Below are 82,393 nucleotides of genomic sequence, written 5' to 3' on the forward strand. Positions count from 1 at the left end.
CATATAAAAACGGAGCGCTGAAAGCGCGAAAGCAAATCTTTCGCGCTTTCAGCGCTCCGTTGTGTGTGGGTGTGTTCCCGACCCAGGGTTGCGCAGACCTAACGGCCTATTGACCCTGGGCTGGGCTCTAACGCGCTTTCAGCGCTCACTGTCCTTACAGGACACAAACAAAATACATAAATCCCTGTGGTCCGTGGCTTCAAAAATCCTCAAATATCAAACGATTGGAAAAGGCCGCCGGAGTTTTCGGAAAAGGCCGGCAGGGTTTTCGGAAAGGCTGCCGGAGTTTCGGAAAAGGCTGCCGGAGTTTTCAAAGGGGCGGCAGGTAAGGGGGTTAAGGGGAATAAGGGGTTAATATCCCTTGTACCCCTTAAGCCCCTTAAGCCCCTTGGCCTTTTCGGAAAGGCTGCCGGGGTTTGGGGAAAGTCTGCCAACCATACCAACCGAAAAACAAACTTTCTAAAGAATAGGGGGGAAAGGGGAAAAAGGGGACTTCTTATAGGGTATATTCCTCTTTCCTCCCTTTTTTTAAGGAAGTAAGGAAAAGGGGTGGTTAGGTTGGCAGAGTTTTTTTAAAAGGGGGAAAGGGTTTAAGGGAGAATTAAGGGGTAAAAGGGGTTTAAGGGTTTAAGGAGGACGTAGATGACTTTGCGGCTTCGTCCGTTTCCCGATTCAACTTCTTCTACCTCACCCGGGGAATCTTCCCCTCCCCCCCCGGGGAACTTTTTCCTCTGCTGCCCCGGGGAATCTTCCCCGCCCCCCCCGGGGAACTTTCCCCCCTCTGGGGTCGAATTCCCTCCCCCTGTAGGAACTTCTCCACAAGAATACGGGGTGATCCGTAATGCGTGCGACAGGTTACCAATCGGGCACAAAAAAAATCTCTTACCGACTCCGGGCATTCCCAGAAGGTAAGAGATCCTATATAGTTGTTTTGTTCTATTCCGGTGAAATACAGATTTAGTTTTTCACTATTTCTGTATTCATTTCATCCATCATCCGACGGATCTTTGCGTTCAGTTGCTGGCTCTTAGCACCGTAACCGGCTGCCTGGTATTGGTTAGCCTGATAACGCAACATCTCTAAAACACGAAGGTTTTGCTCATTCTTTCTTATCAACATAATTGCTTAAAATTTAGACGGTCCCTCCGGACCAGTCGGGTTAATAATTGGCGTTCACTTTGTCAAACGCTCTACAAAGATAACCATCTTAGGTCCGAAAATGTTTTAAAACATACGAAACGAAGACGTTTTTGTAGATTATTAACGTACGTACAGATTTATTTCTTTATCTTCGCCCCCAACGTTTGAAGTAGCGAGTGCAGAATCCGTGCTTGCATGGATTATGCCGAGTCACGCCAAACGACTAATTTTATGAACGTTTAAGTCAATCTATGCTGCAAGGAATCATAGCCACTGCTCCGATGTTTGCGTGCGCCTTCTGGTGCATCGCCCTGTTGGCGGATGTGCATCATCGCAACCGGGCGAAGAAGGTGTTCACCTTGTTTATGTTTGCTGCCTTTGTGCTTTATTTCTGTCATGCGGCGTTTTGCAGTTGGGAATACGACCTGGTCAAACATCTCGACAGCTTGTATATCCTGGTACACCTCTCGGTTTACCCGCTTTACTACCTCTATCTGCGCGCGCTGACCGATGAGAAGCCATTGACCTGGCGCGTGATCTGGATGTTTATTCCCGCGTTGGGCATGAGCCTGTATACGTTTGTACTCTACCGGTTGATGTCGGCGGAAGAGCTGATGGCTTTCCTGCTTCAGGTGATGTATAAGCAACCGGGCGATCATGTGTTTTCATTTTATGGCGAATTACAGATATGGAATCAACGCATCATTCCTTTTCTTTTCTTACTGACCATTCTGCCCGTGGCCTGGCAGGGTACCCGGCGGATCGTGCAATACAACAGGAGGCTGGAAGATTATTACTCCAACCAGGAAGGCAAACGGCTGGGACTGATGCGCACCATGCTTACCTTTTTTGTGATCTGCTCGGCGACGTCGGCCATCTTCGGCATCCTGGGAAGGGTTTCTTTTGTGCAATCGCCTCAACTGCTACTTATCCCTTCTGTTCTTTTCAGCACCTTGCTTTTCATGCTCGGGCTGGTTGGGTTCCGGCAAGACTTTACGGTCGACGATTTCAAGCGCGAAGCGAGCCGTTCTTTCTCGCCGGATCAGGAGTCTGCCGAAGACTATGCCGGCAAAGAAAACCGCCAGGAGATGCAAGCCTTACGCGACCGACTGATCGAGCTCTTGGAGAAAGAAGAATTATTTCGCGAGCCCAACCTGCGGATCACCGACCTGGCATCGCGGCTGGGCAGTAACCGGACCTATACCTCACGGGTGATCAACCAGGAATTGAACACCACCTTCTCTACTTTGATAAACAATTACCGCGTAGAATATTCCAAACAGCTCCTGAGCAACTCGGCCGCCAGTCAGCTGACCTTGCAGCAGATTGCCGAGAATGCCGGCTTTGCCAGCGACAGCTCTTTCTACCGGATCTTCCGCGAAGCAACGGGCGAATCACCCAAGAACTGGTACCGGAAAAGCATCGTTTAACCCGCCCGCCCCTTCCCTGCGATCGTATGATTTTTACGATTTGAGAGAGCATTTTTACCGTTTGAGATCCCCTTCCGAAGATTTATCCCCAAGTTTATGGCCACGTTCAAACGTGTATTAGAAACCATAAACAAATCAGAAAAATGAGAAAAGCATTACACCTTTTGAGTTTATTACTCTTTATCGCCTCCGCGCTCTGGGGGCAAAATGAGCAGCCGAATGGCAAGATGATCGTGGAAATCCATCAAGACGGGCAGTATATGCCTGTTGCCACATTCCCCGCCAGCCAGTATCCGCAAACGTTCGAAGCCGATCTGGACGAGAGTTACCGGGGAGATCTCAACGTGCGTATCCGTAAAGAAGGTGGCGGGTTGGGCTTTGCCGACCTGTTATTGATCGACGGGCAGGCAGGAAAAGCCAATGCCTACAAGACAAAGAAACTGGGAAATGACGACCTGGACGTGATCGAAATCACGGCCGATGGGATGGAATTACGTTTTACCGGCGTAACGAAAGGGCGGTTGGTACTCAAAGCGCTGATCGAACCCGAAGTGATCGAAGGCGTTCCTTTTTATAAAGATGTGATTGTAGAGAACGGTGACGTCTCCTGGACGTTGGCGAAATACAAGAAGCAGAACCGGGGCACGATCACGATCGACGGAACGCCCGACCGCTTGGATCCCGCCGATGCGTTCCGCGTGTACGACACCTACCCCTCCACCGGCCATCCGGACAGCAAAGCCTGGATATGGCTCTACAACGACGACCGCTACCTGTATGTCGCCTGCGAATGGGGTTCGGACAATACCTTCGACTACGGTGCGGACTTCTTCCGCTTGTATGTCGATGTAGAAGGCGAGATCAAAGCGTTCACCCAATGGTCCGACCGGGGAGAATACGGCCGGCCGGCTTTTGCCTATACCGATCTATTGCCCTATCAACATATGTGTTATGAAATGAAGATCCCCCTGGCGGAACTGGGCCGGAGCGATGAGCTTTCATTAGGGTTCGGGCTGTATGGGACGGCAGGACATTGGTTTGTGAACGATCCTTCTGAAGTCGTTGCGGGAGAGACGATGAATCCGGTCAGCGTAGCTGCTCCAGCAAGCCAACAAATAGGGCTCATACTTTGTACAACAGAAGGAGTAGAGATAGAGGAGAATTGGTTGACCGGTGGGGAGAGTATAACCCCGGCAGGAAATGATATCATCGGGTATACAGGCTACAAAGAAGCGGTGTTTGACAACTTGAAAATCAGCGAACCCGGAACATACAAGCTCGGATTGCTTATTAATGGAAACTTTTACAACAACGTGAGTTCCCCCTTCACCGTCCTTGGCTCATCCGCCTCCGTTCAAACCCATACCGTCACCCTCGAACTGGCACCGGGTATTCAGGCGAATCACTCTCCCGGCGCGTTGACCGTGATCGATGGCAGCCACCTGCACCTGAGCTTCTATGCGGAAGACCGGACGATCATCGGCAAAGATGTGGTGCTTTTCCTCGACGGACAAGAGACGGCGTTTAAGGACTTCGGTCCGAACTTCTACTTCAGCTATATCCTTAATCCGATCGAAGGCGACCATACGATCCGGATTGCATTGCGCAATTACCCGGTCACCCTGCCCGAAGTAAAAGGAGCGATAACCGATCCGGCAGCAGGTATATACCCGACAGCACTCGATCAGCCCTTCCATTTCAAGCTTACCCTGGAAGAGGGATACGATCAATCGGAAGTCAAGGTCTTCGCCAACGGGCAACTGCTGCAAGCCAACGCCACCCGCTCCACCGACTACAATTATACCCTGCCGAAAGTCAGCGGCCCGATAGAGATCGCAATCGAAGGGGTAGCAAGCAATGACCCGACAGGCAATACCGTATTGCCGCCGGCCATCCGTCTAAATGTAGAAGATGGCAAACTGAAGGTTGTCAGCCAAAAAGCAATGGATATTCGGATTTATGCCCCCACCGGAACGCTAAAAGCCGCAGAACGGATTAATGGCACCCAATGGATCGCCCTGCCCACAGGCGTTTACATCATCCGCATAGGCAATGAAACACATAAGTTATGGATTAACCCCTGATATATCCCCCTTCTATTGTAAGGATTCACTCCCAAGCGGCTGTGTCGGGCGACACAGCCGCTTTTCCAATCAAACACTTCCATTTCTGGATTTATTTCCTTATCTGCGTCCGTACTTAAAGCTCAAATAATATGGCAACAATCATCATAGAAGATAACAATCCACAGGCCCGGCGACTCCTTGAATTCATCCGGACATTGCCTTATGCAACAGTGCTTGAGGAAAAGAAAAGCTCCCGGAGAGCAATCGAAGAATGTCATGCGGTTACGGTAGACGCATTCTTTGATGAATTAGATAACAGAATAGAATCACAACACCCCAAAATGCTTTAACGCCTTATAGATTCCATCGTTGTCGACTGAATCCGTGACGTAGTCGGCCGCTTGTTTTACATCGTCTTCCGCATTGCCCATTGCGACTCCCAAAGCGACATGGCGAAGCATCTGGATATCATTACCGCCATCACCAAAAGCCATGATCTCTTCCAGGGCAATACCGAAATGCTTCCGGATCTTCTCGATACCGACACTTTTACTGCTTCCCTGGGGAACGACATCGGAGAATAAAGGATTCCAACGGGTCGCTTCGCAATGGGGCATGGCGGCCATGATCTGTTCTTCCTGGTGCTCGCGGAAGAAGGCAATGACCTGATAGACGGCTTGATCGGCCACCTCGCGCAAGGGGCGGATCGGTGGTGCGGGGAAGTTGAGCAGGTCGAAGATTTCATCGACCGCCTCGTCGCGGTAGTTCATAAAGATATCCCGATCCTGCACAATCGCGACCGGGAAATCCTGCACGGTCTCCTGATAACGCAACATCCCTTCGATATCTTCTGCCGCGATACGGTGTTTGTAGATCACCTCTTCCCTACCCGCCAGGCAATATCCGCCATTGAGCGTGATATACCCGTCGAATTCCAGATCGCCGAGATTATTAACTGCCTCCAGTCGGCGCCCGGTGGCAATAAACACTTTGATTCCTTTCTCGCGTAATAAACGAATGCTGTCGCGCGTGGATTGCGGGACAGCGTGCGTCTTGAAACTGACGAGCGTCCCGTCAATATCAAAAAAAACTGCTTTTATCATGATAACCTAAAAGACCTAAATTACTTTAAAAGCAAATCAACCTCCTCCTGCTTGCCGTCGTTCGGCGCGGGTTCGAGGTTCAGGAGGTTGCAGATCAATAAGTAAAGGTTGACATTGGGGATGGCGCCTACCCGTTCGCCTTTTTTGAAGGAGGGGCCGGCGGCATAGAAGATGGCTTGCATCTCCGGCGCCAGGTTGTCGTAGCCATGGGTGGCAGCGTAGCGCGGGCGCGATTCTGGACGGAACTGCACATAGGTACCGATATCGGGGATCACCACCAGATTGCCTACCCGGGGATGTTTCCCGTAAATCAGGCGTTCGGGCACTTCTTCTTTCTTATAGGCTTGGATATGCGGTACGGTTTGCAGGATCTCATAAGCCGTCTCACGGTAACTTTCTTTGCAGTAGAGCAAGGTCGGAACGCCATCGAACGAAAAGTCAAAGCTATCGCGCGGCAGGTAATCGTTCAGGTTGACATAGTTTTCCGGGTAGTAGGTCGCCATTCCATGATCGGAAAGCACCACGAAATCGATCTTCTTGAAGATATCGAGTTTACGCACTTCGGCGAAGAAATAGGCCAATAACTGATCCAGTTCCTCCACCACCTGCAAGGTAGCGACGGAATCGGGCGTAGCACGGTGACCGATCGCATCGGGTTCTTCGATATACCACATCAACAGATGCGGGCGGATCTCCTCCGGCAGTTGGAGCCAGGACAATACCGAGTCGGCCCGGTTCTTGAAAGGCACACTGCCGTCGAACTTTTTCCAGATCGAGGGTTGCATACCGTTTACCGCCGTTTCGCTACCTACCCAATAGAATGAAGCGGCCTTGACACCTTGCTTCTGCGCCGTGTTCCAGATCGGCTCTCCGCCATAGAAATCGGGGTTCTCCACCGCCTTGCGGTTGCCTATGGTATAGATCTTATCGAGGTCTTCCGCATAGAAGAAGTTATTCACTAAGCCATGATGATCGGGATGCAAGCCCGTTGCCATCGAGTAATGGTTGGGGAATGTCACACTGGGGAAACAGGGACGGAAATCTGCCCTCACCCCTACCCGCGCCAACGAGTCGAGCGTAGGCGTATGGGCCTTTTCCGGATAGTCGGAACGGAAACCATCTAAGGAGAGTACAACTACATAACGATCGTGACGGGGTCCTTTTGGCGTTGAACAGGAACTGCCTAAGAATGCGAGACAAGCAATCAGGCAGGCTAATGATACTGATATTCTTTTCATACAATTATGTTTTACCTGACAAAGGTAAGGAAAAAGCTTTGATTTAAAGGATTAAACGACAGGCTATGAACTGGAGATAATACATATCCAGCTCATAGCCTGTTATTTAATCATCAGAATCAGAGTTCAGAGATATACCAATCGGCATCCTCCTCCCCAAAGGTAGCCACCCAGTTGGTGAATCGGGGGAATTCCGTATCGATGCGCCGGCTTTCCGTCGCACCGGTAAAGGTATCGTCGCGATACAGGTTGATGGCAAACGGGAAATTATTGTTCGACACATAATAAATGCCATATTCCGGAGCAGACAGGTCGTTGACCGTCCCCAATAAATCCATATTCATCAACGAAGTCGGCGCATAGTTCGTCAGATGCACTTCGCGGGAACGGCCCGTATCGGTGCGAACAACGATAAAGGGGTTATAGGGAGGAACCACATGGGATTCGTCCACGCCGTTCTTGAATTCTGTTGTCACCGCGAATACAGCCTGTTGTTCAAGCGCAACAGACAGGTTATCAAATAAGACAACTGTCGGTTTATCCTGTCCGGGCTCCAACGAAACGCCTTGCATAAAGGAAGAGGTAATACCACTCTCAGACAAGATCGTTACGCTCTTAATATCTTCCTTGGCCACGTTGTCGAATTGATAGCCAAAGCCATTCCTGTAGGAAGCTCCATTGTGAACCGGAATAATCTCATCCACGATTTTTGTCACCCGATTCGATGCGTCCCGGTACACTTTGCTGTTATAACGGACAATCATATCATTCATATCATAATCGCCTTGCGAAGGCCAAAGGTCTTCAAAAGCCAACGTACCGTAATAGTTCACGTAATTATCTTCTTCACTCGGACCTTTCGTATCATCCGGCAAACCAGGCAGACTGGGATCAATCGCATCGCGCTCTTCGATATGGATATAGAAAATAGCATCATTATAGCTCCAGGCCCAACCCGGACCGTCGACATCATATCCTAAATGATCTTCAAAACAAAGGGCAATCATCTGCTCTCCGTCATAAGCGGCAACCGTGCGCTGGTAGTCTTTTTTACCTACACCCGCCAGCTTGTCGTTGTACACCGGATTGGTATAGAATATCGGATCGACAGTATAGGGCAATTGAGTCTCTTCGATAGAATTCCTTCCTTTGATCTCTATATTCCCTTTTGAATAGCAGTTAGCCAGATTCATAAAGCCAATACTAACACCGGCCGGGAACTCCTCTTCGAACTCATTTGTTTCTTCGTTCCAGTACATCAGTTGCACCTGGTCGCCAGGGGTGATCGCACAAGGGAAGTTCTCGTCTTTCGTCCGAATGAAAGGGAAAGAGATGATTTTGTTCTTGATCTGTTCTTTCGATTTCGGAGGATTATTGGTCGGATAAGAATAATAAGCATACGCATTGTAATAAGCAGCACTGGTATAAAGGAAGATCTGATAGACCTTTGTCGGCTTAACAATATGAATATCCATGCTTTTGCCATTGCCCACATAGACCGGGTCTTTCCTTACATTCTTTTTCACGAATGTATTATTCAAGCGGGTCATGAAATCGGAATCCAATTCTCTTTTGCCCAACTGGCTGATATAATCCGCCGATCCGTCCAGGTTCCAATCACCTAAGACTTTATATCCCTCCGGATATTTCCATCCATTTGCTGTAGCTCCACGGGTTGCCACTCCACCTTTGCTCTGCAACGATTGCCAATAGGCATCCTGATTAAAGGAAACCGATTTCGTATCCACATCCAACTGAACCAATTGGCTAACCCCCACATAGTTGGCATACAGGTACACCGTCTTAATATAAGCCGGAAGGGTGATCTCGCCGGTAAAGCGTCCGTTTTTATCTGTTATCGCCCGGTAAAGAGGCTCTTCTTTTGTCTTTTCAAATCCACCCTCCATCGGGATCAGGGGATCTTTATCAAAAAGCTCGAACAAAATGGAATAATCCGACAGACAGTAGTTGATGTCTACCGTAAATTTCTGTGTAGTCGAGAAATCAAAATAATCATCTTTGGAAGGGGTATCCGGTATTTCGGGAATGACCGGCGTTTCCGGCTCGGGTTCATAAACATCCTTATCGGTACAACCCACGGTTACAATCAGAAAAGAAAACAAGCTTAAGCTTAAGGTTTTTAACATGTTCATTTGTCTAAAACGTTTCATTTTGAAGTATTATCTATGTATTAGTTTTCTATTGCTGAGATATAACGTTTTAGAGCAGATTTTGTTCGGCTGATCCATAGGCGAATCAGCTTATTTAATTATTATTAACAACGAAGAGCTTGAAAGATCTGCGCGGCGAACGAGATACCGGTATTTTTCAGGTAAAATACTGGGTCACCCCGAACCGTAGGTCTCTTAGCAAAGCGTAAAGCAAAAGTTATGGATCACCTCTTCTTCGATAGTAAAAAAAGCACGCAGACTAAAGCGCAGATGATCGCAGATAAATATTAAATTCATAATAAATAATCTGCGTAGATCTGCGCTTTAGTCTGCGTCATCTGCGTTCCCTAATATTAGGGACAAATATTTTTTACTTCACCGCCAAAGTGACAATCGATTGAGCCGGAAGGGTTACTTTCAATACGCCTTTTTCGATCTTTGCGTCTTTGAAAGCGGCCGGTTTAACCTTGTCGGGCGCTTCAAAGGTGTTATGATCGTTGATCGAAGGCGAAGTCAGGATCGTTCCGGTTACATTTTTGATCGAAACATGCTGCAGGTCGATCGTAACCGTTTGTTTCTTCTCCAGATCGACATTAGAGAGTGAGAGGTGGATCGTACCCTGCGCGTCGCGGGAAGCGGTAGCGCTAACCATCGGCACCTCGCGGTCGTCGCGCACCTTCACCTTGTCGCAAATCAAGTCTAAAGGCAGGAAGGTAGCATCCTGGTGTACCTTATACATTTCGAACACATAATAGGTCGGCGTCAGGATCATTTTATCACCGTTGGTCAGGATCATCGCCTGAAGCACATTGGCCAACTGCGCGATATTCGCCATCTTCAATCGGTCGGTATACTTATGGAACACATCGAAAGTCAGCGAGGCAACGAAAGCATCACGCATCGTATTCTGCTGATACAGGTGGCCATTGATCGTTCCCGGTTCTTCATCCCACCAGGTTCCCCATTCGTCGAGCATCAAGCCGATGCGTTTGCGCGGATCGTACTTATCCATAATCGCACAATGCTTTTGGATGACCGTTTCGATCTCCAGACACTTACCCATCGTCCAGTAGTAATCTTCCGGTGTAAACTGCGTGGCGGAACCTTTGCTGCCGCTCCAACCGGTCACCGTATAATAATGTAAAGACAACCCGTTCATGCGGCCACCGACCTGCTGCATCAATACTTCGGTCCAGTTATAATCGTAATCACTGGCTCCGCTGGCGATCTTGAACAGGCGTTTGCCGTCGTAATTGCGGCAATAAGTGGCATAACGGCGATACAGATCGGAATAATACTCCGGGCGCATGCTACCGCCACAACCCCAGCTTTCGTTTCCAACGCCCCAGAACTTAACATTCCACGCCTTGTCTCTTCCGTTCTGCCGACGCAGGCGAGCCATCGGGCTGTCGCCTTCCGAATTGACATACTCCACCCATTTGGCCATCTCCTCGACACTGCCGCTCCCGACATTGGCGCTGATATAAGGCTCGGTGCCGATGATCTCACAAAGGTTCAGGAATTCATGGGTTCCGAAACTATTATCTTCAATGGTTCCACCCCAGTTGGTATTGACCATCTTCGGACGCTCCGCCCGCGGTCCGATTCCATCCATCCAATGATATTCGTCGGCAAAGCATCCTCCCGGCCAACGAAGGTTCGGGATCTGCAGGCGCTTCAAAGCCTCTACCACATCCTTGCGGTAACCGTCGGTATTGGGAATATCCGAATCCGGCCCCACCCAAAGGCCGCCATAGATACAGGTACCGAGATGTTCGGCAAACTGTCCGTAAAGATGTTTACTGATCTGTTGCGTTCCCTGGTCGGGATAAATGCGAATCGTCGCGTCTCTCTGAGCCAACGCGGGCAATGCCAACGCAAGACAAACGCCAATCAAAAGTCTTTTCATGATACTTATAATTTAATAGTTGTACTACTCTGAATTTGTCATGAGAGTGAAACACAGATTGGTGTCAAAAATACGTTTTTCTTTTTATCCGACAAACGAATCACGGTCAAAAAGGAAGAATAAGGGATCAAAAAAAAGGCTTTTGGTTTCCCAAAAGCCTTTTCGTATTAAGAAAGCCGCACCCTGGATATGAACAAACTCCGTATGACAGGATTTGAGTGCTTTGCCACCTTTGTAATCCGCTGTGCGATGCATACCCCGAAGGGCGCGGCCCGCCATTGGCGACAAGAGCTTTGTCTCGGAATTGAAATAAACTTGATGAGTTTCCCAATCGATAAGTGCGGCTTAACTCATTTCTTATTTCGTAAGACAAACATAAGGAAAAGGATCGAGATATACAAATAAAAAATGGACTAAATCACTCCCTTTTTCTGTTATCTGTCTTTATTTATCAAACAAAAAAAGAGACCTTTTGGTTTAAAAGATCTCTTCTTCATTCGTTCAAAGTATTTTATTTTACTTTATCTACGATGGCTTTAAAGGCTTCCGGATGGTTCATTGCCAAGTCGGCCAACACTTTACGGTTGATCTCGATTCCTTTGGCGTGTAATGCACCCATCAAACGCGAGTAAGACATTCCTTCCTGACGGGCAGCCGCGTTGATACGTTGGATCCACAAGGCGCGGAACGAACGTTTTTTGTTACGACGGTCGCGGAATGCATACGTCAAACCTTTTTCCCAGGTGTTCTTTGCTACGGTCCAAACGTTCTTACGCGCCCCGTAATAGCCCCTGGTGAGCTTTAAAATCCGTTTTCTCTTTGCTCTTGAAGCAACATGATTTACTGATCTCGGCATAATTCTAATCTGTTTTTGAATGTTAGCGTCATCCGTTGCGGGATGATCTTTCAGGCTAAATACATTCTGTTAATAAAAATCGTTTTTAAACTCGCTGGTAAAAGAAATTTACTTGATGGCAAGCATTTGCTTCACACTGTTCACATCCACACTGGCCACTAAGCCGGTATGCGTAAGATTTCTTTTTGCCTTTTTAGTCTTCTTGGTCAGAATGTGACTTTTAAAAGCGTGTTTTCTTTTGATTTTTCCTGTTCCGGTAAGGGCGAACCTCTTTTTGGCACCGGAATTAGTCTTCATCTTAGGCATTTTGCTGTTTTTATTTAATTATTACTATTTAGAAACCCAACACGGGTGTCTTTCTTTTTTTAGTTTTCTTCGCCCGACTCTTCCTGTTCGGCTTCCGTTTCGGCGGCCGGTTTGGGAGAAACGATCACCTTTTTGGGCGGTTGCACGGGCTGGGGCTTCGGCTTTGCCACATTTTGTTTCTTTGGAGAAAACATAATAATCATACGTTTTCCTTCCAATACAGGCATTTGCTCCACCTTTCCGTAATCTTCCAGATCATTGGCAAAACGAAGCAATAGCACTTCGCCTTGTTCTTTAAAAAGAATCGACCGTCCCTTGAAGAATACATAAGCTTTCACTTTAGCGCCTTCTTCCAGGAAGCTCTTGGCATGTTTCAATTTGAAGTTGTAGTCGTGATCGTCTGTTTGAGGTCCGAACCGAATCTCCTTTACCACCACTTTCACCGCTTTCGCCTTCTGTTCCTTCTGGCGCTTTTTCTGTTGATAGAGGAATTTCTGATAATCGGTAATCCGACAAACGGGGGGCAGGGCATTGGGCGAAATCTCAACCAGATCTAATCCTTTATCTTCCGCCATTTTCAGTGCTTGTGAAAGCGTATATACGCCTTGTTCCACTTCGTCACCTACTAATCGAACTTCCCGAGCACGGATGCGCTCGTTAATCTTGTATAGTTCTTTGGGGTTCTCTCTCCTCATTAAAAAACTTTTTATCTCCTCGTTATTAGTTGTTTACGCTATTATCATTTTGCCAACGATTCATCATTTCCTCCACTTCATCGTTTAAAAGCGCTGCAAATGTAGTAATTTTCATGGAACCTTTATCACCTTCGCCCTGTTTTCTTACAGAAACTTCGTTATTTTCAGCTTCTTTCTCGCCGACAATAAGCATATAAGGGATACGTTTGAGTTCATTATCGCGGATCTTCCGGCCTACCTTCTCGTTCCGGTCGTCGACCACCACACGGATATCCTGATCTTCCAGCTGACGGGAAATCTCCCATGCGTAGTCGTTAAACTTTTCACTGATCGGCAGGATAGCCACCTGATCCGGGGTCAGCCAAAGCGGGAATTTACCGGCAGTATGTTCAATCAATACGGCCACAAAACGTTCCATCGATCCGAACGGTGCACGGTGAATCATCACCGGCCGGTGTTTCTTATTGTCTTCTCCGGTATATTCGAGATCAAACCGTTCCGGCAAACTATAATCCACCTGGATCGTGCCCAACTGCCAACGGCGTCCTAAGGCGTCTTTCACCATAAAGTCGAGCTTCGGACCGTAGAAAGCAGCTTCTCCCAGTTCGACGCGGGCTTTCAAACCGGCTTCCTGGCAGGCTTCAACAATCGCGCTTTCCGCTTTTTCCCAGTTCTCATCCGAACCGATATATTTTTCTTTGTTATTCGGATCACGCAAAGAGATCTGTGCTTCGAAGTTCTCGAAATCCAATGCTTTGAAGATAATGAAGATAATATCCATCACCTTCAGGAATTCCTCTTTCAACTGGTCCGGACGACAGAACAGATGCGCATCATCCTGCGTAAACCCGCGCACACGGGTCAATCCGTGCAACTCACCACTCTGCTCATAGCGATACACCGTACCGAATTCGGCAAAGCGGATCGGCAGGTCTTTGTACGACCGGGGTGTCAACTTATAGATCTCGCAATGGTGCGGGCAGTTCATCGGTTTCAACAGGAACTCTTCACCTTCCTGCGGCGTATGAATCGGTTGGAACGAGTCTTTTCCGTATTTCTCATAGTGTCCCGAAGTAACATACAGGTTCTTGCCTCCGATATGCGGGGTCATCACCTGCTTGTAACCATATTTCTTCTGGATCCGTTTCAGGAAGTCTTCCAACTGCAGGCGCAACTGTGTACCTCTGGGCAACCACAAAGGGAGTCCGGCTCCTACATTCTGAGAGAAAGCGAACAGTTCCAGTTCTTTTCCGATCTTACGATGGTCGCGTTTCTTGGCTTCTTCCAACAGCGTCAGATACTCATCCAACAGTTTCTTCTTCGGGAAAGTAATCCCGTAGAGACGCACCAATTGCTTGCGTTTCTCATCGCCTCTCCAATAAGCGCCGGCGACGCTCAGGATCTTTACCGCCTTGATATAGGAGGTATTCGGCAGGTGAGGTCCACGACAGAGGTCGGTGAAAGCGCCTTGTGTGTATGTAGTAATCGTACCGTCTTCCAGTTCGCTGATCAATTCGGTTTTATATACTTCACCCCGATCACCAAACATCGTCAACGCTTCACTTTTCGCGATATCGGCACGTTTGATTTCTTCTTTCCGGGCAATCAGTTCCATCATCTTGGCTTCGATAGCCGGGAAATCACTTTCTTTAATGGTTATTCCTTCACCCGGATCCACGTCGTAGTAGAATCCGTTCTCAATAGCCGGACCGATACCGAATTTCACGCCCGGATACAGTTCCTGCAAGGCTTCGGCCATCAGGTGAGCGCTCGAATGCCAATAAGCATGTTTGCCTTCATCGTCTTCCCACTTCAATAACTTAACGGTAGAATCGGCATCGATAGGGCGACTCAGATCCCAAGTCTCGCCATTCACCGTAGCCGCCAACACATCCTGAGCCAGACGGGAACTGATACTCTCTGCAATCTGCAGCGCCGTCGTCCCTTTGGCAAATTCTCTTACGGAACCATCCGGAAAAGTAATCTTTATCATATCTTATCTTCTATGTTTCAATAAATAATCGGCAAAGATACATACTAATTGACAATTGACAATGGACAATTGACAATTAAAATTCACCGCTTTGCGCTCATTGTCAATTATCAATTGTCAATTGTCAATTCAATTCGTCATTCTTTTTATGATGCTATACGCATTGATGATGCCCAGTTCGCCGGCTTTGCTCAGGTCGGCGATGCCGCGGTTGACATCGCCTTGCGACAGGCGGGTCAGTCCCCGGTTGAAGTAGGCTTCGGCGAAGTTCGGATCGCGCGCGATCGCCTGGTTGTAGTCTAAGATGGCGGCACGGTAATCGCGCTGGGCACAACGCAGATTGCCCCGGTTGAAGTAAGCAAAGACAAAATCAGGGTTCTGCTGAAGCACCAGATCATAATCTCTGACAATCATCTCATGCGTAAGATTCCGTTTATTATCCCTCAACTGCGCGGAGGCCGGGTCGACCAACTGCGCTTGTGGTTTCTTGCCGGTGTTCAGCGTCATACTCGTCACCGAAAACTCCTCCTCATACGTTGCTTGAGACAAGCTATATTCCAATTGTTTATAGCGAACCACTGCCCGGTTGAAATAAGCCATAGTAAACGTTGGGTCGATAGCAATCACCTGATCATAGTCGCTTATCGCTTCCTGGAAATCCTGCACCAGCATATAATCAATGGCTCGTCCGAAATAAGCGATCGCATTATTCGGATCTTCGGCAATATCGGCCGAAAACTCATCGATCGAAGCAAAGTGAGTCGCAATCTGCCCCTCATCCAATGCCGCTTCCTCATTGGTTATGCGAAGGTAACGGGGCAAAAGCATGCGGTCGTTGAAATCTTCCAGCATCCGGTCGTAGTTCACATTTTTCTTGACGGGATCAGGTTTTTCGTAGTAAGTCAATACGAACTGAGGCTCCAGATCCACGCGCACATTGCGGTCTTGTACCCGTCCGCGCACTTCGCTCTCGTATTTTCTTTTCTGCTCTTCCGCTTTATCGTACACCACCAGGTGGTTGAACTTATTGATATTCTTATCCGACTCTTCGCGTGTATTGTCGTCCGAATCCTCACCGCCGTCGGTTGCCTTATCCGCCGTAGCGGTTCCGGTGCGGCCCGCCGCCCGGTCTTTGCGCATCTGCTCTTCTTTTTCAAAGGCGATCCAATAGTCACGATCGGCACCGGCCTGGTCGTTCAATTGGCGCTTCGCATCCGCCCGGCTGTAATATCCGGGAAGGAAATTGGGGTATTCGGCCAACACGACATCGATATCGTCGATAGAACCTAAATGATCGCCCACTTCAGCCTTCAACAGGGCCCGGTTGTAATAAGCCATATAGTTATCCGGCTCCAGACTGATCACCACATCAAAATCTTCAATCGCCCGATTGCTATCTCCCACCTGGGCACGCAGCAATCCGCGGTTGAAACGGGCAATCAGGTTCTGACTATCCATATGGATCACCTGATCGTAGTCGTCCATCGCCCCGCGCAGGTCGTTCATCTGGTAGCGCACCAGTCCCCGGTTGATGAAATATCCGCTCTGGCGGGTCTCCAACCGGATCGCTTCGTTCAAATCATTTAAAGCGCCTTCGTAATCGTTGGTCTGATAACGCACAATCGCCCGGTTTCCATAACCTGCCGCATAATAAGGATCCATCGAGATCGCCTTATCGTAGTCGGCCAGCGCCAAAGCCGTATCGCCCCGTTCGATATACATCGCCCCACGGGTCAGGTAATTCATCGAATGACGCGGATGTGCCCGCATCAAATCGTCAAACACCTTCTCGGCACCGTCGTAATCCTTCTGTTGAATATAAGCAACAGCCATATTCACCAGCATACCCCGATCTTCCGGCCGATACTCCAGCCCTTTCCGGTAGTCTTCGATCGCTTCACTCAATTTATCCTGACTCTGCCGGGCAATACCGCGGGCATAATAGGCTTGTACCAAAAACTGATTTCGCTCAAGGCATAACGTGCAATCATCCTCCGCTCCTTTGTAATCATCCAGATTGATCTTTGCTACAGCCCGGTAAAAATAGGGTTCGGCCAACCAGGGTTTCGAACGAATCACCTGATTAAAATATTGGATTGAGAGAACATAGTCCTCAAAATACAAGGCATTCCTACCAACTGCCAGTACACGATCGGTATTGATCTGCGCAAACAACGACAGTGAACAGAGCTGCAATGCGATCAGAAATACAATTTTCTTCATTCGTTTGCTTTTCCTTTGTAGCTCAAGTTTAAAATCCGACCAATTTACTATCACTTTAGTCGAACAAAGGGCAAAAATAAGGAAATTATCTTAGGAAACAGGAGGCTAATTCTTAAAAACTAAAAATTAAATACAAAGAGAAGTCAGGCATTATCCATCTCTTCCAGTAAACGGTCTACTTCTTCTTTAAGGTAAGGCAGATCTTTACAGATAATAGACCAGATACGCTCATCGTCAATCCCATCATAAGCATGACTGATTAGATTGCGCAGATTTACAATATTACGTGCATGAGATATGGCAATGTCTGGTTGTTTCGACAAGATACGGTTCATGGCTTCACCAACTATCTCGAGATTACGTTCAATATACAGACGCGTCACGTCGTCATTCTTATAGATAAAGAAATTACGTCGTGGTCCAAGTATATGATTAATGCGGACGATACAGGTTTGTATATCTTCCAACCATACGGGTATTCTATGCGGCATAGACCAGCTGCTTTTGTTTTTCAATATATTGCCGGAAACGGCGGTTACGAATAGAGCTATCATTTACGATATCTACTTTACGACCAAACAACAGTTGCATTTGTTCATGAAAAGCATCCGCATTCCGGATATAGTCAAAATGCTCAAAATCATAGATAATATCTTCATACTCGATCAATAGATCGATATCGCTCGATTCGTTAAACGGATTACCATCAATACCACGGCCGGTAGCGGAGCCAAAGACATAGAGTCTTTTGACGTGATATTCCCGACAAAGCTCCGTGATACGTTCCAGATTATCTACAATGATCGGTTCCATACTTCATTTTTGTTAGCCATACTCCTTTAGCAAAGATAAGGCTTTGGGATAGAAATACAAATTATTACGGCAAAAAAGGAGCTCTTCTCCATTAAGCTTTCACAAGACACTCGTCTTTTGTCAATCTTTTTTTCTTCTATACTTTATCTTCAGATCATTCAGGACGGCAGTTACCCAACTAACATCCAATATATTAAATTCTGAAAGATAAAACATCACCGCCTTTTTCATCTTTCAGCCTACCGTTAGGCCCGGGTATAGAGGCGATTGTTTTTAGGTCCGGCCGCACGGAGAATACCTTCCGCAATGAAGGACTTCAAATCCTTGAGTGCCATATATTTACTACAACAATTAAATTGCACGTAATCGGTAGAAGAAAGAAAACCATGCCGGTCGAGGTAAGACAGAAGCCGGGCACGACGCTCTTCCGGAGTGTACGACCGGACGGAAGACTTCGGGGCACGCACAAAATGCATACGCGCCGAAAGGCGACGGCGCATCTCCTTACACAAACGGAAGTTCACCCGCTTGAAACAAATCGATTGTGCATTGACCATCCGGGCTTCACCCTCATCCTCTGCCTCAGACGATCCAGCCGACTCGTCGCCCTCCGACGGACGGCTGCCGATAGCGACACTAAAAAAGCCTATCCCGTCGAGCTCCACATTGTAACCATCGGCCAGGCTACGTTCCAAAAGCTCGGAGACAAGTTGCAACGAGGCCTTGACATCCGCCGCCGACAACGTAGAATACTCGTGCGCATAACGCTCCATCATATCATTGATACGCACCGTTTCTTTGACCACCAAGACCGGATAAAGACGTTCACTGTCCGGATTACTTTTCAATCCGGGACGTTTCACAAATTGATATTTCGCTTTCATATCTATTCTTTTTAGGCTTATTTTTCTTATATTTGGTATCCTTTTTTACGTTTGCCACCGTCGAACCGCTGTTTGACAGCTGTCAACCAACTGTTCCACAGCTGTCGAACAACTGTCCCACAGCTGTCAAACAATAGAAATCACCTATGAAGATAGTAAATATTAACGGAAAAATCAAATAATCGAATACATTTTAAATAAAAAGGGTGTGTCAATCGCTTTGTTTTGACACACCCTCTTTGAGTTATAGGATATTACTCTGTGATCAGGCTTAGGCTTCTTCCGGCTGAATCTTAACCATTAGATGGTTCTTGCCGATCTTATCGCCGAGCATGACGTGGATGCCGACTACCTTGCCACTCACCGGAGCGACGATGCGGTTGAACATCTTCATGGCTTCGTGGATCAATAAAAGATCGCCCTCTTTCACCGTGTCGCCTTCTTTGACTAACACTTGTATGATCGTGCCCGGCAGGTTTGAAAGCACTTCGCCCGCTACTGGACGCTGCCATACCGACCGGTCTACGAATTTCTTTGTCAACCGGGTCTTATACGTGCCGGCCATTACCCCAAAATCAACATAATCGTTTCTTTTCTTTTCCATACAGAACTTCGTTTAATTCAGCATTAGAACGGAGGCAAACCGTGTTTCTTCGCCGGCCGGAATTCATCCTTCAACACAGAAAGTTTCAATGCATGTAATAAGTTTGAACGGGTTTCTTTCGGTTCGATCACCGTGTCGATAAAGCCTTTCGATGCCGCGACGTACGGATTGGCAAATTTTTCGATATACTCGCGCACCTTCTCCTGACGCATGGCTTCTTTATTTTCCGCATCCATAATCTCTTTGCGGAAGATAATATTGGCAGCCCCTTCCGGTCCCATCACCGCAATCTCGGCTCCCGGCCAAGCAAACATAAAGTCGGCTCCCAGGTGGCGCGAGTTCATCGCGATATAACCACCGCCGTACGCCTTACGCAGGATGACCGTGATCTTCGGCACAGTCGCTTCCGAATAGGCATACAACACTTTCGCCCCGTGACGGATCACCCCGGCATGCTCCTGGTCGACACCCGGCAGATAACCCGGCATATCTTCCAGCGTCACAATCGGAATATTGAAGGAGTCGCAGTAACGGATAAAGCGTGCGGCCTTGTCGGCACTGTCGCAATCCAATACTCCGGCCAGGACCATGGGTTGGTTGGCCACGAAACCGACCGTCTCCCCATCCATACGTCCGAAGCCGATCACGATATTGGCCGCCCAGAGTTCCTGTACTTCCAGGAAGTCGGAATCGTCGACCAGGCACTTGATGATATCGCGCACATCGTACGGCTGCTTCGGATCGGCCGGCACAATCTCGTCGATATTCTTCATCTTCGGCGCGACCGCCTTGACTGCTTTCGGTTTTTCCTGGTTGTTCCAGGAGATAAACTTCAACAGGCGTTTCACCTGCTCGAAGCATTCTTTTTCATTCAAAGCATAGAAATGGGCATTTCCTGTAACTTCCGCATGCACCCGGGCACCACCAAGCTCTTCCATCGAGATATCTTCGCCCAATACGGTCTTGATCACATTCGGACCGGTGATAAACATATTGGAGATCTTCTCGACCACGAAAACAAAGTCGGTCAGCGCCGGTGAGTAAACCGCACCGCCGGCACAAGGTCCCAGGATAAGGGATAACTGCGGAATCACGCCCGAAGCCAATGTATTCCGATAGAATATCTCTCCGTACCCGGCCAACGCGCTGACGCCTTCCTGGATACGAGCACCTCCGGAGTCATTGATTCCGATGACCGGACATTTCATCTTCAACGCTAAATCCATCACTTTGGTGATCTTTCGCGCATGCTGAAGGCCTAATGATCCGCCGGCGACGGTAAAATCCTGCGCATAGATGCACACAGGAGCACCGCCCACGGTACCGGTGCCGGTAACCACACCATCCGCCGGAAATTCTTTCTTATCCATCCCAAAGTCACGACCGTCATGCTTCATGAACATATCATATTCCTGGAATGAATTCTTATCCAAAATGGAATGGATCCGATCACGGGCCGTCAACTTGCCCATGGCTACCTGTTTCTCAATGGCGGCTTCGCCCCCACCCTTCTCTATCACAGCTTTTTTCTCGCGTAACGTGAGAATGTCTTTTGATAAATCTGCCATACTAATCGTTTAATGTTACTTCCCAACAGCCTTCGTCCGATACGAACAACGGGCTGTTCCTTTTATTATATCATTTAGTTTTCCTTTACTTAACTGCTTCCGGATGCCGGAAACGTTATCGATGAACACATGTCCTTCCAGGTGTTCATACTCATGCTGTACCACACGCGCGGCAAAACCGTGGATCTCTTCGTCGTGTGCGACGAAATCGGCATCGTAATACCTGACCTTGATCGAAGCGGCACGGGAGATCTTCTCATGCAAGCCCGGAAAACTAAGACATCCCTCTTCGATGGATACCAGTTCTTCGCTTCGCCAGTAGATATCGGGATTGATCATCGTCCGCTTAAAGCCTTTACACTCCGGGCAATCGTCGCCAACGACATCGGCATCGATCACAAACAGACGCAACGACAGCCCGACCTGAGGTGCAGCCAGCCCGACTCCGTCCGCATTATACATCGTATCATACATATTGTCTACCAGCTTTTTTAACTCCGGATAATCCTGAGGTACGTTCTCTGTCTCTTTCCTCAAAACCGGTTGACCGTATAAGAATATGGGTAATATCATAAATAAATCTTTTGGTATATCATTTCACACTTTCCATATATGCCTGAAGGATGATGACGGCGCTGATCTCGTCCACCAAGGCTTTATCTTGTCTTTTCTTCTTTCTCAAACCACCATCGATCATCGCCTGATGAGCCATAACGGAAGTAAACCGCTCATCATAGTAGGCCACCGGAATATCCGGCAATGCCCGTTTCAAATGCTTCACAAACACTTCGATATACTTCATATTCTCCGAAGGTTGGTTATTCATCTGTTTGGGTAGTCCAACCACGAAAAGATCAATGGATTCGCGGGATACATAGTCTTTCAGATAAGCCACAAGCTCATGGCTGGCAACCGTAGTCAATCCGTTCGCTATCAGTTGAAGCGGATCAGTCACAGCCAAACCCGTGCGCTTCCGTCCATAATCTATAGCTAAAATCCTTCCCATCGGGTGCAAATATAAAACAAAAAAAGAGATTGGTTACACAATTTTACATAAAGTGTGCAACTAAGGTTTAATACGCATTCCGTTCCCCCCGGAACATATTCCACACGGTGACGACTATAATTTTAAGATCCAGGAAGAAAGACCAGTTTTCAATATACCAGACATCCCGTTTCACGCGGCCTTCCATTTGTTCCAGCGTTTTGGTCTCTCCGCGGTAACCGGTTACTTGTGCCCAACCCGTCACACCGGGTTTCACCAGATGACGAACCATATACTTATCGATAATCGCGGAATACTGTTCGGTATGCTTCAGCATGTGCGGGCGCGGCCCGACAACCGACATATCCCCCGCCAGCACATTCATAAATTGCGGAAATTCATCCAGATTCGTCCGACGCAGGAAGTCGCCTACCTTTGTTTTCCGAACATCATCTTTCTGCGCCTGCAGCACATCCGCCTGTTGGTTGACACGCATGGTCCGGAACTTATAACAATTGAACTCCCCCCCGTAGATCCCGGTCCTTTTCTGTTTAAACAAAACAGGCCCCGGCGAGCTGATCTTGATCAGGATGCCGACAATCACATACATCACCGGATAGATCGTCAAGAGAACAGCCAATGAAAAAACAATATCAAAAGTACGCTTCAATGCCCGGTTATACGCTGCCTGCAGAGGCTCTCGGCGAACCGTCAATAAAGGAACGGAATCCATGATCTGCATGATCATACTCTTTTTTACGATCCGGTAGAACTCAGGAACAATATAAAAACGGATCATGTGCTTCTCCGAGAAATTCAACAGCCGCAGCATCTTCTGATCCTGCGTTCCCGGCAGGGTGCAATAGATTTCATCTACATCATGATCCAAAACAAACTGCTCCACTTCGTAGGTCATACCCAGGTAATTAGGCAAAACATCCTTCAACGCCAGATTATCATCAAAAAAGCCCATCACGTTAAAGCCGTAAGCCAATTCATCTTTCATCACCCGGTAGAGCTCCATCCCATTCTTCCCGGCGCCCACGATAATCACCCGCTTAAAGTTATACCCCTTTTTTCGGTACACCTTCAGCGTGATGCGCACAATGATCCGCCACAAAGAAAAAACAACAACCAAAGAGAGGTAATATAAAAGCAGGAATGTGGCCAGCTGATCGCCGATATTCAGGAAGATCAGACAGGTAGCAAAAAGAATAACCAGGAAAGTAACCATCAACAACGCCCGTTGCACGATCTTCTCCAAAAAGACCACGGACTTATGCAGCTGGATGGGAACAAAATAGACAGAAAAGAAATAACAAAAATTCAACAACAGGATCACCTCCCGCAGACTCGACGCAATCGCTTGCGTGTAATAATCTCCCAAGAGATAAAACACCACAAAAAAGAGAGCATTCACCACCAGTAAATCCCCTATTCCGACAAACCATTGTATGAGGTAACCACGTTTTTTGTTTGATTCCATGCAGGAAGTTGCTAAAAACGTACAAAAGTATATATAATAGTTGAGAATACGAAAAAAGGCCACGCCAAAGCGCAGCCTTTTATCTATTTCAATCGACTACAAGAATTAGTCGTTTGCTCTCATGATAACCACACGGTTCCAGTTGTTTTCGCTATACGGTTGTTCGTCTGAACCTCTCCACTCGATAGAAATCTGGTTAGAAGAGATACCGTATTTTTCAACCAGTTGTTTCGCAACCGCTCTGGCGCGTTTTTCTGACAACTGCATATTGTAACCTGAAGAACCTGTTTTCTTGTCGGCATAACCAATCACCTTGATCGGTGTGTTGTTCGACTTCATGAACTCAGAAGTGTTGTAGATATTGATTTCCTGGTTCTTGTCGATCACTGAGCTGTTCAGGCGGAAGTAAACCACATTGTCAATCTTGTTATCGTTAATCACTTGAGTTACAGGATCCGGACAGTCAGGACAAGAAACCGGACGTTTGCTCAATTCGTCGTTAGCCGCACGTAAAGAGTTGATCTGGCTGTTCAGGTCGTTCAATAAAGCGTAATCCATCGGTTCGATCACTTCGAAATCCGTCTTACCCAGTTTGAAAGTCAAACCTACTGTAGCCTGCAGGATGGCATCGGTCAATTTCTTATACTGTACGCGGTTGAATGTTTCGTTCAACAGAGAAGCCTGCGCTTCAATATTCAGGTCAACACGTTTGCTCAAGCGGAAAGCCGTCAAGATACCGGTATTGATAGAAGGAGATTCTGATCTGGAAACACCGTCATCTTCGAAACGTTGTGCATATCCCAAACCGACCCAAGGAATCAAACGGAATACTTTCTTTTCGTTATACGGAGCCCAAAGATTGGTTACGTCCCACAACACATCGGCATGCGCAGCAAAATACGAACTGCTCAACTCAAAGTTAGGATCTTCGTTCGTACCGAAGCTCTTGATCGGACCGCCATTCACCTGTACACGGAAACCGATTGTCGGGCTATACCATTTACCTACAGAGAAAGAAGGAGCGATATTGATGCGATCGCCGAAACTTGCTTCGCCATTATGGTCACCAAACAAAACACTACCACCACCTGCGATAGAAATAAACCAATTATCACCGGCTTTATTCTTTTTGAAATTTGTTTTATAGCCAGCTTCATTACTGTAACCTACCTGCGGTTTATATTCCTGTGCAGCCACAGAGAAAATAAAACCTGACAACAACGCTAAAAGTAACACTTTAGTCTTCATATTAATCAACTTTTTTAATTAAACAATCAATTCCTTTATTTCACAATTAAATATCCACACACCAAATGCGAAGCAAATTTAACGCTTTTTGAGATTATAACAAGCCGTAAACCGATTTTGTTGAAGTTTTATTCGAAATAGTTTAATATTTCATAACCTCCATCCCTCAAATACGACTCTTTTTTCATGATTTTGACATCATTTCGCAGCATATCAATGACTAAAGCGTCTAAAGTATAGAGAGGCTCCCAACCCAACCGGGTACGTGCCTTGGTCGCATCCCCGATAAGCAAATCAACTTCTGTCGGGCGAAAATATTGTGGGTCTACCCCAACGATCTCTTCACCGATCCGCTTCTTTATATTTTCCAGATACGCTTCGCCGACAAATGCGCTAAATTGCTTATCGTCAACAGCATCTAAAAGACCAACTTCATTCATTCCTTCCCCACGAAATTCCACATGAATGCCGACTTTTTCAAAAGCGATGCGCATAAAATCCCGGATTGTGGTCGTAATTCCTGTCGCAATGACATAGTCCGAAGGTTCATCCTGCTGCAAAATCAAATACATCGCTTTAATATAATCCTTCGCATGCCCCCAGTCGCGCTGGGAAGAGAGATTACCCAAATAGGTTTTCTTTTGCATACCCAAAGCAATCCTTGCTGCCGCCCGCGTGATCTTGCGGGTAACAAAAGTCTCGCCCCGCAAGGGGGATTCATGATTGAATAGTATCCCGTTCGAAGCATGCATTCCATAAGCTTCCCGATAATTGACCGTAATCCAGTAAGCATATAATTTAGCTACGCCATAAGGGCTTCGGGGATAAAACGGAGTCGTTTCCGTTTGGGGCACCTCCTGCACCAAACCATACAATTCGGACGTGGAAGCCTGATAGATACGCGTTTTATCGGTCAGATTCAACAGACGCACCGCTTCCAACAGGCGTAAAGTGCCCAAACCATCCGTATTGGCGGTATATTCGGGCGTATCGAAACTAACCTTCACATGGCTCATCGCCCCCAGGTTATAGATCTCATCCGGGACAACCTCGCCGATGATCCGGGTCAGGTTCAGACTGTCCGTCAGATCGCCGTAATGTAAAATCAGATTCCGGTTTTCCACATGAGGATCCTGATACAGATGATCGATCCGGTCGGTATTAAACATAGACGAACGCCGTTTAATACCATGTACTATATACCCCTTTTTGATCAGATACTCCGTCAAATAGGCTCCATCCTGTCCGGTAATCCCGGTAATCAAAGCTACTTTACTCATCGCTTATATCGTTATTTTTTCTGCAATAATCATACCAAAAACGTTTTACGGGAGACGTCAAACGAATACATTCTACGCTTGCAAATACCAGTTATACAACCGTGCCAGTCCTTCTTCCTGCTCCACTTTATGTTGCCAGCCAAGGCTTTGCAAACGGCGGACATCCGTTAGCTTTCGGAATGTACCGTCTGGTTTGGAAGCATCAAATTCAATTCCGCCCTGATAGCCGACAATCGCTTTTACCTGTTGCGCAATTCCCCGGATTGAGGAATCTTTCCCCGTTCCGATATTGATATGGGTATTGCGCACCTCCGTTTTTCCTTCGGTGAGAGCCGCGAAGTCCACCTTTTCCATGAGGTAGGTACAGGCATCCGCCATATCTTCGCTCCAGAGCAATTCGCGCATAGGGTTGCCGGTTCCCCAAAGCATCAAGCGTCCGGCGGATATACCATAGGTAGACAAGAGCTGCGTGATAAGTTCTTCGGAAGCCTCTCCCCCAATCCCTTCGATCGGACGGCGGTCCAGGTCGCGACGCAACAGATCCCAGGATTTATCATACAGGCATTTGGCCAGATGCATCTTACGGATAATCGCCGGAACGACATGGGAAGTTTCCAGATTGAAATTATCGTTAGGTCCGTACAGATTGGTCGGCATGACCGAGATAAAGTTCGTCCCGTATTGCAGGTTATAGCTCTCGCACATCTTTATTCCCGCAATCTTCGCAATGGCATACGGCTCATTGGTATATTCCAATGGGGAGGTCAACAGACAGTCTTCCGGCATGGGCTGCGGAGCGTCTTTCGGATAGATGCAGGTACTGCCCAGAAACAATAATTTTTTCGCGCCGTACCGGTAGGCTGCATGAATCACATTATTCTGGATCATCAGGTTGTTATAAATAAAATCCGCCCGGTAGGTATGGTTCGCCAGGATACCACCGACATGGGCTGCCGCCAGAAAAACATATTCCGGTCTTTCCCGCTCAAAGAAAGAAAGGACGGCCGCCTGATCCGTCAGATCCAGCTCTTTATGGGTTTGAAGCAGAAAAGAACGGTATCCTTTCTGCTTCAAATTATGGAGTATGGCCGAACCGACCAGTCCGGTATGTCCGGCAATATAGATTTTGCTTTCGCTATTCATCCTTCAACACTTTTTATCGGCCTTCAACAGCCGGAGAAGATACTGTCCGTATTCATTCTTCGCCATCGTACGGGCTGTGGCTTTCATCCGGGCGGCATCGATCCAGCCCTGGTTATAGGCAATCTCTTCCAGACAGGCGATCTTCAAGCCCTGCCGTTTCTCGACCACCTCCACAAAGGTAGCCGCTTCCGAAAGCGAGTCGTGCGTACCGGTATCCAGCCAGGAAAAGCCACGTCCCAACAACTGGACGCGTAGCGCGTCTGTTTTGAGAAATTCCTGATTCACCGTGGTGATCTCCAGTTCCCCCCGGGCGGAAGGTTTGATCTGCTTGGCTACCTCGATCACCCGGTTCGGGTAGAAATAGAGTCCGACAACGGCATAATTCGATTTCGGTTCTTTCGGCTTCTCTTCGATCGAAAGCACATTCCCGGCTTCATCAAATTCGGCCACGCCATACCGTTCCGGGTCGTTGACATAGTAACCGAAAACCGTCGCTTTCTGATTCTCCTCCGCATCACGCCGAGCTTCCCGAAGCATTCCCGTGAATCGTTGTCCGTAAAAGATATTATCACCCAGAACCAGACAGGCCGAATCCTCACCGATAAACTCTTCGCCGATCAGGAAGGCTTGCGCCAGCCCATCAGGCGAGGGTTGTTCGGCATAAGTGAACCGTACCCCATAGTCGGATCCATCGCCCAGCAACCGCTGAAAGCCCGGCAGATCCTGCGGAGTAGAGATCACCAGTATCTCCTGTATGCCCGCCAGCATCAGGACGGAGATCGGGTAATAAATCATCGGTTTATCATAGATCGGCAGGAGCTGTTTGGAAACTCCTTTGGTAATCGGATATAAACGGGTACCGGAGCCACCGGCCAAGACTATCCCTTTCATTGTGTCGACAGTTTGAATTACTGGCAGCGAAGATAAGGGTTAATTATGAAAACAACAACTCCCCGCCTTAAAACAAAGCGGGGAGCCCAAAATGAAAATGATGAATTAAAGTAATGAAGGTGAATTACAAGTTGTAACCCACATTTTATTTTACGCTTACTTTGGTTACGGCTTCACCGGCGCGGACGACATAGATGCCGTAAGGCAAAACAACCGACCGGGTGCCACGGAGAGCGCGAAGCTGCCATACCCTTTTGCCGGTAATGGAATAAACTGCCACGTCTACCGCTGTTCCTGTTTCATTCGTAATATGTAGTTCCCCATGATCAACAGTAACATTTACCTGTCCTCCGGCAATACCAAGATTACCTGTCGGATCATTTTTAACGCCTTCAATTTCAATTGTGAGATGCTCGGTAACCTTTTCAACAACAAAGGTCAATGATGAAGATCTAAAGCCATCGCGAGCCAGCTCCTCTCCATTCACAAAGACAGCAACCTCCTCCAGCGAGGTCTGCCCGTCGGCAGTCAGTGTAAAGGAGAACGGCTGTTCATATTCCACCCGGTGTTTGCCGGCTACCGGATCGCTGATAACCCCTTTGATTTTGGGCAGGGTAATCGTATATTCTTTAAGGGCGACCACAATCTCCGCGTCTTTCTCTATAGGATTGAGAATATAAGCAAAACTATTACTGTTCTCTTTCTGAAGAAGCGTCTCTACGCCATCAATCGTAAACAGGATATCGGCAGCCGTCAGTGTCGGATCTTCCGTATAGACTTGCAGGTACAGGTGATCATTCTCCGACAAGATCAATTCGCCTTCTTCTATGTTACAGCGAATATCTCCACCCTGAACCAGACGGACCGTGTAGTATTGCTCTTCCGGATTGCTCGAGTCATCATCCGGATCATCGGTATCGTCGTCCGGGTCGTCGGTATCATCATCCGGGTCTTCGGTATCGTCGTCCGGATCATCGGTATCATCATCCGGATCATCGGTATCGTCGTCCGGGTCTTCGGTATCATCATCCGGATCGTCGGTATCATCATCCGGACTGATAATAGGCCGTATATTTTCGTCCTGCCAAGGGAAATAAGGGGCTGTTTCCTCTTCATCGATGGTCCAGATCCCGCCGTCAAAGTCCCAGTTCTCATAGGTATCTTTTTTTGCCAGACCTTCCGCGTTTTGACCAACTATGCCGGACAATGAACCGGAACCCACTCCTTTCTCATGGATCTCCATATTATAATAAGAGGAAGTTACCATGCCGGCATCGGAAGCTCTTGTTCCAATCAGGCCGCCTACCTTATCTTTAGGAGCTGTCGCCTTTCCCAATGCATAAGAGTGGGTGATCGTACAACCTCTGGCAAGATCTCCGAGCAGACTACCCATGAAAAAGCCCTGCCCGTCATACGTCCCTTTCGGATTGGCCAAAGAAACATTCCCGGTGGCATACGAATCCGTCAGGGAGGCATCCTCCGTCAAATAGCCTGCCAAGCCGCCTGCTCTGGCGATCATTGTACCGCCTGTATGTTCCTCCCCTCTCTCCAATACCTGAACAGGGGTCATGGCGAAACATTCTGTTATCGAACCGCTAAACAAATAACCGACCAATCCTCCGATAGAGTAAAATCCGCTAATCGCTCCACCCGTGGCCGAACACCGGGTTATAACACTTCCAGTGCCTGCGCTTCCGACCAATGCAGCTACGTAGTCCAAACCTTTTATGCCTTTCTTGTCGACCTCGATATGTACGTTCTTTAGGGTTGCCCCATTCGTACCACTAAAAAGAGCGCTATAGTCGCTTTCTGCCCGGTCGATCCAAAGCCCACGAATGGTATTGCCTTGACCGTCAAGGGTGCCACTGAAGTAATCTTGTTTCGCACTACCGATCTCCAGTCCTAACGGCAGCCAGCCTTTACCGTCACGGTAGCCCGCTCCATTTTCAGCAAGATAACCTGCCATTTCGATATCCTGAGTCAGGACAAAATATTTGTCGCTATGCTCCCCTCTCATGTAATTCCGCAGCAGGTCCAGTTGCTCCGCGTTGCTGATCTGCCAAGGCTCGCCTTCCGTGCCCTTACCTCCGGCAAATCCATCCTGTGCCGCTGCCCATTGTGCACTCAAGGCCATCAGGCAGACCATCCCTAAAAAGAATAATTTTCTCATCTTACTTAAATTTCAATTTGCAAAAACAGTTAAATCAAATCAATAACTCCGCTTATCCGGATCAACGAACAACCACCTTGACTGCGCTGTCCGCGGCGCGAACAACATAGACACCGTAAGGCAGCGCAAAGCTTCTGTAACCCTGGAGGGCATGAACGGAAACAACGCGTTTGCCGGTAAGGCTATAAACTTCTACATCTATCGCTTTTGCACTTTCATTATGAATAGTCAATTGACCATTGTCTCCTGAAATTTTGATTTGCGCTTCCGTAAGACCGATAGTACCGGTCTGATCACCAATCCCTTCTATTTCAATTGTGATATGCTCCGTTACCTCATCGATGGTGTAAGTGAACCTTGTCGCTTTCAACTCCATACGCGGCAGTTCGACCCCATTGACCCACACACGGGCCGCATCCAGCATACTGTCGTCGTCGGACATCAGTGTAAAGGTAAACGGCTTACCATAGGCTGCCCGGTGTTTGCCGGCTGCCGGATCGGTAACCACACCTTCCACCTCGGGTAGTGTAATATAATATTCCTTCAGGGCGATCACAACCTCCTGATCTTTGGTAATCGGGTTAAGGATATAAGTAAATTGATTCCCGTTCTTATCCTGTAAAACCGTCTCTACGCCATCAACTGTAAACAGGATATCATCGGCTGTCAATGTCGGATCGACGGTTTGGAATTGCAGGTAGAGATGATCCCCTTCACTCATTGTCAGCTTGCCCGCCGCCTGGTTGCAAAGGATATCCCCTCCCAGATTCAATTGAATGGTATAACTGACCGGTTCGACATAAGGCTTCACCAAAGGCAGGTCTTCTTCTTTCTGCCAGGGGAAAGAGGGTGCTGTCTCGCCATCACGAATCACCCAGGTACCTCCTTCGCCTAAGTCCCAGTCTTCAAAAGTTCCCGGATCTCTCAGCTGCTCTTCGGTTTTACCGACCACACCTGTCTGATCGGCATCGCCTCCCACACCTTTCTCGTTGGCATCTTTATTATAATAAGAAGAGGAGATCTCGGTATCGTCTTCCGAATCTTTCCCGACCAGACCACCGACAGCCCAGTTTTCTTCCTCTTCCCGCTTTTCAGCCACCGTTCCCGCGGCATAACAACGGGTGATAGAGCCTGACGCGAATTCGCCCACTAAGCCTCCCAGATATAGATTCTGTTCTTCATAACTGCCTTCCGGATTGTCCAGAACGATATTCCCGGTAGAGAAACAGTCGCTTATAGCAGAAGCAGAGACCAAGCCGATCAGGCCGCCAAAGGGGGCGTCTACCACCTGATTATCTCCTTCCGCCCGTTCCAATACCTGCAGGTCGACCATCGAGAAATTCATATTTACCGTACTTTCATACGTCGCGCCGATCAAACCGCCCGCATACTGATAGGCCGCCAGGGGTTCGCCGGTAACGGAACAGCCGGTAACGGTCGTATGGCCGGATATGCTTCCCGCCAGTCCACCGACATAGGCGAGGCCGTTTATTCCGCCTTCCGCCAGTTTCACCTGGACACGTTCCAGGGTAGCGCCATGGGTGTGTGCAAACAAACCTACGTGTTCGCCCGCTTCCATATCAATCCGTAATCCACTGATCGTAAATCCTTCTCCTTTTAAGGTGCCGCAAAACGCCTGCTCGGTATCCCCTTCCGCATAAATACCTATCGGTCTCCAGCCTTTGCCACCGTTATAACCGGGCTTACCCCGGGAAAGGTATTCGGTCAGATCGATATCCTGCCCCAGGATAAAGATATTGTCTTTAAACGCCTCGCCCAAATAGTTGCGCAACGCGCTCAGTTGCTCAGGCGTATGGATCTGCCAGGGTTCACCCTCGGTTCCTTTACCGCCCTCGAACGCCCAGTCATTGAAGCTGTCCGGATCGCTCATTTCGTCTCCGGGTTTACCGACCATACCGAGCTCCGACGCGCCTGCGTTACCTCCAACGGGACGAAGCTTGGTATCCGAATTATAATATGAACCGGAAACCTTAACGTCCTTCGACCAGGCTCCGCCAAGCAATCCGCCATAATACCCATCAGGGCGTCGATTGATACCTATCCCTACGTTCCCGGTGGCATAACAACGGGAAATGGTCGTTTCCGCATACGCCCCACCGATCAGACCGCCAAAATTTATGGATTGCTTTTGATATAGCCCACTGGATTTCCCAAAAATCACATCCCCAGTGGCATAACAATCTTTCACTTCCGAATCTGTCACTCTCCCTATCAGGCCGCCAAATTCAGCAACCGGGCGACCCGGCGACTCAAGCACTTCAAAGACACGCAGATCGACCGTAGCCGCACTCGCTTCGACCGTAGAGTCATAAACTTTCCCAACCAGCCCTCCGCCATAATAAGACAAAGCGCTGATTTCCCCACCGGAGACAAAACAATTATGAATAACACTCGACTGGATAGCCGCCCCTGCCAGTCCACCGACAGCACTGTACCCCTTTATTCCGAGCGCATCAATCTCAACCGTAATGTTTTTCAGGGTCGCATTCTGAATTGCACCGAAAAGACCGCTATACTCACCGTCTTCCTCATTCGGTCGGTTGATCCACAAACCCTTAACCGTATATCCATCCCCGTCGAAAACACCACAAAAGGACTTCTGATCCTTATCTTTTATAAACCCTATCGGTTCCCAGCCTTTACCTTCGTTATATCCGTCGCCCGTTTCCTTCAGATAATCTTCCAGATCGATCTCTGCCGTCAGGATAAAATGTTTATCGCTATGTTCTATTCCCAGGTAATCCTTCAAAAGCGCCAATTGCTCGGGGGAACTGATCTGCCAGGGACTGCCTACCGAACCGTTGCCCCCGTCGAAACTGACCGTCTGAGCCATGCTCCATTGTACACTAAAGGCCATCAAACAGGCCACAAAAAATAGGAATTTCTTTTTCATTTTGTTTACACTTCAATTAAGGCTTTATACTGCTGTAGCCTCCTTCGACCGGTACGAGGAGTTAAATCGCTGAATAGTAGCTAAGCCGTTTTAAACTCCGACAAAAATAGAGGGTTCAAAACGGAAAGCTGTAACGATTTTCGACAGTGCGTGTCACACCTTTCGGCAAAGGATGTAACGAATTTCGACAGGCAAGAAAATCAAGTGCCGAGAGAAGAAAAAAAATATTATAAAGCCTGATTGGCCTTGCGGTATTCATCGGGAGTCAGTCCGTAATGTTCGCGAAAAAGACGGTAAAAAGTGTTGCGGCAGCCGAAGCCGGAATCGAAAGCGATGGTTTCGATGGTCGATTCGGAATGGGTCAATAGGTATTTGGCGTAGTTAAGCCGTTGGCGGTTGATATATTCGGAGACGGTCAGTCCGAGGTGTTTCTTCAGGGCGGCGCGTAGCTGGCGTTCGTTCGTTTCTAATAGGTTGATCAGGGTTTTCCAGTTGAACAGCGGATCGATATAGGGCTGGTTATCCTGCATGAAACATCGGATACGGCTATAGAGTTCATCCACGGTCTCGCCGCTTACCGCCTCAGCCGGAGCCGGATCGGACGGATAGGGAGAGAGCCGGCGGATCTCTGCATCCTGCGTATCCAGCTCGGCAACAAGGCGTTCCTGTTCATGGATCTGCCGAACGAGTACGCGGTTTTTGATCCGCATGCGGCGCGACTGCCACCCGACAAGCAATAGGATCGTCATCAACAGTGTGGTGATTACGGCCAGCGCCAGGGAGAGATTCCGGGAGAAACGGATACGCAGGGCGTCTTCGCGTGCCTGGACTTCCATCCGGTCTACTTCGTAGAGTGTCCGCAACTCATTGACCTGCCGGTTATGACGGGCCATATCATTCTCCATCTGCAGCCGGAAAGCTTCGCGGTAGACCGAAACAGCTTCAGCCTGTCGGTCCATCGACGACAACAGGTCGGCTTTGCGGCGAAGCTGGCCGGCGCGTTGGCTGTCGAGCCCGAGAAGCGAGACAAGCGCCAGCAATTCTTCATTCGCCGCATAAGCTTTTTCAGGTTCTCCCCGGGCCTGATAATAGGTGGTGAACGCCTGAAGCCGCAGCACCTCGAACGAACGGGGGTAATCCGGATCATCGAGCAACTGCATATTCTCCAGGGCCGTTTGCGCCCGGTCGAGCTCCCCGCGTTCACTCCATGCTTCTGCCGCCAGGCTTTCGGCGATAAATAAGGATTCGGTATTGTCCGACACCCCATCGGCTTCGGCCCGGGCGATCGAGATCCGCATGGAGTCGACATAGAGCAATACCTCGTCGTAATGCCCCAGATACTGACTGCCAAAAGCCAGCTCCCGGTAATTCTCCAACACCAGAGGCGCTTCCATCCCTTTGTCGCTCAGTTCCATCAGCCGGAGGCTTTCCCGGTGGCATTCCATCGCTTCGTCATAACGCTCCAGGTGCTTATAGAGATTGGCCATGGATGCGACGGCACGGGCACGGTCTTCGTAGCTGCCAAACAGACGGGTATCCTCCAACATCTGACGGGCCTTTTCCAAACCCGTCATAAACTGTCCTTCGTTCGTATACCGCTGGATAAGGGTCTGTTGCACCAAAAACAGGTAGCGATACACCTTGTGCCGGCGGGTAAACTCCTCGGCTTCGCGGGCGGCGATGAAAAGGCTGTCGTTGCCAAACATCGGATAGTAGTATTCCACGACCTTGGCTTTGGCATACGCCTGAAGGTAGATGTTCTTTTGCCGGCGGGCTTCCTGCTCCAAGGCATACACATAGGTCAGCCCCACGGGCGGATCGCTATAGAAATAGGTTTCGATCAGCCCGTATAAACGTTTAATTTCTTCATCCGTATTTTTCTTGCCCGCCCACAAGAGCGGAGAGATTAAACCCCATACTAATCCGAATAAAAACCAAAACTTCATACGCTTTAAAGATACGAAATTATGTCCTCAAAACCAAGCTTTTACCGCAAAAAACCACCGAAAAACCGGCAAGAAAAACAACAACCTTTCAGGCATTTTGAATTTCAAAACCTACATACAGGGAGAAATAAAGAAACAACGAATCCAAAACATTGCACTTTGGCCGAATAAACATTACGCTTTGGCCGAAAAAACATTACGCTTTGGCCGGCCAAAGTGCGATGTTTATTTTGGGCAGTCTACACATAAAAGTCTTCACCCCGGTCTTCACCTTTCACCCGATCGCCAGATCCCTGTATTGATCAGCGTTTCGGATGAAGGCTTGGAGAGGATGGAGTCTTCCTGAAAAAGGCCGGCAGGGTTTTCCAAAAGGCCGCCGGAGTTTCCCAAAAGGCCGGCAGGGTTTTGCAAAAGGCCGCCGGCCTTTTTGGGGAAGCCTTCAGTATTTTTAAGGTATGCTTTTAGCCTTCACCCGAAACGCTGATCAATACAGGGAACTCGGTGAAGGGTGAAAGATGAAGACCGGGGTAAAAACTTTTATGTGGTAAGTGTGTTTTTTTTCGTATTTTTATAGGGTATCCGAGCGGGGAACTGTCTTAAGGATAGAACAGGAATTATTCACAAAAAACTATATGTTATGAAAGCATTCAACAAATCCGTTATCACGCTCTTATGCCTCTTGTTGATCGGTGGGCTGTCGACCCTGAAGGCACAGGATCCGGTGGAAGAGCAGCTCATGGAAATCGACCGGAGCAATGAAAGTGAGAGTTTTATCACGGTCAGTGGCGTGGTGAAAGATCAGAAAACCAAGAAAAAACTGGAGTATGTCAATGTAACCGTTCCCGGCACCAATATCGGTACGGTGACCAATGCCGACGGAGAGTTCTCCCTCAAAGTGATCAAAGCGATCGAGAGAAACACGGTGCAGATCTCGCATATCGGCTACCTCAACACCTTGATCCCGATCAACGGCCGGAATGTCGACGGCTTGGAAGTCATGCTGCGCCCCAATGCCAATCTGTTGGACGAGGTGATCGTACGGGCACGTGATCCGCGCTATATCGTCGAAGAGGCGATCCGGAAGATCCCGGAGAACTACAGTGCGAAGAGTAACCTCTTCACCGGGTTCTACCGCGAAACGGCACAGAAAGGACGCCGGTATATCAATATCTCCGAGGCGATTATCGATGTGTACAAAACACCTTACCGCGATATGAATGTCGACCGCGACCGGGTACAGATCTACAAAGGACGCAAGCTGTTGAGCCAGAAAGCCAGCGACACATTGGTGGTCAAACTACTGGGCGGTCCCAACCTGTCGGTCTTTGTCGATATCGTGAAAAACCCCGATATCTTCCTCGATCGGGAGATGCTGCCGTATTACGCGTTCAAGATGGAAGAGAGTGTTATGCTCGACGATCGCCACCACTACGTGATCAGCTTTATGCCGCAAGCCGTTCTGCCTTATGCGCTCTATGAAGGCAAACTGTATATCGACCGGGAAAGACTATCGTTCACCCGCGCGGAGTTCAACCTCAATATGGACGATCAGAACAAAGCGACGCAGGCGATCTTGAAAAAGAAACCTTTCGGACTGCGGTTCCGCCCGCTGGAAGTCTCCTTCCTGGTGACCTACAAAGAGGTCGACGGACTGAGTTACCTGAGTTACATCCGCAACGAAGTGCGTTTCCGGTGCGACTGGAAGCGACGACTCTTTGCCACCAGCTACACGATCAATTCCGAAATGGTGATCACCGACGGTAAAGTGGCCGAAACGACAATCCCCTACAAGATGTCGTTCAAGCAATCGCAATCGCTCTCCGACAAAGTCACCGACTTCGCCGACGATGCCTTCTGGGGCAACTACAATATCATCGAACCGACCGAGTCGTTGGAGTCGGCCGTCGGCAAACTGCGCAAGCAACAGAAATAATGCGTACCTTAGAGGCGGCTATCGGAGGAGAGAGAAGATAGAAGATAGAAGATAGAAGATAGAAGTTAGGAGATAAGAGATAGGAGATAGGAGCGCGCAATGTTGAACGATTTGCTGACACTGGCTAAGATCAAAAAAGGGGATATTAAGGCTTTTGAAAAGGTTTTCAAGCTTTATTACTCCCCGCTTTGCCGGTATGCGGCAAGCCTGACCGGGCGTATGGATGCGGCGGAGGAGATCGTTCAGGAGTTGTTTTACGTCTTCTGGAAAGAGAAGGAAAATATCGATTTACTGCATTCGCTGAAAAGCTACCTGTACACCGCTGTCCGAAACCGCTCGCTGCTCTATCTCGAACACCTGGAAGTACGCAACCGTTACCGGGAAAACGTATTATCGGAAGAGGCCAAAGGGCCGGTATCTCCGCAGGAGCAATTGGAATACGAAGAATTGCAAAAGCTGGTCGACCGGACGATCCGAAGCCTGCCCGACCGCCGGCAGCGAATATTCCGGATGCATCGCTTCCAAGGCATGAAATATGCCGAAATAGCCTCTGCCCTCTCCTTATCGGTGAAAACGGTAGAAGCCGAAATGAGCAAAGCGCTTAAGACGCTGCGGGAAGAAGTTATGAATTATGAATTATGAGATAAGAAACAAGTGAAAGAAACAGATATGCATAAAATAAAAACAGACCGGGCGTGGGAGCAAGTGTACGCCCGACTGGAACAAGACGGGTTATTGACCGATATCCGCCCCGCGCGGTCGTCGGCCGGTAGCCGGAAACAGATCGTTAGCTGGGTTGCGGCCGCGGCTGCCTTGTGTATTTCCCTGATCTCCGTGTTCCATCTGGTGTGGCCCAAGGAGGCTGAGCGTGCGTTGCTGACGATGCAAAACACCGAAGACGCCACCACCCTGATCACCACCCTCGAAGACGGATCGATCGTATACCTGGCAGAAGATGCGGCCTTACATTATCCGGAACATTTCGAAGCCGACAAACGGGAAGTCGTGCTCGAAGGAAATGCCCAGTTCGATATCAGCGGAAACAAAACACGCCCGTTCTATATCGATACGCGGGAGGTACAGGTCGAAGTATTGGGCACCTCGTTCCAGATCCGCAACGAAGGGGATATGCCATTCGAATTGGTGGTCACCCGCGGAGAAGTCAAAGTCACCGCCAAAGACAACCGCGAGAGCTGCCTGGTCAAGGCGGGCGAGAAAGTACAGCTCTTGCCCGACGGCTTATGGGTTAGCTTTGTCGACAACGACGAGCAGCCCCGGGATGCGTCGCGCTATATCCGCTTCAAAGACGAGAAATTGGGCGATGTCCTGCACGTACTGAACAAGAGCCTGCCGGATACGTCTTTAGCCGTCGACCCGTCGCTTGCCGATAAGGTCTTTACGGTAACCTTCGAGAGCCATACCTCGCCCGAAGAGATCGCCGAAGTGATCTGTGCCGGCCTGGGCTTGCGCCACGTAAAAGAGAACGATACCATTCGGCTGATGAATTAAACAATACAACTGCCATCCGCTAAAAAAGAAGCTTTATGAATACAACATACAGATCATTCCTTTGTTTCCTGTGGGTGATACTGTATGCCGTATGCCCGATACAAGCCGATGACGAGATCCTGAATCGGAGAATCCAACTGCCCAAGACGAAAGGAACAATCTACAAACTACTGGCGCAGGTCTCCGACCGTTCGGGCTTTCTTTTTATCTACGACAGCCAGGTGGTCGATAACGACCGGGAGAGTCGGATCAAAGGCGGAGAGTACACCCTCGGCGAAGCGGTGGCGGAAATCACCGGAGATCGGGAGTTAAAATTCAGGGTGATCGGTAGCCATATCCTGATCTACCGGCCGGAGAAAGAAGAACGTCCGCCCGAAGTAGCCATCGCCATCAGCTCGCCACCCGAAGCCTACCTGACGGTCGAAGGTAAGATCCTCGATAAATACAACGACCAGCCGATCCCCTTTGCCACCGTAGGCATCCCGGAGGCGGCGATCGGTACGGTAACCAACCAAAACGGCGAATTCCGCTTTCGCTTTCCCGACTCCCTGCGGCAGGCGACATTACGCTTTACGCATATCGGCTACCTCTCTCACGAGGTGGAAGCCGGATTGCTCGCCGGCAAACACCAACGCCTGGCGCTCGAACCCAAAGTGATCTCCCTGCAGGAAGTGGTGGTCCGGGTGGTCAATCCGGAAAGGGTGTTGGACGATATGCTGTTCAACCGCTACCGGAACTATGCCGATAAACCGGTCTACCAAACGGCATTCTACCGGGAAGGGGTCGGACATAAGAAAGAAATAGTGAACCTGACCGAAGCCGTCTTCCGGATCTACAAAACCCCGTTCGACCAGACCTTCTCGTCCGACCAGGTCCGACTACTCAAGATGCGCCATATCCTCAACCGGCACGAGAAAGATACGGTTATCACCAAATTCAAATCCGGCATCGAAGCCTGCCTGATGCTCGATCTCGTCAAATACCTGCCCGATTTTCTCCACAAGGATGATCGCGTGCTCTACAACTATGCCCATACGGATATCCGGGTGATCGACAACAGACTGGTCAACGTGATCGCTTTCGAACAGAAAAAAGGGATCAAGACCCCGCTTTACAAAGGCGAGCTCTATATCGATACGGAAAACAGCGCTTTGCTTGGCGGCAGCTTCCAGATCCACCCCCACTTCGTCAAGGCAGCCGCCTCGATGTTCGTCGAGAAGAAAAGCAGAAACCTCACGATCACCCCCGAAGAGGTGCGTTATACCGTTTCGTACAAAGAAAACAACGGAATCTATTCGATCAATCATGTGCGGGGAGACTTGCAATTCCGGATCCGGAAGAAAAAGAAACTCTTCAGTACGACTGCTTACACCTGGTTCGAGATGGTGATCTGCAAAACAGAAACCGAACACGCCCAACCGTTTGAAAGGAGTCAACGCCTACCGACCCGCACGGTCTTTGCGGATACACATTTTGAGTACGACAGGGACTTTTGGGAAAATTTTAACATCATCCTTCCCGAAGAAAATCTGAACGATGCGATGAGTAAAATATCTTCGATCATCGAAGAGACCCATTTCTAAAAATCATAAAGCGGGCCTTTATCTCAAAGGCCCGCTTTATAGGTTTTTAATAGGTATTAGTCTTTAAGGCAAAAAGATTGTTTAGGTTATCTGCATGCAAAGATGAACCAATAAAAAATGCCGGACAAGAAAAAAAACATATTATAAAACACATTTTTAAGATTCTCGATACTTATTTGCAGTTTGTGCCTCTTTTTAACATTTCAGACTACAAACTCCAGTAGGCCATTCGGGTAATTCGTCCCCGATATATACCCTTTACATCCCCAAAAACAGCCGTTTCGTTGATTTTGTCCAAAAACCACGATTCGTCTAATTTTAAATAATCTTTATGAGCGACGGCCACAATGACGGCGTCGTAACCGGTCCCGGGTTCCGCTTTTAGGGTGAATCCGTACTCCCGTTCGACCTCCTGTGCAGAGGCATACGGATCGGTCACATCCACCTCCATCCCGTAGTCTTTCAATTCACGGATAATATCCACCACTTTGGAGTTGCGGATATCAGACACATTCTCTTTAAACGTCAATCCCATCACCAGCGCCCGGGCGCCCAGGATATTCTTGCCCTGAGCGATCATCTTCTTGACGATCTTCTTGCCGATATACCCGCCCATGGAGTCGTTGACAAAACGTCCGGAATTGATCATCTTCGGATGGTAATTCAATTCGCGGGCTTTATAGACCAGGTAATAGGGATCAACCCCGATGCAATGCCCCCCCACCAGTCCGGGCGAGAAGGGTTGGAAATTCCATTTCGTGCCCGCTGCCGTCAACACATCAAAGGTATTGATCTGCATCCGGTCGAAGATGATCGACAACTCATTCATCAGGGCGATATTGACATCCCGCTGGGTATTCTCGATAATCTTTGCCGCCTCGGCCACCTTGATCGCAGGGGCACGATGCAGGCCGGCCTCGACAATCAAGGCATACACCTGATCCAGCGTATCCAATGCTTCGGCATCACCGGCAGAGATGATCTTGACCGTATTCTGCAATGTATGTTCTTTATCGCCCGGGTTAATGCGTTCGGGCGAGTAACCGATCTTAAAGTCCTTCCCCGCTTTCATGCCGGAAATACGTTCCAAGAGCGGGAGGCAATCCTCTTCGGTACAACCCGGATAGACCGTCGATTCGTACACCACATAGTCGCCCGGCTGCAACAGGGCGGCAACCATACGGGTAGCATCCAACAACGCTTTCAGATCGGGCTGGTGGTGCCGGTCGATCGGCGTGGGCACCGCTATAATATAAAAAGAAGCTTCTCTCAGCGTTTCGACGGAAGAGGTGAAAACAATATCTTTATCTTGGAAAGCTTCGCCATCCAGTTCATTGCCGGGATCGATGCCTTTCTTCAACAGGGCCAGGCGCTCTTCATTGATATCGTATCCGACGACAGCCAGGTGGCGGGCAAAAGCCAGCGCCAACGGCAGGCCGACATACCCCAATCCGATAACGGCCAGTTTCTTTTCTTTATTCAGTAATGCGTGATACACGTTATAATGATTAATGATTAATGATTAATTGTTAATTCGCAAGCGGGAAAAGCCCGAAGCGGGTTGAACTCACTTCGGGGTCATTTAAACCAAAATTTCAAATCAACCGTTCGCTCCATCTCTCGCTCCTCTTTATCGGGAAGAAGCGGGAAGAAATCAATGCCCGTCACCGCCTCGACACTATCGATCGGCAGGGCAGTTGCCTGCAGTTTCGTGCCTTTATACTCCCGGTTCTCTAATAAGAACGCAATGCCTTGGTATTTGTTATCCGAGACCGTACAAATAACCTTATAAAATTGCTCGGGGATCGCCACCCGGTTCTTGCCCAGGCGCCGCAGTTTCGGATGAATGACCGGGCCGCTCACAATATAAAGCACACCTTTATCCGAAGCCCACGTCCGGCATTTCTGCTCCAGCGTATTCCAGATCCCGCCATTCATCTTCCGGTCTTGCGGACAGATATTACTGAAATAGAAGGATTCACGCATCGCTTTATGCGACCATTTCACGTCCGCAACCGGCACCATATGGCCCCGATCGAAGCCGGATCCCCGGTAATCCTCATCGTAGGCGGTCGCCCATTCACTCACGTCCGGGTCGGGCACAAACTGATCGTAACGGGAAGCCCGATTGTTCTCCAGTTTCTCTTGGGTCAATACCCAGGCGACCCAGTTCGGGATCCGGTATTCCGGGTTATACGAAAGCGTATGCCCTTCGCGGTACAGGATCTGCTGCTTGGCATCCGTCAACACACGGGGTTGCTCGATGCCCTTGGGAAGAGTCAGCGGGGTAAAGGCCGTTTCAGCCGACTGCTCATTCCGGAGTTTCACATAAGCGGATTCCGCCTCTTCCGGATAAGCATAATCATACACAAACAACAAACCGATCGATAAAACCGTCCCACCCAGAACCACGCCCAGGAAACGCTTCAAAGAAGCCAGAAAAGGCGATCCCTTTTTCCCGGCTTTCCGTTTCTTCACCCGCTTTTTGGGCTTCACACCTGTTTTTTTCTTTGCCATCAACTACTAATTATTCAGGGACAAAGATAGTGAAAGCCGAAGACAGAGGCAAGCTTGCTTGACTATGTTGAGGCGCATCCTATCTTCGATTCGTTAGAATCAAAGATAGTGAAAGCCGAGCGGTAAAAGCCAAGCTTGCTTGAGATTTTACCCGAGGCGCATCGGATAACACGGATTTATGCATTTTGTTTGTGGCCTGTGTCCTGTAAGGACAGTGAGCGCTGAAAGCGCGTTAGAGCCCAGCCCAGGGTAAATAGGCCGTTAGGTCTGCGCAACCCTGGGTCGGATACACCCACACACAACGGAGCGCTGAAAGTGCGAAAGCAAATCTTTCGCGCTTTCAGCGCTCATTGTCCTTTCAGGATTTCAAATAGGTTAAGATTGGAAGATTTGCGACTGGTAGTATCTTGGTTCCCCTTCTTGGTTAAGAAGGGGGGGACCGCTGCAAGCAGCGGTGGGGCAGTTTGAATTCTTGATGAATGATAAATACCTATTTTATATACGATTAGGATCAAACTGCTCCACCACCGGCTATGCCGGCGGTCCCCCTCTTCTTGTCCAAGAAGAGGAGCCAGGAATGTCCATTTGATATTCTCCTGTATCTTCAAATTTTCTCCCATGCGAATGGACTTTGCAGATTTGTAAACCATTGAAAACGAAGCGTTAATATTTCCCTCAGAAACTACCGGTAGTTTGCGAACAAAATACCGGTAGTTTGTCGACAAAATATTAGTAGTTTGCGCGCAAAGTACTGGTAGTTTGAAAAAGGGAGCTGTGGGCTTACATTCCTTCGTGTTTTTTCGTATCTTTACACTATCATTTATTAACCTAAAAACAAAGCCATGCGACGAGACCTTATATCCTACAGTTTGAAGTTCCCTACCCTTCTGTTATTTTGTTGCCTCGTTTTAAGCGGTTGCGGCAAAAGCGATAAAGAAGACGGGCTTTCGTTTTCTTTTCAGGTCAAAGTACTGAATCTGCAGGGTAAGGATATCACACCTGCCTGCGAAGTGGAAGAGATCAGGCTTTACTTCTTCGATGAGAACGACAAATTATTCGACAAACAAATCCTGGATGAGAGTTCCATTACACAGGAGTTTCTTCATGCGTACGTTTACGAGGGAGTGAATCGGACGACGATCGTAGCCTGGGGCAATACGGCAGGTAATAAAGCGGTAAGCCTGGTTGAACCGGAGATGGGCGCACCGCTCTCGGATCTGTACCTGCAACTGACTTTCGCTTCCCATCCCATCTATTCATCTCCTATGATCTATTACGGCAAACAAACGATCACTGCCGGCAAGCTCTCGCCCATCGTTATTGAGATGAAGCTACTTTTAGGCGATCTCAAGGTTGGTTTTTATGCGGATGCCGGAGAAGGGGAGAACTATACCTGCCAGGTATCCGGCCTTTACGATCGCATCAATAACGACGGGGAGCCCGACGGCGAAGCGTTCAACTGTACGCTTCCCCTGCATTATTCTTCCGGCAAGTGGGAATCTGAAAAGGTTTACCTGCCATCCGGCCAGATCAAAGTGGACTTATATCAGGATGATGAATTGATCCGGTCCATGTCTGAAGACACGGATACAGGCCGCCCCTTTATGATCGAAACGGGACATGAGACGATCATTGTGTTTCCCTAAGAAACGAAATGAATCAGAGATAAAACAGATCAACTGCCGGTTACCTCGTGGTGGCCGGCAGTTAGTTTGCGCTGGCGGCCGGAAGGGAATTCGACGGTAGCTGTCGTGCCTTCGGGCACGGTGACTTTCAGGTGCAGGCGTTTACCTTTCTTTTCGATCTGCACTTCGATAAAACCGTGATGGGTATCGACCTTGGCCTGCGCGGCTTCGAGCATTCCCATCTGCGGGCTGATCCGGAAAGTGGCAAAGCCGGGAGAGGTAGGATGGATACCACATACCTTCTGGCTCAACAGGGTCAGGGGTCCTCCGCTCCAGGCATGGTTGATCGTTCCGCCGCCAAAGCCTTCATCGCCGATGCCCCAGCCTTCGAACAGGGTGGTATAGGGATAGGTCATCATCTTCCGGTAACGTTCTTTCATCCGCTCCAGGGCGAAGTCGGCATACCCCATTTCAAACAAGGCTTCCAAGACATATTTCTCCATATAAGGGCTGGCATGATACTCTTTCCGGAAGACTTTCAACAGGGCGGGGTACTGCGTTTGGGGCGCTAGGCCGGAAAGCACAGCCATCGCCTGGGCGCGGTCGTCGGTTTCTCCCTTATAACCCGGAGAACGGTAGGCCGTGCCGGTCCAGAACTTCGTACGGAAACATTTTTCAATGCTATACATCATCTGCTCGATCTGCCGGACATCTTCGGCTTTTCCCAATTGGGTGGCAAATGCCTTCTCGGCTTTCAACGCCAGGTAGTACCAGCAATTGGTCAATACGCCCATATCCACGTTCTCTCCCCAGTCGCCCCAGCTCCAGGCGCCGGGCCGTTCGATCACCAGGCCGCTCTTATCGACCTGCCATACCATGTGCAGGTAATGCCGCAGGCGGTCGTAGATCACCGGCACAAAGCTACTGTCGGCACTATAATAATACTGGGTATAGAAACCATACCAGCCCACGGAGGCGAGCATCTGCAAAGGCAGTTCTTTATCCCAGTTGCCTGCGGGCATCGGGGAAAACAAGACACCGTCCGGCTTTTGCCAGTTCATCAGTTCATGGATCCCTTTCACGGCCAACGAATGGCTCGAAGGCGAAAGGGCATAAAAGGCTTCGCCCAGCTCATTCACTTCGTCGCCCCACCACTGCGCCCGTTCGCGGTCGGGACAATCCATATACGTATCGCGCATCGTCACATAGAGCGTACGCGCCGAGCGTTTCCATAGTTCGTTGTAGAACGGATCATCGCAGGAGAAGGCTCCGGTAAACTCCGTATTAAAACCGGTCTCCCGGTATTTGAGATCGACCACCGTTACCCCTTCGGGGATGATATACCGGACCTCATGCCCGTTCATCCAGCCGAGGCTCTCGTACACCTGCCGTCCTTCGCGGGTGATATATTCGGCACGGACATTGGGCGAAGCGCCTCCCATGTAGTTGTCTGTCAGAATATGAATGGTCTTTCCCGCCGGAGCTTCGATCTCCAGGTAGGGCGTGACATGGCAATTATAAGGCAAGCGGCAGAAGAGGGTGTCCTGCGTGGCCGACTTCCGGATCTCTTCGTACGGGCGCAATCCGTAATCTTTCCATAAAGGCACAGGGCGCTCGACCAATTCCCCCAGCGGACCTTTGCCGGCCGCGTCAAAAGCCATCGCCGGAGGCAGATGCACCGGGAAACCGTTCCGGTTCCACCCTTCGATCGCCCGGCGGGCATCGAAACGGATATTACTCTCCGGCAAGCGATAATTGGGATAAGGAGCTCCGGTACTTTGGTAAGCATCATAGACCGAACACGACCAACTGCCATCGGATAGAATCTCCACCTGTGGCGAACGGGCAGCGAACAACAGCCACGCCTTGCCGCTATTGTAGTGCGAGAAGCCATCCTGGCCGAAATGCCACAACAGGATCGCGATCGTATTCTCGCCCTTTTGCAGATAGGGTGCGATCTCCACCGGGTCATAATAGGTACCCGTACGGGAAGGACCCCGCTTGAGCCCACCTTCGAACACCACCAGTTCGTCATTGATCCACATCCAGTATTTGCTATCGCCGGCGATATTGGCGAGAAGCGTCGTGGGTACCTCTGTCAGCTCCACGGTCTTGCGGTAGATCAGCCAGGTGTTGGTCGCGCTCTGGTTGGCTTCCGTCGCGATCCACCGGGCTTTGCCGAAGACAGGATGCTCCGAAGCAACGGTTTCCATACTAAAAGACAAGAGTAAAAGGCATACCCAAAACAGGTTTTTATACAATGAACTGAACGGTGGTTGTTTCATGGCAGATAACGATTTAATAGATAAATGTATGTGTTCCCGAAGATACGGTTTCTTTTTGATTTCCAACGGTAATCGTAGCCCGGCAATCGGCAGGTACGGTTACCGTCAGTTCCACTTTGCCGTCTTTCCGCTTCCACTCGCTGCGGATCAGACCACGCACGGATTTGTATTCGCCCCGCGCCCAGTCGAGATCATCAACGAAATGGGGCGTGATGCGTATATGACGGAAGCCGGGATCGGCCGGATCGTGATTGATCCCGGCAAGCTGGTTCATCATCCAGGCCGAGACATCACCCATAAAGACATGGTTGAGCGAGGCATCGCGAAACTCCGGACTCAACGTCCAGGTCTCCGGCAACGTACTGTAACCCATGGTCTCTACCCAATAGCCCCAGGAGGGCGCTTCGGTTTTCTTCAACATCTTCATGGCGTCTTCCACGTAGCCGTAGCGGGTCAACATCGCCGGTACGGTCTTACTGCCCAACAGGCCAAAGTCCAGGAAGTGATTATTGCCGGCCACAACCGCACGCAGTTGATCGGCGACCAATTGTTCTTTCCCCTCAGGCACCAAGCCCAGATATAGGGCTAACGCTTGTGCGGTCTGTGTCCCTTCGGCATAGATGCCGGTCTGGCTATCAAAGAAACGTTGGTTGATCAGGTCTTTCAGGTGCACCGCTTTCTTGCGGTACGGCGCCGGATCCTTACCCAATAAAGAAGCGAAGCGAGCCATCAGGCAGTTATCCAGGTAATAGTAGGCGGTAGAGGTATAGGTATTATCGGTGGTTGCTTTCCAATACACCCAATCGCCCAGGCCAAAGGGCAATAAGCCGTTCAGTTTCTCTTTCTTCCGCAGGTACTCCATATAGGTCTGCATCGTCGGGTAAAGATTTTCAATGCAGCGGGTATCACCATAGTATTCATACAGGGCATTGGGGATGATAAACATCGCCGCGTCCCATACCGGTCCGGGCCATTCGCCGAAGCCCCATCCGCTGGAAGGGATAATGCCGGAGATCATGCCGTTCTCGCGCTGGTTGTCGATAAAGTCGTTCAGCCATTTCTCGTACACCGTAATGCCATCGAAGCCCAACAGCGCCAGGTCGATCGCTATATGCGCATCGGCCGTCCATCCGTTTTTCTCGCGTTGCGGACAGTCGGTCGGGATACTGTGCAGGTTGCTCCGATACGCCAGCATCGTAGCATCCCAGATCTTATTCAACAAAGGATCGGAGCAACTGAATTGCCCGACCGCTTCCACATCGGAATGCATAAACAAGGCAGTCAGGCTATTTTCCGTCAAAGCGACCGGCTGGGAGCTTTCCACCTCGACGTACTGGAAGCCATGATAGGCAAAAGAAGGCATAAAGACTTCCTCTTCGCTCGTTCCTTTCAGGGTAAAGACATCCATCTGGAACACCTCGTAGGGTTTGACCGGATGATAATACACATTGATATTGCCTTGCTCCAGGCGTCCGTCTTTCTTCAGTAATTCACCGTGTTTGATCGTGATGCGGGTGCCCGGTGCCCCTTTGACCTTCAGGCGAGGCATGCCGGCGATATTCTTTTCGAAGGAATAGACATAGAGGCGGTCGCCGAACGCTTTCATCGCCGTCGGTTTCAGTTCTTCCGTGATCCGTATGCCCGGCATCTGCTGGGCGGTAAGGATAGGCGCCGGGGCTTCGGTCAATAAAGCCGGTTTCCACCGGGCATCATCGAACGAAGCGGTCTTCCATCCTTCTTCTTCCAGGCGGGCGTCGTACATATCGCCGCTATAGAGGTTGTTATACGTATAAGGACCGGTAGCCGTGCGCCAGTTCTCATCCGTGGCGACGGTTTCCACACTGCCATCGGTATAGGTCAGGCGCAGTTCGGCCAACATCCGGGGGCGGTTGCGCCAACCGGCAGTTTCGAAGTTCCAGACGGCTTTCGACTGGATATTGTACCAGCCATTGCCCAGGACGGCAGCCACCACGTTCTGTCCGTCTTTGATCTGCGAGGTCACCTCGTGCGTCACATACAAGATACGTTTATCGAAATGCGTATACCCCGGATCGAGGTAGTTATCCCCTACCCGCTCGCCATTGAGGAATACTTCATGATACCCTGCCGAAGCGATATAAAGGCGGGCATCGGCAATCTCTTTACTGACGGCAAAGGTCTTCCGAAAGAGCGGAGCCGGCTCGTACTCTTTGTCTTGCTCATCGGTGATCCAGCGGCCGGTCCAGTCCTGTGCCGTCAACTTCCCGGTTTCGAAAAAGGCCAGGTCGGAAGGGGGGCATCGCTTACCATCCTGATCCCAGACCGTCACCTGCCAGTAGTAACGGGTATGTGGCGCCAAAGCGGTTTCCGCCGGATAGGGCTTGAGGTTCGTTCGATCCGTTCCCACGCGTATTTCCGTACGGGAGACGGCAAAGCCATCCGTTTCTCCTTCGTACTCCCAGGTGAAACGGGGGGAAGGAGTATCCAGTCCGATCGGGTTATTTAGGTATTCACACCGCAGGTTCGTCAGGCGAACCTTCTCATTCGTTCCCCCGCAAGAGGTCAACAGAAGAAGGATCAGTAGGCTGATCGATAATAACATTGCTTTTTTGTTCATCTACAGTAGGTTTATTTGTTTTGTTTTAATACGTGATACGGATAGGCCTGCAGTTCGACCGGGCCCAACAGGCCGGAAGACTGCAAAGGCGACTCGGCCGTCCAGGGGTTGACCGGCGTCCAGGTCGGGCGCTGATCGGCAGGCAGTTGCTGGTCGCCAATCAATCGGTTCTGCCAGTTATTGACCACAATGACCTGGAGAAGATTATCTCCTGTCCGCACGTAGTCCGTCACATTCAAGCGGTAAGGCGGAGTCCATACCCCACCGATCGTTCGTCCGTTCAAGATGACTTTAGCCATTACCATCACATTGCCCAGATCGAGGTAGATCTCACCGGCAGGAATTTCCTTCAAGGTCAGCGTATTGGTGTAAATCGCTTCGCCGGAGTAATATTTTATTCGTTCATCATAGACATCCTTCCAGTCGTATAACTCCTCAAAGAAAATAGGACCTCCCGGTGCGCCATTGCCGCTTACAAAAGAGATCGTCCAGGGTGTAGAGACCGTATAGAACACCTCTTTGGCCGGGAAATTCATTTTCCCTTTCGAAGCTTTGCCTTTCTTGCGGAAGACGATAAACGCACTCTCGAAAGCCTCCAGTTCCAAAGGAACCGTAGTCACCCGTCCGTCACTATCGAATTCAGGCAAGAGGCGGATCTCTCCGGTCAAAGGGTTCCAAAGTTCCGGCTGATAGCCGGTGATGCGGAAACGAGGTGCGATAGAGATCTTCTCGTTCGTTTGGTTGGAGACGAAATAGAAATCGCCATCTCCTGTTGTGCGATGGATAAACAAGACCTCAGGGGAAGAGACTTCGAAGTCGGGAACCACCTTCAACTCTTCGAAGACCTGCTTTATCGTATATCCTTCGGGGAAGACCTTTCCTTTGCCATAGATAGCCGGACTACCCCCTGCGTTCCATACGGCAGCAGCTTTGGCTTGTACCGCTGCATCGGCTTCCGGGTAGTTTGCCAGGCTGGGTGAACGCTTAGGCGCAGGGCCTAAAACAACCAGGCCGGCCTCGACCAATTCCGAGATCTTATCTAAAACCTCCGGCCGCATGGTTTCCAGTTTGGGCAAGACCAACAGGCGATACGCCATACCATCGGCCAATACCAGACGCCCCTCTTTGACCGAAGCCCGCGTCAATAGTACTTCCGCATTGATATAATCGAACGAATAGCCTTGCGGCAACTCCGGATCGCAGACGCCGGTCATCTTCGGCGCATCTTCTCCGATAAAGTAGGCCACATCGGCCACATAGCGTCCCTGTTGCAACATAAAGTTGGCCCGACGCAGATACGTAGAGAAGACATCCATCTGGCTGAACCAGATGTTCTTGCGATGGAAGTCATTACCGAACCAGGCGCTCATACCCGGGTTACGGTCTTCGTAGGGTTGGTGTATATATAAATGTAAGAGGGTGGCATTGATGCCTTCGGTAAAGAAACGGTCGCCCCGTTGTTTCATCGTTGCCGGGTAACGACCGAAGTTCGGTCCGCCACTGGTGAACGATTCCGCCCATACTTTCCGTTTGCCGTAGATATGGGCACAGGAAGAAGCCGCCCGATTCTCGATATCCCCCAGATCGCCTTCGCTCCAGAACTCGCCGGAGACCTCATCCGACTGCCCGCCGTATTGCAGGAACTCACCGGGGAAACCCCAATGGCCGTAGTTCTCGAGCCAGGTCGTCAGGCCGTGTTGATGGGAGACGTCAGCCAGTCCACCGACGTAGTCGTAAGACACCCGGTCGGCAATCAGGCGACGCAGGTCCCAGAGAAAACGATCGGAGATCTCCGTGCTCCCCACCACGGTACCGTTCAATACCGGAAGGTAAGGCACCGGGTCGTAATCATATCTTGCTTTGAACTTCTCGATCATATCGTCCGTCCAGTTCTGTCCGCCCGTCTCGTAGCTATCCTGTACCACTACCTTAAAGCAACGGCGATCGGCTTCGGGGATACGACGCAGGATCTCTCCGACAAAAGCATCGAAGTGAGTCGCTACATGCTTCCGACTCATCTTATCGATCTCCAGGCCGGTGGCTTCGGGGCTGGCGGGGCTGTTGGTGACTCCGGTGGTCAGCATGGCGTAACGGGAGATGACCCAGTTGCCTTCGGGTACGTTCCATTCCAACGTGCCGTCTGCCGAGAGCGAAGAAGAGAGATCGATCACCCGGTCTTTATCGACCAGCAATTCCGAAGCGGTAACAGCCGGTTGCGCTTCCCAGAGATAGTCATGCCAAAGAGGAAGAGGGGTCTGAAACATCTTGGCCAGCGTCTTTTCGGGATAACGCTCGACCACAGGTTTGGCCGAGAGCGTCACCTCCAGTTCACCACTTCCTTCGGGAGACAATTCCAAAACAAGCGTATTCGCCTGCGTTTCCGGCAAGGCGACAACCACCGGCGCATAAGGAATAAAGCCGACATTCAACGCAGGATTGCTTCGGTCGACTTCAAATGTGCGCAACAGGGTTCGGTTCGTTCCCTTTTTCGCATAAAGACTTGCGATAAACTTCATGGGGGTTTGCGCCTTCAAAGCAATATGGCGGATGGTCTCTTCGCGGGCTAAGGTCAGTTCTTTCACCAGCGGTTGGCCGTTTTCTTTCCTGATCTTCCAGGTTTGTTCAAACAGTCCATTCGCCAGATCCGGCCAGGCGAGCAGTTTCACATCCTGCGCATCCTTTCCTACGGAAGGCAAAGATAGCTTCAGGCTTTGCGGCCCTTTGACTTTGATCTCGGAAGAAGCCAGATAGCGCATGCTCTCTTCGGGTCGGACCCAGGGACCGCCCGACTGGCTCCATCCGGGGCTATTGAAGATGCCCACTTCGATATCCAGTTCCGTTGCTTTACGCAATGCGGCATGCAGGATCTCCCACCAGGCGGGGGATAAAACCTTATGTTCGCCCCACTCCATACCTTCCAATCCGATGTTGCCGATAAAGACACGGGTGATGCCCGCCGCTTTCATCGCTTCCAGGTCTTTCTCTACGCCTTCTTTCGAGATATGATCGGAGATCCAATACCAGTAAGCCGCCAGGCGAACACTATCGGGTGGTTGACGAAAGCCCGTTTCGATCCGGTCGAAAGAGACATCCGACGATTTGGGGGCACAGCCCGTTACACACACATACAGACAAAGACAGAGAACGATAAATAAAGATGCTTTTTTCATATGTTTATTGTAATAGTTGTATTTCCTTTGGTGCGTCAATCTTGCTTATCACTTTGCCGTCGGCCCCTTTCTCGTGCCGTACTTTGATCAGGCCATAAGGGGTGGGGAATGTACCTTCGACCCATTGCAGATCACCCAGATGGGGTTCGATGCGCACGACCCGGCAACCGGGTTCGATCACTTTCACGCCCAATACGTTTTCACTCAGCCAGGCGGTCGGTCCGGAAGCCCAACCGTGGCAAAGGCTGTGGCGAAACTTCTCGTAACAGTAGGCACCGTAATCGCCATGAATATCTTTCTTACCTTCCGGCACGATATTGTCTATCGGGGCGGCATTGGGTAGCCAGTCCAGGTTGAAGTCTTCCCAGAAGGTAGTCGCGCCCAAGTCGAGCATCGCGCCCCAATACTGGCGGATCACCTCCATCGCACCCGTATAGTTGCCGGCCAAAGCCATAGCCCGCAACATATAATAACCGTAGAAGGTAGAGAAACCATGTCCTCCGTTGACCGACAGGTATTTCTCATCGGCTTCTTTCGGATCCATAATATCCGTCAAAGCCATCAAGGCAGCGCCTTGCTTGGAGCCCGGCGCATCGGGAGCGATACCGGCAGAAAGGAATGCCTTCTTCACCGCCGGAGAGGCTTTCTTGCTTTTTGTTTTGATATACATCTCACGGCAGGCCGTAGCCAGTTCCGTATCACCCAGAGTCGTACAAAGCGTTTCACCCATCTGCAGGGTCATCACCATCAGGGATTGCAAGCCGGCATCGATCGCTTTGGGGTTCTCGCTCGAAGGCCAGTCGAGAAAGCGGTTGCCATCGAGTTGTTCTTTTCCGTTTGTATCGAATTTGGTCAGGATATGTCGCAAGAGCTGCGTGAGGTAAGGCTGTTGCTCTTTCAGATACACCAAATCACCATGATAGAGATACCAGTCGTGTTGGATAATCACCCACCAGAGGGAATAGGAACTAATCCCATTCATCCATTGGGGAACAGGGGTCAGGTCACGGATCAGGTCGAGGCTTTTGGGCACTACTTCATTTTGTCCGAAGACGGCATTGACGGTCATCACCTCCGGATGCAGGTCGCCCAGCCAGACCAAGCGGTCGCGTTTGATCCCATCCCAAAGGTATTCCTGCATATTCAAATGAACCGTATAAGCACCGGTCTGCCAGACTTGGTTTAACCGCTCGTCGTTACTGCGGAAAGACCCCAGGTAAGGGATATCACGGAAGGTAGAGATGGCGCGCACCTCTTCCAGATGTACCTCCCGTCCTTCGTCGATCAGGTCGATCCGGGCAAAGCGGAAGCCGGAGTTCCCCACTTCCATCACCCCCAGCCAGGGCAGGGAGACTTCGAAATCACGCATCGCATGATCGTTGCCGGCACCATTCTGCCCATCGATCTCCGCCATCGCTTCCGAAGCCGATTCGCCAAAGCGGACACGGATACGCACAGGCTTCTGCGGAGAGAATATGCCGGTGACGATCTGGATACCGCCTTGCAATTCTTTACCGAAATCCAATAAGATCGCCGGTTGCTGCCCGTCATTGTTTTTCATCACACAACGGGGCACATCCCCCAGTTCGGACTGTCCGTTGCCCGGCTTCAACAGGTTTTCTATGCCGGTGATCAACTCGCCATGCTGTTGCCAGACGATACGTGTCGGCGGAAGATATTCTCTGACACGGCTATCTCGTTGCTGAGCCATGCCAATTAAAGGAAGAAAAAGGAACAAAAATAAGATGCGGATTTTCATACACAAAAGTATTTATTAGCGTAATAAGGAACTCGCCACAGTCGCTTTTTCAAACTACCAGTAGTTTGCGAATAAACTACCAGTAGTTTGTCGACAAAGTATTAGTAGTTTGATTGCGAAATACCGGTAGTTTGAAAACAAGGCCTTTTTAAGCTCAGTGATCCAGCCCGAAAGCCGGCACCAGATCGTCCAGTTGCTGATCGGTCATGCCTTCAGGTTCAAAGCCTGCCATGCGTGCATTGAGGTAGATCTGCGCGGATTTACTCAAGGTGTCGATCGCATCGAAACACTCGATTATATCTTCGCCGACAGCCAGGATACCATGTTTCTCCCAGAAAACTACATCGTGATGCGCCAGTTGCTTGATCGTCGCATGCGCCAGATCCAACGAGCCGGGAATCTCATACGGCACAATGCCAATTCCCCGAGGCACAACAATCCGGCATTCGGGGATCATGCTCCAGAGCGTACGGGTCAGCTTCTCTGAATCGAGGAAAGGACGGCAATGCGTCAGGCCGATAAGGTCGGTCGGATGGGTATGTAAGACCACCCGGTTGTTACGTCCATTCGCCAACAGGTAGTTGTGCATCAAAAGATGAGAAGGCAACTCGGATGTCGGAGCGATCGGTTGTTCGGCGATCATATCGTACGAACGGCCATCCGTAGCCACCCGAATAAGCGCGCCATGAGCAAAAGGATCCTGCGCGACATAACGCATCCGGCGGCCTGTCCCGGTCACATAAAAGATCTGCCCACCCAGGCTATTCATCGTATCTTGCAAAGGAACGGCATCAGTCAATGCCGGCAGATTCCGTTCTTCCTCAGTCATCAATGCGGTAACATTCACGGAGATATTGCCTCCGTTGCGTTCGGCCCAGCCTTTGGTCCATAGATAGCCTGCCACTTCGGCAATACGTTCGATCTCTGCCATCAGGCAAGCATTCTTTCTTATACTCATTTTATTCTATTTTTAGTTATATCGGTTTATATTCATCTCGTCTGAGCGACAAGGAACTTGTAAAATTAACAAGAATATACGGACAAGCGAAATGTTTATTCAATTAACGCCTTAACCTCTCAGACTAAGTTGGGGAATAAGAGGGAGAAGATCAGGATCCCCATCCCAACGACCAGAACCATGATCGTTTTCCGGCTGACGCCTTTCCATTCTTTCAGAACGATACCCCAGAAATTGCTGAACAATACATTCAACGACATCAGGATACTCCACGAGAAAGCCAACATCACGGATCCTTCCGCGAAGTAGCTCTTGCCCATACCCAGGCCGAAGAACTGCGAATACCACAATAATCCCGCCAACGCACAGAACAGCAGGTTATTGACCATCACCTCTTTCTTGCCATAGTCGCCGAAGGTCTTATTCTTTCCGTTTTGATACAAGCAGTAGATCGCATTGGTCAGGAAACCACCACAGGTAACCATCAATGTAGCCGGCAATGTCTTGAACAACTCACTGGCTCCATCCACCACCAACGGCGCTCCGGCATCCAATCCCAAAGCAAAGCAGGCACTCATCACCCCGGATAAGAGGGCGACCAATAAGCCTTTCGACAACGCGAAATCTTTTACCGCCGCTTTACGTTCTTCTTCCGTCATATTCTGTGCCCGCAAACCACCGGCATAACCGATCACGGCAATGCCCGCCAGCGTAATGCAGACGCCCAACAGCAAGATCAAGCCTGCGCCTTGAAAGAGATCCGTTCCAACCATCAAGGCCGGGATCAAGGTACCGAAGGCCGCACAGGTCCCCAACGCGATAGACTGTCCCAATGCCACACCCAGGTAGCGCATACTCAAGCCGAAAGTCAACCCACCAACGCCCCAAAGCACACCATAAGCCATCGCTTTCAATGCCGCAGCCGGATCGACCGACAAGATCTGCCACAGGCTACCTCCTGCCGGAACAGCCAATAGCGCCCCCAGAAGCGGAAAGACAAGCCAGGCAAAGACGCCCTGCGTCAGCCAGAAGCTTTCCCAGCTCCATTCCTTTACTTTGCGGATCGGCACATACGAGCTGCTCTGCCCGAAGCTGCCGATCGCGATTATTAGTAAACCGATTAATATTTCCATCGCCTTATCGTTTACTGGTTACTTCTCTCTCGTACGCCTGAATGCCGGCGATAAAGTCTTCACCTACCGGCACATCATTCTGTAGGCAATACATATCGAATACCGCATTCCAGGGCAGACTCTTGGCTTCTTCCTGCAGGGCAAGGCGTTCGAAGTATTTGCCTTCCGTTTCGTACTGTTCCAACAAAGCCGCGGGCTCGAGCAACGCCTGTAAGAAGGCTTTCTGCGTCGCACGGCAACCGATCACGTATGCTCCGATCCGGTTGATCGTCGCATCGAAATAATCCAAACCGATATGTACCCGGTCTAAGGCGTCACAACGGATAATTTCACGCGTCAGGTCGGCCAGGTCATCGTTCATAATCACCACATGGTCGCTGTCCCAACGGATCGGGCGGCTGACATGCAGCATAATCTCCGGCGTAAACAACAACAAAGAAGAGACCTTATCGGCCACACTCTCCGTCAGATGGAAATGGCCGGTGTCGAGGGTAACAATCTTTCCTTTCTTCGCGCCATAACCCAGGTAGAAGTCGTACGAACCGACGGTATAGCTCTCCAGCCCGATGCCAAACAGTTTGGCTTCGATGCAATCTTTCATATTCTTATATTCCGTTGCGAAGATCTCGTCGAGCGATTGCTCCAGGATGCGGCGGTATTTCAAACGGTTTGCCGGAACTTCTTTGCTTCCGTCGTGTACCCACAGGTTCATCATACACGGATCATGCTGGAACTTACCCATTTCCTCACTGATCCAACGGCAGCGCTTGGTATGCTCGATCCAGAAGTCACGGATACCTTTATCGGGATTAGCCAAGGTCAGATCACCACTCTTCGGGTGTGAGAACGAGGTACTGTTGAAATCCAGTTTCATACCGTTTGCTTTCGCCCACTCCATCCAGCTTTGGAAATGTGCAGGTTCAACCTCATCACGGTCGACCACCTTTCCCTGGAAGTCGCCATAGATCTCATGCAAGCTCAGGCGATGCGAGCCGGCGATATACGAAGTGGCTTTCAGGATATCCGCCCGAAGCTCTTCGATATTGCGGGCACGGCCGGGATAGTTGCCCGTCACCTGTATGCCTCCGGAAAGAGCGGCGTCCTGGTTTTCAAATCCGGTCACATCATCCGCCTGCCAGCAATGCAGGGAAAGGGATATTTTCTTCATGGCGGCGAGCGCCTGATCGACATCGACTCCGATAGCGGCATAGCGCTCTTTGGCGATCTCAAATGCGGATTGGGTTGTTTTTTCTTTTGTCATGGTATTTAATTTTTAATTGTGAATTGTTAATTATTAATTGTTTCCGGCAGGAAGGTCTCCAACGGGAACGACTCGGCGATGATGCGCCGCATCTCCCAGCGGTCCTTCACCAGTCCGGCAGCCTGGGCCTGGATCATGCAGTTCCCGATGGCGGTAGCCTCCGACGGACCGGCAATAACAGGCATACCGATGGCATTGGCCGTGAACTGGTTCAACAGATCGTTCTTCGATCCACCACCGATCACATGTAATTTCTTGATAGGGAAAGGTGCCATCTCCGACAACAGGCCGATCATCTCTTTGTAGCGGTTCGCCAGGCTATGGAATATACAATAGATATACTCGGCATCCGTTTGCGGCACCGGCTGATCCGTATTCTTGCAGTACGCAGCAATCGCCTCCGGCATACTGGGCGGATTGGCAAAGCTGGGATCATCCGGATTAATGACCGACGGGAACAAAGCCGCCTCTTTCGCCATCGCGACAATCTGCGGATAGGTATAGGTCTTGCCTTCGCGCTCCCACTCTTTCCGGCATTGCTCCAAGAGCCACATACCGGTGATATTCTTCAGGAAACGGGTCGTACCTTCTATCCCACCTTCGTTGGTGAAGTTGTTCGCGTAAGACGCCGGCGTGATAATCGGTTCTTCGGTTTCGATACCCAACAGGCTCCAGGTGCCACTGCTCAGATAGGCGAAATGCGGATCAACTGCCGGCACCGCCACAATCGCCGAGGCGGTATCATGCCCGGCTACGGCGATCACCGGTACTTTCCCTACACCTGTTTCCTTCGCCAGCGCATCGGTCAGTGTACCCACCACCGTTCCGGGATGCACAAAAAACTGCCCGGCTTCTTCAAAATCCCTGCCGGCCTTTTCCAAAACCCTGCCGGCCTTTTCCAAAACCCTGCCGGCCTTTTCAAAATCCCTGCCGGCCTTTTCGAAATTCTTCCCTCCTTTTTTGAAAAAGTGCCCTTCCTTTTCAGACAGGCCGATAACTTCCAATAGGGACGGCTCGATTCGTTTCGTTACGGGGTTGAGAATCTGCGACGTAGAAGCGATGGTATATTCGCAAACTTTCTTGCCGGTCAACAGGTAACTCAATAGATCCGGCATAAAAAGAATATCTTCGGCTGCTTCCAGGGGAGCGAATCCTTCCTTTTTCGCACTATAAAGTTGGAACAAGCTATTGAAGTTCATAATCTGGATACCGGTCAACCGATAGACTTCTTCCCGGGGGATATGTTTGAAGTATTCCTCCGGAGCGCCTTCGGTATACGGATCACGGTAGGCACGGGGTAAACCCAGGAGCGTACCGTCTTTGGCGATATAACCAAAGTCGACCCCCCAGGTATCAATGCCTATCGAATCCAAAGCGATACCCTGGCGGGCACAGCATTTGAGGCACTCTTTCAAGGCATCGTACAACTGATAGACGTCCCAATAGTATTTGCCATGCACTTCCAGGATGGCATTGGGGAAACGATAAATCTCGTGCATTTCAAATTTGACACCGGTCAGGCTGCCGACCACTCCGCGTCCGCTGGTCGCACCGATATCAATGGCTAAAAAATTCTTTTTCTTCATGGTATTAATCATATACGGGCAATATTTACACGTACGGAAGCAAAAGTAGCAGTTCTTTTTCCTACCTTTGCTTCATAAATTGATAATAAACCTTACAATTCTGACATGAATAAACAGCAATCCGATATGCTCCGCTACCTGACCATCAGCACGGCGGATGAAGAATGGGGTATAGTGGTCACCACTGTGGGCTATCAATTTATCCCGCCCAAAGGCAACTATCCGCTGTCGCGCCATCCGGAAGATTACAACTTTCAGCCGCAGACCGGACGGATACTCAATGAATATCAACTGGTTTACATCACCAAAGGAAGCGGTTATTTCGCTTCGCAATCGGGCAAAAAGCAAAAGATCCAATCGGGCACGATGATCTTGCTCTTCCCCGGCGAGTGGCATAGCTACTATCCCGATCCGGATACCGGCTGGGATGAATATTGGGTGGGCTTCCGGGGCGTGCATATCGACCGGAGGGTTGAAAAACGGTTCTTCAACAAAGAAGAACCTTTGTTTAATATCGGGCTGAGTGCGACGATCGTAGGGCTTTATGAAGATATTATGAAGTTTGCCTCGCAGGAGAAATCGGGCTACCAGCAGATGATTTCCAGTATCGTACTGCATATCCTCGGTTCCGTCTTTTATAAGCAACGCAACAAGGCGTTCACCAACAACTATGTGATCGACAAGATCAACGAAGCGCGTATCCTGATGAAGGAGAATATTGAAAATCCACTCTCGCCCGAAGAGATTGCGGCACACCTCGGCCTGGGCTATTCCTGGTTTCGCCGTATGTTTAAAGAATATACCGGCGTATCGCCCGCGCAGTACCAGATGCAACTCAAACTGATGCGTGCCAAGGAGCTGTTGACTGCTTCGTCGTTGAATATCTCGGAGATCGCCTACCAGCTTCGGTTTGAGAATGCCGGACAGTTCTCGACCTTCTTCCGCAAGAAAGAGGGTGTCACGCCTTCGCAGTTCCGGGAAAGGGCACACTGAGCCGTCCCTGTCAGGAGCGGCTCACCTGCAATCCGCGGGTCGAAAGATTCATTTCCACAAAACGGGCATTCGCATTGGGCGCTTCGCGGGTCAGGATATTCCGGATGTGCGTTGCTGCTTCGGGATCTTTGGCTACCATATAGAGATAGCCACCCCCACCGGCACCGGGCAGTTTATATCCCAGGCAATAGTCGTGTATCCGGCGGATGATCTGCTCCACTTCCGGGGGATTCGTACCCTGATCCAATTGTTTGTTCTGTGCCCAGGTCTTACCCACTAACTGTCCGTACTGATGGAAGTCGCCACTCTGGATGGTCTTGTACATTTCCTGCGCGTGGTTCTTCATTTCGTTCAATAGACTCAGGTGCTCCTGGCTATTAAGAAACATACCCTGCACGATCTCCGCCAGGATATCTTTGGCCGTCCGCGTGATGCCGGTATAATAAAGCAGATGGCAGGGCTGATAGGTCGTATCGGTAAATAAATAGTCGGGCAACCAGCGCACCAAAGGCGTTTGCTGGAAGCCTTCGCCCGTTTGCAGAAGCTTCAGGCCATGCAACAGGCCGCCATAGGGATCCTGCCAGCCACCTCCGGTTGTCAATAACTGTTCCAGAATCAATGTCCGGTTACCAATCTCTTGCCTATCCCACCCCAGGCCGCAAAAATCGGAGAGCGCGCCCAGGACCGTTGCCGCCAGGATCGAGCTGGTGCCCAAGCCGGAACCCGCCGGGATGGCAGCCAACAACGTAATTTCTATGCCGCAGCCCAAATGCCGCAATTGTTCTTCCAGCGAACCGAACACTTCGGTCGAAAACGCCGGAGCAAAGCCGGCCAGCGACAGGGCTGCCTTCGGGATAGAGAAAGGCGAACCGATACGGCTGTAATCCAGAAGTTCTTCCCAGGTCGAGACAATCTCCATCTGCCCCATATCAATCGATCGAAGCACGATCTGAGGGGTTGGCGACGGCTTGACGTAAACCTGCAACGGCGGCTGCCCGTTGAGTTCGATCGCCAGATTAACCACCGCGCCACCGGCATAAAGACAGAAAGGCGGCGTATCAGTCCATCCGCCCGCCAGGTCGATACGCACCGGGCTGCGCCCCCATACGATCTGATCCGGGAAAACGGAGAGTTGCGGTGTTTGTCGTTTATCTTTCAACGCTTCAACCATTCCCTCCTGCAGGAATCGGAAGGCATCGCTTTGTTCCTTCCGGTAGTCAAGGCCTTTCAGTTTCAATACCCGTGCCCGAAACATAGCGTCGCTCATCTGCTTGATCAACGGCGTATCCGGCGCCAGGGGAGGCGGCAACGGTATCTCTTGTTTGACAAAACACGAAGCAGCATCCGCCAGATCCAACTGATAGAACACGCTCCGTTCATGGTTCTTGGCAAGCAATGGCCAGCCGTTACGCTGAAAAGCTTTGCGCTGGCTGATCAGACGCACCAGGTTGGCCTGGTCGGTCAATGCATTGGCAGAGAGCTTGGACGCCCGCTCCCAGATGGCTTTGCCTTCGGTGCGGTGGGGTTCCGAGATCATCCAGCGCATGACTTCGCCCAGTTCTTCGATCGAATCGCAAACGGGGAATAACGCTGCCTGCTGGATATCCGGGCAATCCGCCAAAGTGATGCCCCGAACCTCTGCCCAGGCGCGCACCGGCTGGCCCAGAAAAAGCGTCGTGGGATCGAACAGACTTCCTTTGAACAGATCGTGATAACCATACGGACGAGCCACCCAGGCAGCATCGCCCAGCGGAACCACATCGATGCAAATGCCCGAAGGCACGGTCAGCTTCCAATCGTTCGCCGGCACACCGGTAATCAGGTGTTTGTCGTGCAGCTTCCAACGGTCGCCCACATAACTGTTCTCGATCCAAAGCTCCGAATTATCTGCCGTAAGCGTATAATGCACCTCGGCGTTCTGTACGAACATCGCCGGATGGGGTTTCACCTTGCGGTGCATGATCAATCGCTGATCGTTGATCCGGTTCTGTATGGCCAGGGTCGAAGAGATCAGTTCCCGGTTCGTACCGAAATGATAGAACTCGCCTCCGCCCAACGGCAGAATGGCAACCGTCAGGTCTTCAAAATCTTTATCTTTAATCTTCGGATCCACACCCAGGGAAAGACCAAACTGCCCATAGAGATCGTAGTCGAGGATTCCCCCTTCTTCTCCGGCAGACTTCTTCAACAAGAGACGCACCGCCTTGTCGCTCAACAGCCAGACGCCGATATCCATCAGGAAGAAATGCGTGCTCATCCAATCAGCCAACTCCTCCAGGGAAGGTTTCTGCAACATACAATCGAGCACCTCCGGAGAGTCGCGCCGGGAAAGGAAGACACCGTGATTCACCGCCTGCGAAGGATCGGCCCAGAGGCCGTAACACACCACATCTGCCTCGGGAATCTCCGCCAGCGGCTGCTCATTGCGGATATAGACATCCCCACTGGCAATCAAGGTATGTAAGGAATCAGGGGCTTTCTGCATGATCTGCTCGTAGAGTGGCAGTTGCAAAGAGAGAAGATTTTGGGATAGTTTCTGCCCACGCGCCCAGCGAAAGACGGGCACCGGCGTAAGCACTTTACCCGAAGGCGCATAGGCCGGCAGGCGACGGCTCTGTCCCGCGGCATGCAACAAGATGCGTTTCTCGCGACCGATCCAGTCTCCCAGGGCAAGGGTTGATTTCTCGGCCTGCCGGCAACTCTCCAACAACCAGACCGTGCCCCCGCCCGAACCCAGGCGGGCGCCTATCGGATCCGAGGTACAGAACCATTCTTCACGACTCACCTCCTCCAGTTCGTGAAAAGAAGACACCAGGTTCGGAGGCAAAGAAAGTAGTTTTTTCATCCCATGTATTATATTTATCCGAAATGAGGCGGACGCAGGCTCTGCCGACGCTCGACAATCTCTTTGATCAGGGCCACCGTCTCATCGATCCCCAGGACAGAGACATCCAACGAATAATGGTAGGCACAAGCCGCTCCCCAGGTCTTGTTTGTATAATAATTGTAGTAGGCGGCACGCGACTTATCGGTCTTCACCATTAGTTCCTTGGCCTGTTCCTCATTGATCTCCTGGTTGCGGTATTCCATAATCCGCTGAATGCGGTTCTCTTTCGTGTTATGTATAAAGAAACTCAACAGCCCCGGATGCTCCCGAAGGATATAATCGGCACAACGCCCAACCAGGATAAACGATTCGTTCTCCGCCAATTTACGGATCGCATCGCTTTGCAACTGAAACAAGCCGTCGTTCGACAGGAAATCCGTATACGGCATATACATCCCCATATACGAATAGCCGGTCGTCAAGGCATACGACAAGCCACTTGCCGTCTGCTCGTCCGCCTTCTCAAAGACATCCTCACTCAAACCGCTCTCTTGGGCCGCCACACGCAGAATCTCTTTATCGTAATAACGAATGCCTAAAGCCTTAGCCAGCTTCTGCCCCACTTCCCGGCCTCCGCTGCCAAACTGACGCCCTATGGTGATAATCATGTTGTTCTTCATATGCATATCTAATCTTTGTATCTTCGGTCTTCTTTGAAGAAGTCAAAGATAAAGATAAAATACGAAAAAGGCAGAAAGCATAGCACAATAAACAATAATTTATTATCTTTGTTCCAAATCAAAATCGAACAACTATGATTAATGAATTGGACAAAGAAAAACTAAGAGCTTATATAGAGCACGAGAAAAGAAATCTTTTGTTTTATGCTTCGTTTTATGATCACCTTACAGAGGGATTATCTAAAGCAGGAGTTGAGAAACGAATAGATTTTCATTTAGATAGATTAAGCGATATGCTAAAGAAACTGAAAGACAACAACTAAAGAGAATTACAATGAATACAAGAATAGAAATAGAACAGTTAAAAGAAGCCTTTGTCGCACTTGAGACAGATCAGGAAAGGGCTGAGTTCATGAAGCAGATGAAACTGAGTTTCGATAACAAAACAGATTCAGAACAAGGAATGTTTATCATCGCGTTCGAGCAAAGTGCGAAAGAAGCGTGCGAAAGAGCTGATACCGTCATTCAAGATATAGAAATCAAGATAAAGCTATCTGGAATTCTCGATATCATATCCATGTCTTACATTGCAAAGAAGTATTTTAACAAGACAAAATCCTGGTTTTCTCAGCGTCTGAATGGACATTTAGTCAATGGTGTTCCTGCTTCGTTTTCAGCTGAAGAACTCAAGATTTTATCTTTTGCACTTGAGGATATCAGTCAACAACTAAGTAAAACAGCTCGCTCCATAGCCTGACTCTACTTTAGAAAGGGGTGGTTACCTGCTTAAACCTCTTGAATTGCCGCATCAATACAAACCAGGTGAGGACCGAGGCGGAGACATCGGCAAAAGGGATACTGATCCATACGCCCAGCGTGCCCCAGAAATACGGCAATACGATAAGGAAAGGCACCAGAAAGATCAACTGACGGGTCAGCGACAGGAAGATTGACTTCTTGGGCATACCGATGGAAAGGAAGAAGTTGGTGGCTACCATCTGGAACCCGACAACGGGGAACAGCATAAAAACAACACGCAAACCTTTCACCGCGATAGCAATCAATTCCGGGTCGGTCGTAAAGATCTTCACCAGCGTGGTCGGGAAGAACTGCGCCAAGAGGAAGCCGACGGTAGAGATCGCGATGCCGATCCGCAGGGTCAGTTTGGTCACATCCATCACGCGGGGATACAAACGCGCACCGTAGTTATAGCCCGCAATGGGTTGCATGCCCTGGTTCAATCCCATGATCACCATCACAAACAAAGACGCCAGGCGGTTCACGATCCCATACGCCCCAATCGCCAAGTCACCTCCATGTTCCTTCAGTCCCCGATTGATCAGGATCACCACCAGGCTACCACATAGATTCATCAGGAAAGGCGAAAGACCGATGGCAAAGATGCCTTTGACCAGTTCGGAACGCAAGCGGTAAATGCCGCGCTGGAAACGGATCAATTGATCTTTCTTGGCAAAATGCAGGAGTTGATAGACCAGAGAAATCAACTGAGAGATGACCGTCGCCCAGGCCGAACCGGCAATGCCCCACTCGAAGCCAAAGATAAAGATCGGATTGAGGATGCAGTTGATGATCACCGAGGCCAGGGTGGCATACATCGACATACGGGGAAAGCCCGCCGAACGCAGGACCGCGTTCAAGCCCAGATACATATGCGTCACCACATTCCCCATCAGGATTATCTCCATATACTCGCGGGCATAACCGATCGTCTGCTCGCTGGCGCCAAAGAAATAGAGCACCGGATCGAGCACAATCAGGCAGACCACGGTAAAGAGAATACCTATAATCGCATTCAACACCAACACATTGCCTAATACCCGGTTCGCTCCCTCGTAATCCTTTTGTCCCAGTTTGAGCGACAGCAAAGTTGCCGCACCGGCTCCAACCAGCGAACCAAACGCAGCCGCCATATTCATGATCGGAAAAGTCAACGCCAAGCCCGAGATAGCCAAAGCCCCTACCCCATGACCGATAAAAATACTATCGGCAATGTTGTACAACGAGGCAGCCGTCATCGCCACAATCGCCGGAATAGCATATTGCGTCAATAACTTCCCTGTCTTCTCAGTTCCTAATAAAATCGGTGAATTCTTTTGTGCCATATCAAAAACATTTCAGGCTGGTAACGGTCCAGGCTAAGCGCATGCAAAGATACGAATTATGTTTGTTTTTGTAGGGAAAAGAGGTATCTTTGTTGTGAAAACATAATCAATACGACTATGACTGCGATAGAGTTAGAAGATGAAAAAGAGGACTTTTATTACTCGCCCGAGGCCTTGCGTGAAGCTGTATTAGAATCGGAAGAGGATATTCGATCCGGAAGAATCCATACCCTTGAGGAGATAAGAGCCTTACACCCACGCTTATGAAACTCCATTTTACCGCCAAAGCCTGGTTGCTGTTTTCGATTGTCGTCAGTCGCCAAGTAAACTAATCAAGTTAATCAGAAAAATAAAAAGATAAAAACAAAATGGCAGAAGAACTACAAATCAAAGGGAGTACTAAAAAAGAGAAGTACGAGGAATTACTGCCTCAGATCGAGGCATTGATTGGAGGCGAGAAGGATGTGATCGCCAATATGGCCAATGTGGCGGCGGCATTGAAGCAGACATTCGGTTTCTTCTGGGTCGGCTTTTACCGGGTGATCGACGACGAGTTGGTCTTAGCCCCTTTCCAGGGCCCGATTGCCTGTACCCGGATCCGCAAAGGCAGAGGGGTCTGCGGCAGTGTCTGGCAGGAAGCCCGCACACTGATCGTGCCCGATGTCGAACAATTCCCCGGACATATCGCCTGCAACTCCGCCTCCCGTTCGGAGATTGTCGTGCCTTTGATCCATAACGGCGAAGTCTCCGCCGTATTGGATATCGACAGCGACACACTCGACAGCTTCGACGAAACAGACCGGCATTACCTTGAGTTGATTTGCAAACAACTATAAATCCAGATTATATTTTTCTGCCCATTCCTTCTTTTGCCGTTGAACAGTATCATGAATATCCTGAAACAACAAATGATGTGCCTCTTCGCTTTTTTCTTTCGCCACTTTTGCCACTTTTTGCATTATTGCAGTAAGTTGTTCATCCGTCGGCTCCTCCAAGCTTGTCAAACGATAGGATTTTAATTCTTTTGCAGTCATAACCATCTCCCTTTAGTTAAGACAAAGATAGGCATTTATACCATTCCTGATTCCATCAACCCAGTAATAACAAAAAACTTGCCGGATAACTTCGCAGTTACCCGGCAAGCGGAGTTTTTTTCAATCTTTCAGATCTTTTTTATTCCTAACTATCTTATAGTTTCTAACAATCTTGAATTAGTTGGAAGTCGGGTTCTGGGTTAACGTACCGGCATACGAGTTGATCGCGTTCTGCGGGATATAATAAACCACGCGATAGTCGGTCGGTTTTACTTCTTCCATCGCATTGTGCGGACCCGGATAAGCACGTGTCAGTGAACGGCCATTACGGTATACGTCGTAGCTGCGTTCAGCCTGATACGCCAACTCCAAGGTACGTTCTTTCTCTATACGTGTTTCGGCGTTGGTAGCATCCAATGAAGCATAGCCTTCACCCGGAAGTGAACGTTCGCGAACAATATTCAACGCTTCGCGTGCTGTACCATAATCGCCTGCTTTCGCTGCACCTTCGGCTTTGTTCAGGTACATTTCAGCCAAACGGGTGATGATCGGTGAATGCAACTGAGACTCTTCGCCTTCACGCGCGCATTTCACAATATAGAACATCGGGTTTGCCCGGTTCAAACGGATATACTGATCCAGGTAACCGGTATACGTCTTACCATCTTTATAGTTGATGGAGTAAATACCTTGTTCCGCATCGATTGCAGTCAACGTATAAACGGTAGGATCTTCCCCTTCCGTACAAGTCACCGTATTTCCATTTTGTTTCGTATCCGCTTGTACATAGACATAACCGGTCTGCACTCCGGCATCATTCTTCACGTCTTTGATGAAACGGAATACCGGTTTCTCGTCCGCTTGGAATGCCGGTTCAATAAAGGCAGCACGCGCGTCAACGATCTTACCCTTATACCAGTCGTTACGTCCGGTCTCATCCAAGAGGTTGATATACTTTTCACTGGCATACATTTCACCCCAACCCATACCACCGATCGTGGAATACATTCCGGGGAAAGTATAATAATGGTCGTAACCGGAGAATTCGGAAGCCACACGTTTCACGGCAAAGATCGTTTCTTTGTTCTGCTCCGGAGTCATCGTATTGTACTTCATAAAGTCTTCCCGTGAAAGCATATTGTATTTACCGGAGTTGATTACCTTATCCGCATACTCAACCGACAGGCGCGCATATTCTGTATTGGGATTATCCCAAGTACCACTCATATACAGGTACACGCGTGACAACAAAGCGTAAGCCGCTTCTCTTGAAGCATAGATCGAACCATTATTGATGGTCATCATCTCCGCTCCCTTCTTCAGGTCGCTGATCGCCTGCTCATACGTTTCTTTTACGGTTGAGCGGTCGGGCAATTCCATATTTAAGACATCATCCGGTGTGCCGTTTACGATGGGTACCCCCAGATTGGTTTCCGGATTCTGATAATACGGACGTCCATAGGCACGACAGAGGTAGAAATACATCATACCGCGCATAAAGTAACATTCACCCAGTTTGTTATCCACTTCCGCGTTTTGTCCTTCGTCGATCATCTTGATGATATTCGAAGTCTGCGCGATCGCTTTATAACTATTATCCCAGAAGCCCTGCAAACGGTAGTTATTGGGCGTACGGGAATACGAGATAAACTCATAGAACGCATCGGTAGAAGATCCACGGATGGTAATATTATCTCCGGCATACTCACCGCAACGGTGCATTACATCCGACCAGCTTTTCATTTGGGCATACGAACCGTCCAACAATGCTTCCAAAGAACCATCCGGGTCGGAAACAATGCTTTCGGCGGCCAAGCTTGAATTCGGTAGTCTTTCTATATCACAGGCTGTAAAGGTACAGGCTGTTGCAATGGCAATTGCTAATATCTTTTTCATATCCTAATTCTTTCTTATAATGTGAAATTAATACCAAACATAAACTTACGAACGATCGGATAGTTTGATGCTCCGGTTACACCGGTTACTTTTCCTTCGTTAACAGGGATTTCAGGATCCGTACCGGAATAGCCTGTCAAGGTGAACAGGTTTTCAGCGGTGAATGACAAGCGCAGAGTCGGGATCTTGAACTGCGGCAATTGCAGGTTATAACCGATAGACAAACTACGCAGTTTCAGGTAGTCGCCATCTTCCAGGAAACGGGAAGAAACGTTATTGGCTTGCGATTTATTTTCATAAACAGCTACCGGGTGCGTTGCGTTATCACCGGGTTTCTGCCAGCGGCTCCAGCTATCCAACAGTTTCATTTGGTTACGGTCGGTATAGGTACCATCCGAATCATATTCCGTACGAGAATAGTTGTAGATCTTACCGCCTACAGAGAAACCGAAGACAGCATTCAAATCGAATTGCTTCCATTGCAGGTTGGTTGAGAAACCACCATAGAAATCAGGCGTATATTCACCACAGATTACTTCGTCGGCTTCCGAATACTTTTCAGTCAGGACACGGTTTCCGTTCTCATCGGTCTTATACCATTGCGGTGCGCCGTTTTCCGGATTTACCCCTGCCCATTCGCGAGAGTAGTATGTATCACTGCTATAACCCGGTTTCAACAGACGGCTGATCGAGCCGGCAGGACCACCGAAGTTCTGATTAACAATCTCGTCAACGCCTTCATAAAGTTTCTTCACCTCATTGGTGTTCTTACCCAGGTTCACGTCAATCGACCAGAACCAGTCTTTCGTTTGAACGATATCCGCTCCTAAGGTCAATTCAAAACCACGGTTTTCAATCTCACCGATATTCTGCCAGATAGAAGTTACCCCCGTCAAACCGGAGATAGGCACGTTGAACAATACATTGTCGGTAAACTTATTGTAATAGTCGGCTGTTACGCGGAAGCGTTCCATAAAGCTGAAGTCTACCCCCACACCAAAGGTGGCTGTTTCTTCCCACGTCAGGTCTTTATTACCAATCTGTGAGATCAGCGTACCTGCGTTTTCTTTGTAGCTGGCACTTACCGAGTAGAGGTCGTATTGCGGATACAAAGAGCTCGGGCGGTTACCGGTCGTACCATAATTGACACGCAGTTTCAACTGATCGATCCAGGTAGCGTTCTGCAAGAACTCTTCCCGATGGATATTCCAACCGGCACTGACAGAGAAGAAATTACCATACTTGGCATTGTCTCCGAAGTTAGACGCTCCGTCGCGACGAATAGAGAATTGAGCCATATATTTATTATCATACACGTAGTTCGCATTCAGGAAGTAAGACTGTGTTGCATATTCGTTGATATAACCGGCTGTCTTTTCCGGTACAGAAGTGACATCCAATACGGAGAAACCGGGAACAAAACCAGTACCGATTGTCTGCACTTTTTTGAATTTATAATCCGTAAACTCATAAGCCAGAATACCGTTCACGTTATGCTTACCAAAAGATTTATTGAAGCGCAATAACTGGTTGGTGTACCGACGAGTAGTCCATTCAGAAACTTCTTCCAAACGTCCGTTCACCCCACTACCCACATTGGAACGCGGGTCGGTCAGGTATTGGTAAGCATAGTTGCTCCAGTTGAAGTTGTTGACAGAAGAGAAAGTCAACCAATCGGTAATGCGAACATCAAAGTCCAGGTTTCCAAAGAAGGTATAGCGGTCGTATTCACCACCATTCCATTGCAGGTCGTACAGGAAGTTCGTTGAGTTACTGTTTACCCAGTTCGGATTATAATGCGAAGCAATGGTACCGTCTTCATTATAGGGGTTATCCCAAGGCAGGTTCACGTACATCGCAGTAGTCGAATATTCTTTACTTACCTGATGGCGTTTCGTTCCGGAGATAGTCGGCTTAATGGTCAACCATTCCAAGGGTTTGTATTCCGCACGGAAACGGGCACTGAACTGATCAAAGTCCAATCCTTTCACTGTTCCCTGCTCATCCAGGTAACCCACAGAGAAATAAGATTTCACCTTATCGCTACCGCCTGAAATAGAAACGTTATAATCTTGCACAAAACCACTGCGGGTAGCAAAATCCCACCAGTCGAAGTTTGAATTACGCAGGTTTTCGTTCCAACGCGGGAAAGTGATCGATTCCTGGTTATTGAATGATTTGAAATAGTCGTACAATTCCGCACCGTTCATCATTTCCAGGTTACCGTTATAGGCGTCGTTCACCCCTACCTTTGCACTAAAGTTTACCGCTACTTTATCTGTAGCTCTTTTGGTCGTAATGACCACTACGCCATTCGCTCCTTGCGAACCATAGATCGCTGTTGAAGCCGCGTCTTTAAGGATGGTCATCGTTTCGATATCCGTCGGGTTCACCGCGTAACCGGAGTTGTTACCGACAATCACACCATCGACTACCCAAAGCGGGTCAGTATTCCCGTTGATAGACGCTTTACCACGGATCAGGATATTTCCTTTGGATCCCGGACGGCCATCACCCGGTGCAACGAATACACCCGGAGCCTTACCCGACAACAGTCCTTCCACGTTGGCAGAGGTCTGGGTCAACAGCTTCTCATTCTTCAGTGTATTCAATGATCCCGTTAAACTTTCCCGGCGTTGCGTGCTATACCCTACCACCACTACCTCTTCCAGCGCTTGCGTATCTTCGCGCAGGCGGATGGTCATGTTGGCCGTAGCCACGACTTCGAGGTTGACATAACCGATATAAGAGACCACCAAAGTGGCGCCTGCCGGCACTTCGAGCGAGAAGTTTCCGTCGTAATCGGTGCTCGTACCGGTAGTGGTGCCTTTCACCATTACGTTGGCACCGATAACCGCTTCACCGGTGGTCTGGTCGACCACCACACCCGTGATGCGCTGTGTCTGCTGAGCGACCGGAGCGGTAGCTGCCTGACGCGGGCTATTGCTCTTGTAAACCACAATACGGCCGTCGCTTACGGTGAATGTTGCTTGTTGATTTTTTAAGGCGTAATTCAGAATTTCTTCCACCGAGCGATCGCTCATATCTATCGAGATACGTTCGTTCAGATCGATGTCGTTGTTCCGGATAAGGAAGGTGTAGTCGAACTTTTCTTCAATCAGATCAAAGAGTTCCTTGAGCGTTGTGCTTTCATTTTGCACAGTCATAATGTGTGTCTGTAGTTCAGATGCCGAGACTTTCGCTGTAGTCATCAGCATACCGCCAAACAGACATGCGGCAACAATCCATTTGCCGGCCTTCTTTAGGTAGTTCATTTCTTTGAATTTTAGATTTAACGAATAATAATTTGATAACTGTTTAAATAATGTTTATCCCCGGTCGGGGACGTTTGGCATTTGTTTAGTTTTTCGTCATAGTGTCACTCTTTTAATTAGTATTTAAATGTTACTGTTTTATTTGTCCCGAATAATCACTTCATCTTTGCGCGTGGTCCAGGTGTAGCGTCGTTCCACATCGACTTCGCGCAGGATCTGATCCAGAGAATAGTTGGAGGAGAAACTCCCCGAGAAAATATCATCCCGTAAACGCTCGCTTTCGATACGGATCTGCACGTTGAACTTCCGTTCCAGGTCTTTGGCGATTTGGGTAAACGGCTGATTGTCGAATGTCAGCTCTCCGATGGTCCAGGCCACCACATCGCGCTTGCGAAAAGCACCGATCTCGACACTGTTCGACTCTTTATCGAACGTAAGCATCCGGTCGGGCGTCAGCATAAAGTCCATCGCTTCTTTTTCCTGCTGATTCACCTTCACATTGACCGATCCGGAGACCAGGGCGATTTTCACCTGTTCGTCGTTGGCATAAGATTTCACATTGAAGCGGGTACCCAATACTTTAATATCCAGGTTGTTCGACTTGACCACAAAAGGGTGTTCCTTATCCGGTGCCACATCGAAATAGGCTTCGCCTTCGAGCTGTACTTCGCGTATGCCGCGGGCATAGTTGTAGGTATAGGTCAGGCAGGATCCGGCATTCAGCCAGGCACGCGAGCCGTCGGGCAACTGCACTTTGGAGGTTGCTCCCAGGGGCGTAGCCACTTCCGAACAGACCTGCTGCGCAGCCATAAACGCCGTGAGTTCTCCCCGGCTCTCGCCTTTGCCCAAGGCATAGGCGAATGCGCCTACCATCACCAGCGCTACGAACACCGCCGCCACGTTGCGAAAGAACGTAAAGTTGAACATCCGTGATTTACTTCCCGGATGATCCACCTGGTCTTGCTGACCAAAAAAACCATCGAGAGCCGCTCGTCTGTTCGCCATAAAGAGAGGGACATGGGCCGTCGCCCAGCCGTCGGACATCCTTGAAAAGATTGCCCGGTGAGCCGGATCAGCCTGAAGCCAACGGAGCAATTCCTCTTCCTGACTTGCCGTCAGCTCCTGCGCGAAATAACCCAGGATAAGGTCTTCTATGTATTTTTCATCGTATTTTTCCATATACAAATGTCATCGTCTTTATAATAAATACACCGAATGGGGCGGTAGTGTTTATAAAGAATTAAACTAATTTTCGTTTTTTATGCAAAAAAAGCAAGGAAGACTGTCGAAAAGGCCGGCAGCCTTTTGGAAAAGGCCGGCAGGGTTTTGAAAAAGGCCGGCAGGGTTTTAGAAAAGGCCGGCAGGGTTTTGGAAAAGGCCGGCAGCCTTTTGGATCGATCAGCGCTAATGGATCGGATCGTAAAAAAAGAGCAAAAGAAATAACGGATAGTAATCGCCCATCGTTTCTTTGATGCGGGCCAGGCCGAGTTTGACCTGCACGCGCACGGTACTGGTGGCGATCTGGTTTTCGCGGGCTATTTCTTCGTACGACATATTCTGGTAGAGATACTGCTCGAAGACCAATCGGCAGCGGGGCGGCAAGGTTTTGACGGCTTCATAGATCAAGGCTTCGAACTCTTTATTCTCCAAATAAGCCAACGGATGTTCATCGCGCCCGACTTCTTCTTCGCGAATGGCCAGGAGCTGCTCCTGCACGTCGGTGAGCGAGACTTCGGTGGTTTTCTGGCGGGTGAGGTGATTGATACACCGGTTTTTCACCGCACGGATCAGGTAAGGACCGACCGTAGCGGTTAGTTCCACCCGGTTTTTCCAGATATTAAGAAACACATCGTTGACAATCTCTTCGGCGGCATCCGGGCGGTAAACGTATTTGGTCGCTATGGCACAGAGGTAGACATAATACGCCGAGTAAAACTCGCCGAAAGCTTTCGCGTCTCCCTGGTTGATTTTGTTGATTATGTCCTCTTTGAGTATAATCATATTCCTATTACCCGTATATCCGTTTTGCAAACATACGCACTTTTTTTTATAAAACGAGAAAAGGCGGGCCTGAAACAGACCCGCCTTCTATCTGGATTGAAAAACAATTCGTTTATTGCTTCACCGGCACAGAGCTTACGACTTCGAATGCGCTCTTCTCTTCGTTGTACATAAAGGCTTGCATATAATTGCCGGTGCCCCGTCCGTTGTACACATAATAGACAATCTGATAGCTCAAGCCCGGATCCGGCGTAGAAACGATCTCCGGCAAGATCACCTTGATGATACCTTCAGCCATACGTTCGTCCATAATCTCCTGGATCTGGTCGTTAGACAAACCGTCGTACTGCCCGTTCACATTATAATAGTTCTTCCAGGTGTTGTACGCGTTATTGATATTGAAATACTTGCCGGAAGAACCGAAGTAGAACTCCTCGACATCGCTCTGGGTGCTCATATAAGCCGGTTTGTTCACCTTTACCCAGTCGACCAACTTGCCGTAATCGGCTTCGGCCAGCGTATATTTCATCGCACCACCCAACAGGCGGTTCAATGTCCAGTCCGTACCGTTGAATACCATCTCGGCGATCTTCGTGGTCACCTCAACGGTTGCCGCATACGGATCGTAAGCACTCCAACGGATGCCGTCGAATTGATAGAAACGGGAAGGAGAGGTAGTCGCGCTGTTCGCATAATACTTATAAGTCACCTGTGCTGTTGTATTCGCGGCGGCGTACACATATTTCTGACCGAGCATCACTGAGATATAATGATCGATATCCATATTGGCATCGAAATTATCGTAACGTCCCGGCTTACCTGATTCGGTTCCCATCGCGTCGTAATCTTCCGTCACCATCTCATACGTGAGATCGGCGGCGAAAGCATTCAGTTCGATCTTGTGCCAGCCGTTCGCTTGCAACTGATAGCTGTCGACTTTCGTACCTTCTTTATAAAACTCATACGAGATGCTCACGATCTTGCCTTGTGCAAGCGAAGCGTACTTCTTTCCGATGAAATCGATCAGGTAACCGTCGACATCCATCTTCGAATCGAAGTTATTGTACTTACCCGGTTGTCCACTCTCTTCTCCCATGGAGTCATAATCGTCGGTTGTCAGCGTATATGCCACATCGGCGGCAGAGAATCCCGGCGTGATATCACCGAACAATACGGAGATCTTCGCTTCCGAATTCTTATCGATATACTTGAACGTATCTTTCAGCATCTTATCGATCGCCGTGGTCATAGCCGCCCGATCGGTGAAGTAACCGTCGTCCGGATAGCTTCCGGCAAAAACACCTTCGTACTGTACGAGGTCAGTAATCTTAGCACTGTCGTAGCCGGGGAAATTATCTTCGTTATAATCACATCCGGCAAACACCAACAGCGCCAGAAGAAGCGTGAATATATTTATCTTTTTCATAATGTTACGTCTTTTGAGGGATTAAAAATTAATACGAATTCGCGCAGACATCTCACGTCCCAGAGCATAGAACACACGGTAAGCCGTCTGCCAGTCGTTGTCCGCCCCATTATAGGCACTCTCAATGTAGGTTTGATTGAATACATTGCTCATATTGAGATAGAACGTAGAAGGCAGTGTGCCGATCTTGAAGGAATAGCTGGCGAAAGCGTCAAAGCTGTTTCCTTTCGGGATACGCCAGGGCGAAGCAAATTCTTTCACGCCACCGGGCGAGAGGTCGTTCGTACTAAAGGTCCAGTCCGCGTAGTTGCGGGCAGACATATTCCAATCCATACCGAAGCGCAGGTCTTTCGTCGGTTTGAAGGTGGCCGAGATATTCAGCGTCGTCTGAGCCGATCCCCCTACTTTGATACCGTCGAGTTTGAAGTCTGTCTTCGCATGATCCGAAGCGCCTACGCCGGAAGCCACACCCCAGCTCTCAGTCAACGGCTGACCGCTTGAGTTATAGAAATAACCCGTCGGGTCGTTCGCCCATTGGTAATCACCAATGGTCAAGGCTGCCTGCATATCCAACCAATGGAACGGATGAGCCGTTACATCGAGCTCGATCCCCTGGTGAACAGCGTTCACACCGGTCATATTTACGGAATAACGGTCGGTCACGCCATCCAACGTGTAGTCGCCCGAACGCGCCATCGTCTTATCGTTCCAATGCGTACGGTACACATTCAGGTTGGCCGAAAGGAAAGAAGAACGGAAGCCATAACCCAACTCAAAGCTGAGGATCTTTTCGTTCACCGCGTCACTATTCTTTTCATGACTGGTAGTCGATTGCAGGAAAGCGCCTCCCGAGAAGTGCGGACGACGGCTGATATAACCAACATTAGCAAATACATTATGGTAGTCGTTCAAGTTGTAGTTGGCACCACCCTTGACTGAGAAACCAAACTTATTCACAGCATCCGATTTACGGTTGTCACCGCTATAGTAGAAACGGTCGTAACGCCATTGGCTGGTATAGTTACCGGTGGCCGAAACAAACGCGGTCAACTGTTCCGTGCTGTATTCCGCCTGTCCGAAAAGACCACCTTCGAGGACGTGGCCGTCGTAGTCGCGATACACCACATCACCCACAGAAAGTTTCTTGTTCTTGAAAGCATCGGTGCCCGCGCCGGAATAGTTTGCCGATTTCACGTTGGCCCGGTTACGGTCGATATAATATTCCCCGTTATACAGGTCGATGATCTCGTTTGTATGCGTACCGATGTAGTAACGTCCGTCGAAACCGCCGGTGATATCGATATTCTCGGTCAATTTACGGGTATAGGTTGAAAGCAAACCGTACCACATGTGCTGGTTTTTAGAAACCGACATCACCATCTGTGATCCGTTCTTGCTGTTTTCGTTCAGGTCCTGGATCTGGTCGTAAGCAAACGTACCGTCCGGGTTACGGAAGTCCATATTCAACACACCATTGGTCGAGCCATACCATTTGCTGGAATAGGCAGAGGTACCCTGGCCGCTATAACCCCAACCGTCGCCGATCGACACATAGGCAGCCGTACTTAAAGAGGAGATATCGTCGATCTGCCACATATGGTTCAACGAGATCTGCGGTTTGTGGTATTTGTTCTTCGCTGAAGTCTTGCGTTCGCCGTTCTTGCCGAAGCCGTACGTAGCGTTGTATTTGTATTCGTCACCCGGCTCCATGTACTTTTTCACATCCTGCCAGCCTTCGATAGTCAAACCGTCGTAGCTACCGCGTTGGTTGTGCACCTGAGGTGCTCCGAAAGCGGTCAACGAAAGGTGATGCTTATCGTTGAAGCGTTTAGAGATATTCAGGAAGTAATTGTAGGCTTCGAACTCTGTTCCCTGAACATATCCGTTACCCCAGTCTTTACCTCCCATAAGGGTGAAAGCCCAACCTGTCGGGCTAAGACCGGTAGATACTTTGAAAAGCAGCTTATTACGCCCGTTGCTACCGATCAGGTAACTGGCAAAACCACCTTTCTTCACGTCGATCGTATTGGTTACAATATTAATAGATCCCCCGACCGAAGGCGAAGAGACCTTAGAAGCACCCAAACCGCGTTGTACCTGCATCGAGCGGGTCACATCCGACAGCCCGGCCCAGTTACTCCAGTAAAGACCACCCCATTCCATATCGTTCATCGGTACCCCGTTGACCATAACGGCCACGTTCTCCGACTTAAATCCGCGCAGATTCAGGTTCGAGTCGCCAAAACCTCCCCCTTGACGGATGACGTGCACCCCGGGAGTGACTTTCAATATCTCGGGGAACTCCTTCACACCCAGACGGGCATCAATAATTTCCGGACTTACCGTAGCCAATGCTACCGGTGTCTTCCGGTCGATCGCAATAGACGAGGTGATCGTCACGTCGGCCAACCCGATCGCATCGATCGCCAAGCCAATAGTGCCTAAATCGACTTGGGCCGATCCCGAAACCGCACGGGTTGCTTCTTTGTATCCCAAAGAGCGAAAAACCAATGTCGAACCCGGAGATACCTTGATTTCAAAGTTTCCGTCGATATCGGTCACAACACCTTGTGTTGTCCCACGCTGCATGACCGCTGCTCCAATCAACGGCTCATCGTTTTCAGCATCAACCACCTTTCCTTTCACAGTTGTTTGCGCACTGAGGGTGCCTGCACAACAGATTGTCATAAAAACCACTAAAAAGAAATGGATTACATGTTCCTTCATAACTGTGTGTACTTATCTTGTTAATATTTACGAAATTCCCTATGTTTTATTTTTGTTTAACAAATGACAAAGATAATACTCTATTTTAATTCACACATAAGGGTTGGTGTTAATTTGTAAATATTTAATCCTCAAACTTCAATTCCAACTGTATGGGGCCACCCCATTGGCCTCCGTCGTACATGTTGCTTACCGACAGGCCTAAGAGGCGGATTTTCTTCTGCGAAGTATCTACCTGACTGAGCATTTCTTTCGAGAGCGTAAGGAAATAATGAAATTTATCGATCTTTCCCGGCAGGGTTCGGCTACGGGTGATTATCTCGAAATCGACGTATTTCACCTTCAGGGTGACAGTCCGTCCGTAAAGGCCTTTTTCTTCGATCCGTTCCCATACGCGGCGGGCGATATGGTAGAGTTCGATCGTCAGCCGCATGGAAGTGCCCAGGTCTTCATCGAACGTATTCTCCGCCCCGATGGATTTGCGTATCCTCTCCGCCTCCACCGGACGGTGATCGATCGCGCGGGCGTTCTGGTAGAAAAAGCTTCCCGCCTTGCCGAAAAGACGGGTCAGTTCCGCTTCCGACCGGCGCTTCAGATCCGATCCGGTAAAGATCCCCACACTATGCATCTTCTCGGCCGTCACCTTGCCGACACCGAAAAAGCGCTCGACTTCGAGTTTCTCCACAAACGCCTCCGCCTGTTCCGGTGGGATCACAAAGAGCCCGTCGGGTTTGTCATAATCGGAAGCGATCTTAGCCAGAAACTTATTATAGGATACCCCGGCGGAAGCAGTCAGGCCGGTGACTTCCCGGATCCGTTTTTTGATCTCCCGGGCGATCAGCGTAGCCGAAGGCATATTTTTATGGTTGACGGTCACATCCAGAAACGCCTCATCGAGCGACAAGGGTTCGACCAAATCCGTATAGTCCTGAAAGATCTCATGAATCTGATGGGAAACTGCTTCGTAGACCTCAAAGCGAGGGCGGACAAAGATCAGCTGCGGACACTTACGCAACGCCGTCACCGACGCCATCGCCGAACGCACGCCATACCTGCGCGCCTCATAACTGGCAGCCGCCACCACCCCACGCGCTTCAGGCGAGCCCACCGCCAGCGGTTTGCCCCGATACGCCGGGAAATCCCGCTGCTCAATCGAAGCATAAAAAGCATCCATATCAATATGAATAATCTTCCGGTTCACCCAACTCAAGCCACCCGTATGCCCGATTGCTTTATCTCAGCAAGAAATCCGGAGACATCTTCATCGTCTTCCAGGAGCACCGGTTCTATACGGTCATCGATTTCTGTTCGTAACCGCCACAACAAAGGGCGAGTAGCAAAAAAATCGCCCGTAATTTCTTTAACAACAACAGCTACATCGATATCACTATTTTCCCGTCCGATTCCTTTGGCATAAGAACCGAAAAGATAAATACTTCCGTCAGGGAAATACTTTTTCACCAAACGGGCATAAGCACTTACTTTTTCTAAAGCTTCTCTTCGATCCATTGTTTCAGTTGTTTGGTTTCCTTCAAAATGATTCGGCATTTCTCATCTGAAAGGCTTTTTAGCAATTGTTCCTTATAAGAAGGATAACGAGCTTCTATATTGAGCGGTTCCAAAGTAAAAATAAGTCGTTTCTGTTCTTCTGAGAAGTGATCAAAGAAGCCGCCCTGACGTGCCAGATGCGACAGGTTATGTGTATAAGGAGCTGTCTGTTGACACAATTTACTATAGTAAGCCTTAAATATTTTCTCAATCACCTGATGGCACATAAAGCCGACATAGAGGTAACGCTTATTTTGAAGCATCACCTCGGCTGTCTCCATGTCATAATCAGACAAGTCTTTCCAGTAATTGATCTTCTTTTCCATACGACAACAAAGATAGTCTTTAATTCGTCATTTGCAACTTCTTCTGCTTCGCAGTCTTCACTAACGTCACCGCCACTGCCGCCAGCAGCAGGAAAACGCCGCCGGTCAAGAGGGCGTACATCGGATGGCCGTTGTAGATATGGCGTACGATCCAGCCGTGCACGATGCCGTTGGTGATCTGCGGAAGGGTGATAAAGAAATTGAAGATGCCCATATACGTACCCATCTTGGCAGCCGGCAGACTGTCGGACAAGATCGCGTAAGGCATCGCCAGGATACTCGCCCAGGCAATGCCCACCCCGATCATCGAGAGGATCATCCAGTTGGCATCGGTCAGGAAATAAAGCGACATCAGTCCCAATCCGCCCAAGGTGAGGCAGACCGAATGGGTGGCTTTGCGTCCGATGCGCTTGGCGATCGGGATCAATAAAAGGGCAAAGACCATCGCCACGAAATTGTAGACACTGAACAACTCCCCTACCTTATCGCCCGCCGCGGCATAACCTGCCGAATGGGGATCGGGCGAAGCGTACACATGCTCGGCCAAGGCCGGTGTGGTATATACCCACATGGAATACAAGGCAAACCAGGCAAAGAACTGGCAGATCCCCAACTGCCACATCACCCGAGGCATGTGCGCGATATCGTGTAGGATCTCCATCAAACCGTTGCGTTTCTTCTCCGGTGCCTGCGGTGGGTTGCCGCTAAACTCCGCCAGTTGACGGGGAGAGTATTCCTTTGTGGTTACAATCGTCCACATCACACAGAAAAACAAGACGCCGGCACCCACATAAAAGGCATACTTCACATTATCGGCCACCTCGCCCATGCCCGCCATATTCGAGAAGCCAAAGGCATTGTGCATGATCGAAGGCATCAATGAGCCGACCACCGCACCGATCCCGATCAGGAAGGTCTGCACCGAAAAGCCCACCGTATGTTGTTCGGCCGGCAGCATATCGCCCACCAGCGCGCGGAACGGTTCCATCGTGATATTGATCGAAGCATCCATGATCATCAGCATACCGGCGCCGATCAGTACCGGGGAAAGAATCGCATGCGCCGTCTCGGGCGAGATGAAAAGCCCGGCATTGGGCATCAGGATCAGGGCTATGGCCGTCAGGATGGCGCCGACCAGGAAGAAAGGGCGCCGACGTCCCAGCCGTCCCCACGTCCGGTCCGAATAATGGCCGACGATCGGCTGAATGATCATGCCCGTCAGCGGAGCCGCCAACCAGAACAACGACAGATGTTCCACATCCGCCCCGTAGATCTGCAGGATACGGCTCGAATTGGCATTCTGCAGGGCGAACCCAAACTGGATCCCCAGGAACCCGAAGGTCATATTCAGGATCTGCCAGAAACTCAAAAAAGGCTTAGTTTTCATGATATTCTTTACTTTAAGGAAAACAAATTTACATATTATTTCTACATTTGCCTGCCTATACGGGAAGATTCTACATCTTTCTCATGCAAACGTTTCAGTAAAATAATAATCTATCATGCAAAAACTATTTTATCTCTTTTTATTGCCCTTGTTCGTGGCTTGCCAGAGTGGGCCGGTCGAATTGAATGTGATGAGTTTCAATATCCGGATGGATAATCCGGGAGATAGTCTCGACAGTTGGCCGTATCGTAAGGACGTGGCGGCACAAATCATCCTGCAGAAAGATATCGATCTATTCGGGACGCAGGAAGTATTATCCCATCAATTGAAAGATATGAAAGACCGCTTGCCCGGATATGTCGCCCTGGGTGTGGGACGGGCCGACGGCAAAGAAGCGGGCGAGTACAGTGCGATCTTCTATAAGGCGGATCGTTTCGACGCGTTACGTTCGGGTACGTTCTGGTTGAGCGAGACACCCGAAGTGGCCGGATCCAAAGGGTGGGACGGCGCCTGCGAACGGGTAGCCACCTGGGCGGTCTTGAAAGAGAAAGCGTCAGGCAAACAACTCTTCTTCATCAATACCCACCTCGACCATGTCGGCAAGGTAGCCCGCCAGCAAGGCGTCACCTTATTGATGGAGAGAGCCAAAGAATACGGGGCGGGAATGCCGATTATCATCACCGGCGACTTCAATGCCAACCCCGAATCGACCGTGATCGCCCATGTGTTGGAGAGCGGTGACTTCCGCGACAGCTTTGTATTGGCACCCGAGAAGAAAGGCAACGAAGGTACGTTCCACGGCTTCGGACGCATCCCGGTCGAACGCCGCAACCGCATCGATTATATCTTCACTACCGCGCCGATCGAAGTGCGCACCTACGAAGCCATCCCCGACAAACTCGACGGCATCCATATCTCCGACCACGCCCCGATCATGACGCAGATCACGTTGCCGTAAGGGGTAGCAAGGGCTTCCGGCTGTTCCGGGAAAAGAGCCCTGTATTGATCGGCGTTTCGGGTGAAGGATAGGCGAAGAGCTGGCTCCTTCACTGAAAAGGCCGCCGGAGTTTGCCAAAAGTGTCTTCTACTGAAAAAAGTTTACAGTTTGCAAAACTTAAAAAAGATGCGAACAGTAAAAGGAATGGATGACTCTCTTCGCTTACAAATCATCGA

At 49.6% G+C, this 82,393-nt stretch carries 63 protein-coding genes; 14 read left to right on the forward strand and 49 right to left on the reverse strand.

The features are described from left to right. Positions 1-186: 186 nt before the first annotated feature. A complete protein-coding gene (locus M2133_RS14125) occupies positions 187-540 on the forward strand; it encodes a hypothetical protein (RefSeq protein WP_277466831.1) in 354 nt (117 codons plus the stop codon). Positions 541-957: 417 nt separating this feature from the next. Here the strand turns inward: M2133_RS14125 and M2133_RS14130 are convergent, their stop codons facing one another. Continuing rightward, a complete protein-coding gene (locus M2133_RS14130; RefSeq protein ID WP_277466832.1) occupies positions 958-1,119 on the reverse strand; it encodes a hypothetical protein in 162 nt (53 codons plus the stop codon). Between the two features lie 272 nt (positions 1,120-1,391). On the opposite strand from M2133_RS14130, the gene M2133_RS14135 reads away from it, so the two are divergent. The 3 genes from M2133_RS14135 to M2133_RS14145 all read left to right on the forward strand — a co-directional run bounded on the left by M2133_RS14135 (position 1,392) and on the right by M2133_RS14145 (position 4,986). Beyond that, complete coding sequence (locus M2133_RS14135; protein WP_277466833.1) at positions 1,392-2,570, forward strand: helix-turn-helix transcriptional regulator; 1,179 nt, start codon at positions 1,392-1,394, stop codon at positions 2,568-2,570. 143 nt (positions 2,571-2,713) lie between these two features. Continuing rightward, positions 2,714-4,654: a hypothetical protein gene (locus M2133_RS14140; protein WP_277466834.1), complete on the forward strand. Its 1,941-nt coding sequence runs from the start codon at positions 2,714-2,716 to the stop codon at positions 4,652-4,654. A gap of 131 nt (positions 4,655-4,785) precedes the next feature. Then, entirely contained in the window at positions 4,786-4,986 is a 201-nt protein-coding gene (locus M2133_RS14145) for a hypothetical protein (protein ID WP_277466835.1), read from the forward strand. Here the strand turns inward: M2133_RS14145 and M2133_RS14150 are convergent. From M2133_RS14150 to M2133_RS14265, 24 genes are all read right to left on the reverse strand, one after another. Next, positions 4,963-5,739 (reverse strand): Cof-type HAD-IIB family hydrolase, encoded by a 777-nt coding sequence (locus M2133_RS14150; protein WP_277466836.1) that lies wholly within the window; start codon positions 5,737-5,739, stop codon positions 4,963-4,965. The genes M2133_RS14145 and M2133_RS14150 overlap by 24 nt on opposite strands. A gap of 20 nt (positions 5,740-5,759) precedes the next feature. Next, complete coding sequence (locus tag M2133_RS14155) at positions 5,760-6,977, reverse strand: ectonucleotide pyrophosphatase/phosphodiesterase (protein WP_277466837.1); 1,218 nt, start codon at positions 6,975-6,977, stop codon at positions 5,760-5,762. Positions 6,978-7,096: 119 nt separating this feature from the next. Beyond that, complete coding sequence (locus tag M2133_RS14160; RefSeq protein ID WP_277466838.1) at positions 7,097-9,124, reverse strand: LruC domain-containing protein; 2,028 nt, start codon at positions 9,122-9,124, stop codon at positions 7,097-7,099. Positions 9,125-9,518: 394 nt separating this feature from the next. Beyond that, positions 9,519-11,057 carry an alpha-N-arabinofuranosidase gene (locus M2133_RS14165; RefSeq protein ID WP_277466839.1) on the reverse strand — a complete coding sequence of 513 codons (1,539 nt, stop codon included), beginning with the start codon at positions 11,055-11,057 and terminating at the stop codon, positions 9,519-9,521. Between the two features lie 511 nt (positions 11,058-11,568). Then, positions 11,569-11,913, reverse strand: coding sequence for a 50S ribosomal protein L20 (gene rplT / locus M2133_RS14170; RefSeq protein ID WP_277466840.1), 345 nt, complete (start codon positions 11,911-11,913; stop codon positions 11,569-11,571). 108 nt (positions 11,914-12,021) lie between these two features. Beyond that, positions 12,022-12,219 carry a 50S ribosomal protein L35 gene (rpmI, locus tag M2133_RS14175; protein WP_277466841.1) on the reverse strand — a complete coding sequence of 66 codons (198 nt, stop codon included), beginning with the start codon at positions 12,217-12,219 and terminating at the stop codon, positions 12,022-12,024. Between the two features lie 59 nt (positions 12,220-12,278). After that, positions 12,279-12,914, reverse strand: a complete 636-nt coding sequence (gene infC, locus M2133_RS14180) for a translation initiation factor IF-3 (RefSeq protein ID WP_277466842.1) — start codon at positions 12,912-12,914, stop codon at positions 12,279-12,281. A 25-nt stretch (positions 12,915-12,939) separates the two neighbouring features. Then, on the reverse strand, positions 12,940-14,907 hold the full coding sequence (gene thrS, locus M2133_RS14185) for a threonine--tRNA ligase (RefSeq protein WP_277466843.1): 1,968 nt from the start codon (positions 14,905-14,907) through the stop codon (positions 12,940-12,942). A gap of 129 nt (positions 14,908-15,036) precedes the next feature. Then, the gene (locus tag M2133_RS14190) at positions 15,037-17,130 is read right to left on the reverse strand and encodes a tetratricopeptide repeat protein (RefSeq protein ID WP_277466844.1); all 2,094 of its coding nucleotides are present in this window, start codon (positions 17,128-17,130) and stop codon (positions 15,037-15,039) included. Positions 17,131-17,273: 143 nt separating this feature from the next. Beyond that, complete coding sequence (locus M2133_RS14195; RefSeq protein ID WP_277466845.1) at positions 17,274-17,621, reverse strand: HepT-like ribonuclease domain-containing protein; 348 nt, start codon at positions 17,619-17,621, stop codon at positions 17,274-17,276. Then, positions 17,611-17,943: a nucleotidyltransferase domain-containing protein gene (locus tag M2133_RS14200; RefSeq protein WP_277466846.1), complete on the reverse strand. Its 333-nt coding sequence runs from the start codon at positions 17,941-17,943 to the stop codon at positions 17,611-17,613. Before M2133_RS14200 ends, M2133_RS14195 begins: the two co-directional genes overlap by 11 nt. Positions 17,944-18,188: 245 nt before the next feature. Next, positions 18,189-18,827, reverse strand: a complete 639-nt coding sequence (locus M2133_RS14205; protein ID WP_277466847.1) for a hypothetical protein — start codon at positions 18,825-18,827, stop codon at positions 18,189-18,191. Positions 18,828-19,098: 271 nt separating this feature from the next. Further along, positions 19,099-19,431, reverse strand: coding sequence for an acetyl-CoA carboxylase biotin carboxyl carrier protein subunit (locus M2133_RS14210; protein ID WP_277466848.1), 333 nt, complete (start codon positions 19,429-19,431; stop codon positions 19,099-19,101). Positions 19,432-19,454: 23 nt separating this feature from the next. After that, a complete protein-coding gene (locus M2133_RS14215) occupies positions 19,455-20,999 on the reverse strand; it encodes an acyl-CoA carboxylase subunit beta (RefSeq protein ID WP_277466849.1) in 1,545 nt (514 codons plus the stop codon). 15 nt (positions 21,000-21,014) lie between these two features. Further along, positions 21,015-21,572, reverse strand: a complete 558-nt coding sequence (gene def, locus M2133_RS14220; protein WP_277466850.1) for a peptide deformylase — start codon at positions 21,570-21,572, stop codon at positions 21,015-21,017. Between the two features lie 19 nt (positions 21,573-21,591). After that, complete coding sequence (ruvX, locus tag M2133_RS14225) at positions 21,592-22,005, reverse strand: Holliday junction resolvase RuvX (RefSeq protein ID WP_277466851.1); 414 nt, start codon at positions 22,003-22,005, stop codon at positions 21,592-21,594. Positions 22,006-22,072: 67 nt separating this feature from the next. After that, complete coding sequence (locus tag M2133_RS14230) at positions 22,073-23,470, reverse strand: undecaprenyl-phosphate glucose phosphotransferase (protein WP_277466852.1); 1,398 nt, start codon at positions 23,468-23,470, stop codon at positions 22,073-22,075. Positions 23,471-23,575: 105 nt separating this feature from the next. Beyond that, on the reverse strand, positions 23,576-24,718 hold the full coding sequence (locus M2133_RS14235; RefSeq protein ID WP_277466853.1) for an OmpA family protein: 1,143 nt from the start codon (positions 24,716-24,718) through the stop codon (positions 23,576-23,578). A 128-nt stretch (positions 24,719-24,846) separates the two neighbouring features. Continuing rightward, positions 24,847-25,998 (reverse strand): GDP-mannose 4,6-dehydratase, encoded by a 1,152-nt coding sequence (gmd, locus tag M2133_RS14240; RefSeq protein WP_277466854.1) that lies wholly within the window; start codon positions 25,996-25,998, stop codon positions 24,847-24,849. A 72-nt stretch (positions 25,999-26,070) separates the two neighbouring features. After that, positions 26,071-27,141 (reverse strand): GDP-L-fucose synthase, encoded by a 1,071-nt coding sequence (locus M2133_RS14245; RefSeq protein ID WP_277466855.1) that lies wholly within the window; start codon positions 27,139-27,141, stop codon positions 26,071-26,073. A 3-nt stretch (positions 27,142-27,144) separates the two neighbouring features. Beyond that, the gene (rfbA, locus tag M2133_RS14250; protein WP_277466856.1) at positions 27,145-28,032 is read right to left on the reverse strand and encodes a glucose-1-phosphate thymidylyltransferase RfbA; all 888 of its coding nucleotides are present in this window, start codon (positions 28,030-28,032) and stop codon (positions 27,145-27,147) included. 145 nt (positions 28,033-28,177) lie between these two features. Further along, on the reverse strand, positions 28,178-30,202 hold the full coding sequence (locus M2133_RS14255) for a GLUG motif-containing protein (protein WP_277466857.1): 2,025 nt from the start codon (positions 30,200-30,202) through the stop codon (positions 28,178-28,180). 61 nt (positions 30,203-30,263) lie between these two features. Continuing rightward, on the reverse strand, positions 30,264-33,116 hold the full coding sequence (locus M2133_RS14260; protein WP_277466858.1) for a GLUG motif-containing protein: 2,853 nt from the start codon (positions 33,114-33,116) through the stop codon (positions 30,264-30,266). 227 nt (positions 33,117-33,343) lie between these two features. Continuing rightward, a complete protein-coding gene (locus tag M2133_RS14265; RefSeq protein ID WP_277466859.1) occupies positions 33,344-35,062 on the reverse strand; it encodes a helix-turn-helix transcriptional regulator in 1,719 nt (572 codons plus the stop codon). Positions 35,063-35,699: 637 nt separating this feature from the next. On the opposite strand from M2133_RS14265, the gene M2133_RS14270 reads away from it, so the two are divergent. The 4 genes from M2133_RS14270 to M2133_RS14285 all read left to right on the forward strand — a co-directional run bounded on the left by M2133_RS14270 (position 35,700) and on the right by M2133_RS14285 (position 40,087). Next, positions 35,700-36,995, forward strand: coding sequence for a carboxypeptidase-like regulatory domain-containing protein (locus tag M2133_RS14270; RefSeq protein ID WP_277466860.1), 1,296 nt, complete (start codon positions 35,700-35,702; stop codon positions 36,993-36,995). Positions 36,996-37,094: 99 nt separating this feature from the next. After that, positions 37,095-37,637 carry an RNA polymerase sigma-70 factor gene (locus tag M2133_RS14275; protein WP_277466861.1) on the forward strand — a complete coding sequence of 181 codons (543 nt, stop codon included), beginning with the start codon at positions 37,095-37,097 and terminating at the stop codon, positions 37,635-37,637. A 27-nt stretch (positions 37,638-37,664) separates the two neighbouring features. Continuing rightward, positions 37,665-38,504: a FecR domain-containing protein gene (locus M2133_RS14280; protein WP_277466862.1), complete on the forward strand. Its 840-nt coding sequence runs from the start codon at positions 37,665-37,667 to the stop codon at positions 38,502-38,504. Between the two features lie 35 nt (positions 38,505-38,539). Next, positions 38,540-40,087, forward strand: a complete 1,548-nt coding sequence (locus M2133_RS14285) for a carboxypeptidase-like regulatory domain-containing protein (protein WP_277466863.1) — start codon at positions 38,540-38,542, stop codon at positions 40,085-40,087. 208 nt (positions 40,088-40,295) lie between these two features. Here the strand turns inward: M2133_RS14285 and M2133_RS14290 are convergent, their stop codons facing one another. Then, a complete protein-coding gene (locus M2133_RS14290) occupies positions 40,296-41,585 on the reverse strand; it encodes a nucleotide sugar dehydrogenase (RefSeq protein WP_277466864.1) in 1,290 nt (429 codons plus the stop codon). 80 nt (positions 41,586-41,665) lie between these two features. Further along, a complete protein-coding gene (locus tag M2133_RS14295; protein WP_277466865.1) occupies positions 41,666-42,604 on the reverse strand; it encodes a DNA/RNA non-specific endonuclease in 939 nt (312 codons plus the stop codon). Between the two features lie 842 nt (positions 42,605-43,446). Here M2133_RS14295 and M2133_RS14300 point away from each other — a divergent pair. Then, positions 43,447-44,250, forward strand: coding sequence for a FimB/Mfa2 family fimbrial subunit (locus M2133_RS14300; RefSeq protein ID WP_277466866.1), 804 nt, complete (start codon positions 43,447-43,449; stop codon positions 44,248-44,250). 29 nt (positions 44,251-44,279) lie between these two features. Here M2133_RS14300 and M2133_RS14305 read toward each other — a convergent pair whose 3' ends face one another. The 8 genes from M2133_RS14305 to M2133_RS14340 all read right to left on the reverse strand — a co-directional run bounded on the left by M2133_RS14305 (position 44,280) and on the right by M2133_RS14340 (position 58,977). Next, positions 44,280-46,442, reverse strand: a complete 2,163-nt coding sequence (locus M2133_RS14305) for an alpha-L-rhamnosidase C-terminal domain-containing protein (RefSeq protein ID WP_277466892.1) — start codon at positions 46,440-46,442, stop codon at positions 44,280-44,282. Between the two features lie 85 nt (positions 46,443-46,527). Further along, on the reverse strand, positions 46,528-49,110 hold the full coding sequence (locus M2133_RS14310) for a family 78 glycoside hydrolase catalytic domain (RefSeq protein WP_277466867.1): 2,583 nt from the start codon (positions 49,108-49,110) through the stop codon (positions 46,528-46,530). A gap of 11 nt (positions 49,111-49,121) precedes the next feature. Continuing rightward, on the reverse strand, positions 49,122-52,280 hold the full coding sequence (locus tag M2133_RS14315) for a glycosyl hydrolase (protein WP_277466868.1): 3,159 nt from the start codon (positions 52,278-52,280) through the stop codon (positions 49,122-49,124). A 4-nt stretch (positions 52,281-52,284) separates the two neighbouring features. Further along, positions 52,285-54,039, reverse strand: coding sequence for an alpha-L-rhamnosidase C-terminal domain-containing protein (locus tag M2133_RS14320; protein WP_277466869.1), 1,755 nt, complete (start codon positions 54,037-54,039; stop codon positions 52,285-52,287). Positions 54,040-54,193: 154 nt separating this feature from the next. Further along, on the reverse strand, positions 54,194-54,997 hold the full coding sequence (gene rhaD / locus M2133_RS14325) for a rhamnulose-1-phosphate aldolase (protein ID WP_277466870.1): 804 nt from the start codon (positions 54,995-54,997) through the stop codon (positions 54,194-54,196). A gap of 119 nt (positions 54,998-55,116) precedes the next feature. Then, the gene (rhaT, locus tag M2133_RS14330) at positions 55,117-56,130 is read right to left on the reverse strand and encodes an L-rhamnose/proton symporter RhaT (protein WP_277466871.1); all 1,014 of its coding nucleotides are present in this window, start codon (positions 56,128-56,130) and stop codon (positions 55,117-55,119) included. 4 nt (positions 56,131-56,134) lie between these two features. Further along, on the reverse strand, positions 56,135-57,391 hold the full coding sequence (locus M2133_RS14335; protein WP_277466872.1) for an L-rhamnose isomerase: 1,257 nt from the start codon (positions 57,389-57,391) through the stop codon (positions 56,135-56,137). Positions 57,392-57,417: 26 nt separating this feature from the next. Continuing rightward, positions 57,418-58,977, reverse strand: a complete 1,560-nt coding sequence (locus M2133_RS14340) for a rhamnulokinase family protein (protein WP_277466873.1) — start codon at positions 58,975-58,977, stop codon at positions 57,418-57,420. A gap of 105 nt (positions 58,978-59,082) precedes the next feature. Between M2133_RS14340 and M2133_RS14345 the strand changes: the two genes are divergently transcribed. Next, positions 59,083-59,970 carry an AraC family transcriptional regulator gene (locus M2133_RS14345; protein ID WP_277466874.1) on the forward strand — a complete coding sequence of 296 codons (888 nt, stop codon included), beginning with the start codon at positions 59,083-59,085 and terminating at the stop codon, positions 59,968-59,970. Positions 59,971-59,980: 10 nt separating this feature from the next. On the opposite strand, the gene M2133_RS14350 is transcribed toward M2133_RS14345, so the two are convergent. Both M2133_RS14350 and M2133_RS14355 read right to left on the reverse strand, forming a co-directional pair. Then, a complete protein-coding gene (locus M2133_RS14350) occupies positions 59,981-62,815 on the reverse strand; it encodes a bifunctional fucokinase/fucose-1-phosphate guanylyltransferase (RefSeq protein WP_277466875.1) in 2,835 nt (944 codons plus the stop codon). Positions 62,816-62,829: 14 nt separating this feature from the next. Then, complete coding sequence (locus M2133_RS14355) at positions 62,830-63,477, reverse strand: cytidylate kinase-like family protein (protein WP_277466893.1); 648 nt, start codon at positions 63,475-63,477, stop codon at positions 62,830-62,832. Positions 63,478-63,611: 134 nt separating this feature from the next. Between M2133_RS14355 and M2133_RS14360 the strand changes: the two genes are divergently transcribed. After that, positions 63,612-63,800: a hypothetical protein gene (locus M2133_RS14360; protein ID WP_277466876.1), complete on the forward strand. Its 189-nt coding sequence runs from the start codon at positions 63,612-63,614 to the stop codon at positions 63,798-63,800. Between the two features lie 11 nt (positions 63,801-63,811). Then, positions 63,812-64,234: a DUF5053 domain-containing protein gene (locus M2133_RS14365; RefSeq protein WP_277466877.1), complete on the forward strand. Its 423-nt coding sequence runs from the start codon at positions 63,812-63,814 to the stop codon at positions 64,232-64,234. Between the two features lie 7 nt (positions 64,235-64,241). Here M2133_RS14365 and M2133_RS14370 read toward each other — a convergent pair whose 3' ends face one another. Continuing rightward, entirely contained in the window at positions 64,242-65,600 is a 1,359-nt protein-coding gene (locus M2133_RS14370; RefSeq protein ID WP_277466878.1) for an MATE family efflux transporter, read from the reverse strand. 368 nt (positions 65,601-65,968) lie between these two features. On the opposite strand from M2133_RS14370, the gene M2133_RS14375 reads away from it, so the two are divergent. Next, positions 65,969-66,436 carry a GAF domain-containing protein gene (locus M2133_RS14375; RefSeq protein ID WP_277466879.1) on the forward strand — a complete coding sequence of 156 codons (468 nt, stop codon included), beginning with the start codon at positions 65,969-65,971 and terminating at the stop codon, positions 66,434-66,436. On the opposite strand, the gene M2133_RS14380 is transcribed toward M2133_RS14375, so the two are convergent. The 11 genes from M2133_RS14380 to M2133_RS14430 all read right to left on the reverse strand — a co-directional run bounded on the left by M2133_RS14380 (position 66,431) and on the right by M2133_RS14430 (position 81,220). Continuing rightward, positions 66,431-66,634 (reverse strand): hypothetical protein, encoded by a 204-nt coding sequence (locus M2133_RS14380; RefSeq protein ID WP_277466880.1) that lies wholly within the window; start codon positions 66,632-66,634, stop codon positions 66,431-66,433. The genes M2133_RS14375 and M2133_RS14380 overlap by 6 nt on opposite strands. A 177-nt stretch (positions 66,635-66,811) precedes the next feature. Beyond that, on the reverse strand, positions 66,812-68,530 hold the full coding sequence (locus M2133_RS14385) for a RagB/SusD family nutrient uptake outer membrane protein (protein ID WP_277466881.1): 1,719 nt from the start codon (positions 68,528-68,530) through the stop codon (positions 66,812-66,814). 14 nt (positions 68,531-68,544) lie between these two features. After that, positions 68,545-71,805, reverse strand: coding sequence for a TonB-dependent receptor (locus M2133_RS14390; RefSeq protein ID WP_277466882.1), 3,261 nt, complete (start codon positions 71,803-71,805; stop codon positions 68,545-68,547). Between the two features lie 138 nt (positions 71,806-71,943). Next, complete coding sequence (locus M2133_RS14395) at positions 71,944-72,984, reverse strand: FecR domain-containing protein (RefSeq protein ID WP_277466883.1); 1,041 nt, start codon at positions 72,982-72,984, stop codon at positions 71,944-71,946. 225 nt (positions 72,985-73,209) lie between these two features. Then, positions 73,210-73,806: an RNA polymerase sigma-70 factor gene (locus M2133_RS14400; RefSeq protein ID WP_277466884.1), complete on the reverse strand. Its 597-nt coding sequence runs from the start codon at positions 73,804-73,806 to the stop codon at positions 73,210-73,212. Positions 73,807-73,918: 112 nt separating this feature from the next. Beyond that, on the reverse strand, positions 73,919-75,232 hold the full coding sequence (locus tag M2133_RS14405) for a hypothetical protein (RefSeq protein ID WP_277466885.1): 1,314 nt from the start codon (positions 75,230-75,232) through the stop codon (positions 73,919-73,921). Positions 75,233-75,253: 21 nt separating this feature from the next. After that, entirely contained in the window at positions 75,254-77,959 is a 2,706-nt protein-coding gene (locus M2133_RS14410; protein WP_277466886.1) for a TonB-dependent receptor, read from the reverse strand. 124 nt (positions 77,960-78,083) lie between these two features. Beyond that, the gene (dinB, locus tag M2133_RS14415) at positions 78,084-79,160 is read right to left on the reverse strand and encodes a DNA polymerase IV (protein ID WP_277466887.1); all 1,077 of its coding nucleotides are present in this window, start codon (positions 79,158-79,160) and stop codon (positions 78,084-78,086) included. A 5-nt stretch (positions 79,161-79,165) separates the two neighbouring features. Continuing rightward, a complete protein-coding gene (locus tag M2133_RS14420; protein ID WP_277466888.1) occupies positions 79,166-79,468 on the reverse strand; it encodes a nucleotidyltransferase domain-containing protein in 303 nt (100 codons plus the stop codon). Beyond that, positions 79,447-79,833, reverse strand: coding sequence for a HEPN domain-containing protein (locus tag M2133_RS14425; RefSeq protein ID WP_277466889.1), 387 nt, complete (start codon positions 79,831-79,833; stop codon positions 79,447-79,449). Before M2133_RS14425 ends, M2133_RS14420 begins: the two co-directional genes overlap by 22 nt. A gap of 19 nt (positions 79,834-79,852) precedes the next feature. Further along, entirely contained in the window at positions 79,853-81,220 is a 1,368-nt protein-coding gene (locus M2133_RS14430) for an MFS transporter (RefSeq protein WP_277466890.1), read from the reverse strand. Between the two features lie 115 nt (positions 81,221-81,335). Between M2133_RS14430 and M2133_RS14435 the strand changes: the two genes are divergently transcribed. After that, a complete protein-coding gene (locus M2133_RS14435; protein WP_277466891.1) occupies positions 81,336-82,178 on the forward strand; it encodes an endonuclease/exonuclease/phosphatase family protein in 843 nt (280 codons plus the stop codon). Positions 82,179-82,393: the final 215 nt, after the last annotated feature.

This window comes from Parabacteroides sp. PF5-6 (assembly GCF_029504695.1).
Classification (GTDB): Bacteria; Bacteroidota; Bacteroidia; order Bacteroidales; family Tannerellaceae; genus QVMG01.

What these genes read in the sequence shown, in the direction of transcription:
- M2133_RS14130 (WP_277466832.1), bottom strand. Translation starts at nt 1,119, where the DNA reads ATGTTGATAAGAAAGAATGAGCAAAACCTTCGTGTTTTAGAGATGTTG.
- M2133_RS14135 (WP_277466833.1), top strand. Translation starts at nt 1,392, where the DNA reads ATGCTGCAAGGAATCATAGCCACTGCTCCGATGTTTGCGTGCGCCTTC.
- M2133_RS14140 (WP_277466834.1), top strand. Translation starts at nt 2,714, where the DNA reads ATGAGAAAAGCATTACACCTTTTGAGTTTATTACTCTTTATCGCCTCC.
- M2133_RS14145 (WP_277466835.1), top strand. Translation starts at nt 4,786, where the DNA reads ATGGCAACAATCATCATAGAAGATAACAATCCACAGGCCCGGCGACTC.
- M2133_RS14150 (WP_277466836.1), bottom strand. Translation starts at nt 5,739, where the DNA reads ATGATAAAAGCAGTTTTTTTTGATATTGACGGGACGCTCGTCAGTTTC.
- M2133_RS14155 (WP_277466837.1), bottom strand. Translation starts at nt 6,977, where the DNA reads ATGAAAAGAATATCAGTATCATTAGCCTGCCTGATTGCTTGTCTCGCA.
- M2133_RS14160 (WP_277466838.1), bottom strand. Translation starts at nt 9,124, where the DNA reads ATGTTAAAAACCTTAAGCTTAAGCTTGTTTTCTTTTCTGATTGTAACC.
- M2133_RS14165 (WP_277466839.1), bottom strand. Translation starts at nt 11,057, where the DNA reads ATGAAAAGACTTTTGATTGGCGTTTGTCTTGCGTTGGCATTGCCCGCG.
- rplT (WP_277466840.1), bottom strand. Translation starts at nt 11,913, where the DNA reads ATGCCGAGATCAGTAAATCATGTTGCTTCAAGAGCAAAGAGAAAACGG.
- rpmI (WP_277466841.1), bottom strand. Translation starts at nt 12,219, where the DNA reads ATGCCTAAGATGAAGACTAATTCCGGTGCCAAAAAGAGGTTCGCCCTT.
- infC (WP_277466842.1), bottom strand. Translation starts at nt 12,914, where the DNA reads ATGAGGAGAGAGAACCCCAAAGAACTATACAAGATTAACGAGCGCATC.
- thrS (WP_277466843.1), bottom strand. Translation starts at nt 14,907, where the DNA reads ATGATAAAGATTACTTTTCCGGATGGTTCCGTAAGAGAATTTGCCAAA.
- M2133_RS14190 (WP_277466844.1), bottom strand. Translation starts at nt 17,130, where the DNA reads ATGAAGAAAATTGTATTTCTGATCGCATTGCAGCTCTGTTCACTGTCG.
- M2133_RS14195 (WP_277466845.1), bottom strand. Translation starts at nt 17,621, where the DNA reads ATGCCGCATAGAATACCCGTATGGTTGGAAGATATACAAACCTGTATC.
- M2133_RS14200 (WP_277466846.1), bottom strand. Translation starts at nt 17,943, where the DNA reads ATGGAACCGATCATTGTAGATAATCTGGAACGTATCACGGAGCTTTGT.
- M2133_RS14205 (WP_277466847.1), bottom strand. Translation starts at nt 18,827, where the DNA reads ATGAAAGCGAAATATCAATTTGTGAAACGTCCCGGATTGAAAAGTAAT.
- M2133_RS14210 (WP_277466848.1), bottom strand. Translation starts at nt 19,431, where the DNA reads ATGGAAAAGAAAAGAAACGATTATGTTGATTTTGGGGTAATGGCCGGC.
- M2133_RS14215 (WP_277466849.1), bottom strand. Translation starts at nt 20,999, where the DNA reads ATGGCAGATTTATCAAAAGACATTCTCACGTTACGCGAGAAAAAAGCT.
- def (WP_277466850.1), bottom strand. Translation starts at nt 21,572, where the DNA reads ATGATATTACCCATATTCTTATACGGTCAACCGGTTTTGAGGAAAGAG.
- ruvX (WP_277466851.1), bottom strand. Translation starts at nt 22,005, where the DNA reads ATGGGAAGGATTTTAGCTATAGATTATGGACGGAAGCGCACGGGTTTG.
- M2133_RS14230 (WP_277466852.1), bottom strand. Translation starts at nt 23,470, where the DNA reads ATGGAATCAAACAAAAAACGTGGTTACCTCATACAATGGTTTGTCGGA.
- M2133_RS14235 (WP_277466853.1), bottom strand. Translation starts at nt 24,718, where the DNA reads ATGAAGACTAAAGTGTTACTTTTAGCGTTGTTGTCAGGTTTTATTTTC.
- gmd (WP_277466854.1), bottom strand. Translation starts at nt 25,998, where the DNA reads ATGAGTAAAGTAGCTTTGATTACCGGGATTACCGGACAGGATGGAGCC.
- M2133_RS14245 (WP_277466855.1), bottom strand. Translation starts at nt 27,141, where the DNA reads ATGAATAGCGAAAGCAAAATCTATATTGCCGGACATACCGGACTGGTC.
- rfbA (WP_277466856.1), bottom strand. Translation starts at nt 28,032, where the DNA reads ATGAAAGGGATAGTCTTGGCCGGTGGCTCCGGTACCCGTTTATATCCG.
- M2133_RS14255 (WP_277466857.1), bottom strand. Translation starts at nt 30,202, where the DNA reads ATGAGAAAATTATTCTTTTTAGGGATGGTCTGCCTGATGGCCTTGAGT.
- M2133_RS14260 (WP_277466858.1), bottom strand. Translation starts at nt 33,116, where the DNA reads ATGAAAAAGAAATTCCTATTTTTTGTGGCCTGTTTGATGGCCTTTAGT.
- M2133_RS14265 (WP_277466859.1), bottom strand. Translation starts at nt 35,062, where the DNA reads ATGAAGTTTTGGTTTTTATTCGGATTAGTATGGGGTTTAATCTCTCCG.
- M2133_RS14270 (WP_277466860.1), top strand. Translation starts at nt 35,700, where the DNA reads ATGAAAGCATTCAACAAATCCGTTATCACGCTCTTATGCCTCTTGTTG.
- M2133_RS14275 (WP_277466861.1), top strand. Translation starts at nt 37,095, where the DNA reads ATGTTGAACGATTTGCTGACACTGGCTAAGATCAAAAAAGGGGATATT.
- M2133_RS14280 (WP_277466862.1), top strand. Translation starts at nt 37,665, where the DNA reads ATGCATAAAATAAAAACAGACCGGGCGTGGGAGCAAGTGTACGCCCGA.
- M2133_RS14285 (WP_277466863.1), top strand. Translation starts at nt 38,540, where the DNA reads ATGAATACAACATACAGATCATTCCTTTGTTTCCTGTGGGTGATACTG.
- M2133_RS14295 (WP_277466865.1), bottom strand. Translation starts at nt 42,604, where the DNA reads ATGGCAAAGAAAAAAACAGGTGTGAAGCCCAAAAAGCGGGTGAAGAAA.
- M2133_RS14300 (WP_277466866.1), top strand. Translation starts at nt 43,447, where the DNA reads ATGCGACGAGACCTTATATCCTACAGTTTGAAGTTCCCTACCCTTCTG.
- M2133_RS14305 (WP_277466892.1), bottom strand. Translation starts at nt 46,442, where the DNA reads ATGGAAACCGTTGCTTCGGAGCATCCTGTCTTCGGCAAAGCCCGGTGG.
- M2133_RS14310 (WP_277466867.1), bottom strand. Translation starts at nt 49,110, where the DNA reads ATGAACAAAAAAGCAATGTTATTATCGATCAGCCTACTGATCCTTCTT.
- M2133_RS14315 (WP_277466868.1), bottom strand. Translation starts at nt 52,280, where the DNA reads ATGAAAAAAGCATCTTTATTTATCGTTCTCTGTCTTTGTCTGTATGTG.
- M2133_RS14320 (WP_277466869.1), bottom strand. Translation starts at nt 54,039, where the DNA reads ATGAAAATCCGCATCTTATTTTTGTTCCTTTTTCTTCCTTTAATTGGC.
- rhaD (WP_277466870.1), bottom strand. Translation starts at nt 54,997, where the DNA reads ATGAGTATAAGAAAGAATGCTTGCCTGATGGCAGAGATCGAACGTATT.
- rhaT (WP_277466871.1), bottom strand. Translation starts at nt 56,130, where the DNA reads ATGGAAATATTAATCGGTTTACTAATAATCGCGATCGGCAGCTTCGGG.
- M2133_RS14335 (WP_277466872.1), bottom strand. Translation starts at nt 57,391, where the DNA reads ATGACAAAAGAAAAAACAACCCAATCCGCATTTGAGATCGCCAAAGAG.
- M2133_RS14340 (WP_277466873.1), bottom strand. Translation starts at nt 58,977, where the DNA reads ATGAAGAAAAAGAATTTTTTAGCCATTGATATCGGTGCGACCAGCGGA.
- M2133_RS14345 (WP_277466874.1), top strand. Translation starts at nt 59,083, where the DNA reads ATGAATAAACAGCAATCCGATATGCTCCGCTACCTGACCATCAGCACG.
- M2133_RS14350 (WP_277466875.1), bottom strand. Translation starts at nt 62,815, where the DNA reads ATGAAAAAACTACTTTCTTTGCCTCCGAACCTGGTGTCTTCTTTTCAC.
- M2133_RS14355 (WP_277466893.1), bottom strand. Translation starts at nt 63,477, where the DNA reads ATGAAGAACAACATGATTATCACCATAGGGCGTCAGTTTGGCAGCGGA.
- M2133_RS14360 (WP_277466876.1), top strand. Translation starts at nt 63,612, where the DNA reads ATGATTAATGAATTGGACAAAGAAAAACTAAGAGCTTATATAGAGCAC.
- M2133_RS14365 (WP_277466877.1), top strand. Translation starts at nt 63,812, where the DNA reads ATGAATACAAGAATAGAAATAGAACAGTTAAAAGAAGCCTTTGTCGCA.
- M2133_RS14370 (WP_277466878.1), bottom strand. Translation starts at nt 65,600, where the DNA reads ATGGCACAAAAGAATTCACCGATTTTATTAGGAACTGAGAAGACAGGG.
- M2133_RS14375 (WP_277466879.1), top strand. Translation starts at nt 65,969, where the DNA reads ATGGCAGAAGAACTACAAATCAAAGGGAGTACTAAAAAAGAGAAGTAC.
- M2133_RS14380 (WP_277466880.1), bottom strand. Translation starts at nt 66,634, where the DNA reads ATGACTGCAAAAGAATTAAAATCCTATCGTTTGACAAGCTTGGAGGAG.
- M2133_RS14385 (WP_277466881.1), bottom strand. Translation starts at nt 68,530, where the DNA reads ATGAAAAAGATATTAGCAATTGCCATTGCAACAGCCTGTACCTTTACA.
- M2133_RS14390 (WP_277466882.1), bottom strand. Translation starts at nt 71,805, where the DNA reads ATGAACTACCTAAAGAAGGCCGGCAAATGGATTGTTGCCGCATGTCTG.
- M2133_RS14395 (WP_277466883.1), bottom strand. Translation starts at nt 72,984, where the DNA reads ATGGAAAAATACGATGAAAAATACATAGAAGACCTTATCCTGGGTTAT.
- M2133_RS14400 (WP_277466884.1), bottom strand. Translation starts at nt 73,806, where the DNA reads ATGATTATACTCAAAGAGGACATAATCAACAAAATCAACCAGGGAGAC.
- M2133_RS14405 (WP_277466885.1), bottom strand. Translation starts at nt 75,232, where the DNA reads ATGAAAAAGATAAATATATTCACGCTTCTTCTGGCGCTGTTGGTGTTT.
- M2133_RS14410 (WP_277466886.1), bottom strand. Translation starts at nt 77,959, where the DNA reads ATGAAGGAACATGTAATCCATTTCTTTTTAGTGGTTTTTATGACAATC.
- M2133_RS14420 (WP_277466888.1), bottom strand. Translation starts at nt 79,468, where the DNA reads ATGGATCGAAGAGAAGCTTTAGAAAAAGTAAGTGCTTATGCCCGTTTG.
- M2133_RS14425 (WP_277466889.1), bottom strand. Translation starts at nt 79,833, where the DNA reads ATGGAAAAGAAGATCAATTACTGGAAAGACTTGTCTGATTATGACATG.
- M2133_RS14430 (WP_277466890.1), bottom strand. Translation starts at nt 81,220, where the DNA reads ATGAAAACTAAGCCTTTTTTGAGTTTCTGGCAGATCCTGAATATGACC.
- M2133_RS14435 (WP_277466891.1), top strand. Translation starts at nt 81,336, where the DNA reads ATGCAAAAACTATTTTATCTCTTTTTATTGCCCTTGTTCGTGGCTTGC.